Genomic DNA, 115,343 nt, shown 5'->3' on the forward strand with positions numbered 1-115,343 from the left:
AGCGTGCCGGCATTGTAGTCGGCCATAAACCGTTCATTGGCTTCACGATAGGCAACCGGGTCCACCGCGCCTTGCTCAAGCAGGAACTCACCCCAGGCATGATCGCTGTCGGTGGATATCAGCGTATTATCCAGGTCGAAAATGGCCAGACTCACGGCGCTCCCCTTATAGTCGATAGTCGTTGATTTATAGGTATGCGTTTTTATACGTATTAGCGGTAAAACAAAGGGGCGGATTATCGCAGAGTCGTTAGCCCTTTCCCACCAAAGTGGGCAAGCATTAACGACTTAGCGTTATATTGTATTGATACGCTTGTCGCCCTTGTGGAAAAATGAGGATAACTGAAAATTTAATAAGGTGACGTCCGTGATCGACGCTGACGGCTTTCGTCCCAATGTTGGCATCATTATTACCAACAGCCAGGGGCAACTGCTTTGGGCGCGTCGTGTAGGACAGAATGCGTGGCAATTTCCCCAGGGGGGCATTAAAGCAAGCGAGACACCACAACAAGCCCTTTTTCGTGAGCTTTTTGAGGAGATCGGCCTGACCGCCGACGACGTTGATATTGTTGCCTGCACCCGGGGTTGGCTACGCTACCGTCTGCCACGACGCATGATTCGCACACATTCGCGGCCAGTGTGTATTGGCCAGAAACAAAAGTGGTACTTGCTGAAGATTCGCTGCCAGGAAAATCAAATTTGTATGACGGCCACGCCCAAGCCGGAGTTTGATGGGTGGCGATGGGTGAGCTATTGGTACCCGCTCGGGCAAGTGGTACCGTTCAAACGAGAGGTGTATCGACGCGCGCTAAGGGAGCTTTCTCCCCGGGTTCAGCGTTTGGCACAAAATGACGAAGGATAACGCGTGCTCCACGGTTTTGGATGAACCGTGAAAGTCTGTCGAAAAGATCCTCAGCGAGGCAAACAATAGTGAAAAGTAAAACGTCCATGCTTGAGGTACTGCGTCGTGTTATTCAGGAAGTTAACGGCGCACGCACCCTAGACGCCGCGCTGTCGACGATGGTACGCCGTATCCGAAAGGCCATGCAGACCGACGTATGCTCGTTTTATCTTTATGATAAGGAGCTTGACTCACTCGTTCTGATGGAAACAATCGGGCTACGTACCCAGGCCGTAGGCCGTGTCGTGCTACCGCTAGGGGAAGGGCTGGTCGGCATGGTCGCCAAGCGTAGCGAGCCTTTAAACCTTGAGGACGCTCGGACGCATCCGCTTTTTCGCTATTTCGAAGCCACCGGCGAGGAGCGCTATTCAAGCTTTCTAGGCGTGCCGATCATTCATCAGCGCCATATGCTGGGCGTACTCGTCGTTCAGCAAGCTGAAAAGCGCCGCTACGACGATGAAGACGAAGCTTTTCTGGTCACCATGGCGGCCCAGTTGGCAGGCGTGCTGGCCCATGCGCTGGCAACGGGTAATCTAGCGTGCCCTGCATTGCCCGGTGGGCAGGCGATGTTTAAAGGGGTGGCGGCCTCACCTGGTGTTGCCATGGGCGAAGCCGTGGTTATTGCACCGCCCGCTGACCTTAATAGCGTGCCCGACCTGATACCCAACGATCAAGCGTACGAGATTGCCCGGCTAAAAGAGGCTATCGCAAAAACCCGAGAGGAAATTCGCTCGGCGGGTGAGCGTTTGGCAAGCCGTATTTCCTCCCAGGAACTGGCGCTTTTCGATGTCTATCAGCAGATGCTGGGCGAAGCGGCACTTTCCGAAGAAGTTGAAAAGCGCATTCGCGAAGGCCAGTGGGCACCTGGAGCACTGGCAGACGTCGTAAGGCGTCACGTTCAATATCTTGAGCGGGTAGATGATGACTATCTGCGCGAGCGAGCTGCCGATATCCGCGACCTCGGTCGTCGTGTATTGGCCCACTTGCAGGAAGGTACTCCCTCAACACCGGAAACCTATCCGGATAACGCCATTTTAGTGGGTGACGAAATTAGCGTTGCCATGCTGGGCGAGGTGCCCCGCGATAAACTGAAAGGGTTGGTGTCCGTGCGTGGTTCCAGCACGTCTCACGTTGCCATTGTGGCCCGCGCGATGGGGATCCCCACGGTGCTGGGCATGGTAGATTTACCTTTGCCGCGCCTCAATGGCGCCCCGGTCGTTCTGGATGGCCATCGTGGTCGGCTATTTGTACGCCCGGCTGCCGATCTTAAAGCACGCTATGAAAGCCTGATCGCAGAAGAACAGGCGCTCAGCGAGCTTTTAGAGCACGAGCAGGATTTGCCGAGCGTTACCCAGGACGGCTATGAGATGCCGCTGCTGGTCAACACCGGCTTGGCCGTCGATGCTGCCGCGCTACTTAAAAACCGGATTGCGGGCGTAGGGCTCTATCGTACCGAAGTGCCGTTTATGATCACCGAGCGCTTTCCCGGTGAGAAAGAGCAGATGCGTATGTATCGCGAGCAGCTGGAAGGCTTTGCGCCGTTGCCAGTTGTAATGCGCACGCTGGATATTGGCGGCGATAAAGACCTGCCGTACTTCCCCATTGAAGAAGCTAACCCCTTCCTTGGCTGGCGCGGTATGCGGGTAACGCTGGATCACCCCGAAGTGCTTATGGTGCAGCTGCGTGCCATGTTGAAAGCCTCCCACGGGCTTAATAACCTCTACGTGCTTTTCCCGATGATTACCAATGTCGAGGAAGTCGACGAGGCCCTAAGGTTGCTGGACCGTGCGATTCTAGAGCTGGGGGAAGAGGGCATTACCATCAAGCGCCCCAAAGTAGGCGTGATGATCGAGGTTCCGGCGACCATCTATCAGATGGACGCATTGGCCAAGCGGGTCGACTTTTTCTCTGTGGGCAGTAACGATCTGACCCAGTACTTGCTCGCGGTTGACCGCAATAACCCCAGGGTATCCAGCCTTTACGACGCCTTACACCCGGCGCTGTTAGGCGCTTTGCAGGAGCTTTCGCAGGATGCAAAGCGCCTTAATAAGCCTATTTCCCTGTGCGGTGAGCTGGCGGGTGATCCTGCCGGTGCTTTGCTGCTCATGGCGATGGGCTTTACCGGGCTTTCAATGAATGCACCAAGCTTGCCCAAGGTGCGTGCCGCCATTCGTCGGGTAACGCTTCACGATGCCAAGGCGCTGTTAGCTGAAATCATGGCCCTGGACACCCCCGCGCAGGTACATGAGCATATCAACAAGCGTATGGACGAGTGGCAGCTTTCTCACTTGCTCCCCCCAAGGGATTAAGCAACAGGATTAAGCATCTATACGCCAAGGGTCGTTTCGCCTTCAAACCGACCCTGCGGGCCAAAGCGTTGCTCCGTGATGACGATATCTCCCTGGTGATCGAGCGTTAACCAGGTCGTTGCCCGCGTGCCATAGGTCTCACCGATAATAAACGCAGCTGAGAGCTGGCGCTCAAGTGCCAGCTCAATGCCTGTATCAGGTAGCAGGGCGTCTGGCGCTTGCTGGGGATTATGCAGCGCATGGCCCACGCCGCAACGCCAGCTATCTAGTGAGCTTTGCTCGAGTGCTTCGCGTACGTTTCGAAGCTTGGGCCAGGGGGAGTTTAAGTCCGCGTTGGAAAGGCCGTGCACGCCAGGAGGCACATCGCTAAGCGTAACCCTATTCCGGCCGCGGTGAAGGTGCCAAAGGCGGTGGGGTGTGGCGACCAGTAAATTAAACCCGGCATAACGATCAGCCTTGTGTTGGGCAAGGTCTGTCAGCCACTGGTCAATATCATCGCATTGAAGTGCGTTGGCAACGAGCTCACCTCGGCTGGGCGCCTCGGTGGGGGTGATTAGCGCCATATCGCGAACATTGGTCAGCGCGGCCACGCGGCCACCCTTTATGCCAGCAAGCCACGAACCGCCCGCTTCAAGGTCACGCCCGCCTAGAATGGATGGGTTATCTACCCAGTGATGTAACGCTGCGGTGGGTCGGGCATGGCGCTCATCGCGATTCCCCGCCAAGCGCAAGGGGAGCGCTGTGCCAGGGTGCCAGGCGAAAGCCATTAAGCACATATCGTGTCCTCAAACTGCCAACATGGGTCATTATCTCCATCTACAAGCGCAGCATGACAGCTAAAGGGCATGGTCGTACACTTGAGATAGTCGTACACTTGCGCATGTAATGTAACGCTCATCACCTCATCGGTGTGAATTGACTTAAGCCAATTGGGAAGGCGCGAACGCATGCAACGCAATCGCGAAGAGCATTTCTGGAATGCCATCATCTGGCCCATTCTCTGGCCAATGCTACTTATCCAGGCCACGTTGATCGTGTTGTGCCTTTTGGTAGGTCTCGCCGTTTGGTGGATGTCGCCAAGCGAAGCCTCCTGGAGTACCACCTTGTGGCTGGCGCTTGCGCTGTTGCTGGGCAGCTCTATGAACGTGGGCGCGTTTCTGATGCTGGTGAAAGCCCGTGCCAAGCAGAAGGATATGCACTTCATGCAGGAGTTACAGGGCCTTGAGCGCCATAGCGAAGCGCTGCGTCTTGCAAGCGCGTCGATACTGCCGGATAACGCACTCACCACTCCCGCCATCGAGACAAGCTACGTGCGGCCATTGAAGCGCTTGGCGCGGGTCAACGAAATGCTTTCAGGCCTTGTACGCACGATTAGTGGCGCCCAGCGGCTCAATAGCCCCGCCGAGCATGTTAAAGAAGATCATGAGCAGGCACTCCTGGATGATCTACACCATCAGCAACAGCAGCTTAAACACCTTATGGCAGGGCGCGACCGTGCCAGAGAGGAGTCACGTTTAAAGTCAGGCTATTTAGCCTTGCTTCAGCGTGAGACGCATGACCTCAGCGACCATCTAGGCCATATCCTGGAAAATGACGAGTGTCAGGCATGCCGTCAGCAAATTTTGGATATACGTGAGCGCCTGGCTGATGTGCGCGCGTTGCTCATCAACCTGGTGTACCAAAGTGTTAATGATGAAGACCCCGCCCCCGCTGTGGCAGCACAGAAAAGTCGTGCGTTGCGCGTGCTGGTTGTTGATGATGGCCCCGTTAACCTTATGCTGGCGCGACAGATGCTGGAAGCGCACGGGTTGAACGTTGAAGGGGTAAGCAGTGGAGAACAAGCGCTCGAACGCCAACAAACCACGTCATTTGATTTAGTCTTTATGGATATTTTTATGCCCACTCTGGACGGCCTGGAAACCACCCGTCGCTGGCGTGCCTATGAGCAGAAAAACGGCAAGCATCGCAGCATCCTCGTTGCCCTAACGGCTAATGCAGACAATGCCGGGATTGCTGAGTGCGAAGAAGTGGGCATGGATGACTTGCTTACCAAGCCGTACCAACCTGAAAAGTTACTCGGAATGATTTCAAAATGGCTGCCCGGCGCGCCCATTAAGGCGCCTAACCAATGAGCGCACTGGCAATGCTGTTAGGCTACCTGGGGCTGGGCGCGGCGGCGGGCACCATGGCAGGGTTATTCGGCGTCGGTGGTGGGATTATTATCGTCCCCGTACTGATGTTTGCGTTTGGCCTGCAGAATATTTCTTCAGAGATCACCATGCACCTGGCGGTAGGTACATCGCTTGCTACCATTGTAGTGACCGGGGCGTCCTCAGCACTTGGGCACTATCGCAAAGGCAGCGTTCATCGCGCCTGGTTTTTGGCATTATTACCAGGCCTTATGATGGGCGCGATTGGCGGCGTGTTTATCGCTGGTAATCTCTCCGGCACCGTCTTGGGCATGCTGTTTGGAATCTTCGTTTTGCTCTTGGCCGCCAAAATGGTGTTTGGCTTATCTCCCAAGCCAGGGTTCGTTGCGCCGGGCAAAATCGCTATGTCGGTGGCCGGTGCAGTGGTGGGGGCTATTTCAGCATTATTTGGTATTGGCGGCGGCGCCATGACGGTGCCGTGGCTATCCCGGTGTGGTGCGACGATGACCCAGGCCGTGGGCACCTCTGCCGCCTGCGGATTGCCGATTGCCGTGGTTGGGGCGATCACTTTTATTATCATGGGGTGGGGCAACCCGCTCTTACCTGCCTGGGCCACCGGGTTTGTTATGTGGCCAGCCTTTTTTGGCATTGTGTTAACCAGCGTACCGTTCGCACGCATTGGCGTTCGCCTTGCTCACGTCTTATCTGCCCGCGTATTAAGGCTGGGCTTTGCGCTGCTGTTAACAGTGGTCGGCCTACGCTTTGTATTAGCCTAATGGGCGCCATAGTCGCGCTGCATTTTTTTCTTCCTGAGTGATTAGAGTATTTCGATGATTAACTACCCAGCAATTGACCCCGTGGTGTTCTCCCTTGGGCCACTGCAAGTGCATTGGTACGGCTTGATGTATGTGGTGGGGTTTGTCGCCGCCTGGTGGTTAGGTTGCAGGCGTGCTGACCGCATTGGGCTCACCAAGGATGATATTAGCGATCTATTGTTCTATTGCGCTATCGGCGTTGTAGCCGGCGGGCGGTTAGGATATGCGCTTTTTTATGGGTTAGGGCAGTGGTCCGCCGATCCGCTATGGATTTTCAAAGTGTGGGATGGCGGTATGAGCTTCCACGGCGGCCTATTAGGGGTGCTCTTGGCCGCCTGGTGGTTTGCGCGCCGCAAGCAGCTTGCCTTCTTTGCGCTTACCGACTTTATCGCACCGCTGGTGCCGATTGGCTTGGGCGCTGGCCGCATTGGCAACTTTATCAATCACGAATTGCCGGGGCGAGTCTCTTCGCTGCCCTGGGCCATGCCTTTTCCCGGCATGGGGCCAGAACCGCGCCATCCGTCAGCGCTTTATGAAGGGCTGCTCGAAGGCCTCGTGCTGTTTGTGATCTTATGGTGGGTATCTGCAAAACCCCGCGCGCGAGGCTTTATTTCCGGGCTGTTTTTGCTCGGCTACGGTGCGTTCCGCTTCCTGGTTGAATTTGTCCGCCTGCCGGATGCGCACATCGGCTTTATCGCGTTTGGCTGGGTCACCATGGGCATGCTGCTAACCTTGCCCATGATCGCGTTAGGCTTAGTGCTTATGGCGTGGTCGCGTTCACAGCCGGTAGATGCCAAAGTTTAAGAAGTTAATTCATTAACGCGCTACGGGCTGTGCAACCACCTGGTTGAATAGTTTCGTAGCGCGGTGTAAGCGTCAGCGCACCCGCGAATGGCCGCCGAAATCCAAACAGTACGGGAGTCTCATACGTTCGCCCCTTGCGATTCGTTATCACTCGCCACCACCCGCCATTACTTCCCCGCGCTAGACCCTCGCAGGCATGCAGCCTAGAATACCTCCCTATATCGCCTGCAATTTTTGGAAACCTTGTGACCGTTACAACGCCTACGTCAAATATGACCATGAACACCAGCGTCCAGCCTGCGCTTGAACAGCCGTATTTGGATCTAATGCGCACCGTATTGGAGCACGGCGTGGACCGCAACGACCGCACCGGTGTGGGTACCCGTTCGGTGTTTGGGCATCAAATGCGTTTTGACTTATCACGTGGATTTCCACTGTTAACGACCAAAAAGCTGCATTTGCGCTCTATCATTCATGAGCTTCTGTGGTTCTTGAAAGGCGACACCAATATTGCCTACCTCCAGGAAAACGGTGTGCGCATCTGGGACGAGTGGGCCGATGATAACGGCAACCTGGGGCCCGTATACGGCTACCAATGGCGCAGCTGGCCAGACCCCAAAGGGGGAAGTGTCGATCAGATTGCTAAAGTGCTGGAGCAGATCCGCACGACGCCTCAATCGCGCCGTCTGATCGTTTCCGCCTGGAACCCCGCTCAGGTCGATGAAATGCAGCTGCCGCCTTGCCACTGCTTGTTCCAGTTTTATGTGGCGAACGGCCGACTGTCTTGCCAGCTTTATCAGCGCAGCGCCGATATTTTTCTCGGTGTGCCGTTTAACATCGCAAGCTATGCACTGTTATTAAGCATGGTCGCGCAGGTAACCGGGCTTGAGCCGGGCGAGTTTATTCATACACTGGGTGATGCACACCTTTATAGTAATCACTTTGACCAAGCGAAAGAGCAGCTGACACGTGAACCGAAAGCAGCACCCAAGCTGGTGCTTAACCCCCAGGTAACGGATCTGTTCGGTTTCAGCTTTGATGATATTCAGATCGAAGCGTATGACGCTCACCCCCATATAAAAGCCAAGGTAGCGGTATGAGTTCTTGTAACAGTCCTAACAGTTCTTATAACAGCGAGATCGACCCTCTGGTGCCCGTTGCCATGATTGTGGCAATGTCAAAGAACCGTGTGATCGGTGTAGAGGGCAATCTGCCCTGGCACTTGCCTGAAGACCTTAAGTTCTTCAAGCGCATGACCCAGGCAAAACCGCTGGTAATGGGACGTAAAACCTACACTTCCATTGGCAAGCCCTTGCCTAACCGGCTTAATATAGTAATAACGCGTAATAAAAACTTTGCGCCTGACGGTGTACGGGTCTGTCATGACTTATCCGCTGCACTAGCATTGGCCGACCAGCAGGCCACCATAGATGCTGCTGAAGAAATAATGGTAATGGGCGGAGGGGAGATTTATCGTCAGGCATTACCGTACGCACAGCGGCTTTATATTACCGAAGTCGATATCGAAGTGAGCGGCGACGCTGAATTTCCTGAATTGAAAGCAGATGAGTGGCGGGAAGTACAGCGTGTCGCTGGAACGCCCTCCGAAGGCAAGCCACCGTACGATTTTGTGGTTTATGAGCGCAACGCTGACTGAAAAGGTCAAAGGAGAGGGTATGACCGCCAGTGTAATGCATCTACTAGACAGCTTAGAGTCGCGCCTTGAGCAGGCTCAGGCCGAATTACAAAACCTGCGTAATGAAAACGCGCAGCTAAAACAGCAGTTAGTAGAGCAAGCCGTAACGCTCCAAAAAACGCTTGAAGAGCCTGGCGTACCTGCACAAGAAGCGCGTGCGCCTGAATCTGGGCCTGCAGCGTCTGAGCCAAGCGCAGCGCAGCAGGATGTTTCTGAGTCTCTAAGTTCTGAGCCCATGAGTTCTGAGCCTATAAGTTCTGAGCCCATGAGCTCTAAGCCAGCGCTTGATAAGCAAACACAGGATGTGCAGGAGCAAGAAGCGGCATCTCAAGCACCTGTTGTTGAACAACCCTCACCCCACAGTCTTTTGAAAGAGTGGTACCAACGTTACCCGCAGGCTTTCTTTAAAGGGCACACCAAACCTTTAAAAATAGGTATTCATCAAGATCTTGCCGCCCGAGAACCGTGGTCTGGAAAGCTGATTCGTCGCACATTGGCAAACTACGTTAACTTGCCGCGATATCTGAAATCAGTGCGTGAAGGAGTGGATCGTATTGATTTAGACGGTCAGCCAGCAGGGAAGGTCGATAAAGAAGCCTCTTTGCATGCCAACGACAAGCGTAACGAAAAGCAAGCAAAGGGTCAGTCAAAGGGCGCGCAAGAGGTAGCCAAAAAAGATCTGAAAAATGAAACAGAACAAAAGGTTGATGCGCCTAAGCAAAATAAATCTAGCAATGTTGCGCATTCAGAAGCTAAAAAAACTGAGCCACAAAAGCCACTTAGCTTGGAAGACAAGTTGAAGGGCTTGCAGCAAAAATTTGAAGTGCGCTGAGACCCGCATGCATCCCATGGGTTCCATAAAAAAGCATAAATCGTAAGAGAACACTGTTTTTTTCTATTGCGTTCCCTGGAATCCCGGTATAGAGTTTGACCTGCGAGCATTGGACTATAACAAGGTTTGATTGAGGATGTGCCACATACCGCTGGGAAAAACCAACGGATGCGAAAAACGAGCATAGCCCACAGGCCAACTGCTGAAGGCTCTTTAAAAAAGCCCGGCAGCTACGATCGAAACAGTAAGCTAGTAAAGGAACCTACATCATGAAAAAGACACTTTTAGCGACTGCTATCATTGGTGCCCTGGGCGCTTCTGCTGCCGCCCAAGCAGCCACTGTATATGACCAGGAAGGCACCAAGCTTGACGTCTATGGCCGTATCGCCATGGGTATCGCCGGTGGCGGCCCCGAGTTTAACGATGCTGGTCAAGAAATCGATGACGGCGTTGAGTTCGTAGACGTTTACTCGCGTCTTGGTCTGCGCATGAGCCACGAAGTTACTCGCGACCTGACTGCTTTCGGTCGTCTTGAGTGGCGCTTCCGTGCTGACGAGCGTCGTAACGGCGAAGCATTCCGTGAAACGCGTCAGAGCTACCTCGGCCTGCAAAGCGACCAGTTCGGTACTTTCCAAGCTGGTAACTTCGACAGCTTCTACAACCAGTTCGTTTCTCTGCCGTTCGACGTTTACATCGATCAAGGCCTTGAATTTGCTGGTCACCCGAAACAGTCGCGTGGCGACTCTATCGGTTACTACACGCCTGACCTAGAAGGTTTCACTGCGTTCCTGCAGCTGAAACACTACAGCGAGCGCGGTCGTGTTGAAGGCGTAACTACTACTGACGAAGGTTCTGTAGTTGCACCGCAAGGTGGTGTTCGTTACGCACAAGGCCCGGTTACTGTAGGTCTGGGTTTTGTTGAAGACGTACAGCGTGGCGGCGGTAACGGCGAAATGATGTACGGCCTGATCGGTCAGTACGCGTTCACCGACCAGTTCTCTGCTCGTCTGGGTTACGAAACTCGTGACAACAACAGCGGCTACGATCTGCGTACTGCTAGCGACGAAAACGGTTACGACAAAGTTGGCCTGGGTGGTACGTTCACCACTGGTCCTTGGGCATTCACCGGCGATTTCTACAACGTAGAGCGTGACGGTGCAGAAACCAGCAAGTCCTGGGCTCTGGGTAGCTACTACAAAGTTTCCAGCGCGTTTGACGTATTCCTGGAAGTTGCCGATGCTGATGCTTCTAACCGCATCAACAGAGACACCAATCTGGGCGACGTAATCCCAGATCTGACTGAAGACGTATACTGGCTGACAGGCGCTCGTTACCACTTCTAAGCCTGGCTTAACTGCCACGCTTTAAAGGTAACCTGCCTAGCAGACCTAATAGAACCGGCCTCTTTTGAGGCCGGTTTTTTTATACTTCTTTATTACCCCACCCAGTGAAATAGCGCTTAATGAAATGTGTTTGATCGTAAATATGTCATCTTGATGACGTTTTGCTTTTCATTGATATTGTTATCTTATAACATTGTTAGCGCTTACGCTGCTTAGCCGGTTTCCTTTACCGGGTGATTTAAGCAGACTAAAAAGCGTAGCGCTTCCCAGTTGCTACGTTATTAAAGTACTTAAGGGATCAAGATGAAAAAAACGTTACTTGCGACTGCCGTTACAACCGCTTTATGGGCAGGCGCCGCGCAGGCAACCACCGTATATGATCAGGATGGTACAAAGCTGGATATCTATGGGCGTATCTCCATGGGTATTGCTGGGGGTGGCGCCGATTTTGATGGTGATGGCAATAAGGTAGATGACGGTGTTGAGTTCGTAGATGTGTATTCACGCTTGGGCTTTCGTATGAGCCAAGAAGTGACCTCTGACCTAACCGCATTTGGTCGGTTGGAATGGCGCTTTTCTGGAGATGAGCGTCGTACAGATCAAGGCTTTAACGAGCTTCGTCAAAGTTATATAGGTCTTGCCAGTCAGCAATACGGAACATTCCAGGCGGGTAGCTTCGATAGCTTTTATGCTCAGTTCGTTTCCTTGCCGTTTGACGTCTACCTGGACCGTGGGCTGCTGTTCAAGTCATCGGGCATCCAGTCGCGCGGTGACTCTATCGGTTACTACACGCCAGAGCTCAATGGTTTTACTACCTTTGTGCAGCTCAAGCATTACAGTGAGCGTGGGCTCGCGGCTGAAGAGCAAAGCGGAGAGGGCAGTGTAGTTGCCGCTCAAGGTGGTGTGCGCTATCAGCAAGGCCCGCTCAGCGTTGGGTTTGGGGCTGTTGAAGACGTCGTGCGTGGCGGCGGCAATGGAGAAATGCTTTATGGTCTGATCGGCAGTTATCAAGTCACAGATCAATTCGCGGCGCGCCTGGGGTATGAAACGCAAGATGAAAGCGATGTTTATGGCGGCGGCTTTGATACCGTAGGGCTAGGCGGTACTTACTCGACAGGGCCCTGGGCATTCACTGCCGACTATTACAATGTTGAGCGCGACAGCCAGGATAATAGCAATGCCTGGGCCGCAGGCGCTTACTATAAAGTGTCCTCAGCGTTTGATGTATTTGTAGAAGTTGCCGATGGCGATGCGCCTAGCGTTAATCGTGATACTCGCTTGGGTGAACTGACCGATAACGTATATTGGCTAACCGGGGCACGTTATTTGTTCTAAATAATCGCTAATGTCTATTATAAAAGCGCCTTACCTTCTGTAAGGCGTTTTTTTTATTTAATATGCACGTGACCTGTCTTATTGGGCTTTATGTTCACTATTGCTTAATTAGCCTGATGTATTTGGCTTTTTATGCTGTCTTTGCGCTGCCATGGCGAAAAAAGTACTTTTTAGAAATTAGCTGCTCCGTTGCCTGCTAAATGCAGGCACGTGTCCGTTAGAAAGCTCCCGTAAATAGAAAATCGTGACGACTTATTGGTATGGAGACTCACTCGCGAATCCCCTACAATGGCGGCTGGCTTTTTTATAGTAGGGGTTTGGCCAGCTTTCATCCCGCAAATGGATAGGGCAAGGGAATGCGCCCGTACTAATCCCTGGGCGGTAGCGTGCCTTTTTTCTGGAATTAACACTATGTCAAATACCTCTTTATCGATGGCACGGCCAGCTCGTATGCTGCTGGTCGCGTTTAGCGTTGCCGTGATTAGCGGTTGCGCTACCTACCCCAACGGCACTCAGCAGCAAGCGCAATACGTACTGAATAACGATCCTGGCAAGCTGTTGAACGATGACAACCTGAATAGCTTTCTCTCCCAGTCACCTGCCGGTTCCGTGATTAATCTGGTGACTAGCCCATGGGGGAGTAACGTTGAAGTCGTCGCCGATGCATCGTACCTGGCGGCAAGCGGTCGTGAATGCCGAAAACTGCGGGTTGTAGAAGCAGGTAGCAGTGCTCGTTCAGCGCTGGTATGTGAAACACCGAACGGCTGGGTGAACCAACGGGCAGTTACCCAAACGGATAATCTATTACAAGGGCGCTATTAATGAACGTTTCACGCCTACTCAAGCGATTTTCACCTAAGCATCCTTTAGCCATTCTGTCGCTTGCATTGCTTGGCAGTACGCTAAGCAGTACGGTCTTGGCACAAAGTATCAGTCTGCCTAATACCATTATTCCTGAAGATCAGGCCCGCGCTCAGCAGGAACAAGTCAACGATACCCCTAGAGCCGATTGGCGTAGCGGCACCTATGGCCCCGTTTCAGCGCCCATGCAAAACCCGGATGCATTGCCGCCGTTTGGCGCCAATCTGTTCACTGGCGGGTTCCGTGGGGCGATGGGCGACGGCCTGAACTCTGATTACCAGGTAAAACCGGGCGATCAGGTAACCGTACGCGCCTGGGGCGCATTTGAGTTTGACCGCGTACTGCCGGTCGACGCCCAGGGCAATATTTTCATACCCGGTTCAGGCCCGCTTAACATTGAAGGCCAGAACAGCCAGCAGGTGGATAACAGCGTACGCCGCGCGATTACCTCGGTGTACCCGGATAACGTAGAGGTTTACACCAACCTGCAGGGCGTTCAGCCTGTTGCCGTATTTGTAACCGGCTATGTGGATAGCCCCGGTCGTTACGCTGGCACCCCCAATGACTCCCTGCTGTACTTTCTCGACCAAGCGGGCGGTATCGACCAGGATCTGGGTAGCTACCGTCAAATTCGCGTCATGCGTAATGATCGCACCGTGGCAACGGTCGACCTCTACGACTTCCTGATAAACGGCACCATTGCCCGCCCGCAGTTTCAGGATGGTGACACCATTGTGGTCGAAGAGCGCGGCCCGGCCATTGCGGTGGGTGGCGATGTCCATCGTGAACATCGCTACGAGCTGTTAGGCAACCAGTTAAGCGGTGCCGAACTTGTTAACCTGGCTCGATTAAAAAGCGGGGTTTCTCATGTGTTGTTGCGGGGCAGCCGCGAAAACGGCCCCATTGCGCAATATTTTCCTATCGATATGTTCTACGGCCAAACCATCCGTAGCGGCGATGAAGTAATGTTCAGCGCCGACAAGCGCAGCGAAACCATCGTGGTCGAAGTGGAGGGCAGCTACTACGGCCCCTCGCGCTATGCGCTACCCCGCGATGCGCGTTTGAGCGAACTGCTGGATGCCATTGCGGTGCCCGAAAACATGACCGCTGTTGAAAGCATTTCACTGCAGCGTGAAAGCGTAAAAGAACAGCAGCGCCAATCCATGGAAGACAGCCTGCGCCGCCTGGAAACCACCTACCTAAGTGCCTCTTCAAGCACCAACGAAGAAGCCCAGGTGCGTGCCCAAGAAGCGGAGTTGATTCAGAACTTTGTACAGCGTGCCCGGGAGCTCGAGCCCAGCGGCCGCATGGTCGTTGCCTACGACGGGCGCATTTCCGATATCCGCCTGCAGGATGGCGATGTTGTCACCATTCCTGAAATCAGCGATTCCATGCTGATCAGCGGTGAAGTGTTGGTGCCCCAGGCGGCCGTTTACCGCCCCGGCATGAACGTGATCGACTACATCGAAAGCGCCGGTGGCTTCACCAACCGCGCAGACGACGACCACATCCTGATCGTCCGCCAAAACGGCGCGGTAGAAAACGCCCGCAGGGTGAACCTGCGCCCAGGCGATGAAATCATAGTCATGCCCGCCGCACCTACCCACAACCTACAGCTAGCCGCCACGCTCACGCAGATCCTCTATCAGGTAGCCGTTGCCACCCGTGTAGCCGTTGATCTGTAATTGTTGGTGAATGGTGAGTAGTTAATAGTAAATGGTAAATGCGAGGCCCCGTAGCGCGTGGTAACGAGCGCAGCGAGGCACCCGCGAATGGGCGGCGCTAGCCGCCCCAAGCCTGCATAAGTAACAAACGTAGGACAAACCCAATGGCCGATAACCCAACGGCACCCCGCGGCGCCCGTTCGCCCTGGCAAGTAACCCGCAGCGTGTGGTACGCCATGTTTATGCGCGAAGCTATTTCGCGCACCATGGCTGATCGCATGGGCTGGTTTTGGATGATCTTCGAGCCGGTGGCCATGGTAGGCATTATGGTCGGCATTCGCAGTTTTATCCGAGGTGATCGGCTGGTCGTCAATGCCGAGTTTATTCCCTGGCTCATCGCAGGATTGATGGGTTTTTATCTGGTGCGCGAAGGAATGATTCGCGGCATGGGCGCAATAGAAGGCAACAAAGCATTGTTTGCCTACCGTCAGGTTCAGCCCGTTGACCCTGTGCTTACGCGTAACTTTTTAGAAGGCATGCTGCGCACATTCGTTTTTCTGATTTTTATAGTTGGCGGTATGATGCTCGGCCAGGATATGTACCCGGATAACGCTATTCGCGTCATGGCAGCCTGGTTTTCACTCTGGAGTCTGGGCCTAGGACTTGGGCTTTTTACATCCGTAGCTTCTGCGCTCGTTCCCGAAGTAGGCAGAGTGATAAAGATGCTGTCGCTTCCCCTGCTAATACTTTCGGGAGTAATTATACCGCTTAATAGCCTCCCGCATTGGCTGCTTAAGTACTTGATGCTAAACCCCATTCCTCACGGATTGGAAACTCTGCGCCTAGGGTTCTTTGAAAACTACCATGTGGTGCCGGGCACCGATATGCTTTACTTCTGGCTATTTACGCTCTCGCTCATCGCCCTGGGGCTTATCATGCACCTGCGCTTTATTGATCGGTTAAAGGCAAGCTAATTCATGCACTCACTTCGTCGTTTTGTTACCCAATCGCCTCACTGGGCCATCGCGCTGCTTGCCATATTGCTAGTATCCTTTTACTGGTTTATCTGGGCGGAAGACCGCTATGTATCTCGCGCGACGGTTGTACTGGATAGCCCTCAAGTGGCCACGCCGGAATTCAGCCTCTCTTCACTAATGGGGAGCGGTGGTGGCGGCAACACCCACGACCTACTGCTGCTGCGTGAGCACCTGCTTTCTGTGGATATGCTCCGCAGCTTGGATGACGCGCTCGGCTTTCGCGAGCACTACAGCGAACATGGTGATATTTTCGCTACCCTATGGAACGCTGACGCACCCATCGAAGAGCTGCACAAATACTACCTACGCCGGGTTAATATCGAACTGGATGAGTATGCTGGCGTACTCAATGTTGAGGTGCAGGGCTATACCCCCGAGTTCGCCCACGATATGGCTCAAATGCTGTTGGAAGCTGGCGAAGACCATATGAACCAGATGGGCCACCGCCTGGCAGATGAACAAGTACGCTTTCTGGAACAACAGATGGTCCGCCTGGAGGAGCGCTTTCGCGAGACGCGCTCTGAGCTGCTGGATTTCCAGAACGAGTATGGCCTGGTTTCACCCACTACCACTGTGGAAAGTTTGAACCAGGTAGTGGCCACGCTGGAAGGAGACTTGGCCCGCCTGCAAGCCCAGCGGGATGCACTCGCAAGTTTCCAGAGTTCGCAATCCGCTGAGCTGCGCCAAGTAGAGCGCAACATCACCGCACTGCGTGATCAGATCAGCGAACAGAGTGAGCGCTTGGCCCAAGCCGCCGGCGGCGCCCTAAACCGCGTCTCCGCCGAATATCAAACGCTGGAACTGCAAGCCCAGTTCGCCCAGGAAACCTACTCCAGCGCCCTGGCATCTCTCGAAAACACCCGCCTTGAAGCCGCCCGTCAACTCAAACAGGTAAGCGTGCTGCAAAGCCCGCTGTTCCCCGAGTACCCCACAGAGCCCAACCGGCTTTATAACAGCAGTGTCTTTGCTATCATTACTATCTTCCTGGCCTTTATCTTCAGTATGATATTGATGATTGTGAAAGATCACCGAGACTAAAAGTGGTGAGTGGTGCAGGATGCCTGATTTCGATGGTATTGCCCGGGCGGCCAACCGCCGCCACTCGCGGGTGCCTTTTTGCTCGTCCCTCGCAAAACGTTACCACGCGCTACATATGGGGCTTATACGCCGTATCAGAATTTCTCAACTGCCTGAGAATGCATAAACCATCGTGAGTGATGGGTTTCGTAGCGCGTGGTAACGAATTCGTGAGGAACGAGCAAATGAGGCACCCGCGGAAGAAGACGCACAGCGGCTTCCAGATACGGCTACGTAACTGATCAAAATGAAGGAGCTTCATGCTCGATATTCTCCACCACGGCGGCGCTACCGGTGTCACAGGCAGCTGTCACCAGCTGATACTCAACAGCGAACATTCACTCCTTATTGATTGTGGCCTTTTCCAAGGCGAAGACGCCGCCAAAGACAGCTTCGAACAGCTACAAATCGAATTTGATATTGCAACAGTTAAAGCCTTGGTCATCACCCACGTGCATATCGATCACGTAGGGCGGTTACCGTATTTGCTGGCGGCGGGTTTTAAAGGTCCAATTATTTGCTCAGAGCCTTCCGCCAAGCTACTGCCGCTCGTTATTGAAGACGCGCTTAAAATTGGCTTTACCCGCAATGCTGATCTCATAAATCGTTTCCAGGCCCAACTTGAATCACAGATTGTCAGCGTGCCCTATGGTAAATGGCACAGCGTTGTTAATGATTCTATCGGCACAACACGCATAAAACTTAAGCGGGCAGGGCACATTTTAGGTTCTTGCTACGTTGAAGTGGCTTATCAGGATGCAACAACCCGTGAAAAAGAGCGTGTAGTATTTTCTGGCGACCTAGGCGCCCCTCACGCACCGCTGTTACCTGCGCCGCAGTCACCGCATGGATGTGACCAATTGGTGCTGGAAAGCACCTACGGCAACCGTACTCACCCTGACCGCCGCCAGCGCCAAGCAGTATTAAAGAATGCGATAGAACACGCGCTGGCTAACGGCGGCACCGTAATAGTGCCCGCATTTAGTATTGGCCGTACTCAAGAATTGCTCTACGAGCTTGAAGGTATTGTTACCAGCGCTAAAAAAAGCCAGTGGAAAAATCTGGAAATTATTGTCGATTCACCGCTAGCCGCACGCTTTACCAAGGTTTACCGCGAGCTAAAACCTTTTTGGGATAAAGAGGCGCAGACACGCTTGGCCAGCGGCCGTCATCCGCTCAACTTCGCCAATCTATACACGGTAGATAGCCACGCAGAGCATGAGCAAACGGTTGAGTACTTAGCCAAAACAGGCAGGCCCGCCATCGTAATTGCCGCCAGTGGTATGTGTTCAGGCGGGCGTATCATGAATTACCTAAAAGCCATGCTAAGTGATGCTCGTCATCAAGTACTGTTTGTAGGCTACCAGGGCGCAGGGACGCCAGGGCGGGATATTCAGCAATATGGCCCTAACGGTGGCTGGGTAGTCATCGACGGCGAACGGATTGATATAAATGCCGGTATAACCTCTATCAGCGGCTACTCCGCCCACGCGGATCAAAAAGATCTGCTCAACTTCGTAAAACGCATGCGCCACTGGCCCAGCACCATCCGTCTGGTGCATGGTGACCAACCTGCCCGTGAAACCTTGAAAAGAGAACTGGAAAGCCTCTATAAGAACAAAAGCAAGAGCGTAACGGTGATGAGCTAGCCAGTCCCAAATGTGTGCTTCTCACGCGTAAAGTATCCTAAAAAAGCATGGAATTTAAATCCCATTTGGAATTCGCTGCAATGGAAGATTGGAATAGTAATTTTGAGAAAAAAGCTTCTGATAAGGAATACCTTTCTTTAATAAAATTATCCGAAGATGTTTTAGGACAGGAAAGCTTTACTGCTTGGCACTATATCCAATATATATCCGCCTTATATTCATTAGGTTTAAAAGGGAGAGGTGCAGAAGTCACTCTTGAAGCGATTGAAATATTTCCAGATGATCTTTCATTAAGAATTCAATATGCTGAGAATGCGATGTTCTCTTCTAGCTGGGACGCCGCAATTTCACGCTGGCAGTATATAGTAAATAATTTTAACAGTTACCCAGAAGGCGTTTTTTGGAGATTGGCGCTTTCTTATATCAAAGCGCTCAGGTTTAGGGAAGCCAGACGCATAGCCGATGAAATTGAAAGCAAATATGGTGTTAGTCAAAAGCTTAATGATTTGATGTCATTAATTGACTCGTCAGAAGCACAAAAGTATATAGTTGATGTTAGAGTAAAGTCGTCGCATTATCCTTGCCATATAGATAAAGTTACAGAAAATAAAAATATAGGGAAAAGTAAAGATTTTATAAAGTATAGATTATTTGGCTGGGTAAAAGTTCCGAAAGGAAAAAAATGCCTATTAGCAGTCAAAAATAATAAAAATGAAGTGGTTTATCTCGATTTCAATGTTAATAGGGGCGATGTTAAAAAGCATTTTGAAAAGCAGGGTGATGATAATGTTGAAGTGAAATGCGGCTTTGACTATTACATCGATATTTCTGAAGGCGCTTACATAGGTATCTTGGTAGAGGAAACCGAAGAGTGGCTTTTACAGCTTGAACTCATTGGTTTACAAAGTGTCTTGGAAGGAGAAAAAGGTTGGCTTTTTCTAGATAACGACGCCAATGAAAGTGTTAACCAGTTCACTGGCAAAGCATTACTTTCTGAAGATATGTTCTTAGCATGGAAGATATATGCCGATAATCTTCTTGAATTTCAGAAAAGATTAAACCTTATACATTTTGTTGCCAGCTCAAAGGAAGCCGTGCTTCCTCAGTATTATCCTCACCCAAGAGGCTCTACAAATGTTTTTGAACAAGTAAGTGGTCTGCTTAAGAGTAAGCAGGTTAATAGCGTTAGTGTTACGAAGTTGATGTCGAATAAAGAAGGTGCTTATTATAAAACAGATACGCATTGGAGCGATTATGGTGCTTATTTGGCTTACCTTTCCATTATGGAAAGAGGCGGCTTTAAAGAGGTAATTAAAAATATTAACTTCAACGAAATCGAAGTCACAGGAGACTTAGGTTCAAAGCTGCATCCTGAAAGAAGATCCCTAAAGAAAGTACACTTTTATGATGGACCCAAGGCTGTATGTGTTTTTGATAATAGAGTTTCAGGTGCAGGATCCATAACGATTTGGAAAAATCCTGATGCGTATTACTCCAAAACAGCAGTGTTGTTTGGAGATAGCTTTTTGAAATCTGGTTGCTTGGCGAATTATTTTACTTATTCTTTTGTCCGTGTAGTGGTTATAAATCTACCTGGCTCTTTAATTGAAGAAATTGTATCTTATGAATCGCCTGATGTTGTGGTTGTGCAAACTAACGATAGATATCTTCTAACGCCCGGTAAGATATATGAGAAAGTAAGTTCTCACGAATCGCCCGTTTCTCTAAAAGTATCGTCTTTTTCGGAAATGGAGAGGAATGATATGATGAAAAATATTTCAGCCTATTCCGAAGAGCATTTTTATAAAAATAAAATGTTAGAGATTCTCGATAAATTGTCTGATCGTAAATCAAAAGCTAGTTGTTAGAAATTGTTTTTATTTAAGTTTAGGTGCTGAAAAGTAGCGACGGCAACTGCATCTATCTGGATTACCAAAAACACTGCGCTGTGCTGGAAAAGCCCCGCGTGGTGTAGGTAGAGTCACAAATGTCGAACCCCAAATATCACTGGCTTTCAATAGTACATGATCGAAATCAAACACCTCTACAAGCGCTACCATAATCACCATGGCAGCGATTGGGTACTCAAGGATATCAACGTCACGATTCCCAGCGGTGTAAGCGTCGGGTTGATCGGCGCCAACGGTGCCGGTAAATCGACTTTGCTGCGTCTAATTGCCGGCATGGATTCGCCCGAACGCGGGGAAGTCATTCGCCATAGCCGAGTTTCCTGGCCCGTCGGTCTTACCGGCGGTATGCAGAGTAATATGACTGGCCGCCAGAACGCCAAGTTTGTTGCGCGCGTGCAAGGTAGCAGCTCCGAGGAAGTACAGCGTGTTATTAATTTTGTAGAAGACTTCGCTGAAATAGGCTCAGCTTTCGACGAGCCTATTCGCACCTACTCTTCAGGTATGCGCTCGCGCATATCTTTTGGCTTATCGTTGGCATTCGATTTTGATGTCTATATTTCCGATGAAGCTACCGCTGTCGGCGACCGCGCGTTTAAAGCGAAAGCCAAAGAGCTTTTTGAATCTAAAATAGGCAAAGCCTCTTTGATAATGGTGTCCCATTCGGAAGGCATTCTGAAAGACCTTTGCCAGGCCGGTTTATACCTCAAAGGTGGAAGTGCCTATTGGTATGACGATATTAACGAAGCTATCGCCGCCTATCACGCCGATGTAGACGCGAAGAAAAAAGCCGGTGAAAGCGATTTACCTACCGATGTTATCGGTGCAAGGCACTATCTGGCTGAATGTCACCAGATTCTGAAAGGTGCCCAGGAAACCTTGAAAGATCTGGTAGAAGAGGGTGCGCCTGAGGAACAAATCAAGGCCGCCAGGCAGGAAGTCGATACGGCGGGCAAAACGGCCAGAGAAGTCCGCTTGCACCTGGAAGCATTGGAAGAAAAACAGCGCAACGAAAAGCAGAAGTCAGCTTAAGCCACAAACCGAACGCCACTGTTGTTTAATAAGCGCAAAGTAGATGAAAAATATGCACGTTAAAACCTTTTTAATTACTGGCGGTGCCGGTTTTATTGGCTCTGCGGTAGTGCGTGAACTGATTCACAATACTAAGCACACCGTTGTTAATATCGATAAGCTTACCTATGCAGGCAATCTTGAATCACTTGCCAGCATTGAAGGTAGTGATCGGTATACCTTCGAGCAAGCTGATATTTGCGATGCACAGGCCATGCAGCGGCTATTTGAGAAGTATCAGCCCGATGTGGTGATGCATCTGGCAGCAGAAAGCCATGTAGACCGCTCTATCGATGGCCCCGCCGAGTTTATTCAAACCAACGTGGTAGGCACCGCCGTGCTGCTGGAAGCCGCCCGCAGCTATTGGAATGGTTTGGAAGGCGAGCGCCGGGCGGCGTTTCGCTTTCACCATATCAGTACCGATGAAGTATACGGCGACCTGGAAGGCACCGACGATCTTTTCACCGAACAGACGCCCTATGCGCCAAGCTCCCCCTATTCCGCCAGCAAGGCCAGTTCGGATCACCTGGTACGCGCCTGGCAGCGCACCTATGGCCTACCCACATTAGTAACTAACTGCTCCAACAACTACGGCCCGTACCACTTCCCTGAAAAGCTCATCCCGCTGATGATCCTCAACGCCCTGGCAGGCAAACCCCTGCCGGTATACGGCGACGGTCAGCAAATCCGCGATTGGCTTTTTGTTGAAGACCATGCCCGTGCACTCATCAAGGTCGCCACCGAAGGTAGCGTAGGTGAAACCTACAACATCGGCGGGCACAACGAGAAAGCCAATCTCGCGGTCGTCGAGACCCTTTGCGACCTGCTGCAAGAACTAGTGCCCCAGGAAACGTCATACCGTGAGTTGATCACCTTCGTTACCGACCGCCCAGGGCACGACGTACGCTACGCCATCGACGCTAGCAAGATCGAACACGAACTCGGCTGGGTGCCACAAGAAACGTTTGAGACCGGCCTACGCAAAACCGTGCAGTGGTACCTAGTCAACGAAACCTGGTGGAAACGCGTACAAGACGGCAGCTACCAAGGCCAACGCTTAGGCAGCCTATAAACCAGTAACGTATGCGGAAGGCACTATGGAGCTGGCGCACCATACCCGTAGCGCGTGGTAAGCGCCAGCGCACCCGCGGGAGCACCGCATCAGCGGTGCCGAAGTGGGCACGGCGACATAATCAAGGCGGCTGGCGCCGCCCCCGCGGGTGCCTCCAACGCTCGTTCCTCGCGCTTACGTTACACCGCGCTACGAAAAGGCACATATCAGGTTTTGTAGCGCGGCGTAAGCGTTAGCGCACCCGCGGGATAGCTTGAAGCGGGGCACCAAAAAGGATTTACCCATGAATATCTTCATCACCGGCGGCAACGGCCAGGCCGGCTTCGAGCTACAACGCCAATTTGCCATCTTCGGCAACATCCTTGCCCCCACACGCCAGGAACTCGACTTAACCAACGCCCAAGCCGTTGATACCTATCTTGCCAAGCACAAACCCGCTCTAATCCTCAACGCCGCTGCCTACACAGCCGTTGATAAAGCCGAAAGCGAACCCGAGCAGGCAAGGCGTTTAAACGCAGAGCTACCCGCGCAACTGGCCCAATACGCCGCCCAGCAAAATATTACCCTGGTGCACTACTCAAGCGACTACGTATACCCCGGTAACGGCGAAACGCCATGGCAGGAAGATAGCCCCACTGGCCCGCTAAGCATATACGGCCAAACCAAGCTGGAAGGGGATAACGCCATCACTGAAAGCGGCGCCAACCACCTGATTTTTCGTACCAGCTGGGTATACGCCGCTCGCGGCAACAACTTTATGAAAACCATGCTGCGCCTGGGCCGCGAACGCGAAGCGCTAAGCATCGTGAACGACCAGATAGGCGCGCCAACCCCCGCACGCCTAATCGCCCAAGTCACAGCGCTTGCTTTCACTCCTCACACCTCACACCTCACACCTCACTTAACATCTGGCATCTACCACTTGGCCCCACACGGCGAAACCAGCTGGCACGGCTTTGCCTGCGAAATCTTCAGCCAAGCCGCCAAGGCAGGCCAGGAGCTGGCGATTACGCCCGAGAGCACCACTGGCATACCCACGGCAGACTACCCAACCCCAGCCCAGCGCCCGCTCAATTCACGTATGGGCCTGGTGAACCTTGAAGCTGCGCTCGGGGTCACACTACCCACTTGGCAACAACAGCTAGCGCTAACGCTACGCGAATACTGTGAAGAGTGAAGGGTAAATGAGTAGGGTGTCGATGCCCTTACGCCTCACTCCTAACGCCTTACACAGAAGTACTCACGGATGACTGATATGAACTCCCCACACTCCACTTCCAACCCTTCACAAAGAAAGGGTATTATCTTAGCCGGCGGTTCAGGCACGCGCTTACATCCTATTACGCGCGGCGTATCCAAACAGCTGTTACCCGTCTACGACAAACCGATGATCTATTATCCGATCTCGGTATTAATGCTAGCAGGCATCCGCGAAATTCTGATTATCTCTACGCCAGAAGACCTGCCTCAATATCAAAACCTGCTGGGTAGTGGTGAAGACTTCGGCCTGCATTTTGAATATGCCGAACAACCCACCCCCGATGGCTTGGCGCAGGCATTCATCATCGGTGAAGAATTTATAGGCAATAGCCCTGTTTGTTTAGTACTAGGCGATAATATCTTTCACGGCCAGCACTTTTCTGAACAGCTAAAACGCGCCAGTGGACAGCCCAGCGGTGCCACGGTGTTTGGCTATTTGGTTAAAGACCCAGAACGCTTCGGCGTCGTGGAATTTAACGAAGCAGGCAAGGCCATCTCGATTGAAGAGAAACCTAAAAAGCCCAAGTCTGCCTATGCCGTCACTGGCCTTTATTTCTACGATAACGATGTCGTTAAAATAGCCAAAGAGGTTGAACCCTCCGAGCGTGGCGAGCTGGAAATTACCAGCGTTAACAACGCTTATCTTCAACAGGATAATTTGCGTGTTGAGCGCTTGGGACGAGGCTTCGCCTGGCTGGATACCGGCACCCACGATAGCCTGCTGGAAGCCAGCCAATACGTGCAAACCATTGAACATCGCCAAGGCTTGAAAATCGCCTGCCTGGAAGAAATCGCCTGGCAAAATGGCTGGATCAGCGATGAGCGCCTAGCCGAACTAGCCAAGCCGCTTGCCAAGACCCAGTACGGCCAATATCTCCAGCGCCTTATAAAGGTGAGGAGTAAGGCGTGAGGAGTTTTGCGCTTCAACACCAACACCTCACATTTTACCCCTCACTCCTTACGGTTTAACTATGCACTACGAAAAACTTGCCATTCCCGATGTCGTTCTTCTCACTCCTAAAGTTTTTGGTGATGAGCGCGGCTTCTTTTTGGAAACATTCCGCCAAAATGAATTTGAAGCGCACTGCGGTAACTATCAATTTGTGCAGGATAACCACAGCAAATCGGCCCAGGGCATTTTGCGCGGCCTGCATTACCAGTTAAGCCAGCCCCAGGGCAAATTGGTGCGCGTTACGCGTGGCGAAGTGTTCGATGTAGCAGTGGATATGCGTAAAAGCTCGCCCACCTTTGGGCAGTGGGTAGGTGTCACGCTAAGTGAGGAAAACAAGCAAATGCTTTGGGTGCCTCCCGGTTTTGCCCATGGCTTCTACGTTACGAGTGACGAAGCCGAATTCCAATATAAATGCACCGACTATTACGCTCCTGGTGACGAAGTCTCGCTTCGCTGGGACGACCCCGAACTGGATATCAAGTGGCCAATTAATCAAACGCCCCAGCTTTCTGGAAAAGACCAGCAAGGCATTGCGTTCATTAATGCACCCACTTTTGATTAATACATTCGGCAATTTTCCTGCTTGCTTTTGCATCTAAAACAAGCGCGTGAACAGTGGTAACTCAAGACAATGAATATTACGATTTTTGGGACCGGCTACGTTGGCTTGGTAACGGGCACATGCTTGGCGGATGCGGGGCATCATGTCATGTGTGTCGATGTCGACAAGAGCAAAATCGACCGGCTTAACGAAGGTATTATTCCCATCTTCGAGCCGGGTCTGGAACAGATGGTCCGTCAGAATGTAGAAAGCGCTCGCTTGTCTTTCACGACGCAAAGCGAGGAAGCAGTACGTTTTGGAACGCTTCAGTTTATTGCCGTGGGTACACCGCCCGGGGAAGATGGCAGTGCCGACCTGCAATATGTGCTGCAGGTAGCTGAAACCATCGGCCGTCACATGGATGACTATAAGGTCGTCATCAACAAATCAACAGTACCTGTAGGTACTGCTGAAAAAGTGCAAGTCAAGATAGCGAAAACCCTTCAAGAGCGGGGCATTGAGCTGGATTACGATGTTTGCTCCAACCCTGAGTTTCTTAAGGAAGGCGCTGCCATTGAAGACTTTACGCGTGGCGCCCGCATTGTGGTGGGTACCCGCAGTGAAAAGGCCATCAAGCTAATGCGCGAATGCTATGCGCCCTACAACCGTAACCGTGAAAAAATCATGATTATGGATGTGCGTAGTGCCGAGCTAACCAAATACGCCGCCAACGCCATGCTAGCCACCAAAATCAGTTTTATGAATGAAATGGCCAATTTAGCCGAGCGCTTAGGGGCGGATATTGAGCAGGTGCGCCAAGGAATTGGCTCTGACCCCCGTATTGGGTATCACTTTATTTACCCAGGCTGCGGTTATGGCGGTTCCTGCTTTCCTAAGGATGTACAAGCCTTAAGCCGTACCGCTCAGCAAGTAGGCTACAAGGCCGAGATGTTAGAAGCCGTAGAAGCTATTAATGAACGGCAGAAGCACACCTTATTTGAAAAGCTGAGTAGAGCGTTTAATGGCGAGCTGGAAGGTAAAAAGATTGGCGTATGGGGCTTAGCCTTCAAACCGAATACTGACGATATGCGCGAAGCGCCCAGCCGAGTGTTGATGGAGTCGTTGTGGGAAGCAGGTGCACAAGTGTATGCCTACGACCCTGAAGCCATGCCTGAAACACGCCATATTTACGGTGATCGTGACGATCTAACGCTATGTGAGCGTATGGAAGAAGCCATTGAGGGCGTTGATGCTCTGGTGATATGCACTGAATGGAAGCAGTTCAGAGCGGTAAATTTACATGGAGTGTCAAAGGCTATGAAAACGCCTGTTGTGATTGATGGTCGAAATTTGTTCAGCCCGTTAGCGGCGAAAGAGGCGGGGATAACGTATGTCAGTGTAGGACGATAAGCCGAGCGAAAGTAAAATAGTTAGTTTTTCAAAACATTTTTTTAATTTTAGAGTGATCAATATGAAAGATACTAAAATCGCAGTAATTGGCTTGGGTTATGTAGGGCTTCCACTGGCAATCGAATTTGGAAAGCAGTACTCCACTATCGGTTTCGATATTAAATCTCACCGTATCAAGGAACTGAATGAAGGCATTGATAATACCCGCGAAGTAACGGCGGATGACCTGAAATCAGCGCCTCAATTAAGCTTCACCAGCGTAGAAGATGATATTCGTGAAGCAAATGTTTACATCGTCACGGTACCCACTCCTATTGATGATCACCGCCAGCCTGACTTAACGCCGTTGGTAAAGGCTTCCGAGCTGCTAGGCCGCGTGATCAATAAGGGCGACGTAATCATCTATGAATCTACCGTTTATCCCGGTGCTACAGAAGAAGACTGTATTCCAGTGGTAGAGCAGGTTTCCGGGCTAGTGTTCAACCAGGATTTCTACGCAGGCTACAGCCCGGAGCGTATTAACCCAGGTGATAAAGAACGCCCCGTTTCTAAAATCATGAAAGTGACTTCTGGCTCGACACCAGAAATCGCTGAGTTTGTTGATCAGCTCTATAAAAGCATCATTACTGCAGGTACTTTCAAGGCTAGCAGCATCAAAGTAGCAGAAGCTTCAAAAATTATTGAAAACACCCAGCGCGATGTAAACATTGCGTTAATAAACGAGCTTTCAATGATTTTTAGTCATTTGGGTATTGATACAAACGATGTCATCGAAGCAGCTGCAACCAAGTGGAATTTTATCAAGCTTCAGCCAGGGCTGGTAGGCGGGCACTGTATAGGTGTAGATCCTTACTACCTAGTGCATAAATCCATGTCGGTTGGCCATATTCCCGATATTATTCGTAAGGCACGTGAAATCAACGATGGTATGGCGCGATTTGTAGCAACCAAGTTGATCAAAGCCATGATCGAAAAAGGTCAGCTGATCAAAGGCGCCAAGGTGCTGGTTATGGGCATGACATTTAAAGAGAACTGCCCGGACATCCGTAACACCAAGGTGATTGACCTGATTACCGAGCTTCAATCCTACAGCATGGATGTTGATATCTACGATCCGTGGGTAGATCCGTTAGAAGCCGAGCATGAATACGGCGTTAGTATGGTGCCTAATCTCAACGAAGGTGAGTATGACGCTGTGATTGTTGCCGTGGCTCATAATGAGTTTAAGGAAATGGGTAGTGGTATTTATAAGCTGGGCAAGGATGTGACGACCTACCTTGATATGAAGAATGTGCTTGGTAATGAAGGCAAGGGTGAAGTGAGGCTTTAAGATGAACGATATAATGTTTAATAATCTAGAAAATAAATATATAGAGTTAGTTAAGAATTCGGAGTTGTTCGATTCAGAGTGGTATGCTGCTCGATATCCAGATGTTAGTATGTCTGGTTTAGAACCTATATATCATTTTTTAAAGTATGGGACAGTTTTAAGTCGTGATCCTGGCCCTAAGTTTTCTTCTTCATTTTATTATGATGTCAAAGGGTGGGTGCGTCGACAAGGAATGAATCCCCTTTTACATTTTCTAACGCGCAATAAACCTAGTTTACCTAAGCCAGACAACGTTCTTTGGTCTGCTAATAAGGTTGCTGAGAAAGGCGATCATGATTTAGCAATTAATCTTGCTAAGCAAAATCTACCTGATGAACTTCACTATACAATTAATTTGCTTGAAGCAAATAAATATTTGATGAGTAATGATGAAAGTAAATGGCTAAAGGCATTAAATACCTACCTTAGCCATTTTAACGTAGCCCCATTAAAGTTGACAGAGTCTTCAGATAAAGGCTTATTGGCAAGGTTTTATTGTCATGATTTTAACAATACTAGTGAAGGGCCCCTCATCACAGTTATAATGCCAGTATGGAATTCTGAGGATACGATTTTATATGCGGCAAAGTCTATATTAAATCAATCATGGAGGAATATTGAGTTAATTATAGTTGATGACTGCAGTACAGATAAAACATGGAAGGTTTTAAAGTCAATAAAATCCCAAGATTCGCGAGTAAAAATTTTTAAAAATAAAGTCAACGTTGGACCTTATGTTTCAAAAAATATAGGTTTAACTCATGCCCAAGGTGATTATATCACCGGCCATGATGCTGATGATTGGGCTCATCCCCAGCGGCTTGAAAAACATTACGAATTAATTAAAAAGCATAATTTTCCTAGGGCGAGTCTTACCCATATGGTAAGAGTAAGGCCGGATGGTTATTTCGGGCATATAGGCAAAATTACAGGTTTTTCATTTGACGGTGCTGCACGTAAAGCATCGATATCTTGTATGTTTGAAAGAGATTTTGTTAAAAATACGTTAGGTTTTTGGGATTCCGTTAGATTTGGTGCTGATAGTGAGATGATCGCGCGAGCTGAAAGGCTTCTAGGTGATGAGTTCAAGAACTTTAAACAAATTGGAATGATTTGCTTAGATTTAGAAACTAGTTTAACTAATGATCCTGAGCATGGAATTAGATCTAATAATGGTGGTTTGTCAATTACCAGGAAAAGTTATAGAGAATCATGGGTAAAGTGGCATGACGAAGTTCTAAATTTTGATAATGCATATCTAGAGTTCCCACTTATAAATCATCGGTATTTTGCCGACGGTTCTATGAGAGTTCCTTATAACCTCGCAAAAAAAATTTAAGGTGCATAGATGGCTAACTGGAGGCTAGAAAACAATTGTATTTTTTTGTCATATCAGAATAATGATTTTTTTTGGAAAATGCCAGATGGATACTCTTTACCAAGTGAAGAGGTCTTATCATTAGTCGAATTTCTACTTTTTAGTCCATACGGCATAAAAGTAGATGTTATTAAAAAAAATACTATAAAGCAACATCGCACTGCCTTAGCTTTCTCAGGTGGAGTTGACTCAGCTGCGGCTTATAATTTGTTAGAAGAACCAGTAGCTATATATACGCAGGTGGCATCTCCTAGTAAGCTACATAAACAAGAAAACGCTCTTTTGGCTTTGAAAGAAGTCAATGGTATAAGTGTGCTAACAAATCAAGATGAGCTGCCTGAGCTATTCGGTAAGAAAAAGGGATTTTATGGATTAGCTGGTTGGACAGTTCCATCGATATTACTGTCTGAGCATTTTGGTTTTAATACTTTTTCTGATGGTAATATATTGGAGTTTGTTTATCTTCGCTCTAAGCATGGACATGGAACATTATATAATGAGCCAGACTATTCAGCCGTGCATGAAGCCTTTGCTAAGTTAAACTACCATTATTGTATGCCGTGTGCTGGCTTGACAGAAATTGTGACAACCTATATTGCAAAAGACTTTAAGTATGCTATGGGCTGTATGAGAGGAGAATCGGGGAAGCCATGCTTGAACTGTATGAAGTGTTATAGAAAGATGGCTATACAAGGTAATTGTATATCAACCAATCCTGAGGCTGAAAAAATTTTAAGCAAAGAGTGGATACCGGTTTTAGCTAGTTTGCTTTGGGCAAGAGATAACAAAGGCCTGAGCCATCCTGTATTAAATGAACTAGATAAGGACTATCGATGGGTAGAGAACTGGTATGAAAAATCGTTGGAATTTATTCCACTACATATAAGAGGCGATTTTTTAAATAAGTTGCAGTCTTACCATGTGCTTAAGCTAGAAGACGTACGTTCTCTTCAAGTTTGGAGTTCAAGTGTCCATGATTAAAGTTGAAGGTAACACTGCTTTTGTTTTATGGAATAGAGATTTAGAAGATTTTTTTGATAAAAATAATTTATATTTAGGTTATCCTTGGAAAGTTAAAAATGTTGTTAAATATGGTACAGAACTGAGTTTCAATAAAGACTTAACTGTTGAGCCTCACTCTTGTATGGCGCAAGGCCGTTTTTATAGCGCTGGCGCATTTTCTTATTGCAGAAGTAAGTTAATACCATCCGATTTTCGTGTTGGTCGCTATTGCAGTATTGCTCCAGGAGTTGAGTTATCTGATCAGGATCATCCACTTGATCGACTATCAACTCATAGTTTTACTTTTAAAGAACACGCAAAAACTTTAGCTAGAAAGCATGGTAAGGAAGTCCTTATACATGGTTTTAAAACTTTAAGAGAGGCTCCAAAGATTGGTAATGATGTGTGGATTGGAAAAGATGCGTTAATAAAAAGAGGGATTAAAGTTGGTAATGGTGCTGTCATAGCCCAACGATCAGTTGTTACAAAAGATGTGCCTGATTATGCTATAGTAGCAGGCTCTCCTGCTAAAATAATAAGATTTAGGTTTGATGAAAAATTAATATCAAGGCTAAACGAAGTTAAATGGTGGAATTATTCATATTTCGATTTTGCTGATATAGATGTTACTAACGTTGAGCTGTTTTTAGATGAGCTTGAAAACAGGATATTAAAACGCGATATTCCATTGCTTCCTTATAAAGAGAGTTTATATGAAAAAATAATAAGTAGTTTATAATCGCGTGATTCTGTGTTTTTTTAGCTAAAATCTGAGGTGTTATTTTGGATAAGATTGTAATCCTTACAAGGTTTTCTGTTATAAGTAGTAATAAGGCTGGAACTGTTGTGGCGTCAGGAGCAAAAAACGTTGATGATTATATAAAAGCTATTTTAAATGAAAAAAGGCTGAAAGAGAGATTTGAGGTATTTGAAAATATTACTGCTTGCTCAATTGAAAATTTAACTTGTCCTGGTGTTGATTTACATTTTGTCGTTTTAATTTCCGACCTTTTACCTATAAAGTATCAAGAAAGATTAAAGAAAAGGCTAATCCTTATTCAGGAGAGATCGTCTGCTAATACAAGTGTTATCAAAGTTAAGTCTGGCTTGCAAAACGTAGATAGTGAAGTAGGGTATACTACTATAAATGAAGCAGCTAACAGTTATATAGACTCATTGATGTTCAGTTGCAAACGAGTTAAATTCGCTACAGTGCGATTAGACGATGATGATGCTTTATCAAAAAATTATGCCTTAGAACTATCGAAGTATATAAAAGAAGACTTTGTGGGTTTTCCTATTAGTTTCCCATACGGTTATCAAGGAATATACGATAATGGAAAGATTGTTGACCTTCGTGACATGTATATTCCTAATATTGCATTAGGACTGGCATTTATTAATTGCTATGATTCTTCTTTAGGTTATCTTGATAAAGTAAAAAATGTTTATATGCTAGGTAACCATAGTTTTATATATCAGTCTAAACCATCTATAACTGATTCAACCGATCACTACTATATTAGAACTATTAATAATAGTAATGACTCTGGAGTAATTGGTTTTCATAAAGACTTGCCTGTTCCTTATTGCCAAGAGCCATCTCTTGATGGGTTTTCTTTCTTGGATATAGATAGTAGTAGTTTAAGAGAAAAACATGATGGGTGGAATGATCGCTACGTGATGAAGAAAAGATTAGTTTATTCTTCACCGCTGATCGCCAAAATGTCTTCTAAAAACAAAGCTTAGATTTTGTTGTATTCTTTGACTGTTATATTTGCGAGGACTCATGAAAGATAATTATAATGATATTATGAATTTGCTAAAAGAATTATCTGTAAATCAGTTAAATATTCAAAAAGAACAAAAAAAAATGCTGGAAAATAATTATACGCAAATTGAAAGTCTTATTTGGTTAAAAAAGCAGTTGAAATTGAAAGGTCGTTTGCCCCCGTTAAGAGGTTGGGCTGCTTCTCCCGATTTTTTGCTGAAGCTTCATTCTCATATTTTAAATACCCGTCCTTATAATGTTGTTGAATTTGGAAGTGGCGCATCAACAATAGTTATAGCTGATGCGTTGAGGCAAAACGGTGTTGGGCGACTTTTATCAATGGAACATTCTCAATTTTATGCTAATCAGACCATAAGTTCTTTGCGTTCAGAATGTTTGAACTCATGGGTAGATATACGTATTAGTAATTTAGTTGCTTGGAATGGTTTTCATATAAATGAAAGAGCTGATATGAAGCCTTCTATGTGGTATCAAAAAGAGCTTCTAACTGATGTTCAGAACATTTCATTAGTAGTTGTGGATGGCCCCCCGGCATCAACATGTCAGTATGCTAGGTATCCTGCATTACTCGCTTTAGAAAACCATCTTAGTGATGATGTACAAATTTGGATGGATGATGCCTCGCGTAAAGAAGAAAAAGTAATCTGTCAGAAATGGGCAGAGGATTATGGTTTTAATTTTGAGTTGCTATCTTTAGAAAAAGGTTTGGGTATATTGTGTTAGTTTTATGTTTAATTGACTTGGTGTTTTTATGCTCTTGTAAGATTCTCTTTAATAAATGCTGTTGTTAATTGAGTTTTTAAAGTGCTTTGTTTGAAATGCGGTTTGTTGGTTTGCTGAAGCTCTCAAAAAAAATCAGTGGGTTAATGTTATCTAAGTTGATTTGTTTTAGCTGTAGAGTATTTAAAGTAATAAAATAGAAGAAAAGTTTCAATGCTAGACTATTTCGAATAAACTAAATTTAAACTAATGGTATTATTTATGTGCGGAATTGTTGGCGCGGTCAGCGCAAAGGAATGTACGAAATTCTTACTCGCAGGGTTATCCACTCTTGAGTATCGCGGTTACGATTCGGCAGGTTTGGCCTTATTGCCTGTTGATGGTGCTAATAGCTTACAGCGTGCTCGTGCTAAAGGGCGAGTAGCAGAACTGGCGGCCAAAGTAGCCGATGAGGATTTGAAAGGTAATGTGGGTATTGCCCATACTCGTTGGGCTACTCATGGCGTACCTGCTGAACGTAACGCTCACCCGCATATCTCTGCAGGCTTGGCCGTAGTGCATAACGGCATTATCGAAAACTACGAAGCTTTGCGTGAGCAGTTGCAGGGCTTGGGGTATGAATTTACTTCCGATACCGATACGGAAACCATTGCTCACTTGATTCAAGCTTGCTTTAAGGGCGAAATTGGCGAACCGGCTGAAAGCCTGTTTTCTGCTGTGCAGTGCGCCGTAGCGTATCTGAAAGGGGCATTTGCCCTGGCCGTGATTAGTGAAGAAGAACCGGATTGCCTGGTGGTTGCCCGTGAAGGCTCACCGTTGATGCTGGGTATTGCTGAAGATGGCCACTATGCGGCATCCGATGCCTCGGCACTGCTTTCTGTTACCAAGCAGATGATGTACTTGGAAAATGGCGATGTGGCGCGGCTAACCCGTGACTCCATTACCCTGGTGGATCGCATAGGCCAGCCCGCTCAGCGTGAAGTGGTTACCTCTACCTTGAATGCCGATGCCGTTGAGCTTGGCGATTATAACCACTACATGCAGAAAGAGATGTTTGAGCAGCCCCAGGCGTTGGGCAATACACTGGAAATGATCAGTGGGGCGGGGCAACTGCAGCCGGGTATTTTTGGTGCTGAGGCCCAGGCTGTGTTTGAGCAGGTCGATTCAGTGCTGATCCTAGCGTGTGGTACATCAAGCTATGCGGGTATGACCGCCAAGTACTGGATTGAGCAGGTGGCGGGTATTCCCTGCAATGTTGAAATTGCCAGCGAGTATCGCTATCGCCAGAGTGTTGCTAATCCTAAACAGCTAGTCGTGGTTATTTCCCAATCCGGTGAAACCGCCGATACATTGGCTGCGCTACAGCATGCCAAATCGTTAGGGCATACGCATACGCTGGCCATTTGCAATGTGCCTGAATCCGCCATCGTTCGGGAAACCGCGCTGCGCTTTATTACCCGTGCCGGGCCTGAAATTGGTGTGGCGTCTACCAAGGCGTTTACTACACAGTTAAGTGCGCTCTTCTTGCTGACGCTTCTTCTGGCCAAAGCTCATCAGCGTTTGAGTGAAAGTGACGAAAAAGCTTACCTGGATGAACTGCGCCACCTGCCTGTTGCGGTAGAAAAGGTGCTGGCGTTGGAGCCCAGCATTAAAGATTGGGCGCAGCAGTTTGCAAATAAGCATCATGCGTTGTTCCTGGGCCGTGGCCGCCATTTTCCGATTGCTTTGGAAGGCGCGCTTAAGCTTAAGGAAATCTCCTATATCCACGCGGAAGCTTATCCTGCGGGGGAGCTGAAGCATGGCCCCTTGGCACTGGTTGATTCAGAAATGCCGGTGGTTGTGGTGGCGCCTAATGATGAGATGTTGGAGAAGCTTAAGGCCAACATGCAGGAGGTTAGTGCTCGCGGGGGCCAGCTGTATGTGTTTGCCGATGGCGATAGCGCCGTTAAGTCATCCGAAGGCGTTAACGTGCTGATGATGCCGGAGCATTACGGGCTGCTTTCCCCGGTGTTACACGTAGTCGCGCTTCAGTTGCTCTCGTACCATGTTGCATTGGTGAAAGGTACGGATGTTGATAAGCCGCGTAATTTGGCCAAGAGTGTGACGGTCGAGTAGTGCCAATGGGCGTCGTTCCGACGCCTTTCTCGGGTGCCTCATTCGCTCCTCGTGCCTCGCGAGATTCGTTACCCCGCGTCACGGGTATTTGCCATATTCAAGGCGGGTATATTTCGTAGCGCGTGGTAAGCGAAGCGCACCTGCGGGAGCAGCGCTCAGCGGTGCTATATTGTTGGATGGGTGCCATGGGCGCCGTTCCGACGCCTCCCGCGGGTGCCTCATTTGCTCGTGCCTCGCAAGATTCGTTACCACGCGCTACGGGGTGAGCATTATTCGTTGTTGATGCATGTATTCGGCGACTTATACTGCCCACGATTCACGATTCACGATTCACGATTCACGATTCACGATTCACGATTCACGATTCACGATTCACGATTCACGATTCACGATTCACGATTCACGATTCACGATTCACGATTCACGATTCACGATTCACGATTCACGATTCACGATTCACGATTCACGATCCATCATTCAGGTAATCCAAAATGCGTAAATACTTCGGCACTGACGGCGTTCGCGGGCGCGTGGGTGAGTTTCCCATGACGCCGAGCTTTGCCATGAAGCTAGGTTGGGCCGCTGGCCAGGTATTGGGCGCTGAAGGCGTTAAAGAAGTTTTGATTGGGAAAGATACTCGGGCGAGTGGCTATATGCTTGAGTCCGCGCTGGAGGCGGGGTTTTCTGCTGCGGGTGTTAACGTGGCGTTAGTCGGTCCGCTGCCTACTCCTGGTGTTGCCTACCTTACCTCTACTTTTCGAGCTGATGCCGGGGTGGTGATTAGCGCCTCGCATAATCCGTTTTACGATAACGGCATTAAAATTTTCGCGCAGGGCGGTAACAAACTAACCGACCTCCAGGAGCAAGAGATCGAACGCTGGTTACAAGTAGCGCTGGATGGCGACATGACCTGTGTGGAATCCGACAAGTTAGGCAAGGCACGGCGCATTGATGATGCGGCCGGTCGTTATACTGAATACTGCAAAGCTAATCTGCCTGGTCATCTAAGTTTAAATGGCTTGAAGATCGTGGTTGATAGTGCAAATGGCGCTGCCTATAAGGTTGCGCCAGCGGTTTATCGTGAACTGGGCGCTGAGCTGATCAGTATTCACGATAAGCCTAATGGGCTGAATATCAATGCTGAATGTGGCGCTACCTCCATGCAGAGCCTTTGTGCCGCCGTGTTGGAGCACGAAGCTGACCTGGGCATTGCGCTGGATGGTGATGCAGATCGCCTCATGATGGTAGACCATACCGGCATCGTGGTAGATGGTGATGAGTTGCTTTACCTGTTGGCCAAGGATGCCAAGGCCGCAGGCTACACCGGCGGTGTAGTCGGCACCCAAATGAGTAATCTTGGGCTAGAACAGGCGCTTGCTACTATGGATATTCCCTTCAAACGGGCCAAGGTAGGCGACCGTTATGTAATGGAACAGCTTAAAGAAACCGGCTGGCGCCTGGGTGGGGAAGGCTCGGGCCATTTGTTGAGTCTGGACCATGCTTCCACCGGCGATGCCATTATTGCATCGCTGCGTGTGCTTACCTGTTTGCTTCAGCAACAGAAAACCCTATTTGAGGCCAAGCAGGGTATGCAGAAGCTGCCACAAACACTGATTAATGTGCGTTATACCGCCCATCAAGGCCATGAGCCTCTTGAAAATACTGCAGCAAAGCAGGCAGTGGCTGAAGTAGAGCAACAGCTTGGGCGAAGCGGCCGGGTGTTGCTGCGTAAATCGGGTACGGAACCATTGATTCGAGTCATGGTAGAAGCAGTGAATGCCGATCAGGCTCAGAAGTGTGCCCAGCACATTGCCGATGCGTTTGCTTGAGTAATTGTGAGGCTGTTTTGTAATAAGAGGTAATGACCTTTGACACTATCTTCAGCGCCTAGCTTGCCCCGGAAACCTGCATCAGATAAGGATGCGTCAGCCATCACCGAGATCGAACAGAGTCCTTGGTTCGATGCCGAGTGGTACTCGAAGCAGTACCCGGATGTAGCGGTTTCAGGCATGTCGCCAGCGGAGCACTATTTCGCGCTGGGAGAGGGCTGGGGGCGTCAAGCGGGCCCACGGTTTGATACAGAGTATTACCTTGAGCGTCATCAAGATGTTGCTCGCGCAAAAGTTAGCCCTTTATTGCATTTTATTCGAAATGGAGAGAAGGAAGGGCGCTCACCCATTCAGTTAATGGCATTCGATAAAGAAGAGCTGCTTTGGCAACAAACGGCTATCTCATCAGCGTTGAAGGCTTTGCATGGATTGCTTGCTCATCAAGACGCCTGGGAAGCCAGCTATGCAGCCTGGGCATTAGGCCGTTGGTATGCCTGGAAAGGAGAGTGGCAGCGCTGCGCAGATATACTTGCTAGCCGTCACCAGTACCATGACACAAAACCTGCTACGCCCGCCCCTTGGCTGCTGGAAGTGGAGGCCTTGATTCATTGCGGCCAGTTGGTAAATGCCTGGCAGCGCATACAGCAGTTGATAGCAGCTTACCCGGATTATCCAGATACCTCATTGGCGCTTTCCAATCTGCTGGCCGTTCAGGCCTCTATTCAAGAAGGGCGTACGGCCACCCAGGCTGATGCGCTTACAGAGCAGTTCCGTTTGCAGCATATCAACGCCCTGTTCCTGAAAGCCGATCTTCACCCTATCGCGCTTATAGACCCAAGCCAGCCACTAACGCTAGACAACCTGAAGGCGGAAAACCAAGCAATCACAGGCACAGTGGCATCAGATGATGGCTTGGTAAGTATCATTATGCCGGTATTCAATGCTGAAGCGCATTTGGCAACGGCATTGAGAAGCCTGGCCGAGCAGACCTATGCCAATCTAGAGGTGCTCGTGGTGGACGATGCCTCTACCGATGGCTCATTGACCATTGCTCAGGCCTTCAGCCAGGAAGATGCTCGCTTCAAAGTATTGAGCCAGCCAGCTAACCAGGGTGCTTATGCGGCACGTAATCGTGGACTTGCGGCCTCGAAGGGTGATTTTATCACCGTTCACGATAGTGACGACTGGTCGCATCCCCAAAAAATAGAGATGCAGGTGGCAGGGCTGATAAGTAATCCCGAATGGAACGTATGCAGTTCCGATATGGTACGTTGCTATAGCTCACTTCTGTTCAGGCGCTGGCGTGTCGAAGCTCTGGATGGTTGGATATATCGCAATACATCGTCATTGATGATGCGTCGGAAGGTTGTCGATAGTTTAGGCTATTGGGATAAAGTACGTTGTTCAGCTGATACCGAATACCTGCACCGCATTTGCGCAGCTTATGGTAATAAAACGCTTGGAGTTGTTCTTAAAGGGGTACCTTTGGCATTTTGTCGTGAACAACCTCAGTCTCTTAGTCAAACTAGTACCACACACTTGGTGACCCAATTTAATGGTATCCGCTTCGATTATATGCAAGCGGCAGCCCAATGGCATGCCAGTGCCGAACAGCCAAGCGACCTGTATCTCCCGGCTAATCCCGAAACCCGTCCTTTCCCAGCACCGGCTGCCAACTTGCCTGGTTAAGCTGGTATTCTATGGTTAATTTATTAAGTGTCAGGAATTCATTGTGAGCCAGCAACAGCATCAGGTAGCACCGCACGCCGCCACGGAACTCGCCATTAAACCCTCTATCAATACATTGGCCCAGGGGTCGATGTTTTGGCAGCCTGATTACCGCGAAGCCTCCGCTTGGCTTGAGCATTTGCCGTTTATGTTCTGGCTGATGGAAGCACTTAGGCCGCAGCAGGTAGTAGGGTTAGGGGTAGATGAAGTGCCCCATTTTGCGGTTTGTCAGGCGGCTTCGCGTCTTCGCCTTGGCGCGCGTTGTTACATGGTAGGTGATGGGGTAGACGAAAAAGCGTCGAATGAGATTCGCTCCTATGCGGCCGACCACTTTTCAGCCATCAGTCAGTGGTTGGAAGCTAATCCGACGCGGGCGATCGAGCAGTTTGATGAAGGCTCTATCGATCTTTTATTGCTGCATGTAAGCCCTGATGACAACAGTGTTGATTACTTGTTGGACCGCTGGCTGTCACGGCTCTCCTCGCAAGGTGTGGTAGTCGTGCCGGGTATTTCTCGCCGGGAGCCGGGCTGCTTTGTGTTCCGCGCCTTTGAGGCCATCAAGGACCGCTACCCGCACTTTGTATTCCATCATGCCGGTGGGCTGGGCGTCATCGCTGTAGGCAATGAACTACCTTCTCTGGTCAATAATCTATTAGGCGCCTTGGAATCGAGTGCCTCGACTCAGGTAGTGCAGGATGTATTCGCACGCCTTGGCCGCAGCTGCCAGGATAAAGTGACGGTTCGCCAGCAGCAGGCCCTATTCCAAACCTTGGAAACTCGTGTAAACGAGCAGGCAAGTAGCCTGGCCGAAGCCGAACAGCAGGTAACTCAGCAAGCGGAGCAGCTGCGTCAGGCAAATGATGAGCGCGTCAAACTTAAAGAGCGCCTGGAGCAGCAGGAAGCACGTTTTGCCCAGGAGCGTGGCCGGTTAGCCGAGCGGGTTAGCTCGCTTGAAGAGTTCAACGCCGAGCTGAAAAAAGAGCTGATGCGCCAACGCGAACAAGGCGAGCGCCATGCGGCTGAGGCACGTGAGCATACTCAAGCCGCCAAGGCGAGTGAGCAGTCGTTGGGGCAGGTTCAGCAGCAGTTGGAAGAAAAGGATAAAGCGCTTGAAACAGCGTGTGAAGAAAACACCCAGCTAACGGGCAAACTCGAGAAAACCGATCACGCCCTTGCTGAGGCGCAGGCCCAGATCGAGTCGTTGCAAAGCATTAAGCAGTCGCTTGAAAGTCGGGTAGAAGAAACCAGTCAGGCACTTGAAACCGCGCATGAAGAGACTGCTCGATTAGCTGCTGAGCGTGAGAAAGCCGAACATGCCCTTGCTAACGCGCAGATGCAGATCAAATCGCTGCAAAGCAGCGAGCAGGCGCTTAAAAAGCAAGTTAATGAAACCCAGCAGGTAGTGGAAACGCGCTTTAGTGAGCTGGCCAAGCTCACCAATCTACTGGAGGCCAACGAGCAGAGTTTGCAAAGCGCGTATGAAGAGCGCGCTGAGCTTAATACCAAGCTTCAAAAAACCGAGTCCTCACTTCAGGCGCGTTTTAACGAGCTGGGTCAGTTAACTCGCCAACTGCAGGAAGCCGAGCAACGCATTGCGGATGGCGAACAAAACCGAGCGGATTCAGAAAAGCAGTTGGCCCAGCAAAGAAAGGCAAGTGAAGATGCATTGGCCGCGCAGCTAAAAGAGGCGCTAAATAACGTAGACGAACGTTTCCAGGAGCTGGCCATACTCACCGACCTGCTGGAGAAAAACGAAGCCCAGCGTGAGCAGCTGAAGCGCGAACTTGAAAGTGCTAAAACCGTCAAGCAGAAGCTTGAAGCGGACGCCAAGGTCGCCAAGCAGAAACTGGAAGCCGAGGCTAGGGCAAGTCAGGAAACTCAGGCGCAGCAGCGCCGAGAGCTTGACCGCCAAGCGCATGAATTAGCACATCTCGTTGAACAGCTTGAAGCAATGCGAATTAGTCAGGTCGCTCAAGCCTCCGTAGCGGAAGGTACTGGCGTTACAGTGGCCAAGGCACCTGCATTAACAAAGCGTGCAATCAAGCGCCAAGTGGCATTGATTGAAGCCAGTCAGTGGTTTGATGCGAAATGGTATCTAGAACAGTACCCCGACATTGCTTCGGATCCCAAAATGTCGGCCAGTCCTGCTCGCCACTACCTGCTCATGGGTGGTTTTGAAGGACGTAACCCCGGCCCGGATTTTGATTCGGTGTATTACCTTACGCATCACCCTGATGTAGTGGAAAGCGGTATCAACCCGCTGGTTCATTACCTTAAGTTTGGTGAAAAAGAACAGCGCAGCGTGAAGGGGTAACAATGAGTAATGCTAAACGCGCGTTGCTGTTGGAGTCCGGCTTATTTGATGAAACCTGGTACGTACAGCGCTACCCGGATACGCTCTTTAGCCAGATGTCTCCATTGGAGCATTTTTTAAACTATGGATGGACCCTGGGCCGTTGCCCTGGGCCTTACTTTGACCCTGAGGCTTATCGAAATCGCTATCCTGATATTAGCGGCTCGGGGTTAGACCCATTAATGCACTACATTTGCCATGGCCGCCACGAAAGGCGGTTTGGGCAGGCCAATGCGAGTAACGTAAAGCCTGTTGTGCGGCTGGCGGTGGTAGTGCATGCCTACCACCTTGATTTGGTAGCTCTATTAGGCGAACGATTGGCTTTGTTGAGCGAGCCGTTTGACCTGTTCATTACTACGCCCCACGCCCATAATACGCCAGAAATAACCGCCTTGCAGCGCCGCTTCAACGGTGCCGAGGTAGTTACTTGCCCTAATCAGGGGCGCGATATCGCACCGTTTTTCTCGTTGCTGCCGCGTTTGCAAAGCTATGAGCTGTGTTTAAAACTGCACACCAAGCAGGGTGTAACCCCAGTGGCGAAGCAGTGGCGCGATGCGCTTGTTAGTAGCGTACTGCCAAGCCGGGAAGGTGTGCAGCGGTTGGTGGCCAAACTGCGAAGCGACCCACGACTGCAGCTGGCCGGCCCCAAGCGGTTGTTCATGAGCCAACAGGCGATGCGTTTTGGCAATGAACGCTGGCTTGCCCAGCTTGCCAAGCCGCTAGGTGTGCCACTTGAAAGTGACTGGGGGTTCTTGGCGGGCAGCATGTTCTGGTGCCGACCCCAAGCGCTATTGCCGTTGGCGCAGGAAGTGACCCGGCATCAGTTTGAGCCAGAAACTGGCCAGCAGGATGGCGAGCTGGCGCATGCGTTGGAAAGACTGGTGGGCGGTATCATTCAGCCCCAGGAAGGGCAGATTTTGCTTCTGGAGCTTGCTTCCTCAGGTGAGTTCTCCATTGCGCCGTATCGCCTGAACATGCCGCTTGAAAGCACCATGCCTTCACGCCTGCTGGCCGCGCCATCTGCGCCATCTCCTGGCAGTGGCCAAGCCAGTAGCCGCCTGCGCATCGCAGGGGATCTCAATCTTGACAGCAGCAACGCCATTCGCGGTTGGCTGGCCTCACGCGTTGACCCAGCGCCCCGTGAGATAACGATCCGCATTGATGGCGTGCGTGAAATCAAGGCGACTGCCAACCACTTTCGAACCGATTTACGTGCCAACGGGCTACACCAGGGGCGCCACGCCTTTGATATCTACCCACCGGTGGAACTGCTGGATGGGCAGCCGCATGTGGTAGAGCTACTGGATGCTGAAACCGGCGAATGTGTTGCCAGTAAAACCGCGCACTGGGCCTTCGAGCGCAGCTTCAGCGATTTTTCCGGGTATTTGGCGCACACCCTGGTCAACCCTTACGTTGCGCAGCCCTTTCGCGAAGCCGACAAGCGCTGCTTTGCTGCCATGGAAAACGTGGCGCGTATCTTGGTCGAGCACGCTCAGGCGCTAACGGCGCCGCCGCTGGTGTCGGTCATCATGCCATGCTTCAATCGCTTGGAAACCATCGAAGAAGCAGTGAATTCGGTGTTGGAGCAGTCCTATGCAAGCATCGAGCTGATCTTGATTGACGATGGTAGCGAGGATGGCACGGCCCAGTGGTGCGAACGCTGCGCCAGTGCCAACCCTCAGGTAAAGGCGCTGCTTTTAAATGAAAACGGTGGGGTGTCGGCGGCGCGTAACAGAGGGTTGGAAGCCGCTCAGGGCGAGTACGTCATGTACTTGGATTCCGATAACCGTTGGGATACGCGTTTCGTAGCGGCCATGGTAGGGGCGTTCGAGAACCTCCCTCATGCCGAGGCGCTTTACTCTGGCTTATACCGTTATCATGGCGACAGTGAAATACCTGCCGGGGTGATGTTTGGCCCGCTCAATCGCTCGCTGTTGTTCAATCGCAATTACGTCGACTTGAATACGTTTGTGCATAGGCGCCAGGCGTGGCAACGTCTGGGGGGCTTTGATGAAGCGCTGCCGCGCTACGTGGATTGGGACTTGGTACGCCGTTACGCGCTCGATGCCGAGCTTTATTCCGTGCCGGTAATACTCACCCATTACTACATTGATAAAGCGAGCAATTCGCTGACCAATAATTCGCAGTACCTGCCTTACCTGGAAGCCGTGCGCGAAAAGACTGGTGCCAATTACGCCGCCCAGCCGCCCAAGGCGCAAGGGGCAACGGCCGGCCTGGAGCGGGGCGTGACCATCGTGATCCCTAGCTACGAATCCAAAGACGATTTGCAGGAGTGCCTGGAAAGCCTGTATGCGCTGAATCTAGGCGCTTCGCTGGAAATCATCGTGGTGGATAACCACTCCTCTGAAGCGGTTTGCGCGTTCATTCGCAAGGAGCACGATGGCGGGCGTATCAAGGCGGTGTTCAACGATGCGAACTTCGGGTTTACTCACGCGGTCAACCTCGGCATTCATGCGGCGCAGCCCGAGTACGACATCGTGCTGCTCAATAACGATTCCATCGTGACGCAAGGCGCGCTCGAAGCCATGCAGCGGGCGGCTTACAGCCTGCCGGATTGCGGCTTGGTAGTGCCGCAGCAGGTACTACCGGGCGGCACCAAAACGCTGAACGACCACGTGCCATTTGCCGATGCAAGCTACCCGTGTGATGTGAATATTTCAAAGCATCACGCCAACGTTCACCATGTGCCGCTTTTTCATGATGGCAAGGCGCTGGAAATCAACTTTGCGCCGTTTTTCTGCGTGTACATTCCCCGCCATGTGTATCGTGACGCGGGTGATCTGGATGCGCAGTACGGTCGCCACTATCGCTCGGACCGTATTTATTGCGACGTCGTGCGCCATATTCTCGGTCTCAAGATTTATCACGTCAGCGACGCCTTAATTTATCACAAGCTGCAAAAGTCCACCGACGAGCTGGCGGGCAAGAAAGTGAGCGAGTTCGATATCATGTTCAAGAAAAATCGCTGGGATCCTGCCAACAAGAAACGGCTGGGTTTCATTGATGCCCCCTGGGATATGTAGCGTCTTCAGCAGCGCTATTAGCATTTGATATTCGGACAAGCCGCACTTTACGAGATGCGGCTTGTCTCATTCTGGACAATTCATACCGAGTAGCGCCGTAGCGTAAGGTCATGATGGAAACTTTTGATGTGAAAAGCCTACGTACAGCGCCTAATCAGTGGTTGCAGCGAATGAAAAAAAAAGTAGTCATCAGTCACCGGTTTCAGCAGGCGGTTAACCAGGGCCTGCGATGGCATTTAGATTTTCCCTCTCTTGAGCGCCCGCCCTGGCTGAATCAGAACGGCTGGGTAGTGCAAGGCTGGGTATTGCTTCCCGATTCGCTGATAGAGTGCCATGACGATGTCAAAGTCATCGCCCGTTGGAGTCCGATATACGAGCTTTGTCATCCGCTAAGCCTGGATCGCCCTGATGTCATCGAAACCGTTCTTGAAGAAGACCCTGCCGTGCATCCTCAATTATGCTGTGGGTTTCGTTTTACCGTTCCGCGCCATTTGGCGACCTGTACGCTGGAACTATCCGTGAACGGCGAGCGCATATCGCTGCCAGAGGCAAATATGCCGGAGCTGACGGATTCAGGTGATGTTGAACAACCCCCTTTAAAAGTCCTAGAAGGCAAAGCGGGTTGGCTATTCCTGGATAACGATACCAATGGCAGCGTTGATCAGTACCGCGGCCGTTTACTGCTCACCGATAAAGGCGTGGAAGGCTGGCGGAGTTATCTCTCTGCCTTTCACGCTCTTGCAGAACGGCACGCGGCACGCCATGCATTGTTGGTGGCGCCTTCCAAGGAGAGCGTGATGGGGCCACGCTACCACCCTTATGAAGAAGGGATAAGTGGACCCATTCACCAACTTTTGAGCGTGCCCGAAGCAAGCAATTTTGTGTACCCAGTAGAGGCGCTTAAGGCGCTGGGTGATGATGCGTTTATCCAGACCGATACGCATTGGGCTTCCAAAGGTGCCATGGTGGCTGGTAAGGCTTTGCTCCATAAGCTAGAGCTGGATGACGCTGACGTTGAGCGTGTTTTCGCCAATGACGACTACCAGAGCCGAACTATTCCCGGTGATTTGGGAAGTAAGTTTTCGCCTGCGCGCGCCTGCCAAACAAGCGTTATGTGTTCGTTCAATTATAATAAGCATCGTCATTTCGATAACGGCTTACCCAACTTTGGTCGTTTGATATTAATTAACTACCAAGAAGCACTAATCCCAAGCACGTGCTTGGTTTTTGGCTCCTCTTCAAGTTATTTCCTGCTTAGCTACCTGAGCCGGCTTTTTACCCATGTCGTGTTTGCGCATACCGCCGGTAACTTGGATCCGGAGCTGGTGGCCGCCGTCAAACCGCAGTACCTGGTGGTGCAAACCAACGCGCGTTTCGTGGTGCAGGTGCCTAAAGCCAATCAGGCATTGAAAGACCTCATCGAAGAGAAGCGCACGCGCCTTACCATAGAAGAACGTGAGGCGGCGGATAAACGTAAGGTGCTAGCTGCCAAGGACGATGAAACCATTGCCGCGTTAGGCCTTTCGGCCTGGGTCGAGCTGTAAATGTTGTTGACTAAGATGTTGATTAATCGTTGGGCTGTTAAGATGCCCGCTTTTCCCTGGCTGGCGACTGCACTGGTTTCATGAATACACCCTTTTCTGAACGCGACCACGCTTGGTTCTTACATCATCGCTATCCTAAGGCGCTGATCCCCTTGCAGCAACTCCATTTAGGACAAGGTGAGGGCGAATGGGTGTCTCAGGGTATGGAGCCGCTCTTTGAGTTGAAAGGCCGCTTGCCTTGGCCGGGCTGGAACATGATCGAGGTAGATGCCCAAAGCAGCGTTAGCGGTGTGGTAGCAACGTTAACGCTTGAGTCTGCCAAGCGGCAGGTGACCTTTGATTTTCCTATGCGCCACGGCAAGGTTACCAAGCGCCTTGTATATGTGCCGCGCGGGGTCAAACGGGTTACCTTTGCCCCCATGAATGGGGCAGGTACCTTCACCCTTCGTCACTTCAAGTTTGTATGGCTGACCCCTCAGTTCGCCTACAACCGCCTGCTTCAGCGGCTGGCTAACATGCACCAGCACTACCGCGATCTGCCCTTGGCGGAAGTGAAGCAGAGCTTGCAGCAGCAGGCCGTTAAGCAGAGCCGGAAGTGGCAAACCATAGCGCTTGAGGACTACGACAGCACCTTTATCAGCATGTCGACGCGCCGCCACTATCAGCAGTGGATTCGGCAGATTGAACAGCGCCGTGGGCCTGGTGAGCACGATATCCATGCTAGGAATGGTTTTTCTTGCAGCGTACTGCTTGTTGGCGAACCCATTGATGCTGATACTTCAGCCTTTAGAGAGCGTTTGAATCATAGCTTGGCGAGTTTGGCGGAGCAGTCTCTGCCGCCTCGCCAAGTATTGCTGCTGTTAGCGCCCGCTCATCATCGACAATTACATGTTTGGTTGAGTGAATGGCAACGCGAGTTACCCTTTCTTGAAGTGAGGGAAAGCGAAGCACAAAGCGTGGCTGCACGGCGGCTGGAAGCGCTTTCCTATTGCGAACATTCTTGGGTATGGTTCTTACGCTCGGGTGATCGCTTGGCTGAAAATGCTTTATTTCATGCTGCGAGTATTGCGCATGACAATCCTCAGGCGCAGATGTTAGTTGCCGATGAGGACAGCCTGGATGAGCACGGTATACGCCACTCGCCAATCTTCAAGCCGGAATATAATCCCGATTTGCTACTCTCGATGCCGTATATGGGGCGAGCGGTGTGCTATCAACATACGCTGGTGCCGAGGCTAGCAGCGGAAAGTTATGCTGAGCATGCTAATAACGCCGATTGGCTGGATTACGCACAGACGTTAAGCGTACTCCGTCGCCACGATTTCACTACTGCTTGGCTGGCGCATGTGCCGCATATTGCTTATCACGGTGTGCCTGAGAAGGCGGAGGCATCGTTTGTTTCATTGTTGCAGCAGCACCTGGATTTGATTAACGCTAAAGCCCAGGTAAGCGAAGGCTTGTTGGCCAGCACTCAGCGGGTGCGCTGGCCAATGCCAGAGCCTGCGCCATTAGTTAGCCTATTGGTGCCAACGCGCGATGGGGTGAATATTCTGCGCCCCTGCGTAGATGCGCTGCTGGAGCGCACCGACTATACCCATTTCGAGCTTTTGATTCTGGATAACCAAAGCTCCTGCCCTGAAACGCTGGCTTACCTAAGCGATGTAGAGGCGCGGGATTCACGGGTAAAAGTGCTGCACTGGGATTATCCCTTCAACTACTCATCAATCAATAACTTTGGCGCGGCTCAGGCACGTGGCAGCATCATTGGGTTAATCAATAACGATATTGAGCCAATGGAGGGCACGTGGCTAACCGAAATGGTGGAGCAGGTGTCACGCCCAGAGATTGGCTGCGTGGGTGCCAAACTCTATTACCCTAACGATACCGTGCAACATGGCGGGGTGATTCTAGGGTTAGGTGGTTTGGCTGGCCACGCACATCGTTTTTTTCAGCGTGATGAAGATGGCTATATGGGCCGTTTGAAAGTCACTCAGAACCTTTCAGCCGTGACTGCTGCCTGCCTGCTGCTTCGCAAGTCAGTGTTCGATGAAGTGAATGGCCTGAACGAGGCTGACTTGGCCGTGGCGTATAATGATGTGGATTTATGCATCAAGGTGCGTGAAGCCGGTTATCGTAATCTTTGGACGCCTTACGCAGCGCTTTATCATCACGAATCAATTTCTCGTGGTGCAGATGACACTCCTGAAAAGCGTGCCCGGTGGTTAAGTGAGTATGCTTACATGCGCAAAGCCTGGGGCGAATTGTTGGATAGTGACCCGGCTTACAACCCTAATTTAACGCTTGTGCATGAAGACTTCTCGCTGAGATAAATGTGATAAGTAGGGAGTGAGGCGTGAGAAGCAAGTCACAATGGGTCATTCTCAGCGATGGCGGGCAGCCAACGGAAGATATCTACTTTCTGGAATCGGCGGCTCCTGCGTTAAAGCGTCAAGGCGCTAAGGTGGAGCGCGTTATCGCCTCACGTTCTTTTGGCGCTGCATGGCTGCATAGCCGAGCGTTTCTACATCAATATTCAGGCGCCAATATACTGCTTTGCCGCTCACTGCCTTATAGCTGGCTGCGCTGGCTTGAGCGTCATCGCAATGCTTTTGGCTACATCGCTTATTTGATTGATGACGATATTGCCGCTGCGGCTCACGACTCGACCTTGCCCAAGGCATATCGTCAGCGTATGGCGCGGATTGCTCATCTTCAGCCACGTCTGCTGGCGCTTAGTAATGAAGTGGTGGCATGCAGTGAAAAGCTTGCCCAGCGTTTTTATGCCCGGCATTCTCATGTTTCAGTATTAACGCCGCCATTGATCGCGCCCTTGCCAGCCCTAGAGCATTTTATACAGCCTCCCTCAGCGCAGGCGCCGTGGCAAATTGGTTTTCACGGCACGCGTGCTCACCTTAATGATCTGCTGCATATAGTACCTGCGCTGTGGGCTATTCAGCAGAGTCGAAAGGATACCCAGCTTGAAATCATGCTGGGCAAACATACCCCTAAACAGCTTGCTGACTTGCCTCGGGTCAACACACCAGACCCGCTGCCTTGGCAAGCATTTCGCCACTACCAAGCCAACCGCCAACTGCATATCGGTTTGGCGCCCCTTTTAGATACGCCATTTAACGCAGGCAAATCATTCATTAAGTTTCTGGATATTACCGCGATGGGCGGCGTGGGTATTTACTCAAACCGCTACCCTTATACAGAGGTGGTCCGCCACGGTGAGAATGGTTTGCTGGTAGAAGATTCCCCTGCTGCGTGGCAGGCTGCTTTACGGCAATTATTGGACGATCCACAAGCAACCGTTGCGATGGCTCAACAGGCGGCACTGGACGCGCAACATATCGGTGACCTGCAACATGCCGCCACGTTCTGGCAGGCTCGATAGGGCAGTGATAAGTATTACAAAGGAGTGAAATGTATGGATGCTATTGTAAAAGCATTTTTTGATGAAAAACCAAATGCCAATATCGTTAGAGAGCGCGTGACGTTTGGCACGTCAGGTCACCGCGGCCGCGCCACCGAGCGTACCTTCAACGCATCACATATCTACGCCATTACTCAGGCAGTGGTGGATTACCGTATTGAGGCAGGCTACCAAGGGCCGCTGTTTTTAGGTTTCGATACCCACGCTCTTTCCCGGCCAGCCTGGGAGTGCGCGCTGCAAGTGCTGGCCGCTAACCAAGTGCCGGTTCTTGTAGAAAAAGAGGCTGGCTACACCGCCACGCCCTTGGTTAGCCACGCCATTTTGCAGCACAACGCTTCAAACCAAGCATTAGCCGATGGCTTGATCATTACACCTTCGCATAACCCGCCTGAAGATGGTGGCATTAAGTACAACCCCTCCCACGGTGGGCCGGCGGATACAGAAGCCACATCGTGGATAGAGCTACGTGCCAATGCCTATCTTCTACGTGAGCTTGGCGATGTGTCGCTTGTTTCTGTGGAAGAGGCGCTTGCCCATGCTCAGGAGTACGATTTTACCGCGCAGTACGTAGCCCAACTGGGTAACGTCATGGATATGGAGGCCATTCAGAATGCCAACCTGACGTTAGGCGCTGACCCAATGGGCGGTACCTCATTGCCGGTATGGCAAGCGGTTGCTGCCCACTACCATCTGAGCCTTGAGGTAGTGAATACCACGGTTGATCCTGAATTTGCGTTTATGCCACCCGATCACGACGGCAAGATCCGTATGGATTGCTCAAGTTCAGCGGCCATGGCGAACCTGCTGGATATCAAGGACCGCTTTGATGTGGCGTTTGGCAACGATCCGGATGCCGACCGCCACGGCATTGTCGATGCCAATGGCCTGATGAACCCCAACCACTTTCTGGCTGTATGTATCGACTACCTGATTACTCATCGGCCTGAGTGGGCAGCGTCGCTTAAAATCGGTAAAACGCTGGTGTCTTCTTCGATGATCGACCGCGTTGTGGCGTCACATCAGCGCGAGCTTTATGAAGTGCCGGTTGGTTTCAAGTGGTTTGTTGATGGCCTGCACGAAGGCTGGTTGGCATTTGGCGGTGAAGAGAGCGCCGGGGCTAGCTTGTTAACGCGTGATGGAAAAGCATGGTCCACTGATAAAGACGGCATTGCGTTGTGCTTACTGGCTGCGGAAATTCTGGCGGTGACTGGCAAAACCCCTAGTGAATATTACCGCGAGCTAACTCAGCGCTTTGGCGAGCCTTTCTATAAGCGCGTAGATACCGCCTGCACAGCGGAAGAGAAAGCCGCATTCAAAAAGCTGGATAGCGAAAGCGTAACAGCTCAGGAACTGGCCGGCGATGAGATCACTGCAGTACTGGTCGCCGCGCCGGGTAACGGTGCCAGCATTGGCGGTATTAAAGTGACCACCGAAAACGGCTGGTTTGCCGCACGCCCCAGCGGCACGGAATCGCTTTATAAAGTGTATGCCGAAAGCTTTAAAGGCCCCGAGCATCTGGATGAATTGATTGAAAGCGCCACTGCTTTACTCGCCGAAGTATTGAAAGGGTAGGGTTTATCACCGGTTTCGGTGGCAAGGCCAGTGCGGCTGGCGCCGCTACCCGCGCCGGGCCGCCGCTGCGGGTGCCTTATTTGCTCGTACCTCGCAAAAACGTTACTACGCGCTACGGTGGTTGACTGGCTTTAATCCGGCGAGATAAACATGTAGCGCGTGGTAAGCGCCAGCGCACCCGCGGCCCGGCGCGAAAGCAGCGCAGAGCGGTGCCGGGGTTGGTGCAAAGACCAATGGGTTGGCACCTCAGAGCAATACTCGCAATGCCTTTTCACTTTTAACATTTAGCATCGTATAGGGGCTATATTTTATCCTATTGTAAGTTAATGGATTAACGAGCAAGGAACTTGAACTGGCTTTGTATTTGCGTCATGCACAGTGGGTTCATTGATAGAAACGAAGTTTCAAGGATGAAATCATGAATGTATCAAAGCTTTCACGCTCCCCGCGTGCTTATACGCCGGTAACGGCATTGGCTGCCCATGCTGAGCAATTACAGGCGCAATCTTTAAGCGATCTTTTAGGTGGCGATACATCCTCCGCCCAGCAGCGCGCAAGCGATTTGGCCTTTACCTTCGGCTCGCTTCACGTTGATTTCAGCAAACAACGCATTACCCCTCATACGCTAAAGCTTTTAAGTGTCTGGGCACGTAGCTGCGGGGTTGAAACAAAACGCACGGCCTTGTTTGCCGGTGAAAACGTCAATACCTCTGAGCGGCGGGCAGCATTGCATATGGCCGCCCGCTGGCCTAGCACTAAAAAGCCGCCTAGCGGTATGGAGTCAGCCGCTGCTTTCTGCCAGCAGCAACAGTCTCGTTTGGCTGAGATGGTGGCGCGCGTACACGAAGGCCTGTGGTTTGGCGCAACGGGCCAAACCATCACCGATGTGGTGCATATTGGCGTGGGTGGCTCAGATTTAGGGCCAAAATTGATCAGTGAGGCCTTGGCTGACCGCCCAAGTCATGAAAAGGTAAGCGTTCATTATGTTTCGACGATGGACGGTGCTCAGTTACTGCCTTTAATGGAGCGTTTGAATCCGGCCACCACGCTTCTGGTATTAGCTTCAAAGTCGTTTACCACTGCTGATACGCAGTTCAACGTGCGTACGGCACTCGCTTGGCTTAGTGAAGCGTTGGAAATAGATGTACCCACGGTTTGTCGCTATCAATTAGTGGGTGTGTCGTCCAAACCTGAAAAGATGACGGGTTTTGGCATTCCTGAAGCGCATCAACTGGTATTTAAAGACTGGATTGGCGGCCGCTTCTCGCTTTGGTCACCCATTGGGGTCAGTGTGGCCATGCAGCTGGGTATGGAGGCATTTAATGCGCTGCTGGCCGGTGCCCATGCCATGGACCAGCACTTTTTAGACGCCCCGCTTGAGGAGAATTTGCCTGCCTTGATGGCGTTGGTCGGAGCCTGGAACTGCCAGTTTTTGAATATTCCGACCCATGCGGTACTACCTTACGATGGCCGATTAAAGAGTCTGTCGGCGTACTTGCAGCAGCTCGAAATGGAATCCAACGGTAAAAGCGTGGGATTGGATGGCCGCTCGGTTACTCATGCTACGTGCCCGATAATATGGGGCGATGTGGGGCCTAATGCGCAGCACGCGTTTTATCAATTACTTCACCAGGGCGGGCATACCGTTAGTGCTGATTTTGTAGCCGTTGCCAAGCGCGATGTGACGGCAACCGATAGCGTAAGCAAGTCATTATGCGCCCAGGAGCAACTGACGCTTGCCAACTGCTTGGCCCAGGCGCAGCTTTTTGCGCTCGGCGATGATGCCATTCCTGCTTCGCTACGCGGCCATATGGCGCAAGGCTATCGGGGTAATCATCCCAATTCTCTACTCTTGCTGAAAGAGTTGAATGCGTGGGGCATTGGCGCGCTATTGGCACTTTATGAACACAAAGTGTTTGTGCAGTCGGTGATTTGGAATCTTAACCCCTTCGATCAACCGGGGGTTGAGCTTGGCAAGCAATTGGCCACCAGCCTCTATGAAATGCTTGCAGGCGAAACACTTGCCCATAACAATGTAAAAGACCCGAGTACAGAACAGCTGCTGTGTAAAATTAACGAGTGGCGCCAGTAACGTAACGGAATAAGGAAGTGAGTAATGACCCAGGTGCGCAAGGCGATTATTCCAGTAGCCGGTTTTGGTACGCGTTTATTGCCTATTAGTAAGGCAATCCCCAAAGAAATGGTGCCCGTTGTTGACCGTCCGTTAATTCAGCATGTCGTAGAGGAGGCGCTGGCGGCCGGTATTAATGAAATCGTGTTGGTAACTCGTTCGGGTAAATCGGCGATTGAAGATCACTTTGATGCCCATGCGGAGCTTGAGGACGCGCTTGCCAGTAAAGGCAAAGATGCCTTGCTGGCAACGCTTGCGGCCATTGCTCCGCCAGAGCTTAAAATTACCAGCGTACGCCAGCCGAACGCTCAAGGCCTGGGCCATGCGGTGTTCTGCGCCGCCCATTTGTTGGGTAAAGATGAGCCGTTTGCCGTTATCCTGCCGGATGTACTCGTAAAGCCTCAGGCAGACAGCAATACCTGTGACCTGGGCCGTATGGTTGAACTTTGGGACGCCAGCAACGCTGCACAAATCATGGTAGAGGCGGTGCCACAGGAAGACGTTTATCGTTACGGTATCGTTGACTGCGACGAGCCCAGTGCCGGTGAAAGCGCGGACATGCGCGGCGTGGTCGAAAAACCCAAGCCTGAAGAAGCGCCTTCGCGGCTGTCGGTGATTGGTCGTTACATTCTGCCGTATCGGATTATGGAGCTTTTACGTGACCAGCCCCCCGGTGCCGGTAATGAAATTCAGTTAACCGATGCGATTGACCGGCTAATGCAGGAAGGCCAGCAGGTTCAAGCGTTCCGTATGCAGGGGCGCACTTTTGACTGTGGCCATATTGAAGGCTGGCTGCAGGCGAATAATACTCTGGCGCGTGAAGCAGGGTATAACCTGTAAGCATCGAATGCTTATGCTTTATAGAAAACCGTCTGCAGTGAACTGCAGGCGGTTTTCGCGTTTTTTCAGCCACCATTTTCTACAAGGGCCGTTATGGAGAGTTTACTAACGCAGGTGCTGGGCATTGCCCGTGAAGCGGGCAGCGCTATTTTAAAAGTGTACGCCCAGGATTTTGAGGTGGAAATCAAATCCGACCACAGCCCGGTAACGGCGGCTGATAACGCGGCTAATCAGGTGATCATAAACGGTCTCAATGCTCTTGAAGAGAAGATCCCTATTCTTTCCGAGGAAGGGGGCGAAGACTTTGCCGGGCCCGATGCAAAAGGGCGCTACTGGCTAATCGACCCTTTGGATGGCACAAAGGAGTTTGTTAAGCGCAACGATGAGTTCACGGTTAACATCGCCCTGATTGAGCACGGCAAGCCTGTATTAGGCGTGGTGCTGGCACCGGTATTTAACGTGGCGTATATCGCGGCCACAGGGGTGGGTGCATTCAAGATTGATGAGCATGGGCAGCAAACCCCTATTCGCGTTTCTGGTAAGCCAGGTGAAGGACAGAAATGGCGCGTGATGGGCAGCCGTTCCCACGCACATCCTCACCTTGAGCGTTGGTTAAAGCAGTTAGGCCCGCATGAGACACGACCCATGGGCAGCTCGTTAAAATTCGGCATCATCGCCGAAGGCAGCGCCGATGTGTATCCGCGTTTAGGCCCCACCAGCCTATGGGACACCGCCGCCGCCCAAGCGGTCGTTGAGCAGGCGGGTGGGCGTGTGGTGACTTTAGACGGCACGCCACTCAGCTACGCTAACCCTGCTGAAATTCTTAACCCTAATTTTGTTGTCTGGGGGCATTAAAACGTATAGCGAAGCGGTGCCAGGTTTGGGTGCCAAGGCCTGGGCGGCTGGCGCCGTCATCCGCGCCGGGCCGCCGCTGCGGGTGCCTCATGCTCGTTCCTCGCATTCGTTACCACGCGCTACGGTTGACTGCCAGATTCCAATTTGGCGCGATACCCATGTAGCGCGTGGTAAGCGCCAGCGCACCCGCGGGAGCAGCGCAAAGCGGTGCCGGGGTTGGGTGCCGAGGCCAAGGGCGGCTTACGCCGCCTCCCGCGGGTGCCTAATTTGCTCGTTCCTCGCAAAACGTTACCACGCGCTACGGGTGGTTGCCTGGCTCTAATACGGTGCGATAACCATGTAGCGCGGCGTAAGCGTCAGCGCACCCGCGAGAGCAGCGCAAAGCGGTGCCGGGGTTAGGTGCCGAGATCTGGGCGGCTGGCGCCGCCTCCCGCGGGTGCCTTATGCTCGTCCTCGCATGCGTTACCACGCGCTACGGTGGTTGCCGGATTCCAATTTGGCGCGAACCATGTAGCGCGGCGTAAGCGTCAGCGCACCCGCGGGAGCAGCGCAAAGCGGTGCCGGGGTTGGGTGCCGAGGCCAAGGCGGCTGGCGCCGCCTCTCGCGGGTGCCTAATTTGCTCGTTCCTCGCAAAACGTTACCACGCGCTACGGTTGGGTGCCTGGCTCTAATACGGTGCGAGATACATGTAGCGCGGCGTAAGCGTCAGCGCACCCGCGGAAGCGGTGCTGGGGCGAGTGCCAAGCCAGTGCCTATTCCCAATTCATTTCGGCAACTTGGGGGGTATGTTGTGAGCCCCAATCACTTTCGTACCAACCTTTCTTTACGCATTGGTGAAAGCTTGACCACTCCCAATCGCGCGGTGCTTTGGCCCAGCCGTGTTTTACTGGGTTGTAGTGAATGTAATCCATATGCCGCTGCCAATCGTGTTCATCACGGATCACGTGCTCCCAGAAGCCGCGTTGCCAAGCGCCTGAGCTTTTACTGGGAAGCTGGAATTCATTCGATGCGTATTTTTTGATATCTCTCCAGCGGGAGGAGTAATCCACATCGCCTTCGGGCAGAGTCCAGAGGCAGTGTAGGTGGTCGGGAAGTAGTACAAATGCATCCATTACAAAAGGCCGTTCGTGGCGCACTCGTCGAAAAGCTCTCCCAAGGGCATTGATGTTAAGTTGATCGGCGAGCAACGGCTGGCGCGAATGAGTCACGACAGTAAAGAAATAGGTGCCTCCAGGCACGTATGCTCGTCGGTAAGTTGCCATCGCTGCCTTCCTTCAGAAATATAGTGTAAATATTACGAAGTAAGGTTAATGGTTTGAGGAGTGTATTTCATCTGTGAGGTGCTTGTATTCATGTCAGGACGCCGTTGCGGGTGCGCTAACGCTTACACCGCACTACATGTTCATTGCATGTATTAAATGTAGTGCGTGGTAAGTCTTGGGCGCATCCGCTACGGCGTTTGGCCACCGTGGTCAAGCGCGAAAGGAGGGGCAAATATGCTTAACGATGAAACTGCTGTTCGCGTTCGGGCTGCCATAAAATGGCATCGATGCGAAGGCGTGCTTCAGCATTGTTAGGCAGCGGCCAGTCGATAATATCGCCTACTTTGAGGCCGATAAGACCGGCGCCAATCGGAGCCATCACCGAGATGCCGTCTTCCACCGTGCTTAGCGCATGGGGGTAAACCAGTGTGCGTACCATTTGACGCCCGCGGGTTAAATCGGTGAAGCGAATTTGGCTATTCATGCTGACCACATTGTCAGGAATATCCTTGGGATCAATCACTTCCCCACGGGCTAACTCTTCCTCGAGCAGCGTGGCTACGGCAAGCTCTTTATCGCTTGCGTTATCAATCAAGCGCTGCAAGCGTTCTGCATCAAGACGGTTAATAATAATGGGAGGACGCTGCCCCATGGTTACTCTCCTTAGAAAGCAATGAAATCAATCGTGTACTTCAATTAAACAGTAAATAAACGATTTTTGTACCTATCAATAAAAACAGCCCTCCCCGAAAAGGGAGGACTGTTCGCCACTGCCAGTGTAAGCGATCTAGCAGAGGAAGGCGATTACATTACTCCTTGCTCGATCATGGCGTCTGCAACCTTTCTGAACCCGGCAATATTGGCGCCCAGTACCAGGTTGGTGGGGTCGCCGAACTCTTCCGCCGTGGTGGAGCACTGCTGGTAAATATTGGCCATTATCTCTTTAAGCTTCTGGTCAACTTTTTCAAGCGGCCACTGTTCCATACTGCTATTTTGCGCCATTTCCAGCTGACTGGTCGCTACGCCGCCAGCATTCGCTGCCTTACCTGGGCCGTAGGCAATCTTGGCCGCCAGGAAGCAGTCAACAGCCTCGGTGGTGGAGGGCATATTGGCGCCTTCGCTCACACAGTTAACCCCGTTGGCGAGTAGCGTTTTGGCATCGAGCTCGGTTAACTCGTTTTGCGTGGCGCTCGGGAAGGCAGCGTTCGCTTTGATGTGCCAAACCGCATGACCACCTTGCGGGTAATTCTGGGCGCTAATGTAGTGTGCGTCAGGACGCTCGCTTAAGTACTCTTCAAGCGATACACGCTTTACTTCTTTGAGCTGCTTAAGAAGCTCAAGATCGATACCGTTGGGATCGTGAATCGTGCCGCGAGAGTCGCTACAGGTGATGGGGGTGGCGCCCAGTTCATAAAGCTTTTCAATAGTATAGATAGCCACGTTACCCGCGCCGGATACCAGGCAGTTTTTACCTTCAAGGCTTTCGCCACGGTCGGCCAGCATATTTTGCGCGAAGTAAACCGCACCATAACCGGTAGCTTCTTTACGGCCCAGAGAGCCGCCCCAGTTCAAACCCTTGCCGGTTAATACGCCTTCATAGCGACCGGTGAGGCGTTTGTATTGCCCATACATATACCCAATTTCACGCGCGCCAACGCCGATATCACCCGCCGGCACATCGCGGGTCGGGCCGATGTGACGGTAAAGTTCCGACATGAAGGCCTGGCAGAAACGCATGATTTCGTTGTCTGATTTGCCCTTCGGGTCAAAGTCAGAGCCGCCTTTGCCGCCGCCAATAGGCAGCCCGGTTAAGGCGTTTTTAAAGATTTGTTCAAAACCCAGGAATTTGATGGTGCCTGCAGTAACGCTTGGGTGAAAGCGTAAGCCGCCTTTATACGGGCCAAGCGCTGAGTTGAACTGAATGCGGTAGCCTTTATTTACCCGCACTTGACCTGAATCGTCTAACCAGCAAACGCGGAACATGATCTGGCGCTCGGGTTCTACCATGCGCTCAATGATGCTGTGCTTAAGATAGTGCGGCTGGCGCTCAAACAGCGGACGCAGGCATTCCAGAACTTCTTCAGCGGCTTGGTAAAATTCAACTTGAGCGGGGCTGCTAAGCTTTAAGCGGGTCAGCGTATCGTGAACATAAGGCATGAAAAAGTACCATTTAATAGGGATTAAAAACGTTGTTAGCTGGCCAGCTCTTTCAAGTATTAAACGGCTGATGTGCTTTTTTGCATACCCTATGTCGTTTCGGAATGAGTAAAAAAATATAAAAATTTAGACTAAAGTTGAAAGATTTTTGCTCGAAACTATTTTATTAGTATTTACTAACTAACAGTAATTAAACGTTTTCGGCTGTTGATGTAGAATTGTTGGTGTATAGCATCTAAGGGCGACTGCCGCAGGCGGGCTGATGCTGCGCTGCGGTTAACCCCATCTCAGGTTATTGAGGAAATCCTCATATGTAGCGCGTGGTAACAAATCTTGCGAGGTACGAGCAAATGCGGCACCCGCGAATGGCGGCTGCCAAGCCGCCTGGGCCGTGCCATCCAACCCTGGTACCGCTTCACGTTGCTCCCGCGCCGGGCCGCCGCCGCGGGTGCGCTAACGCTTACACCGCGCTACATTTGAACGGTGCCATGTTTGATAGGGGCGAGAATCGTAGCGCGTGGTAACAAATCTTGCGAGGTACGAGCAAATGCGGCACCCGCGAATGGCGGCTGCCAAGCCGCCCGGGCCGTGCCACCCAAACTTGGCACCGCTTCGCGCTGCTCCCGCGGGTGCGCTGGCGCTTACCACGCGCTACATGTGTATCGCACCTAACTGGAATTCAGCAACGTATCGTAGGGCTTGATAACGAAGGCGAGGTATACGCATCCGCGGCAGTGTTTGAGCCATCAATGCTGGAGGGTGTTATTGAATAACAAGGCGGCACGAGGCCGCCTTGGCTTGAATTGGCATGAATTAAACGGGCAATACCGCGCCATCGGTGCGCGGCTCGGTGCCGCCTTGAAGTACGCCGTTTTCCGGGTTCCGCAGAATGATCTGGCCGCGGCCAAACGTCAGCGAGTCAGTCGTGCGAATGATGCGGTGGCCACGCCGTTCAAGCGCTTGGGCAAGGTGGTCTGGAAAGCCGGGTTCCACTTCCACTGTTTTGCCTTCTACCCACTTCCAGCGGGGTAGATCCAGCGCGGCCTGGGGGTTGAGCTTGTTTTCCAGCATGCTTGCAACCACCTGCACATGGCCTTGCGGCTGCATGTAACCGCCCATGACGCCGAAGGGGCCGACCGCCTGGTCATCCTTGGTAATGAACCCGGGAATAATGGTGTGATAAGTCCGTTTGCCTGGGCGAAGAACGTTGGCATGCTCCTCATCCAGCGAGAACGACCAGCCGCGGTTTTGCAGGCTGATACCGGTACCCGGCACGACGATGCCCGAGCCGAAACCTTCGAAGTTGCTCTGGATGAACGACACCATATTGCCTTCATCGTCGGCCGTTGAAAGATATACCGTGCCGCCCATCAGCGGGTTGCCATGAGTCGGGTCAATGGCGTCATGGCCAATCAGCTCGCTGCGCTGCTTGAGGTAGGCAGGTGAGAGCATCTGCTCGACGCTTGGCGTCATGTGTTCAGGCTCGGTGATATAGCGCAGCCCATCCACATAGCCCAGCTTGGTAGCTTCGATACGCCGGTGCAGTGATTCAACGCCGTTGTGTGGCTCATCGCCCATGGCTTCCAGAATTCCCAGCGCCTGAAGCGCAATCAAGCCACTGCCGTTGGGCGGGATTTCCCAGATATCATGACCGCGGTAGCGAACGCTGATGGGGTCGACCCATTCCGGGGTGAACGCTTCCAGATCTTCCTTGCGCAAAAAACCGCCGTGCTGACGTGAGAAGGCGTCCATGGCATCGGCAAGCTCGCCTTCATAAAAAGCCTTGGCGCGGGTTTCGCCAATCGCACGCAGCGTTTTGGCCATTTCCGGCGAGCGCCAGGTATCACCCGCTCTAGGCGCGTGGCCTTTTGGTGCGAAGTGTTCAAGCCAGGGCGCAAACTCGGGGCGGTCGTATTGGCCGTAGCGGACGTGGGCTTTCTCCCACAGCTGGCTGGCGGTTGGTTGTACGGCGTAGCCCTCTTCGGCGAGCTGAATGGCGGGTGCCATGAGCGCTTCAAAAGGCAGCTTGCCAAAGCGTTCGGAAAGCGTGGCCCAGGCGCCCGGCGCGCCGGGTACCGTCACCGGGATTAAGCCATGGGCCGGCATCTCGGTATGGCCTTTTTCGCGCACTCCTTCGCAGGAAATACCCTTGGGGGCGCGGCCGCTGGCATTCAAACCGTGCAGTTTGTCTTTCACCCAGACCAGTGCGAAGGCGTCGCTGCCGATACCGTTGGAAGTGGGTTCAACAACGGTTAGCGCGGCAGCGGTTGCAATGGCTGCATCGATGGCGTTGCCGCCATCGCGTAGAATATTGGCACCCACTTGAGCGGCTAGTGACTGGGAAGTGGCGACCATGCCGCGCTTGCCAAAGGTGACGGTACGGCGCGAGGCGGCAGGGTAGTAATGGGGATCAAGAGTCATGATTTATTCCTTATTCTTGAGAGACGCCATCTTGATAGGCGTTATTCTGGGCTGCGTCAGCGCGCTGGGCCAGCAAACGGCGCTGGCGAATATAGCTATAGATGCTGTAAGCCACGGAAACCACGGCCAGCGTTAATAGCAGAGCCGAAATTGGACGAGTGAAGAATAGTGTCCAGTCGGCGCTTGTCTGAAAGGCACGCCGCAGATTGGTTTCAGCAATGGGGCCTAGCACTACGCCAAGAACGAGCGGAGCCAACGGGTAGTCCAGCTTCTTCATCAAATAGCCGATGGTGCCGATGGCGGCCAACAGGTAAAGATCGGAGAGGCGGTTGTTCAGTGTGTAGGTGCCGATAGCGCAGCAGGCAAGTACCACCGGTACCACGATGTACTTGGGTACATTCAAAAGCCGCATGAAAGCACGCATCATCAATATGCCGATAAACAGCATGAAGAACGATGCGACCGCCATGGCGATGAACATGCTGTACACCAGATCCGGGTGGTCCAGTATCAAACGCGGCCCGATGCTGATGCCATGCACCATGATCGCCGCCATGAGAACGGCATCGGCAGGGGAGCCTGGAATGCCTAGTGAGATAAGCGGAATCAGGCTGCCGCCCACGGTGGAGGAGTTGCCAGCTTCCGAGGCGACCACGCCTTCCGGCTCGCCCTTGCCGAAGGTTTCCGGATGCTTGGAGGCGCGCTTGGCCTGATCATAAGCCACCAGATTGGAGATCGAGCTGCCGGCCCCGGGCACCGCGCCGATGAATACGCCCAGCAATGAAGAACGAACGATGTTGATCGGTTTGCGCATGGTGCTTTTGACCACATCCCACAGATGCGGCCGCATATCGCCGCTAACCAGTGACGAGGACGAGGCCTGCTGGCTGGACGAGGTGGGTTCGAGTTCGGAAAGCAACTGGCTCATGGCGTACATGCCAATCAGCACTACCAGAAAGGGAATGCCTGCCGTGAGTAACTCATAGCCGAAGGTAAAGCGTTCGCGCGCCATCAACGGGTCGGGGCCGATGGTCGCAATCGCAATGCCGATCAACCCGGCGATCAACCCTCGCATGAGAGAGTCACCCACCAGGCTTGCAATGATCGTGAGCGCAAAGACGATCAGCGCAAAGTACTCCCAGGGACCGAGTTTGACGGCCAGCAATGCCAGTGGCGGAGCGGCGACGATCAAGATCACAATCGATATCAGCGAGCCCACGAAGGAAGCGAACAGCCCCAGTGACAGCGCGCGACCGGGCTGGCCGCTGCGCGCCATCGGGAAGGCGTCGAACGTGGTGGCAACCGCTGAAGGTGTGCCGGGAATGCCCAGCAGCGCGGCGCTGAACAAACCGCCGCTCAAGCCCCCCACATAAACCGAGAGCATGACGGCAATCCCCTGCATGGGGGGCATGGCGAAGGTAAGCGGCAGCGTCAACACGATGGCCATAGTAATGGTGAAGCCTGGGATGGCGGCTGCAACAATACCGGCAAAGGTGGCCACCGCCATCAGCATCAGCGTATAGGGCTCGGTGACGCCGCCGAGGGCGAGTAGAAATGCATCCATTAAGAGGTCACCTGTTTACCACCTGGCACGAGGCAGGTAGATACTGAACACGTCCGCGAAGAGATAGTACGGGCCGAATGAAAACAGCAGGGCCACGCCCAGCACTATCAGTAACGTTACCGGGCGCTTGGGCGCAAGGAACAGCTGGGCGAGCAGCAGATAGCCGAACGTACTGAGAATGAAGCCGGCAAATGGCATGACTATCATGTAAGCGATGAACAGGCCTAGGTTCACCAGCACGCTTTTCAGCGCGGCAAGGCGGTGCCAGGCGCTTTGCAAGGTGGTTCGGGGAAAACCCCGCTTGGCAAGTTCCATGATGAGCGCCGCCACGCATAAAACGGCAATGGATGAAAAAACAAGCTGCGGAAAGGTACCGGCACCCATGGGCTCCCAGCGAGAGGCCGGCAGTGAGCCGGCCCTGAAGGCCATGAATATCGCACCTGTCGCAAGCACCACATACGAGGCTAGCTGCAGCATGGGCACTAGCGCGACGTCTGGGTTCTTACGTTCCATGAGTACCTCCTGTGAAAGGATGCGGCAATTAATCGAGCAGGTGAGCGTTCTCTTCGATGAACTGATCGTTACGCTCCAGGTAGTCGATGTAATCGGCCCGGTTCATGAAACGTGCGGTACCGCCAATGTTGACGATATCTGTCTTGAAGTCCTCGCTTTGGGCAACGCTTTCCAGCGCGCTTTCCAGACGCTCGATGATAGCCTCGGGTGTATCCTTTGGCACGACGATGCCACGCGTCACCAGAAACTCGAGGTCATAGCCCAGCTCGTGCAAGGTAGGCACGTCGGGCATCTCTTCCAGGCGCTCTTCGGTGGCGGCGGCCAGTACATTGACGTCACCGTTTTCCACAAACGCTTTGGCCGACTGGTAGTCCTCGATGGTCATGGTGATATGCCCACCCGCCAGGGCGCGCAAGCGCTCGCCGGTGCCTTCATAGCCCACGTAGCCGAACTGGGTGTCGGTCGCCTGTTCGAACTGCACGGCCCACAGATGTGGAATGCCGCCCAGCGTCACGCCCAAACGGTACTTGCCGGGTTCTGCCTGTACCGCTTCGAGCATATCGTCGAGCGTTTCCCAACCGCTATCGGCGCTGACCATGATGACGGAGTTGTCGCTGGTCATCATGGCGATAGGTTCAAATGAGTCCCAGTTGAGTTCTGTTACGCCTGAGTGGTGGGCGATCAGTAACCCCTCATGAATTTGGCTGATGCTATAGCCATCGGGCGAACGCCGAGATGCTTCGCGCAGGCCTACGGTACCGCTAGCACCTGGCATATTGATAATGGGAACCGGCTGGCCCAATTCTTTTTCCATATGTCGACCTACCAAACGCATCATTAAGTCGCTAGCACCACCGGGCCCCCACGGCACAATGAATTCAATCGGGCGCTCGGGGTAATCGTTAGCGGCCATCGCGAAGGTAGGGAGCGCAAGTGCGGCTGAAAGAGCAGACACAGTGAACAGCGTTTTGAACGTCATCGTTTTTCCTTTTGCAGGTTGTTGTAGATCAGGCGATAAATTCAAATGCTCGCATCGACATATGCGCCGGTAGAGCAGCCTTGGAGGCAGTAGAGCGAAAAAATGGCAGACCGGAGGAGTGTGAGAACAATACAGCCCGTAGGCAGGTTCTGGCAGGGGAGTCATCACTAGTTAGAACGCTTAAAACCCCGCTGCAAGATGCATCGCAAACTTCGTGTCAATCAGCCCAATAATCCGCCTCGATTAACCACTTCAAGCCAATATGAGGGTTGAAAGCAGTTGTTTATTTATCGTTTATTTTTTAAAAAATCGATTTTTTAACAAGGCTAGACTATAGGTGAAGGAAGAAAGCGACGTCAATAGTCGAATCGGAGCGAAAATCGCTAATTGGGTCGCCCACACTGATGCCAAATACGCGGCGCGGAATAGAAAAAAGGAGTTTGCAGCATGAGGCAGGCACCAGGCTTGCCTTGATGGCAGGAGCGCGAAGCCGCTCAGCCTTTGCGCAGCTGCTCCAAGGGCAGGTTCAGATGCTGAGGCCGCTGAAGTACGTTGAGCAGCACAATGGCGCGCTCTTCCCCTTTGCAGCGCTCGAATATGGCTTCCAGATCTTTAAAAGGGCCTTCAGTAATAGTGACCTTTTCACCCGCGCTGAAATAGGTGTGGCTGCCTTCCTGGCGGTGGGGCTGGGCGCGAAGTGTCTCTACTAGTGCGCTGGGTACGCTTACGGGGTTATTACCAAAGGTGAGCAGGCGCAGTACGCCTCGTGTCGAGCGAATGGGCCGCCAGTTGCTCACTACTTGGTCAAGGCGAATAAACAGATAGTAGGGGAATAGAGGCTCAGTTACGGTGACAAGTTTGCCCTGGCGCCTGCGTTTAACGTCCAGCACCGGATGAAACACCTCATAACCCTGGTTAGTGAGGTGCTCGGCGGCGCGAAATGATTCGCTACCTTTACACTGAATGACGTACCAGCTGGCGGAGGTGCCTTCTTCACTGCCGGACGCTATGTGACTGGGTTCCATAGGGTTAGCTTTTGGCTTGGCCGAGCAGGGCGGCCAGGGCATCTAACGTTTGATCAATATGCTCCTGAGTGTGGGCATAGGATAGGAAAAACCGCAGTCGGGCACTCTTTTCAGGCACGGCCGGATGCAGGATCGGCTGCACGTTGATGTGGTATTGCTCAAGCAGCGTATGGGAAAGATGCGCCGCCAGCGGCGAGCTGCCCACAATAATGGGTACTACGGCAGCACCTATGCTATGGCCGGTATCCATGCCGTGCTTTTGGGCTTGCTGCAGGAAATAGCGCGAAATCGTGTGAAGTTTCTCCACCCGCTCCGGCTCCTGTTGCATCAGTTCAAGCACTTTGATGGATGGTGCAGCCACTTGGGCAGGCATTCCCACGCTGTATAAAAAGCCGGGTGCAAAGTAGCGCAGCGTTTCTACCAAAGCTTTATTACCCGCGATATAACCGCCGCATCCGGAGAGCGTTTTGCTCATGGTGCCCATCCAGATATCTACATCACACGGGTCGATGGCAAAGTACTCGTGAAGCCCTAAGCCGTTATCGCCCATAACGCCGAAAGAGTGCGCTTCATCGACCATCAGCCATACCTGATGGCGCTTTTTAAGCTCAATAAAGCGCGGCAGATCAGGGATGTCGCCATCCATGCTGTAAAGCCCTTCGATGACCACAATCACACGTTCAAACTGATGGCGATGGCGACTAAGCAGCGCATCTAGCGCGTCGGGGTCGTTATGCGCAAACGACATCCGTTTGGCACCGGAAAGCTGCGCGCCGACCAATGAGCTGTTGTGAATATACTCATCGTGGAGCACGAGATCTTTAGGCCCCAGCAGATAGCCAAGCGTTGAAACGTTAGTGGCATGCCCGCTAACAAACGCAACCGCATCATCGACCTGGTAAGCCTTGGCGATGGCCTGTTCAAGCTCACGGTGAATTGGCCGTTCACCCGAGACTACCCGGCTGGCGGATACCGACGTGCCATAGCGAGCCACTGCATCGCTGGCCGCCTGGTTAACGCGTGTGTCGCCTGAATAGCCAAGGTAGTTGTAGCTGGCGAAGTTGATGCAGGGCTGTCCTTGAATAACGCTGGTTGCTCCGGCAACGCCTTCGTGCACTTTGAAGAAGGGGTCTTTCAACCCCAACTGTTCGGCGCCCTGGCGCAGCATGGCAAGCTGCTGATAGCCAGGGTGGGCATCAAATCGCGTAAAGCGCTCGGGCACCGGGCTTGAGGATGTGTCGTAGCCCGGAGAGGAGCTGGCAGCGTTGGTTGTGGCGCGTGGCGTGGTGCGTTTACGCGCCTGTTCCAACAGCTGCCGTTTTAAATCAGAGCGCTTAGCGGTCATGGTGTCTCGGTCGTCGATGATGTTGAGGCAGGCTCAGAGAGCCCGTCAGCCCCGTGGCGAGCGGCGAGAGAGGCTAACGCATCTTGCGGTGCTTCTTCAACATCATCGTCATGCTGGTGGAGCTTTTTAATCAGCACACCAGCAAGCTTGTTAAGCGTTGAGGCTTCGCTGAGCACCATGACCGGTACCTGAACGCCCAGGCGGTTTTCGATTGCGGTCATCAGCTCAACGCCCATCAACGAGTCAAAGCCCATATCGTAGACCGAGCGATTAACGTCAATCTTCTCCTCTTCGATCAGCAGAATGCTGGCAAGCTCTGCGCGAAGTAGCTCTGTCACCGTGGTGTGCAGTTCTTCCGGCGAAAGGTCGGCAAGCAGGGCGCTGATATCATCATCACTTTCATGACTGTTATCGTCGTCACTGGCGCGGGCTATCTCGTTAAAGCGCGGCGCATTGGCAGTCGGTAAGAAGCGGGCCAGCGCGCCCCACTCAAGCTCCAGTACGCCAAGGCTTGGCCCGGGAGTTACCAGCATTTGCTCAAGCACGTTAAGCGCATCATCAGAGCGCAGGGCAGAACCGCCTAAGCGCTCTTGCAGCGCATCACGCGTACGCGTGTTGCGGGCCAGGAAGCCGACATCCTCAATTGCGCCCCAGCGTACGCAGGTCGCAGGAAGACCAGCTGCCCGGCGGGCAGCTGCAAATGCTTCGAGCCAGTGGTTGGCGGCCACGTAATTGGCCTGCCCTGGGTTGCCGAATAGCGTAGTCGCTGATGAGTAGAGGATAAAGAAATCCAACGGCTCGTCTCGTGTTAAAGCATCGAGATGGCGGGCGCCTTCAATTTTGGGTGTTAATACCTTTTGAATACGCTCGGCATCCAGGTTGCGAATCAAGCCGTCGTCAATCACCGTGGCGGCGTGCACGATACCGCGCAGCGGGCCAAGCTCAGCGTTGGCACGTGTCAGGACGCTCGCCAGCGCATCGCGGTCGGTAATGTCGCAGGCAACTGCCATCACCTTGACGCCTTGGGCGTCGAATTCGGTGATAGCGGCCTGAGCCTCATCACTGGAAGGGCCGCTGCGGCTAAGCAGAATCAGCTGGCGAGCGCCTTTACTGACCAGCCACTGAGCGGTTTTAAGACCGAACCCGCCCAAGCCGCCGGTCACCAAGTAGCTGCCATCGTCGGTAAGGTTTAGCGTTTCACGGCCAAGCGCCTCGTTCTTGGGCGGCGCAATGGGCTGCTCGTAGGTGACGACGACTTTGCCGATCTGGCGCGCTTGCTGCATATAGCGGAAGGCATCGATCACTTGGCTATGGCTAAACGCGGTAAACGGTAGCGGGCTGAGCGTGCCGTCGTTAAACAGCGCCATCATTTCCCCAAACAAACGCTGGGTAAGGGCGGGCTGTACCTTCATCAACTGGTCGGAGTCGATACCGAAATAGCTTAAGTTATTGCGGAACGGGCGCAGGCCGATATGCGTATTCTCGTAGAAATCGCGTTTACCCAGTTCCAGGAATCGACCAAAGGGGCGCAGGGCGCGCAGGTTTTGGTTGATGGCTTCCCCGGCAAGCGAGTTCAGCACGATATCAACACCTTCACCCTGGGTGTCTTCAAGGATCTCTTCAGCAAAGGTCAGCGAGCGTGAATCATAAAGGCGCTCAACGCCCATCAGGCGTAAAAAGTCACGCTTCTCTTCAGAACCTACCGTGGCGTAAATTTCCGCGCCAAGCCACTGAGCAATTTGCAGCGCGGCAATGCCTACGCCGCCCGCTGCACCATGGATCAGGACTTTTTCGCCCGGCTCCAGGCGTGCCAGGTGTTTTAGCGCGTAGTACACGGTAAAGAACGTGGTGGGGATGGTCGCGGCGGCAGCGTAGCTTACGCCTTCCGGCAGCGGCGCCACCGCGTGCTGGCTGGCAATCAGCCGGTCACTGAAGCTTGCCGGGCCAAAGCCAACCACTGCCTGACCTGGGGCGACGTGAGTGACGTTATCACCGACAGCAACCACTTCGCCGGAGAACTCAAGGCCTAGCGTCGGCCCGGCAAAACCGTTCTCGATCGCCTCATCAGAAAGCAGGCCGAGGGTGTACATCACGTCACGGAAGTTAAGCCCCGTGGCTTTTACCTTGATTTCAACGTCATCGGCCTTGAGCGCGGGCAGCTCACGCGGACGCCACTGCAGCTGGCGCAACTGGCCGGGAAGAGCAAAACCCAGGGTCATTGCCTGCCGCGCAGAGGTGCCGTCAACCACCTGTTGAGGCGCCGGTGCCGGCAAGGTGCGCAGACGGGTGGCAAAACGCTCGCCGTTAGCATTAATGACGACTTCGTTTTCGCTATCCGGCGCGGTCAACGACTCGACCCATGCACTTAGCGCAGCATCACTGACGTCATAAGGGATATCCAGCAGGTTAGCGGTATGGCCAACGGCTTCATTGGCAAGCGAGCGACCAAAGCCCCAGAATGCGGCATCATCAAACATGTTGGCTTGCGCTTGCTGTGACTGCCACAGCACGCTAACGCCCTGAGTGGTCAACCATAGCGTTGCCGAGGCAAGCTCAGCGGCTTCCAGGGCCAGGCTCCACTGCTGAGCACGGTGGCAGCGTAACGTTTGCACGGCGGTGCCACTATTGCCCAGGTCGCGCAGATCAATCACATTCAGTGTTTGGAGAGATTCACCCCATTCATCCAGCGACTTTTGTAGCTGTTCACTGGGCGAGTCGTCGCTTTGCTCAACAATCACGCTTGCTTGAAGCGCGGTAAGTGCGTTGGCAAGGCGCGCCGCGAGCGCTTCGTTGGCCTCATCGGTCACGATTAGCTGGCAAGCTGCATTCGCGCTGCTTTCCGTTGCCTGAGCGGATGACGATTCGGGCATCTGGGCATGCAGCAGATACGCGCCGGTATCACTTTCTTCAAGTTCGATAGGTGCTGAAACGCTAAAGCCTTGGGCGCTTAGCCACTCGCTTACTGTGGCGGGTTCCAGGGCCGTTTGATCAATCCCCGGCGTGGCTAGTACATCGTCTAGCCAGCGGCTGGGAGTAACGCCCACCACCATGATATGTGCCCCAGGCGCTAGCTGCCCTGGTAGGGCTTCAAGCAACTGATACGTGCGGGCAGGCTGGGTGGCATCCGCGCTGATAAAGGCTAGCTGGGCTTTTTCTGCGTTTGCTAACGCCGGTGGCGCATCATCCAGCGACTGCACATCAATTAGCGGGTAACGCTCTTGCAGCTGCTCGGCCTGATGGCGTGCGCTGTCATGCGTGGTGATCACCCGGTAGTGATGATTGTCTGTTAGCGGTGAGCCGGCCAGCTGTTCCAGCAGGCGTTGCCCCAGCGCCGGTGCACATGGGCCAGCTTCAAGCAGCTGTAAGCGCTCGCTTGACCCTAAGGCGCCAAGTGATGCTTCCATCAGACTACCCAGCTCGCTGGCAAGCACTTGCCAGCCGCTTTCGCCTACCAGCACGCGGCTAAGCCTTGCCAGGTGCTCTGTCGAAATACCCAGCGTGTCTAACTGAGTAGAGCCATTTTGCAGCGCCTGACGATGCAGGCCAAGCCGGCCGACCAGGTGAATCGGCGCAAAGTAGTCGGGATAGTCCTGTACCAGCAGTTGCCAGATCGTTTCAGGCGGCAAGGCTTCTTCGTTACCCTCGACGGTAAAGCCTTGCTGGGCAAACGCTTCGCTGAGGCTATCAAGTAACGGGGCGACTTCCTGAGCATAACGCTGGCCGGTATGCGTAGCGTAACGATCGCCCAGCCCCGCCAAGCGGCTCAATGCCTCGGCAGGCAGGGGAAGCGGCGAAGCGCTAAGCGGCGCTGGCGTCAGCTCAACATCCATATAGCTAAACTGCTGGTGGTGAGCGCGGTTCAGGCGTATCGCCTTGAAGCGCGTCTGGCTGAGCACGGCAACGGCGTTGCCTGCTGCGTCATAGAGTTCGAAGTCAGCAGTAAACGAGTGGGGCGCACGTTTGCCCATCACTGCGCGGGCCAGTACCGGTGTACCGGCCTGAGTATTGACCTGTATACGGCCTACGCGAACGGGAACAAACGCCAGCTGAGAGGCAAACTCGCTGTGCTGTGCCAGCAGCGGAATAAACATCTGGAAGGCGCTATCCAGAATGCCTGGGTGCACGTGAAGCGTCGATAGCTGTGCCTGAACGTCGCTGGATAAGTCGATCGCGCCGATCACGGCGTTATTTTCGATCCAGCCGTGGCTGATCGCCTGGAACGCAGGGCCGTAATGCAGGCCGATGCGCTCAGCCATCAGTAAATGATCCGCCAGGGTGTAATCCGGCGTGCGCGTAGGCAGTGCTGGCGCCTGACGGTTGAGCAGAAAGCCGCGGCTTTCGTGCATGTTGCGTGCTACTGCGTTCAACTGCCAATCAACGCCGGTGGCCGGCTCGCGTGAGTGAATGGCGATGCGCCCGTCATCCGGGTTAAGCGATAAGCGCAAGGTGCGGCCATTGGGGCCATCCAGCAGCAACGGTGCGCGAATTTCCAGCTCTTCGATATCTAAAAGCGGGGTGTCTTTTTGCTGTAACGCGGCCGCTAAAGTTAATTCAACAAAGCCTGCCCCTGGGAATACTGCGCCTTCACCCACCACATGGTCGGCAAGCCAGGGCTGGCGTTTGGTATCCAACTGGCTTTCCCAGGTGTGCTCTTGCTGCGCAAGCGGATAACCCAGCAGCGGATGCTGGTAGTAGCGGGAAAGCAGGCCTTGGCCGTCTTCTGTGCTGTTGACCCAATGGCGTGTGCGCTGCCATGTATAGCGCGGCAGCAATACGCGCTGGCCTTCCACGGGGAAGATATGCCGCATATCAAACGTTAGCCCGCTCAATAGCAGCTGGCTAACGCTTTGCTGGAGCTTTTCAAGGCCGGGTTTATGGCGCTCGATCGTGCCAATCACTAGCCCGGTACGCTCTTGCTGGCGTAATGATTCATTGAGATAACGACGTAGAATAGGGTGGGCGCCCACCTCTACAAAAACGTTATAACCCTGCTTGATTAGCGCTGTCGCGGCGTTATCGAACAGAACCGGTTCACGGATGTTTTCCCACCAATAGGTAGCACCTAAGGCACTACCTTGGCTGAGTTCACCGGTGACGGTTGAGTAATAGGGGAGCTGCGTCTCACGTGGCGTAATCGTGCTTAATGCCTCAATCACGCCACTTTGAATACTGTCCATGGCCGGGCTATGGAAGGCATAATCCAACGGCAGGCGTTTGGCAAACGTGCTTTGCTCGCTTAACGCTGCCTCAAGCGCGGTTAATTGATCGTTATCACCGGCCAGCGTAATTCCTTTGGGGCTGTTGATACCTGCCAGGCACACCTGATTGAATTCTGGCTTGGCAAGCCAGGGGGCAATGTCCTCAGCGCTCATGGCAACCGCGGTCATTCCACCCATGCCCCGGGTTTTGCCTTGATAGAAGCTGCGGTAGTAGATCACTTTTACAGCGTCTTCAAGACTTAACGCGCCCGCCGCCCAGGCGGCGGCGACTTCACCCACGCTGTGTCCAAATACCGCTGCCGGCATGACGCCCTGCGCTTTCAACCATTCGGTTAAGGCGACTTGCAGCGCAAACAGGGCGGGCTGGGCAATTTCGGTAAGCTCAAAACGGTTCTCGCCATTTTGACCGACAAGTTCGGCACGTAGCGAGAAATTACCGTACTGCTGGAACAAGGCGTCCACGCGGTCAATAGCCTCGGCAAATACCGGGGCCGACTCGAGCAGGTCGCGGCCCATGGTTTCCCATTGGCAGCCATTGCCGTCATATACAAAGACAGGCCCGCGGGCATTGGTTAACCGCTCCAGGGTGGTAACGCTTGGGGTATCCCCCTCTGCGTACTGGTTCAGCGCCGCGGCGGCCTCTTCTGGCGTTTTCGCAAAGCAGAGCGCACCAAATGCGTGCTGTTCACGATGATGGAATAGCGTATGGGCAATATCGTAAAACGCACTGCTGCCATTAGCGCTGTCTTGGTTATGGCTGGCGGTAAAGTGCGCCGCGAGATTCTGGGCCGTCGCGGTAAGCGCTTCCTGGCTTTTGGCACTTAGCCGAATAGGCACGGCGTGAGCAGGCGCGGGCGCTTGGCTAGGCGCTGATGATTTTTCAGGCGCACTTTCCAGAATGACGTGGGCGTTAGCGCCGCCAAAGCCAAACGAGTTAATCCCGATCACCAGGCGACCCTCTTTTTTCAAGGGCTGGGCCTTGGTGACGACGTGCAGATTCCACTCATCAAATTTAATGCGCGGATTAAGCTTGCGAATACCGATGGTGGCGGGCACTTCGCGGTGCTGCAAGCTGTAAAGCGCTTTAGCAAGGCCGGCTACCCCTGACGCAGTTTCCAGGTGGCCGACGTTACTTTTGATAGAGCCGATCAGCAGCGGCGTTTGGCGATGTTTGCCCAAGGCTTCGCCAATGGCGCGGGTTTCTATCGGATCACCTACAGCGGTGCCCGTGCCGTGGGCTTCCAGGTAGTCGATCTCGTCGGGGCTGATGCCTGCCTGCGCATAGGCGCGGCGCATCAGGTCAGTCTGTGCGCTGGGGTTGGGCACCGTGATGCCCGATTTATGACCATCGGTATTCACTGCCGAGCCAGCCACTACTGCCAAAATATTGTCGCCATCAGCGATGGCCTGGTCGTAGTCCTTGAGCAGGAAAAGCCCAGCGCCTTCAGAGCGTACGTAGCCATTGCCTGATTCATCGAACACCTGGCAGCGACCGGTCGGCGACAGCATGCTCGCCTTGGAGAAAATAATAAAACCGTACGGGTGCAGATGAAGGCTGATACCGCCAGCCAGCGCCATGTTGGTTTCACCGCTGCGGATGGATTGGCAGGCTTGGTGAAACGCGACCATAGACGATGAGCAAGCCGTATCCAACGACATGCTGGGGCCGTGCAGGTCAAACACGTAAGACAGACGGTTTGAGGCAATGCTGGATGTATTGCCCGTGGCGGTAGAGGCATCAATGGCCGCCATGTCATCGGCCATACGGTACGAGTAATCAAGGCTGGCAACGCCCAGGAACACCCCACATTGGCTGCCACGCAGGCTGCTGGGCACGATGCCGGCGCTTTCGATGGCTTCCCAGGCAAGCTCTAGCAGCATGCGCTGCTGAGGGTCCATATTGGCTGCTTCGCGGGGTGAAATGCCAAAGAACTCGGCATCGAATCCACTAATATCACCAAGGCTACCCGCGGCAAACGTGACGCTGGTGCCGGGATGACGCTTGTCCGGGTGCCAGAAAGCGTCATGGCTCCAGCGGTCAGGCGCCACTTGGGTAACTAAATCTTTTTCGGCTTGCAGGTCCTGCCAGAACGTTTCAGGGGTGGTGCCGGGGAAACGATGGGCGGCGCCGATAATGGCAACGCGTTTAGTCATTCTTGCTCCTGAGGTTCTGGTTCTGCCTTGATCACATCGCTACTTATATCGTGTCCAAACGCTTGTTTAAATAGCTGGACGCCAAGTTCGTTGGCTGCCAGCGAGTACGGCTCATGCTGGTGCTGTGCTATATCGCATGATCGTACCTGAGACTGACTGGGCAATTCCGTTGACCATATCATGTAAGGTGTATGACTCGCAGGCGGTGAAAAGTATTCATACGCTGCCGGTAAAATCGGTACATGATCACCATACCAGCCTAGCAGCCCCGGCCTTTTAGCCTCATTTAAAGTATCTTTAACACTGGCCAGCATTTTGTCGGCCTCACCCAAATGGCGCAAATACACCGATAAATCGCGTAAGTGCGTGGGCAGTGGCCAGGGCGCCGTGGGAAGCGTAACCGCTAAACTTTCTTGCAGAGGCGCTTCCAAGTGTAGCGGGCCGTGGTTTTCCATGGTAATCACGAACACGAAAAGCGGTCTATTATCGCTATCTTCAAGCAGTCGTCCAACCTTTCGTGCCACGGCTAAGTCGCCAATGTACTGGCCTTGCCTATCGCTACTCTCAAAACTACTGATATCGATGAACTGATCGAACCCTAAAAGAGGGATCACCTTGTGGCGCATATAAAAGCTGGCGGGGTAGGGGTGTATGCATACCGTACGGTAACCCGCTGCCTGAAACGTGCTCGCCAAGCTGGGGAGAGGATGGCGTGCCAGCGTACGATAGGGGTTGAATTGACGCGCCCCCCAAGCGTTGGGCGAAAGCCCGGTGAGCACCGCGCATTCGGTGCGCACGGTATTGGCGCCCCAGGCGGGCACGCTTAGCTCACCATGCTGTAGGGCTTGTTTACGCGTCGCATCAAAATGCGTCAATAAGCTGTCGCTGACATCCGTATACCAGGGTCTCGGGTCGAAAAACGATTCGCTTTGTACCAACACGACATTGGGCCGCGTTTCAGACGAGGCCTCAGATGATAACGGTGCGCGGTGCTCTTCTTTCAGATGATGGGCTAACTGATAAAACGGCGATTGTTCCGGTGCAGGTGCGGAAGAGCGCATTAACGCAATGCCGTAAGTCCAAAGGCTTGCGAATAGCCCCAGGCGGTCCATGTCATCAACCGGGTTCAGCGTAATCGGCGCAAGCGCCCGCCAACCTAACGTAACAAGCAGTACGCCTGATACGCTTAACAATAAGCAGTAGGTGATAAAGCTTTGCCCACCCCAGCGCGATACCAGCGAAGGCTCCCAGTAAAGAAACGCCCCGATAGCTGCCGCTCCTGCGCCAATCGCGGCGATGGCAAGGCCTGTTCCAAAAAAGGGTACATAAAGGCGTGGGTGGAGGATAGCATCCCAGAAGTATTCAAAATCGTGGCAAATAAACGGCTCGTTCAGCGTGCGTGATTTGGTATTACTGGACTGCACGACAACCAGCTGTAGCGAAAGAATGAAAATCACCGCAAACCAGGGCCGTTGAAGCACTAAAACAAATGCGCCAAACAGCAATAACCAGCTGCCCAGGTGCACGCTGTTGGCCGCCAGGGCACGTCGCCAAAGCGGGCGAGGGCGCGGGTTGAGCAGCGCTTCAAAAATGATCGTTCCCAGCAGTCCAATCAATAAAGGCCATAACAGCTGAATAGACAGTGAGGTGGCCATATTAGACACCTCCCGGGTGGTCGAGATGATCAAAGCCCAGGCGCTTGATTAACCACTGGGAAATACCGGCGGGCAGCACCGCCAGCCACCAGGTACCGAAATTAAGCGGAAAAGGAAAGCTGATGCGCGCCCGGTTAGCCTCAATGCCGCGCTTGATCACTTTGGCGGCCCGCTCAGGTGGCCATTCGAAGGGCTTGGGGCCGGGCATGGCGTTGCACATGGGTGACGTTACATAGCCAGGCATCACCACCGTCACACCAATGCCGTGAGGGGCCAGCAGGCCGCGCAGGCCTTCACCGTAAGCTTTAATGCCTGCTTTGCTGGCGCTATAAGTCGGTGTGGAAGGCAGGCCGTGCCACCCGGCAAGCGAGCTGATAAATACCAGCTGGCCGCTGCCCCGTGCCTGCATCGCGGGTACCAAATGCTGAGCCATGGCGATCGGCGTTTTCAGGTTGATATCCAACAGCGCCTGCACGTCACTCCACGGTTCGAGTGCCCCTGACGCTTGGGGATGGGTGTTTTTGCCCGCAGTGGCTATCACGATATCCGGCAGGTGTTCTGCACAAAGGCCGTGGAGCCACTGCGCGAGCGCTGTCTCATCAGTCAGATTGACCGAGGCAGTGGTCACTTGCGCACCCTGTTCGCGACAGGTATCGGCCAGGGCCGAGAGCACCTCTTGCTGCCGACCATGCAGCACTAAATGGGTGTGCTGATTGGCGTAGGCTTTGGCCAACGCACCGCCAATGGCGCCCGTTGCTCCGGTAATCAGTACGCAGCGCTGGGTAGCGGGGTTCAATGCAGCACTCACAGTAGTTTCTCCAGCGGCGATGGGCAGGCTTCCAGTATATGGGCTGCATTGTTGACGGCTAAGTCGATGCTGGGCTGGCAGTAAAAGCCACCGTTGACCTGCACGGTATGCATCACCGTGTTGCGGAAATAGGTAAAAAGCTCCTGGCTCGGCTTGGGCGGCTGATTCCAAAACTCATCCAGGCTTCCTTCATAGGTAAGCCCTGCGAGGTTGTAGATTGGATCACTCAGCGCAAAGGTAGGGCACTGCTTTTCCAGAGAAACAAACCCAACGGTGCTGTTAACCGTTACGGTACCTACGGCATGTTTGATAAGTGTGTCTAAATTGCCTGACTCCAAATAGACGATGCGTTCTTGCAGGCCATAAAACTGAGCCAGATGCTTGATGATTTTGGAGTAGTTCACCAGCCCCATGTCCAGCGGATGGTTTTTAATGCACAGCAGCGCATCGCCAGGCGCATGCTCGGCAAACGACCCCATTACATGATCCATCACTTCCTGCATATTGGCATAAGGCGAGTGGTCACGAATCTGGGCATCCGTATTGAGCTGAAGCGGTAATATAAAATAGGGCTTGGCGCTTTCGATCAAGCTTTTAATCCGCTGGGCGTCCTGCTTTTTCCACTGCTTCAACAGCGTAAAACGCTTGATATAACCGGCGTACTCGACTGGCGCCGTAATGGGCGCATGGTTACGGTAATGCGGCGCTACCAAAGGATTGGCTAGCCCGGCCAAGTGATAGGCAACATCGTGCATGGCGCGGATCTTGAACGATGAACGAAAGCGTACGGGTGGGGGCATTTCAGGCAGCGCTTTGCCCGTTTCATAGAACCACGTGGGGTCACGAGGTAAAAGCGAATGCCCGTTAACACCATCGCGTTCAAGCGTCACCCAGAAAGGGCGAAAGTAGCCCTCTTCAAACACATGCGTGCGCACCCCGGCTTGCTGGGCATTATCCACGGCTGGCCGATGAATAGGCCGACGATCGCCAAACATGACCTGATCCGTGATCGCGTAGCGCTGCCAGAGCGATTCGATATAGGCCGGCAGTTCACTTAATGGGGCGCGAAATAAATGGTTTTCACTGTGGGTTCGTTGCCAGTAGGCGATATCGCCTGCGTTGAAGTTGACCTTTACCACGCGGTGGCCGTCGTCAGAAAGCCTACGTGCCAAACGCTGATAGAAGGGCGAGCAGACCCCCTGTAAAAATAAGAATGCGCGCTTTTGCTTCAACTCAATGTCTTCCAATCAATAAATTACGGTAAAGCCGGTAGAGACGCTGCTTCCATGTCAGCGTCGGCTGGTATGTTCTTGCCTGTTCTAAAAGACTAACGACGGTTTCCGCGTTGCAAAGCTGGCGGCTTAACGGGTCTACATAACATGGGTAAAGAATTAACGTACCGGCCACCAGCGCATCGAGCGATAAACGGCGAGAACGGCGCTCACAGTGCATGGCATCCTGCGTTAATCCCCAGCCAGCGTAAAACGGCATGCCGTAGGTTACGACCTCACGGTGACGTAATAGTGCCTCAAACCCCGTTAATGAACTCATGGTGTGAACCGCATCGACGCGCTCTAATAGCGTTGCGATATCCATGTGGCTTGCATCTAAATCATACAGGCGTTGGGCATCGGGTTCGAGTGCCCCTATGCGCGCACCACTTATCACATCAGGGTGAGCTTTATAGATGATGTAGGCGTCAGGATTGGCCGCGCGAACCGCTTTTAACAGCGCATTATTAGTACGTATCTGGGGCGAGCCCATGGCAATAGAGGCGTCACTTTCGACTTGGCCCGGTACCAAAATCACCCGCTTATTGTACGGCAAATCGATAGAGCTGTGCCCGCGTACGTTGTATTTTGAGAGCTTTAACGCCACTAAGCGCTCTCGTAGCTGAGCCGCTCGCTCAAGCAGATCATCGCTAAACGCTGTGTGCTGGAGCAGTGTCTCCAGGTCGCTTGGCTGGCTCGGGTCGTAATAAATGCCCTGGGCGTCAATCACTAGCGAAAGTGGCTGGGTAAGATCCACGCCCAAACCCACTGAGCGAATGAAACCATCTTCGATTCGCCATATGTGCGGCATAAGCGCTTTGTGCTGCTGCTCAAATTTATGATCAATACGGCTGGACCATACTAAAAGCTTTTGCGCAGGCGGTTTGTCAGGAAGCGCCGCTTGATAGGTAAGCGTTGCCGCGCTTCCCATAAAGTGATGAATAAAGCGCCGCTTCCAGGATGAAAAGCCACACGCCAACCATTCGCCGCGCAGCCGCTCCTGCTGGCGCTTTTGATCAGCAATCAATGCAATCGTCTCTTCGAGTGTGGCGGGCTTTAACGTATAGGGGTTGGCGTAACGCGTATAACGTAAATAGGCGGCGGCAAATACCTCGTTGAGCGAACGCCTTGTACGTCTGCGTGAGCAGGAAATCTGGTCTTGGGTTAATCCCCAGCTGGCGTAGAAGGGCAGGCCAAAACAGTGAACGCGTTTGCCAGCTAGCAAGGCTTCAAAACCTAATTGGCTAGTAACTACATATACATTATCAACCTGATCAAATAGCGCCCAGGGGTTGGTATCTTCACTAACGACGCGGCAGCGCGGATGGTTTTGCGCGTTGAGCAGATGCCCCTGTTTTTTACCGGCAATGACGTCTGGATGGATTTTGACTAGAATTTCCGCATCCGGATGGTCGCTCAGCGCGGCCTCCAGCATATGTTCAAAGCTTTTGGCGCTTGCGCCGCCAAATTCAATCGAGGCATCGCCTGCGGTTTGGTCAACCACCAGCACTCTCGCCCGTGCTGACTGATCTATAGTAAGGTCCGGCGCGTGATTATATTTTGAAAGACGGTAGTGGGTGAGCTGCTTGATACATCGCTCTGCCTGATGAAGTTCATCTTGCGTAAAAGTAGCGGTATTTAACCAGTTTTCGAGATCCGAGGGCCGTGAGGCATCGTAATAAATGCCGGTATGGTCAACCACTACGCTATGCGCTTGAAACCCTTCCACCCCAAGGCCCAGCGAGCGCAAAAAGCCGTCTTCCAGAGCAATGTAAGGTAGCTTATGACGTTTGGCATAACGCCTTGCTCTAAGACTGGTAGGCTTTAAGCCCCAACCGATAACGGCGTCTGGCTTTTTTTGTAGTGGCCGCAGGCGAGAGAAGTGGCTAAATTCAGACAGCAATGCGGGAAGCGTGTCTATTTTGCCGATGCCAGCTGATGTGTAACCTGCCGTACTTTTTGCCATGGGATCGTCATTAGTAACGGGAGAAGAAGTTAAGCGAGCGAACATACGTGAAACAGGCGCGCTTATCAATTAAGCGCAGTGAGTACTTACTAATTTTAACCGAACAGCATAAATATCCGGATAGTTTAAATAAATTCGGATTAACTTTGGTTTAATCAACGCGCGCAATAATTATGTTTTTGGTAATTTAGCATTAGCCGTAAAATTAATACTGCATAGCATAGGGAAGTCTTCAAAAAAGGATAATTGGTGCCTTTGTCTTACCCGCTTAAGAAAATACGCTCTTTCAGGACGCTAAAAGGTCGGCTGTTGCTGGGACTTTTAGGTACCTTATTATTGCTGGTTGCGCTGCTACTGAGCTTGGCATGGCAGGTGGGCAAAACCATGGTGCTTGAAACCAATATGACTCACCTGCGCTATGAAGCCAGGCTTTTGGCGGATGAGGTTACCCAGCAGATCGAGCTACGTTTCGATGCACTGCAGCGGCTCGACGCGATTATAGGCTATAGCGATGATCCTGATTGGCTAAGTTACGAGTTGCGCCATAACGACACCTTAATGGCCTGGTTTGATGGCATTATCGTGGCTGATCGCGATGGAACAATACTTGCCGACTGGCCTAGCGTCATTGGACGCGCGGGTCTTGAGGTTGCAAACACTGAGCATTTCAAAATGCTGCGTGGCACTCGGCAGCCCTATATAAGTGAGCCATTTATAGGCAGGGCAAGCCGTGCACCCATGGTGTTGGTCAGTGTCCCTCGGATTGATGATGAGGGCGAGTTTGCTGGGGTGGTTGGTGGTGTGTTGACCTTGGATACTGGGGGCTTATTTAATCGTTTGGCAAAAGTGCGCTTAGGTGAGCAGGGATATGCCGGGGTAATCACTGCCTCTGGAAAAGTTCTGTTTCATCCTAATTCAGCGCTCATCAATACTTCTTTGGAAAGCAAGTCAATCAACCCCTTGCTGGATATGGCGCTAGATGGCTGGCAGGGGGATGGGGTTGGAAAATTATTCAGCGAACGGATGGGGCTTCAATCCTATACGCAAGTATGGCCCGCTGACTGGATTATTGGCCTCTATTTACCGCTTGAACAGTCGCAGCTGCCGCTATCCGGATTCATCCATAAATTAGGGTGGATGTGGTTACTGCTGGCCATTTTGATGATGCCAGTACTGTGGTTTTTATTAGCGCGAATACTGGCCCCGCTTAAGCATCTGGAAACTCAAATTGGTGAAGTAGGCTTAGGGCGCCGCAAGCGCGTTAACCTGGCCACGGCAATGCAGGAGTTGCAGCAGGTTGCCACTACTTTTAACCGCGTAGAAGAGGAGCGGCAAACGCTTGTCAATCATCTACAGGAGCGTCAGGCATTTCTGGATTCCGTATTAAGTGCCGTTCCTCAAGGGATGTTTGTCGCCAACTTTGACGGTGTGATTACGTATATGAACCCGGCATTACTGGAGATGCTGGGTATTACTTCTGCTCGCCCTATGGAAGCCTGGCTAAAGCAGGTCCATCCCGATGACTTAGGGGGAGCAAGGGATATGTGGTTGTATAGTCTAAAAAACGGTAGTGATTTCATACGTCAAATGCGGTTTATACATGTTGATAGCGAAACACTGTGGCTGGACATTCATGCGCGAGTGGTCATGTTGACTCAGGGAGGTCATTCCCTGGGATTGGTCGGGGTAGTAAAGGATATTACCGAGCGCCGCCAGCAAGAAGCACTGCAGCGTTGGGAAGCTGAGCATGACCCGTTAACGGGGCTTTTAAACCGGCGTGGTTTTGAACGCCGTCTTGAGGAGGCCTTTGCTGATTTCCAAAAAACCAGCACGCCGTCGGCGCTGCTCATGTTTGATTTGGATCACTTTAAACCGATTAACGATGAAGGAGGTCATGCGCTCGGTGATGAGATGCTGCGCCGGATTGCTCAAATCGTCGCATGGGAAGTGCGCCGCAGTGATCATGTAGCACGCCAGGGCGGAGATGAGTTTAGCGTATTACTCCCCAGCTGCACGCTGGGGCAGGCGCAAATAATTGCCGAGTCACTGCGTCAGGCGGTCAGCGAAATTTCAGTTATTCATCTAGATAAAGAGTATCGGGTAACGCTTAGTATCGGGGTAACCAGCTTTAACGATAGCGATGCCAGTATTGAAGATGCACTTTCACGCGCAGATGCCGCAAGTTACGAAGCCAAAGGAAGAGGGCGTGATAGCGTAGTCACGAAAGTATCTATCGAAATGGACCCTATGAAATTATTTGATTAAGCCATGATTAGGCAGCAAAAAATTTTAGATGTGTGCCAGCCTGAGTGAAGAAGCTGGCAACGTATCGGGTTACACTAGAATATTACGACGTGCTGAATTGGCAGAGACGATGCTGTGAATCTACTTGAACTGTTTGTACGAACACTGGATATCACCTTGCCGGTGTTTGCCATGGTTTTTCTGGGTATTGCCCTAAAGCGCCTTGGCTTGATTGACCGGACGTTTGTATCGACGGCGTCGGCACTGGTTTTCAAGGCTACCTTACCTACGCTTATTTTTCTCAGTTTAATCAAGGCGGATCTTAGCGTTGCGCTTGATATTCCGCTGATGCTGTTTTTTGCAGTCGCCACGTTTGGCCAGTTTATGGTTAGCTGGCTATGGGCGCATTTTCGTATCCCCTATGCTGAGCGGGGCATCTATATTCAAGGTGCTTTTCGCGGCAACTGTGGGGTAGTGGGGTTGGCGTTGGCGGCGGGCATGTATGGTAACTACGGGTTATCGGCGGGCAGCTTGCTGGTGGGTATCGTCATTGTCATGTATAACGCGCTATCCGTATGGATATTGGCAACCTATCAGCCGGGGCAGGCCGCTGATTGGCGCAGCATATTAAAAAATATTGCCATGAACCCACTGATTATCTCGGTAATTGTGGCGCTGCCGTTTACCGCACTGTCTATTTCATTACCTAGCTGGCTGATGACCTCCGGCGACTACTTTGCCTCATTAACCCTGCCGCTAGCACTCATCTGTATTGGCGCCACGCTTTCAGTATCGAGCATTCGGGATAAAAGCGAGATTGCGCTGGGTTCTAGCGTCATGAAGATGGTGACTCTCCCCGTTATTTCGACCGCAGCAGCGTGGCTTTTAGGCTTTGAGGGCGAACAGTTAGGCTTACTGTTTCTATTCTTTGCCAGCCCCACCGCCGCCGCCAGTTTTGTCATGGTTAAAGCCATGGGCGGCAACGCAGCGCTTGCCGCGAATATCATCGCGATCACCACGATGATGGCCAGCATATCCATTACGCTGGGCATTTTTGCTCTGCGCCTGCTGGGCTGGGTATAAGAAGAGGCGGCCGCGGGTTGGAGTGTAATCTTTAACACGCTATACTACGCGCCCCTTCTGTAAGCAAAGTCCCTGTAGCTCAGTAGGATAGAGCAGCCGCCTCCTAAGCGGCAGGTCGCAGGTTCGACTCCTGCCAGGGACGCCATCTCGCTTCAAAGTCCGAGCCGTCAGCCATTATTCACTGACGAGCAAGCGCCGATTGGGTAAGCTCCAGCGGCTCAAGAAATTCAAGTGTCAGCATCTCACCAACCGTGGTGGGCTTACGCTCTGTCATCATCATGGCGTTACCTATAGGTGTGCGGTCTAGATAGATATCGCTAGCCTGACCATTGGACCACGCGAAGATCAGGCGATATTGCTTGTTTACTTGAATCGAACACAAATGGGACAGTTTCCCGCTCCAGTGCTCGAAACGGTTGCCGGGCGGCAATCTCAAGTCAGCCTCAGATGCTGATGCATCGATTATGTAGTCCCCTCGCTAACCCGTTATACCGCATAGCGGTATAGGTTCAACTTTCTGTTAAATATACAGCAGTCGCAATAGCGCCATCCTCCCCTTTAAAGCTAAGATTGATTAGAGCGCCCGTAGATGCGCAACTGATAATACTTTTAGGGGATTTGGATGGAATTTTCGAAAGTTGTTTTAGTGATTCTCGGCTGCTTGGTGCTCTCTGGGTGGATTGCCGCCCTGGTGATTGCGAGAAAGAAAAAAAGCGCAGATAAGCAAGTGGCTGTTATAACGTCAGCGCTTGAAGAACGAGACCATAAGATAAGCCAGCTAGACGCCGCTCTTGAGCGCTTATCAAAGTATCAAGCGATTGAGGATGCAGGGTTAGAAGCAGAACGTATCGTTTTTGAGGCAAAGAAAAAAGCCGGACAGCTATGGCAAGACGCTGAACGTGAAAGCAAAAGTCATTTAAAAGCCGCATTCAGCAGAAAAGAGAACGCTGAATTCGAAGCCGCCAATATCAAGCAAAATGCTGATGAAAAGCGGTCTCAGATAATTGCAGAAGCGCGGCGAGAAGCATCTGAAATTCGTGACAAAGTCAGGCTTTCAGAATCTAAATCACAAAGCCTCATCCAAGAGGCTCACGCTAGAGCCGAAAAGATCATTTCTCATGCCCGCATTCAGGCCGAGGAAACCGCTGGAAATGCATTGAAAGCGGTGGAGAACGCCAAGCTCTATGAGCAAACAGCAAAGGCCATGAAGAATGTCATCGAGGGCTATCACGATGATTACATCATTCCGAACGCAAGCCTGCTGGACGACTTGGCCGAAGATTTTTCACATAAAGATGCCGGGCAAAAACTCAAGCAATCACGTAAGCATAGTGCAGACATGGCAAAAAATGGCCGGGCTGGCGGCTGTGATTATGTTGAGAAAACAAGAAGAGAATACGCCATCCACTTTGCAGTTGATGCTTTCAATGGCAAGGTCGATTCTATCCTGTCTAAAGTTAAGCATGATAATTACGGCAAACTGAAACAAGGCATTCTCGATGCGTTTGCGCTGGTAAACCATAATGGACAGCCCTTTAAAAACGCTCGAATCACCGATCTATATTTGCAAGCGCGCCTGGAAGAGTTGAAGTGGGCCGTAGCCACAATGGAGCTGAAGCGTATTGAGCAAGAGGAGCAGAGAGAAATCCGTGAGCAAATGCGCGAAGAAGAAAAGGCCCGCAGGGATATCGAGAAGGCTTTAAAGCAGGCTGAAAAAGAAGAGAAAATGCTCGCCAAGGCGATGACGGAGGCTCGAAAGCAACTCGAGAGTGCCAGTGATGCTGAGCGCGAAGGTTATAAGGCTCGCTTGGCAGAGCTTGAGCTTCAACTGCAAGAATCAGAGGCGCGCGGCCAGCGTGCAATTTCAATGGCCCAGCAGACAAGGCGTGGTCACGTTTACGTAATTTCAAACATTGGCTCATTTGGCGAAAATGTTTTCAAAATAGGCATGACCCGGCGGCTTGAGCCCCTGGATCGCGTTAAAGAACTTGGTGATGCCAGCGTGCCATTCTCATTTGATGTGCATGCGATGATTTATTCCGACGACGCTCCCTCTTTAGAACGCGAGCTTCACCGGAGATTCGCTAGCCGCCAAGTAAACCGGCTTAATGCGCGTAAGGAGTTTTTCCAAGTCCCTATCTCTGAAGTTCGAGAAGTGGTGGATAGTCAGCAAGCCGAGGTTCATTGGACAATGGCCGCGGAGGCGTGGGAATACAGAGAGTCACTTGCTCTAGCAGGAAAGCAGTTGCAAGCCGTATCGTAGTGTTGATGGCTTAACGCTAAGCGACGAAAGAACGAAAAGAGTGGATGAGGCTATTTACGGTGGCAGCCTTGGCGCTATATGTAACCACAGCGAGCATTCGGCCTAGGCTTCACTCGTCGGCTAAAAGAGCTTGAGGCACAAACGGAGTATGTGCCCAACCTGAACGATCTCGACGCCGCATAGGCAAAAGATGCTGGTATGTGACCTACGCCCCGCCCTTGTGCGGGGCGTTCGTATGTTAGGGCTTAGCGAGAGAAGGGCAGCTACTGAGCGCAGCCCCAGACCGTCTGGCAAGGATGTTGCCAACCTCATACCCTCATACTGGCCGCGCCCCACGGCGCGCTATCGACGCCCCGCCCGCGCGCTAAATGTAGTGGTTTTTATGCACCCCTGCATACACCGCCAAGCCGCGCCACTGCTGGGCTGGCTGGTGAAAAATGGATGCATGGAAATTATGCGAATTCATGCGGAGATTTGCACTTTCCACTGGTAAGTTGGTTAGCAATTGCCCAAATCCTGGTTATGGGGCTGGCCGATTGCTGAAGAAATATTCCTCATAAGACCCTGTAGAGCCTAAGACTTCCACAAATACACGCCGCAGGATGGCCTAAAGTCGCAGCTCAACGGGTTGCACAGGTGTAAAGTAATGGGCAATACTGCTAAAAATAATTAAAGTTGAAATGAGGGTTATCAGTATCAATTTGCTTGCGGCCGAGGGGGAAATCACTAGCAATAGTAAGTGGTGCCGATGTCACCGTTTGATTACAGAAGCTAGTAGTTTTCTGTTCAGTGATCTGTCCACCCCAACTAGCAGCTATCAACCCTGAGCGGACGATCATATGCCAATCGAGTAATATTGTATGTGGATATATCTATGGATCGATTGGCTCCTTACGAATCACAAGATAAAATAATTGAATTAAGAGCAGAGTTTAGGGAAGTCAATACTGCTGATGACTATCACAGTTTGTACAAAGAAATCGAAGGATTAATTAAGAAGAATGGCCTCGAATCAAAGAGTACTCCAGCATTATAGGTGAGCACTAACAAGCAAAGGCAGCGGACGCCAAAAGCGGCGCTCGCTGCTTTGGGCGTTACATTTCTCGGAGAAATTATGGATAACTGGCTCTACGCAGAGGTTCTTAAACAAGATGACCTTCGAGTTCCAACATTTGCCAGGCAGAGCACAATCAATTGGATGAAGGCTCTTCGTTTTGAAATAGTGAACGAGCATGGTGTTTCAGCTAAAGAGCAGTTTGAATCTTGTCATCGGCATTTTAAGGCTACATACCCCAAGAGATTGACGACTTTAAATAACGGTATTGTTTTTGAGTCACTGTACTCATCATTAACCAACAGCCTTGCTTTACAAACATCTGCTAATAATGCCAGTAGTGAATCTTGGATGCTTCCCAGCTCAATAGTTAGTTGGTATTACTCTGTTTATTTTTCTGTATTGTCAATGCTTGGTTCTACTGGCCAAAAAGTAGATGATAATCATGCCTCAGTTTACAGAGCTTTCGGTTCAAATTTGAGTGACCAAATGCCTCACCCTTTCAACATGAAAGCATCACATGTAAAAAACGAAGAATACGAGGCAAAGCTTCCTCGGTATGTCTCTGCGAGTAGTTTTAGCTTAAGTAAAACATTTCCAGAAAATGAAGATGCAGCAAGAGGTATGCTATTAGAGTATCTTTCTGGTAATGCTAAATACTATGCATGGTTAACCAAGGAGCGAATTCTTAAGAAGTCTAGTTACAGTGATTTTAGGACTAAAGCTGCTAAAGAAGATAGGAATAAACAATTACCAAAAACAGTAGGCTTTATGCACTGTGCATTTCGCTACAGAGGTAAAGCTAACTACCGTGATGGCATATATCTTACGTATGGCCAAAGCTCTGCGGCTGAAACAAAAGCATTTCTTGAAGATATGGCAGTAGTATCGAAGTTTATGTTTATTTCAGGTCTGGCTCTCGCATACAGATCACCCCTAAACCCTGAAGTGGTTAAGTTCATCAACGATATAGACACAAACTTAAAAGGGATTGATAGCCTGAGCGATGGTGAGTGTTTTTGGAGGGTGCTGTGAGTCAAAATGTAACAAGCGCAAGCAGTCGGAAAATTTACTCGCTGGCGCTCCTAAATTTCCGCTGTTGCGGGCGTTAGCTCTTTCAATACCGAGGATTCCTGTGAAAGAAAAAATCGAAAAAGTACTCTTTAAAAAGCTTCGAGAACTACCGTCAAACAAGGCACTTCCATGGCCCGACTTCCAGGTCGCTTTTGACGTCGCCACTGGTTCGTCTCTGAGTGACCACCTCGAAGAAGTGCAAGAGGTAGCAGATGCACTTGAGAAATCTGATTATGCACGCTTCGAACAACTTCCGAACGGTATGCCACGCATCATCAAAGGCGTAGATTTTGACATCTGGGAAAATAAAATGGCCCCTACCAATCAAGGCAGCAATCTGAACATCGGCTCCCTCAATGCTCAGAACGTGCAGGTCGGTGATCAGAACACTATGAATGTAAATATTACTCCTCAAGAATTCATAGAGGCGCTAGAAAGAATGCAAAAGGATCCCGAGAAAGCAAAATCCGCACTTTCTCAGCTAAACGATTTCGCGAAGCAGGGGCTGTCTTTCGGTCAGACCGTCGCTAAATTCATCGGCCTGATGAGCTAACAATTCCATGCAGGCGACGCTCGTACCTCGCGCGCCTGATGGTCGGCGGTAGGCTTCCACTGATCGAAGGATCATTATGTTTGTAAATAAGGTAATTAGTTATCGAAATTCATGGAGGCTCGTTTCCAGTAAGCATCGAGAGGAGCTATCTGAAGCACTAGAGTCTATCTCCGATTGCATAAGTGGCAATGTGGAGCTCACTGAAGAGTCTGGCAGAGGTCCGCGTTCTAGAGAATTGTGGGAAAAGGCTCTCTATGATCGCAATTGGGAGCTTGTAGAAAGAATTCATTACTCATCGGATGGCCGCCGGATTCACCTAGGCAATGTGGGCCCTGTAAAGAATGGCTTAAGTGCACAGATTCCATTCGGACATATAGAATACTTAAGCCGTTGGCTCTTTCAGCAAACAGCTTTGGCTGTAAGGCATGGTGTAATTAAGCTTCCAATTCTTTTTGTGCCTTTAAGGGAGTTTGGGCGTGTATCAGATGATAGGTGGATAAACAGAAGCTCTTTTGAGATGTACCAAAGTCAGCTTGAACTTTTGTCTCCCTTGAGCCACCAATACCCTTTTTTGGTTGTGGGCTATTCTGATCAGAGCATTATTGGTGAACCTGAAGTTATAGAAATTGAGATTGACGAACTTGCAGAAGATACAAATAAAGTTGTAGATCGTTGTATCGAGTTTCCCCCTGAATATCATCAAGCTGGTTTAGGTATCCTTAATTTTTTTGGCACTTATCTAAGGGAGCAATATCCCGAAGAAGAAACCAAAGTAAGAATTGAGCAAGAAGGCTTAAATGTCCGACTGGTTATAGAGACTGAAAGCGGGCAATCAGAGGTTATTGAAAAGGCCCTTCATGAATACGAGTTAATTATCACTGGTGAAGAGCCGCCTGAGAAATTTACTCAAAATGACAAGCTAGTTTTAGAGCTGAGAAATGAACTTAGAATAGCCAAGTTTCGCTTAGAATCACAACAAGATTTAATTGGCATGCAAAATAGCAAGATCGACAAATTATTAAATATTGTTGGGGATGGACTTTCTAGTAAGCAACCAATAACAATAGATTTTAAGCCTGTTATTAGCAATCAAAATTCTATTGCCATCAATCAAAACATTTCATCAGCTATCGGTAGTGTTTCTGAGCTCCTATCTGAACTCCCGCCTGCTAGCGAAGCAGCCGTGGCGCTGGGTGAATTGGAGGGTTCTCTCGAAGGCCTGGAAACCAATAATAATCCAGAAGAAATACGAAGAGCACCAGCTATGAATAAGTTTAAAAGAATAGTTGATAAGCTTCTAGAAAATGGGAGCGAACTAAATAATGGTGTTGAAAAAATCGAATCTGGCATAGAAATGGCCAAAGATTTAGCGAAAAAATATAACAAAATTGCAGAGTGGTGCGGTTTGCCAGTCGTCCCAAGTGGGCTGTTGGGATAGCCTAACAAGTTGCTACACTCGGAAAAATTACTCGCTGCGCTCCCAATTTTCCGGTGAGCAAGGCGTTATGCACTAATATCCAATCATGAGAATATAGGAGATAAAAATGGATTTTGATAAACTCGCATACCCAGAACAATTGACTATTGCAGGTACGGAATACAAAGGGCAACGAAATATGTCCAAAGGTGAAGTGTTAGTGCCCTACACAGATGAGCCAGATGTAGGTATTGGTGATGTTATTACTCAAAAATCAGGTAAGCGCGAAATACACCTTAAAGTTATAGATGCTTCTTTTCTAGAAGGTGGCTCTCTTGGAGTCGGTACTGCACATCCTCATATGCTAACTCTTAAGGTCGAAAATACAACTTCGCAGCCCCATGTCACAAAACACGGTGATTCCACTTTCAATATTGGCTCAATAAGTGGCGAAAATGTTCAGGTTGGTAACAGTAATACATTAACTACCAATGTAACCATTCAAGAGTTAGCGGAAAAGATCGCTAAAAGTGATGACCCAGAGGCAAAATCAAAACTAAAGGAATTTTTACAAAATAGCACTGTTGGCAGTCTTATTGGAGCTGGCGCTTCAGCTTTAATAGGCATGCTGTAGGTGCATAACAAAGCCATTAAATTCGTTCCCTTCAGTCGCCCGACGCTCGCAAGCTCGCGCGGTTTATTGCGGCGTTATATCAGTGCCGCCTTAAAGTCCGTTTCTGGCCGAGCCTATGTGAAAACACTCTGGCTGTCCTGAAGGAGAAGCTTGTACGTTAAATCTGGAGCAAAGCTTGTCATGCAACTACCTCAAAATTTGCGAGAGAGCACCAGTATTGATTGATTTTTGACCGACGTGAGACGCTCCAAACGTTTTCACACGGCCTCGGCCGTAAGCACTCCATCTGTGCCGCAAACTGAGTCGCGAGTGGTGTTATCCAACGATAAGTCGTTAGCGGGTTGCAGATGGGGGGTGCTGGTATACGGTGTGGTATATTGGTTTTTTATATTTCATGTTAAGGCCATATAATTCAATTGTTTAATGTGTTTTTTAAACTCCTGCCAGCACGCCAAACCTTACCCCAAACAACGCTCAAGAAACCCCAAAAACCGATGATCATTAGCATAGGCAATATGCATACGCATGGACGATGCATCCGGCCCGTTGGGGCGTAGTGAAAATATACTGCCAGGCGCAATGAAAATACCTTCGTCCGAGGCTTTTTTGGCCAGTTGCATCGCGTCGATATTATTCGGCAGGCGCGCCCATAAATAGTAGCCTTCTCCGGGCCCATCTATATTCTCAAGCCCTACCTCTTTCAACGCGGTAATGGTACTGGCGCTGGCCTTGGTAATGCGTTCGCGTAGCTGTACCAGGTGGCGGCGGTAACGTCCGTGGGTAATCATGTCGTGAATCAGGCGCTCGCTGAAGGTTGAGCTGTTAACGACGGTGACCATCTTGATATCGGTAAGTGCATTGACCAGCGCAGGGTTGGCCGCTAAATAGCCCGAGCGAATGCCGGTGGAAAGCGTCTTGGAGAACGTGCCTACGTAAATTACGCGACTCAGGTCATCCAGTGCCGCCAGGTGGGCGCTTCCGCGGTGGAGCAGGTCGGCAAAGGCGTCGTCTTCTACCAGTATCAGGTTGTAGCGCTCGGCAAGTGTCAGTAGCCGATACAACTGGTTAAGCGAAAGGGTAGAGCCCGTCGGGTTATGGGCATTGGGCTGTAGAAAGAAAACGTTGGGGCGATATTGAATAATCTTACGCTCCAGGTCATCAAGATCCAACCCTTCATGGTTGCGTGAAACGCCAATCAGCTTTGCCTTGGCCAGGCGCAGCTTGCCAAATAACGGGTAATAGCCGGGCGTTTCCACCAGAACCCGGTCGCCGGGGGCGATCAGGTGGCGAATAATAAGATCGAAAGCGTGATTGGCGCCAAAGGTCAGCAGTATCTGTTCATGAGAGGCGTGAATGGAGCGCCCGGCCAGTACCCTGGCAATCGTTTCCCGCAATGGGAGATACCCTTGAGGGGCGCCATACTCGATATCATCATTGCCGATGGACGTTAACCGCTTGGCTTGCCGGGCAAGCGCCGCGCCGCCCATCCAGCTGGCGGGCGCGCGGCCGTCGCCTACCCGCACCTGAAAGTTACCTACCAACTGCTCCCTTAAGAGCGAGACGCTATCAACGGCTTCATTGAGCTCGTGGGTCTTTTCCAGCGCTTCAAGCGCGGGTGGCTGGGTAACAAAAAATCCGGCCCCTTGGCGGGCGCGCAACCTGCCCAGCGCAATCAGTTGATCATAAGCATCCACGATGGTGTTTTTTGAAACCCCATGCTGCCGGGCGGCTTCGCGTATAGAAGCGAGCCTGGCACCCGGTGCCAAACGGCCTTCTTTGATAGCCTTGAGGATGGTGTCGGCCACGTGCCTGGATTTCGACATGGTAGGGGTCTCCCGAATAACGGGCTAAACCCAACCCGGTGAAATCAGTGTACCTATCTTTTGATGGGTACAGTACCTCGTACAATTTCGCTAACTGTACCTGTCAGTAACCAACAAGTTTACCCATCATGTGCTGCATTAAAAAAGATACATCCATAATAAATTCAAGGAGACACGCTATGTCTGAAAAGAAGAATCGGTTTCTCAATGTGTGGGATGACTCGGTGAGCGGGAGAGATCTCCTGCTGTCACTGTGTATTTCGACGCCGTTAACCCTAGGCGGCTATCTGCTTGCCCCGGCGCAGCCTCCGCTACCGCTTATTTTGGGGCTGAGCGGCGCTATTCTCGGGTTCTTCATCAATGCACTGCTGTTTCGCCCCAAGCGGCAGCTGCAAACCGGTGAGGAGAAGTAGTAATGGATCCCGTCTTATTACTTCAAATGCTGGCGGCTGCGATCATTGCCGTTATCGTTTATACCGCGATTGGTGTTGCGCCGGGTACTGATGAAACCGCCGTATTGGCCCCGGTAACGCTGGCGCTGGTAGTCGCGGGCATACCGCTTCCCGTGGTGCTGGCTTTCTTTATGGCGGCAATCGTTGCCAAGAAGCTGACCGATTCCATTCCCGTTTCAGTAGCCGGTATACCGGGCGGGGTGATGTCGGCCCCTATGGTCGAACACGCCTTGATTTTAAAACGTGAAGGCCATGCCACCCTGGCGATTCGTAAAATGGCGTCCGGTTCGGTCATCGGTACGCTGGTGGCGATCCCCATCAGTCTGTTTCTGGCCTTTCTGTTAACACCGCTAGCCGATGTACTTGGCCAGTACGCCAGCCAGATATTCTTTGGCGGCGCCGTATTTCTTGCCCTGATGAGCAAGGAGAAAGTCATCAGCCTGATCAGTATTGTGCTGTTGGCGGCACTGATTCAGGGCTTGCGGCACCTGTATTGGGGGATGGGCGTCATTCCGGAAGGCCAGACGGTCTTCATCTCGTTCTTCTTGGGCATCACCATTGGCCCGATGATGTTTAATCTGGCGCAGCTCACGGTCAACAGTGAGCGCCATAAAATGGCCGAGTCTGAGCCCAAGCAGATCCAGATCTACGGTAACGATGAGAAAGGCCAGCTACCCAATCCGTTTCGCATTCTGACGCGTCAGGAAACCGTCTCGGCGGCGGCAAGCTCCGTATTGGGTTCGGTCACGTTCTTCATGAGCCCGGTCGGCATCACGATCTTTCTGGGCGAAGTCATGTCGAGCTGGGTGAAAGGTACGGTCAATAAGGCCAGCCGCGCGCTCTCTTCAATGGATGCCGTCACCAACGCCTCTTACATCGCGGGCATCCTGATTCCTCTGGCAGCGCTGGGCATTCCCATGAGCCCGATGGCGATTGGCCCGGGCAACGCTTTCTTCAACGCACCGCCGGTGCTGACGCTTGAGCAGAACGCTCACCACTTGATGAGTTTTTCTGAAATTACCATCGCCAGCATCCTGGGGGCCGGTGTCGCTTTGCTGATTACCTACCCGATTGCGGTTCGGTACGCGCGGCGTATCTGCATCTTTGTGTTCAAGCACATTCCTCATGAAGCGTTCCTGGCAATGTTCTTCTCGCTGGTCATGCTGCTTGCCTATATGGATGCCGGCGTAATGGGCATTTTAGGCGTGATGGTGCTGGCACTGATGGCGGGGCTGCTTAACCGGTGGGGCGTCAACTACGGCGTGCAGTTCATGACGCTATATGCCGCGCCGTGGCTTTTAGGGCTCATCGCTTAATACGCTTGGTTCATGCCTGAAGCATATGCAGCGTTCTGGCAATCGTCTGCTTCAGGCACATTTACTTGTTCAACCTCAATTGTTCAGAGGCATTATCCATGGCACACAGTACATCCCGCATTCCCGGTTTTTATCAGCTTCCTCCCAGCGAACGGCTTGAGAAAGTCATCGAAATAGCCGGGCTAGGCAGCGAGGTTCGCACGCATTTCTCTGATATGGGCAATATTTCGTCAGCCACTGCCGATGCCATGATCGAAAACGTCATCGGTACGCTGAACCTGCCCATCGGCGTTGCCACCAATTTGATTATTGATGGCGAAGAACAGCTGGTACCCATGGCGACCGAGGAGTCCTCCGTGGTTGCTGCCGTGTGTAATGCGGCCAGGCAGTGTCGTGCCTCGGGCGGGTTTCATACCGATACGTCAGAACCCATCATGATTGCGCAGGTGCAGTTGCTGGATGTCCCCAACCCCGAGTTTGCCCGGCTTCGGCTGCTTTCCGAGTTCGAACAGGTAAAAAGCATTTGTGATGCTACCGACCCGGTACTGTTGCAGCACGGGGGCGGCTTTCGCGACCTGGAAGTGCGCGTTCTTGACAACATGTTGATCGTGCATCTGTTGGTGGATGTGCGTGACGCCATGGGCGCCAATGCCGTCAACTCGATGGCGGAGGCCGTCGCGCCTTCTCTGGCACAGTGGAGCGGTGGCCGCAGCTGCCTGCGTATTCTTTCCAACCTTGCGGATCGGCGCATTGCGCGTGCGCGCGCTACCTGGACGCTTGAGGACCTGGGCGGCGAGTCGGTACGTGACGGCATGCTCAACGCGTATCGCTTCGCTGATCAGGACCCTTACCGCGCTGCCACCCATAACAAAGGCATCATGAACGGGGTGAGCGCTGTCGTGCTGGCAACCGGCAACGATACCCGTGCGGTAGAAGCGGGCGCCCATGCCTATGCGGCGCGTACCGGGCGCTACCGTTCCTTGACGCATTGGGAAGCCGATAGCGAAGGGAACCTGACCGGCACGTTGGAAATGCCCATGCCGGTAGGCCTGGTGGGCGGCGCTACTCGCTCGCATCCCAGCGCCCGGCACTGCCTGGATATCTTGGGTGTGAAAACGGCGGATCGCTTGGCGCGCATTATCGTCGCGGTAGGCTTGGCGCAGAATTTTGCCGCCATGAAGGCGCTGGCAACTACGGGTATTCAGAAAGGCCATATGGCACTGCATGCCAAGAATATCGCGGTAATGGCCGGGGCCGAAAATGAGGAAGTCGACCGTATCGCGGCGCTACTCGTGGATGGCGGCAAGGTGCGGGTGGATATCGCCCAGCAGCTACTTGAACAGTTGCGTAACGGATAAGGAGAAGACATGGCCCTGCCATCTTCTGTACGCCTGGTCGAGGTCGGCCCGCGCGATGGTCTGCAAAATGAGCGTGAGTTCGTGCCGACTCATCTGAAGCTTGCACTTATTGAGCGGTTGGCCGACGCGGGCTGTAAGCATATTGAGGCGGCCAGCTTCGTCTCTCCGCGTTGGGTGCCGCAAATGTCTGACCACCGTGAAATCATGCAGGGCATCAAGCGCCGACCTGGAGTTACTTATTCGGCATTGACTCCCAATCTAAAAGGGTTAGAAGCAGCGATTCAAAGCGGTGTTGATGAAGTGGCCGTTTTCGGCGCCGCGAGCGAGGCCTTTTCGCAAAAAAATATCAACTGCTCGATTGCTGACTCTTTGCAACGGTTTGAGCCAGTCGTGGTACAGGCGCGCCAAGCCGGGCTACGGGTGCGTGGCTACGTTTCCTGCGTATTGGGGTGCCCTTATGAGGGCGATATAGAGCCTGCGCAGGTGAAATGGGTTGCCGACGCGCTTTTCCAAATGGGCTGTGATGAAATTTCCCTTGGCGATACGATCGGCACAGGAACGCCATTAAAGGCAAAGCGTATGCTCGAAGCCGTGTCCGCCAAGGTGCCGATGGCAAACTTGGCGGTCCACTTTCATGATACGTATGGCCAGGCATTAGCGAATTTATACGCCGTGATGGAGGAGGGCATAAGCATTATAGACAGCTCAGTGGCTGGCTTGGGTGGCTGCCCCTATGCCAAAGGCGCTTCAGGTAATGTGGCCAGTGAAGATGTGGTGTATATGCTGAATGGCTTGGGAATTGAGTCAGGTATTGATTTGGATGCGTTGGCAAGAACGGGTGACTGGATCACTTGCTCCATTAATCAGCCTAACCGTTCCCGGGTAGGCACTGCGTTAAAGGCTGCTTGCGCACAATAGCTTTAGCGCTGTCATGAGCTTCTTAGATGGCAAACGCTAAGTGGTTCGTTAATCTGAACAAGCTGGAAGGCATGAAAAGCGTCGGTGCCCTTTGATCGTATTTCTTAACACCCCGCCTTTGTGCGGGGTGTTCTCATTACCGAGCAACATCCCCATCTCAGTACCCCCTTTATTGATGATGCGTCGTACGGATGCCGGTATGATGTCGCCCGGCAGTGATCGTGGGGCGGGTCTTGGCGTGCTGATACTGGAAAATGATCCAGAAAATAAGGGTTAAAAGCGCGCCCACTGTTCCAATAATACTTGTATAAAAGGAAGCCTTTTCAAATGGCGAACGCTATAACGCTAAACCAACAAACTGGGCAAGATAACTTCATGAGCCGAAGGGCGCTTCCCTGTTTAGGTGTATTTGCGGCTATCTATTTAGTATCCATAGCGTTTGGTTACCATATTAATGCGATCGTTTTGGCTATCGTGCTGATGGTGATGCTGTGTCTGTTGAAAATCCCGGTGGCGATTGCCCTGATTTCATCGGCACTGCTGGGAGCCTTGCATAGCGGGCTATCCATGAGCGAGGCCGTCGATACCTTCAATGACAACCTGTTAATGGGTGCTCAGGTTGGGGTTACCTACATCATGATTGGGGCTTTTGCGGTTGCCATTGCACGCAGTGGTTTGGTGGATCTACTTGCCTATAAGATCGCCTCACAGCTTGATCTAAACGTGGGCGCCACCAATAAAGGCGTAAAGTGGATTATGCTTTTAGCGTTGGTCGCCGCTTCCATCATGTCCCAGAACCTGGTGCCTGTGCATATCGCGTTTATCCCTATCCTTATCCCGCCATTGCTCGGGGTGATGAACAAGCTGCGTATGGATCGCCGTGGTATCGCGTGCATTCTTGCCTGCTCGATGAGCGCTAGCTACTTGTTGCTGCCCACGGGGTTCGGGGCCATTTATTTAAATGAAATACTGCTAGCCAACGTTAATAGTGTTGGCCAGGCCTATGGGATGTCCGCAACACCGGGCATGGTGCTGAAAGCCATGGCGCTACCGGTAATGGGCATTCTGTTGGGTATGCTCGTGGCCGTTTTTTATACGTATCGTAAGCCGCGTCGTTACCAGGAGGCGCCATCCACCACGCTTCAAACCGAAAAACCCTTAAGGCCGCTTAACTTTAAACAGATTATCTTTACGGTAGCAGCCCTGGTAGTGGCGCTGATTTGCCAACTACAGTTTGACTCGCTGTTAATCGGGGCAATGATCGGCTTTATGATTTTGAGTGTGGCAGGCATCTTTCGCTGGAGTGACCAGGACGATGTTTTCACGGAAGGCTTACGCATGATGGCGCAAATTGCCGTGATCATTACGTTTGCTTCTGGCTTTTCCGGGATTTTAAACGCAACGAATGAAATTGCGCCCCTGGTGTCGGCGACGGCTGATTTCATTGGCGACAATATGGTGCTTGGCGCGGCATTAATGCTTGTTGTTGGCTTGTTTATCACCATAGGATTTGGTGACTCTTTCGCTAGCGTGCCTATCCTTGCGCCTATCTATGTACCCTTGGCAATCACGCTAGGCTTCTCTCCAGTCGCGACGATTGCCCTGTTAGGGGCTGCCGCGGCACTGGGTGATGCGGGTTCCCCAGCGTCTACTATTACCTTAGGTGCTACCGCTGGCCTCAACGCCGATGGGCAACACGATCATATCAGCGATAGCGTAATTCCTACGTTTATTCATGCCAATTTTGGCATGCTGATATTTGCTTGGATTGCGGCACTGATGCTGTGATGCTTGAAGATTCACGCGCCACCTGCTCTTTCATCAGCCAACTTTGCAAAGGGAGCTAACCATGCTTTTCTCCAAACGTATTGCCATCAAGCTGCTTGCGCTTACGTTGGCGCTCTTTCCTTCGGTGCTGCTGGCCCAGGATGCCCATATTGGCAGTGTGCGCACTGAGTTCCGCATGCTGGGGCCGAATAACACCATTGAAGTTGAGCGCTTTGATGACCCCAAAGTGCAGGGTATCTCCTGCTATATTTCCTATTCTCAGATCGGCGGGATCTCTGGTGCAGTGGGGCTTGCCGAAGAGGCCAGTGAGGCGAGCGTTGCCTGTCGGCAAACGGGCGAGATCGTGTTTAACCCGGCGGAGGTAGAAGAGCAGGAAGTGGTGTTTACCCAGCGCCGTTCAGCGCTATTCAAGAATATGCGCGTAGTGCGCATGCACGACGCTGAAACCGAAACCTTCGTATACCTGACTTACAGCACCAAACTGGTGGATGGGTCGCCGAAGAATGCGATAACGGCGGTTCACTATGGAGATCTGACGCCAGCTCAGTAACCTGGTGCAGGCATGTGAACCGACGTATTCAGTTTGGTTAGCGGGGCTGGCCCAGTGCCTGGGTCCAGTAAGTGGTGTAGCGGGATTCCGGGTTGTCGGCTTTGGCCATGCCCATCTGGGTAAAGGCGCCGTTCATGATATTGCTGCAGTGGCCGGGGCTTTCCAGCCAGCCATCCACCGCGGCTGATGCGGACATATGGCCCGCAGCAATATTTTCCCCCACGGCGCGCCATACATAGCCTTGTTCTTCCACGCGCTGTTCGATGCCAACGCCCTCAGGGCTGGTATGGCTGAAGTACTCGTTTTCGGCCATATCTTTCGAGTGCGCCTTGGCTGCCTCGTGAAGCTTGCAGCTCCAGGTCAGTGGCGCTACCGAATCAAACGACTGATTACCGCACTGTCGGGATTGGCTGCGCGCTTCGTTAACCAAGGTAAGCATTTCCTGCTGCTGCTCGGTAGGTTCGCAGTTGCTGGATGAGTCACCTTGCGGCGCATCATCAGAGGCCCAGACTGCTCCGGTACCCAGTAGCATCAACGCTACTAAACGGAAAAGCGCCCTGGAAGCAGGGCGCTTTATAGCTGAATTAGCCACCGAATTTTTCATTTTCACCAAGATCCGGTTTGGCATCTTTCTTGAGGTTGGCCTTGGCAATTTCGTAGAGCTGGTAGGTCTTGCTCTCCTTGGATTTCCAGTGCTCGCCCATCTCTACCTTGATTTCCAGAAGCGCGAGATCCGGATCATCCTTGCCTTCCGGGAACCAGGCGGCCACGAAGGGGTTCCAGTACTTGTGGATCAGCTCGCGGTTGTCGGTCAGATTGGCCTTGCCCGATAGCGAAACGTATACACCGTCTTCCTGGTCGGAAAAACTCAGGCATACGTCGTGATCACTTTTGGCTTCAAAGACTTTTTCGGCGCTACGGCGGGTGTAGAACCACAGCGTGCCGTCGTACTCTTCCTGTACCAGGTGCATAGGCCGCGCACGTGGCGTGTCGTGGTCCATGGTGACCAGCATGCCGACCTTAATATCCTTGATCATCTTCCAGATCTTCTGCTTATGTTCCGGGCTGGACATAGCGTCACTCTCCTTATGAATAAATACTTTGGTTAGCCAGTCCTTCCGTAGGACTAACAATAGCCTAGCCAGCATTGGTGATATCGGCAAATACGCTAATGAGCTCGCAGTAACAAACCAGCAGGGCTAAAGTAAAAATTCGCAAATGGCTACTAAAGGAGGCTGCCATGTTCGTCAATGCGAGGTTAAAAAGATCGAGACTGAAAATCCTTGGTGTGAGACGGGCCGGTTATATCTCTACTCTGATCGGCATGTTACTGCTGGCTGGTTGCGCCACGGGAGAGCGCGCTGATACGCAAACCAGCATGCGGGGCGCGGCCACTGAGTACTGTGAAAGCATTGGCGGGCAATCCGAAGTACAGGAAACCCGCTTGGGCAGCGGTCGCTATTGCCGCTTACCGGGTGGGCAGCTCGAAAACGAGTGGATGCTTTATCGCTCAGAGCGTCTTGATAACGATTAGAAATGCATCATCCACTGCTTCGACTTTGTAAGAAGCGTTTTATTGACGCAGCTCATGCATTGGCCTGCAAAAACCTGATATTTTAAAGATGCATTTAATATGAATCTTTAGCAGGACGTTGAAAAGAGGCCATTATGCTGACACAGGCACAAGAACAGATCATTGCCGCCACGGCTCCCGTGGTAGCGGAACATCTCAACACGATTACCGCGCGTTTTTATCCGCTGATGTTCGAGCGCTACCCCGAGGTCAAGTCACTGTTCAACCAGACACACCAGAAAGACGGTGGCCAGCCGCGCGCGCTGGCGGCTTCGATTCTTGCCTATGTGGGCGTGCGCCAGAATCCGCAAACGGCGCGCCAGATCATGGAAACCGTGGTGAACAAGCATGTTTCGCTGGATATCCAGCCCGAGCACTACCCGATTGTGGGCGAGTGCCTGCTGGTTGCCATCGGTGAGGTGCTTGGCGACGCCGTGACGGCAGAGGTGGCCGATGCCTGGGGCGCGCTTTATCAAGAGCTTGCTGATCTTCTCATCGACCTGGAAGCGCAGCGTTATCAGGAGTTTGAACAGCAGCCCGGCGGCTGGCGGGGCACGCGGCGTTTTCGTATTGCCGATACGCATCAGGAGAGCCTTGTTATCCGTTCGTTTATTCTGGAGCCTGAAGATGGTGGCCCGGTGGCCGACTATACGCCGGGGCAGTACATCGGGGTGAAGCTGAATATCGACGGCGTGCCAGCGTCCCGCCATTACAGTCTTTCTGATGTGCCTAACGGCCGCTCCTACCGGCTGTCCATCAAGCGTGAACCGCACGGTGTGGCCAGCCGCTTTTTTCATGACCAGCTGACGGTAGGTGATGTGATCGAACTACTCCCCCCTGCCGGTGAGTTGACCCTCAAGGAAGGTGACGAGCACCTGCTCTTGATCAGCGGCGGCATCGGTCAGACACCGCTGCTGCCGATTGCCAAACAGGCGCTCAGCCAGGGCCGCCGGGTTACCTACCTGCATGCGGCTATCGATGACGATCACCGCGCTTTTGCTGAAACGCTCGATACTCTTGCACAAAATCACCCCGATAATTTGACTACCATCACAGTGTACGAGCAGGGCAGCCAGGGAGACCATCAGGGCCGGATAAATGAAGCCGTGCTGGCCAAGTATCTAGCACCTAACACCCGCTGCTACTTCGTTGGCCCCCATGGTTTCATGGCGGCGATCAACCAGAGTCTGGAGCTTTTGGGTGTCGCGGAGACCCATCGCCACTTTGAACATTTCGGTCCGGCCAAGGCGCTAAACGCCGCCTAGCCAAACCGTCCCCTTCGCATGAAGCTTGGTGTGAAGGGGGCGGCCTCGAATTTATGGGGCACTTTTCTCTTCAGCTAACTGCCAGATATCTTCCCACTCCCAGCCATCCTTCTGAATATAGGCGAGCAGTACTTTTTGAGAGTGATCGCTTAATCCCTCCTGCATCTGTTTTTGTGATGCATCGAATCCCGGTAAGGTCTTGTAGGCCTCAAGAGCTGGAAAAGGGGGCAAATGCGGTGCGGCGTGGATGAACGCACTATCCAACGTATCAAGAAATTGATCGATGACGCGCAGCGTTATAGTGAACTGAGTGTGGGTGGCAGCGCTAAGGTCAGGATTGGCGATGGTTGCCAGTATGAGCGCCTGATAAAGCCGCGCTAACGCTAACGGGAGTGATTTCTGGCTACTGCCCGCGTGGTAATAGTGAAGAATAGGGTAGGCGAGGTGCTGTTGGCCAAGTGTGCTGATAGTTTGCTGAATAGGCGATAGCTGCTGGCTTAAGCTGGTAAATTTCCCATTGTCATGGGTGGTGTTAAGAACTTCTAGCGGGCTTTCGCCTAGCGCACTGATAGACAGCGCTAAGTGACGTTTTTGGGTAACGTTAGAAACGATATTAAGCATGTAAGTAATCGACAGCGTAAACAGGAAAAAGCCATTGGCTGCTGCCAAGGTGGGGACCAGGCGCCAGCGATCATTACCCGGCACAAAATCGCCATAGCCCAGTGTGGTAAGGGTATAACCGGTAAAGTAGATACGTTCGACCAAACTGGCCGATGCCTGGGTGTTGGCATTCACAACAGCATCTGACCCGCCACAGAAAACCAATAGCCAGCCCAGCCATAACGTTATTACCCAGACTAAAAGAAGCCCGATCGTTATCCATGGGCCCGCGGCGGCGAGTAACCAATGACAGCGCCGGGTTCGATGAATCAATAGCAGTATCGACCAAACACCACTAATCAAGCGATTGGTGACGGGCCCTGAGTGAGAGGCGGAAAGCGTGGTACGAATGGCATCAAAATTGGCTAGCGCAACAAGAAGAACGCCTATCACGCCAGCCAGTGTGCTTCCTGTCATATAGAGCGTCCTTTCGATCATTTATAACGACGTTAGTCGGCCATATTGGTTTATGGCGGGGTGGCGTTGGCAGGAGAAGGTATGTGTTCCTCATTAGGCCAGGCAGTAACGACGACTTCATAAATACGCCAGTCGTAATTATTAAGGTGCTGTGAGGCCTCTTTAAGATGGCGCGCCAGATCATCGTTACTATGCGGGGTTACAAAGGCTTCTCCGCTGAAGATTGGGCCTTCTTCGCGTAAGCGTACTGAGGCGGCGGCTACCCAAGGCATGGCCCGAAGCTCGGCTTCCAGCGCTTCTTCCATGTATTCCGGTTTTTCGCGAGAGGTAAAGTGAGGGCGGCGGTCAAGTAGGTCGCCTACGGCTTCTTTTAAATTGGTAATACCATCCTTGGTAACATCCAAGGCGATAATGGCCGCAGCCGCTGCGTCCGCCCACCAAAAGCCGGCTCCCACACCCAGTACACCAACGATGGCAGCCATCCCTGTCATCCAGTCGGCTTTGCTCATCTTCCCATCGGCAAACACGGTCTTCTCATGCACTTTTGCCGCGGCTTTGGTCTGTAAGCGCCCGATAATGACAGGTGGAATAACGCTGTAAATCAGCACGCCAACCATCACCCAACCCATCCATATCGTTTCACCAAACAAGGTAATGGCGCCGATACTCGGGTGTTCCTGATGGACAAGCTTGAGCAACGAATCACCCAGTAGAAACAGTCCCATCGCGCTTAGCGCAGTTGCCGTGCATAAAAAGGCAATAATAGTGGCGCGTTGATACCCATAGGGGTATGTCTCATTAGGCGGGCGTTTGCGAAACCGCACGGCCAACAAGAAGGCAATAGGCGGAATGAGCGACAGCATGTCTTCCAGCCACGCGACTTTCATTGCCTGGCTGTTTCCCAGTACCAGCGCGAGCACCGATACAATGGAAATACGAAACGCTAGATTCCACCATTCCAGGCGGATCAGATAGTTGAGATCCTGCTGCTTATCCGGTGGCAGGTGATATAGCTTGCGTATTTTCATTGGTCTGCCTCCAGGCGTTGGAGGTTTTGTTCAATATCGGGATAGCTGTTCAGATGCCGCTGTACGGCAAGCATCCAGGCATTTTCACCATTGGGTAGCGCCATCACATGGTGGTCAGTTGCGATTTCCCAGTCGCCTACCTGGTAGCCGTGCGCCCGGAGCCACCAGGATGGATTGGCGACAGCTTGATCTAGTGTGCCAAGCTCAGAGGTAGGGCGGGGCACCGCGCCCTCTTTTCTAAGCGCGTGAGCGATATGGTTGACAGCGGGAATGGCTACCTCGATGCCTTCCAGGTTGCTGGGCAAGGAAGCGCCTTCAGGCACACCGACTGAATAGTGGCTCTGGTAGTAGGCTTTAGTCGGCGCGGCAAGGGCGCTCACATTTGAGTCCTGGGTAAGCCCACCGATCACCAGATCAAGCTGGTATTGCGAGAGTGCAGCTAACAGGTTGCCTTCGCTACCCCAATGCCAGTTGATGGTGGCGCCCATATTTTCCGCAAGCGCCTGGATTATTTCGACTTCCAGCCCTGCCGGACCCTGATCGGTATTAATAACCCAAGGAGGGTTCTCGGAAAGGCCAATGTTCAACTCGCCGCCCTGCATATCTGCCATGGGGCGCTCAATATTGACCGGATAACGACAACCGGTCAAAGCTATCACCGCCAAAATGATCAGTATGCTGGGCCGAAAAACGAATGTTATAAAGCTGTCCTTGCTTTGCATCGTTAAGCCGCTTCCGTTAAGGGGGAATTTATATAATAGCTAATAAATAAAACCTATAAAAAAGTGAGCATGGGATCGCTCAAGCCCTGCTCACCTCATAAGTTAGGCATATTGAACTGTTTTTCAACTTAATTGCTAAAGTAGAACGGTATGTGGGTTCTGGCTGAGATTTCGGTTTAGGCCACCATTGATGCACATAGGCTGGCGCAGCGATGGCACGCTTGAGCGCATTCCTGGCAATGATCGGCTTCATGTTGGCCACACTCATCGCCGCACTTTTGACAGATATCCGCACATAGCTGACAGATGTCCTGAGCATACTCGCTGCCTTGGGCCATAAAGGCGACGGCCAGACGACAAATTTGTGCGCACTGTATATCCAGACGAATACATTCAGCCATATTGCCAAGGGTAGGTTCCTGAAGGCAGGAAGTAGCGCAATTATCGCAATAGACCGCACATATATTGCAGGCTTCGATGCACTCTTTAAAATTCTGTATGCTCATAGCAAACCTCTCCTGTTAGATATACGTCCTTAAGCTGGGCGCCGCTTTAAAAATAATAAAGGGCTAGTTTTCCATTCTATAAGTCAGTTGATAATAGGAGCTTGATTAGATGTTTGCAGAAGATTAAATAATGTTTAACTTGTTTTAAAGTCAATGATTTGGGTTGTTGTTATTTTTTGAAACGCTTTTAAAAAATAGGTCTAACGTTTAAGCGGGCGGCTTAGTTGATAAGTAAGTAACCTGATTTTAAAGGCAAGAGCGGTCGTCCAGCGGCGCTCTTGCAATCTTGAATAAATGAATACACTCAAAGTTTACGTTTGCTCAAGCAAGCAGAGGTTAAATCCTGGATAGTAGTGAATCCTAACAGGCCCAAGGTTCTGTCTACTTCTCCTCGCAGTAAATTAAGCGCATGCTGCGTACCCGCCTGACCACCAGCCGCTAAACCATAAAGCGTGGCTCTTCCAAGCCACACGGCGTCTGCTCCTAGCGCCAACGCTTTTATAATATCGGTGCCGCGTCGAAAGCCGCTATCCACGAATAAATGACAGCGCTCGCCTGTAAAAGCTTTAACCTCGGCCAGTGTATCCATGGGTGAGAGCGAGTGATTAAGCTGTCGTCCACCGTGGTTGGAAAGTACGATGCCATCGATACCCAGCCGCACGGCCTGTTCAGCTTCTTCCGGCGATATAATTCCCTTTAGAATTATTTTGCCTGGCCATAAATCACGCAGCCAGGCGATATCTTCCCAGTTGAGCGATGGGTCTAGCTGCGGGCCAATTATCTGTGAAGCACCTTGAGCGTTACGTTTATCGGGTGGCAGCAAATCATCCAGGTTTTTAAACGTAGGCAGGCCATCGGGTATCAGCACATCGCTCATCCAGCCTGGTTTGGTGAGTAGGTGAAGCAGGTTGGGCAGGGAGGGTTTCATGGGGCGGCTAAAATTGCGTACATCCCATTCGCGATTCCCGTAAATTGCGCTGTCTGTCGTTACAACGATGGCCTCAAAGCCTGCATCAACACAGCGCTGTATCATCGATTTAACAAAGTCGCGGTCACGATAAAAATAGATCTGCATCCAGGCGGTAAGCCCTTCGATGGCAGCGATGTCTTCAAGGCGTGTAGTTGAAACGCTGCTTAGCACGAAAGGAATGCCGGCATCACGGGCGGCATAGGCCAGCTTTAAATCTCCATCACGCGTCAGCATGCCGTTAAATCCCGTTGGCCCAATCGCCAATGGCATTTGATAAGAACGGCCAAACAATGTCGTGCTTAAATCTCGCGCACCTACGTTAGTCATCGTTTTAGGTTCAAACAGATATTGATCGAATACGGCGCGATTATGGCGCAGCGTATGTTCATCATCGCTGCCGCCATAAACATATTCGAATACGAAGTTCGGCAGCCTTTTCTTGGCAATACGTTCTAAATCATGAATGTTCAAGGCTTTTTTATAATTTGAGCCTGAGTAGAGCGGACGTTTCATGGTGATTCACCTGCAACCAAAGTATAGGTTTAAAGGGCTTTTGTTTGTGTTGCCATACTACCATACTAGTCATATCAGTTAGGGCGACAGGCCCCCTTAATTCAGGCTGCTGCAAATGAGCAATATCAATATTACGCTACAGGCGCTATGGCAGGAGACGTCGGAGACCGAATCGGTTCGTCAGCGTCTTTACCAGGTATTGCGCCAGTCCATCATTCAGATGGTGCTGCCCCCGGGCAAAGCGCTTTCTGAAAAAGAAGTAGCGGATGCTTTTTCGGTCAGCCGCCAGCCGGTACGTGAAGCTTTTATCCGTCTTTCGGAGGCGGGACTTGTCGAAGTCAGGCCTCAGCGTGGCACCTATGTTGTCAAGATATCCCAAGGCGCGGTGCTGGAAGCACGTTTTGTACGTGAAGCGGTGGAGGTGGCCGTGGTGCGCCAGGCAACGGCCAAGGGGCTTGCGCCGAATGTGCTCACAGAGCTGCATGACTTACTTGAGCGCCAGCGCCGCTGCATTGAGCCTCACGACACCATTCGCTTCTACCGGCTGGATGAGCGCTTTCACAAGACGTTGTCGCTGGCAGTCGGGCAGCAGGCCGCCTGGAAAGTCATTGAAGAAGTAAGAGCCCAGATGGACCGCGTACGCTACTTAAGCGTTCCTGATACCACCCCCATCGCCCGTTTGATCGACCAGCACGCCCATATTGTGACCGCCATTGAAGATCGCGATATAGCAATGGCCGAGCAGGCCATGCGGCGCCATCTGCGTGAGATTTTTGTTTCGCTACCCGATTTAGTAAAGCGGTTTCCCGAGATGTTCGATACTCAGGAAACGGTATCCCTCATTGAGGAGGCAACCCCATGAAAATCGAACATGCCTATACTATTGTCACCTCGCCGGGGCGCAATTTCGTCACCTTAAAGATTGTGACTGACGAAGGAACTTACGGTATCGGGGATGCCACGCTCAATGGCCGTGAAATGGCCGTGGTGGCTTACCTTGATGAGCACGTCATTCCTGCCTTGATTGGCCGTGACCCACAGCGCATCGAAGATATTTGGCATTACTTGTATCGTGGCGCTTACTGGCGTCGTGGCCCGGTTACCATGAGCGCGATTGCCGCTGTCGACATGGCGCTTTGGGATATTAAAGCGAAACTCGCGGGTATGCCGCTCTATCAACTGCTGGGCGGTAAGAGCCGCGAGCGCGTGATGGTGTATGGCCACGCGACGGGACGCGATATCGAGTCGTGTCTTGAAGAAGTCGCCCGCCATGTGGATGAAGGCTACAAAGCCGTGCGTGTGCAGGCAGGCGTACCCGGCATTGCGAGCATTTATGGTGTGGCCAAGAAAGATGGCGAGCCCTACGAGCCTGCGGATGCCGATTTGCCCGCCGAGCATGTGTGGAGCACCAGCAAATATCTAAACCACGTGCCCAAACTGTTTGCCGCCGTACGCGAGCGCTTCGGTGATGACCTGCATATTCTGCACGATGTACACCATCGTCTGACGCCCATTGAAGCAGCCCGCCTGGGCAAGGAAGTTGAGCCTTATCATCTTTTCTGGCTTGAGGACTGTGTCCCTGCTGAAAACCAGGAAGCGTTTGGGCTTATACGCCAGCACACCACCACACCGCTGGCCGTGGGTGAAGTGTTCAATAGTATACATGACGCCAAAGCGCTGATTGAAAACCAGTGGATCGACTATATTCGCGCCACGCTCACTCACGCAGGTGGCATTACACATGTGCGCCGAATTGCTGATTTAGCAGGCCTGTATCACGTGCGGACCGGTTTCCACGGGCCGACGGACCTCTCCCCGGTTTGCTTGGGGTCGGCTATTCATTTTGATACCTGGGTACCTAACTTTGGTATTCAGGAATACATGCCTCACACCAGCGCGACTAACGAAGTGTTTCCTCACGATTACCGGTTTGAGGATGGCCACTTTATCGTTGGTGAAACGCCGGGGCACGGCGTGGATATCGATGAAGAGCTTGCCAAACAGTACCCCTACAAGCGCGCCAGTCTGCCGGTCAATCGGTTGGAAGACGGCACCCTCTGGCATTGGTGACCTAAAAAACGGGTAAGGAGTTTTGCATCCATGAAAGCATTTCAGGTCAACGCGCCTCACGATTTCAAGGTTGCCGAGGTTGAAATTCCCACCCCGGCGGCGGGCGAGGTGCTGGTCCGCGTAGCGTTTGCCGGAATCTGTGGTTCCGACATGCATATCATCCACGGCGATAACGCTTTCGTACGCTTTCCACGCATCACCGGCCACGAGTTTGCTGGCGTCATCGAGGCGCTAGGCGAGGGCGTACCGGATGTAAGCGTCGGCGATCGCGTCTGTGTCGACCCGGTCATCAGTTGCGGCACCTGCTATCCGTGTCGCATTAATCGACCCAACGTATGTAGCGCTCTGGAAGTGATCGGCGTGCACCGTAACGGCGGTTTTGAGGAGTTCGTCTGTGTGCCGGCGGCCAACGTGCACCAGGTGCCCGAGCATATTGAGCTTGACGCCGCAGCACTCGTCGAGCCTTACACCATCGCCGCGAACGTGCTGGATCGCATGCAGCCGCACCGCGGCGATCGGCTTCTGATTCTGGGCGCCGGTATGATCGGCATGACTATCCTGCAGATGGCCCGCGCCATGGGCATTGACGAGATCATCGTTACCGACGTGATCGACGAGCGTCTGGCCGCGGCCAAGGAGCTGGGGGCGACCCATGTGCTCAATAGCCGCACTCAGGATGTCGAAAAAGAGATTCTGGCACTGACCGAAGGCGAGGGCGTACCGCTGATTGCTGATGCCGCCTGCGTGCCGGCGCTATTGCCCCAGATGCTGCGGCTGGCGTCTCCCGCAGGGCGCATCGGCCTGCTCGGTTTCAGCGTCCAGCCAAGCGATCTGATACAGCTTGAAGTGATCAAGAAAGAGCTGACGCTGGTCGGCTCGCGGCTCAACAATCGAAAGTTTCCGGAGGTACTTGCGCTCATGGCAAGTGGCAAGCTGGACCCGTTGGCGCTGGTTAGCCACCGGTTGCCGTTAAGCGATATGCCCGGTGCCATCGATATGCTTGATCACCGCCCTGAAGAAGCCCGCAAGGTGCTGATTCAAATCAACCCCTAAAGGGCACGCCAACTCATCTTAACCACACGCACTAACAACCAATAATGCAGAAGTGCAGGAGCGATAAAATGATTAAGAAACTGTTAACCAGTGCGGTACTTGCAACGATGGTATTCAGCGCGCAATCGGCGCTGGCCGCCGACTACACGCTGCGCTTTGGTCACTTGGCCAACGAGCAGAACATTTGGCACCAAGCGGCTGAGAAGTTTAAAGAAGAAGTGGAAGCCAACTCTGATGGGCGTATCGAGGTACGCCTTTACCCCAGTGAGCAGCTGGGTAACGAAATGGACGTGATCAACAGCATCCAGCTGGGCACCGCGGACATGACCATCACTGGCGAGAGCTTGCAAAACTGGGCGCCTAAAGCCGCCATGATGGCTGTTCCTTATGCCTTCCGTGATTCCGACCACCTGCACGCGGCAGTGAATGGTGACGTTGGCGCCGAAATCGAAGAGCAGATCATCGAGCGCACCAACCTGGTGCCGCTGGCCTGGTTCGAGCGCGGTGCCCGTGAGCTGACCTCCAACCGCCCCATCCGCACCCCAGAAGAGCTGGACGGTTTGCGCCTGCGCGTGCCCAACGTGCCGCTGTTCGTGGATACCTGGCAGGCGATGGGCGCACGTCCTACTCCCATGGCGTTCAGCGAAGTGTTTACCGCACTTCAGCAAAACACGCTGGAAGGTCAGGAAAACCCGCTGAGCCTGATCGAAAGCGCCAGCTTCAACGAGGTGCAGGATTACGTCAATATGACCGGCCACGTGCGCAGCTGGATCTACGTGGTGATTGGACGTAATCAGCTTGAAAAAATGCCTGAAGAGCTTCAGCAGGTAGTGCGTGACGCCGCCGAAACCATGCAGGCTTTTGAATCTGAGCTGTTCGTTGAAGACCAGGAGCGCCTGGAGCAAGCCCTTCAAGAGCGCGGTATGGAATTCATCGAAGTAGACGTGGATGCCTTCGCTGAAGCGGCCCGTCCGGCGGTGCTGGAAGCCCTAACACCTGAACAGCGTGAAATCTTCGACGCCATTCAAGACCTGTAAGAGGGTTGGTAGTGAGAATGGGCTGGCCGCGTGCCAGCCCATTCTCAGTTTGCAAGTTCTGTCTGCAAGAGCAGTCTGTCCCATGAGGATACGTTTATGAGCTCGGATCAAAAAGCGCTTGAACAAGAAGCGTTGGAGAGTCTGGATTCGATGTCGGCGGTGCCCAAGCTGCAAGGCCCCATTGGGCGCCTGATAGGCTGGGTGGATACCTGTTTTCTTACTCTTTCAGTACTGGCGCTGGTCGCTATTGCCGCTACGGTGCTGCTGCAGGTGAGTTCACGGTTATTCCTGCCGTTTTCCATCGCCTGGACCGAAGAGCTCTCGCGCTATCTGTTTATCTATATGGTGGCGCTGTCGGTTGGGGTAGTCATGCGTCAACACCGTAATATCAGCGTCGAGCTTTTCCATCATATGCTTGGCCCGCGCATGAAAGCGGCGTTTCAAGCGCTGATCTGTCTGATGATCGGCGTGTTTGCTTTTCTGGTGCTGCCTTATGCCTGGCAGTACGCCCAGAACGGCACTTGGCAGACATCTCCCACACTGCGGGTGCCCATGCTGTACATCTTTTTCTCAACAGTAGTCACCTTTGCGCTGCTCCTGGTTTATAGCGTACTGGGATGTCTTGAGGGAATCATCGCAATGTGTCGCTCCTCTGCCTCCCGTGAACAGGAGTTGTAAGCATGGAAGTCATTATTTTATTCAGCGTTTTCCTGATACTACTGTTGGTGGGCATGCCTATCGCCTTTGCGCTCGGTATCGCTTCAATGTCGTATCTACTGATGGAAGGCATTTCGCTGACCATCGTGCCCCAGCGCATGTACGCGGGCATCGACACCTTCGTTTTGCTGTGTATTCCGGGGTTCGTGCTGGCCGGTAACCTGATGAACGTGGGCAATATTACCGAGCACATCGTGCGCTTCTCCAATGCGCTGCTTGGACATATTCGCGGCGGCCTGGGCCTTGCCAACGTGGGCGGCTCAATGATTTTTGGCGGTATTTCCGGCACCGCCGTGGCGGACTCGGCGAGTATCGGTTCGGTGATGATTCCTGGCATGGCGCGCTCGGGTTACGACAAGCCGTTTGCCGCTGCCGTTACCGCAGCTTCGTCTACCGTTGGGCCGATTATTCCTCCCAGCGTGCCGATGATTATTGCAGGCTCGTTAAGCGGTATTTCGGTTGGACGGATGTTTCTGGCAGGCGCGGTCCCCGGCCTTTTAATGGGCTTGGCCATGATGATCACGGTGTACATTCTTGCCGTGCGTCGCGGTTACCCTAAGGAGAAGCGGGTGCCGGTCCTGCAGCTTCTGCGTGAAGCGAAAACAGCCTTCTGGGCACTTTTGATGACCGTAATCATTCTTTACGGCATCATCGGCGGCTTCTTTACGCCCACCGAAGCCTCGATTGTGGCCAGTCTTTACGCCTTGGTGGTAGGCATGTATGTCTACAAGGGGCTTACCTGGCGCAAACTTCCGGGCATTCTGGTGGATACTGTTCTGACCTCGTCAGCGCTTTTGCTGATGGTGGGCCTGGCCAACCTGTTCGGCTGGATTCTGACCAGCGAGCAGATACCCCAGATGATCGCCACGCTGATTCTTTCCATCAGTGAAAACCCGCTCATCGTGCTGCTGATTCTCAACCTGATCCTGCTGTTCGTTGGCGCCTTTATGGAAACCATCGCCGCGCTGATCATTCTCTTCCCCGCGCTGGTGGGTGTGGCCACAGGTGTCGGCGTGGATCCGGTGCACTTTGCCGTAATCGCGGTGCTCAACTTGATGATCGGTCTGACCACACCGCCTGTTGGCGTATGTCTGTTCGTGGTGGCCGGTATTGGCAAGCTGCCCATGCTGACGGTTGCCCGCGCAATCGTGCCTTTCCTGCTGTGCAACCTGACGGTGCTGATGCTGGTGACCTATGTGCCGGCCATCTCGCTGTGGCTGCCTAACCTGCTGATGGGGAGTAACTAGGCATGTCTGTTAAACGCATTGACGCCGCGCCGCACACCGGTCACATCGGCATCGTCCACCTAGGCCTGGGCGCATTTCACCGCGCCCACCAGGCGGTTTATCTTGAGCGCTATCGCCAGCGCACTGGTGATGGCGAGTGGGGTGTATGTAGCGCGAATTTACGCGCAAGCGTTGAGCTGGTGGATAGCCTGCGCAAGGCAGGTTACCGCTATCAAGTGGCGGAATATGCCGATAGCCAGACGCTTACGCTACGTGAAATCGGTGTGATCGAAGAAACGCTATTTTCCGGGCGAGATGCGGCGGGCAATTGGGGGCGGGATAGAGAAGCGCTACTCGGCCGAATGGCAGATCCAGATACACGGATTGTTACGCTGACCGTGACCGAGAAGGGCTACTTTCTTAATCCCGCCACCGGCGAGCTAAGGGTAGATGACCCTATGGTGGCAGGTGACATTGCCTCCCCCCAGCAGCCGCGTACGGCGCCTGGGTTATTGGTAGAAGCACTGGCAAGACGTCATGCGGCGGGTATCGAGCCGTTTGCGGTACTTTCTTGTGACAATATGCCCCATAACGGACAGCGCACCCGAATGGCGGTTGTGCGCCTTGCTGAACAGCGCAGTGCCGCGCTGGCTGAATGGATCGCAGAGCAGGTGGCGTTTCCAAGCTCCATGGTCGACCGCATCGTGCCTGCGATGACCGACGCTGACTTTGAGCGCCTTGCTAAGCTTGGCGTCAACGACCCCAATGCCGTGGTGGGCGAGGCGTTTTCACAGTGGGTGGTTGAAGATCACTTTCCGCTGGGAAGACCTGGCTGGGAAGCCGAAGGCGTCGAGATGGTAAACGATGTAGCGCCGTTTGAAACCATGAAGCTGCGTATGCTTAACGGCAGCCACTCACTGCTTGCTTATCTTGGTGCACTAGAAGGCATTGAAACGGTCTTCGACGGTGTGAGCCATACGCCGCTGCGTGCGCTATTGCGCCGCTATATGCTTGAAGAGGCCGCGCCCACGCTTGAAATGCCCGAAGGCACGGACTTGACAGCCTACGCGGATTCACTGCTGGCGCGATTTGCCAATGACAGCTTGCGCCATCGGCTTCAGCAAATTGCCATGGACGGTAGCCAGAAACTACCCCAGCGCTGGTTAAGCGGAGCGCTTGAGCGGGCCAGCACCGGACTGGCGTCTCCCTGCGTGGCGCTGGGCATGGCCGCATGGATTCGTTATACCGATGGTCAAGCGCTAAACGGCCAGCTCTATACCGTTGATGACCCGATGGCAAAACAGTTTGCGGAGCTGCACCAGACTCACGGTGGTCACCCGGCCGCGCTGGTAAACGCCTTTTTAGCCATTGATGAGATTGTGCCGCCTGCGTTGGCGGCGAACCAGCCATTTGTTGACGATGTGTTAGCGGCTTACCGCGCCTTGACGCAAGACGGGTTAAACGCTGCGCTCGCAGCGCTAGGCATCGAAGAGTAGGGAGTTATCTATGGAACATACCTGGCGCTGGTTTGGCCCTAACGATGTCATACGTCTTGAAGAAATCCGGCAGGCCGGCGCGACCGGCATTGTGACGGCGCTGCATGAAATACCCAACGATAAGGTATGGCCGGTCGAGGCGATTCAAGCGCGCAAGGCCATGATTGAGGCCGCTGGGTTAAGCTGGTCGGTAGTCGAGAGCGTGCCGGTTCACGAGGCAATAAAGCAGGGCCTTGCGGCGCGCGATGCGTTGATTGAAACGTACTGCCAAACGCTGCGCAATTTGGCGGCCTGTGGCATCGACACGGTGTGCTACAACTTTATGCCGGTGCTCGACTGGACGCGCACGGATCTCGTTCATGTACTGCCGGATGGGGCGCTGGCGCTGCGCTTTGATCACACCGCGTTTGCTGCTTTTGATCTCTATATTCTTAAGCGGCCAGGGGCCGAGGCTGAGTATAGCGAAGCGGATAAACGTACTGCCCAACGCTACCTTGAGACGCTTGATCAATCCGCCCGTGACAAGCTGGTGACCACATTGATCGCTGGACTGCCAGGGGCTGAAGAGCACTATACGCTGGATCAGTTTCGAGATGTGCTGGCGGAGTATGCCGAGATTGATGCTGAAAAGCTGCGCGAAAATCTTGGCTACTTTTTACAGGCAATTATTCCAGTGGCTGAAGAAGTCGGCATTCGTATGGCGATCCACCCTGATGATCCACCCAGGCCGCTTCTGGGCTTGCCGCGAGTGGTGTCAACCCATGAGGATGCGCAGTGGGTGGTGGATCATGTGCCCAGCCCGGCCAATGGCCTAACGTTTTGCACCGGCTCTTATGGTGTTCGTGAAGACAACGACCTGGTTGCCATGGCTCGCCACTTTGCCCCGCATATTCACTTTATCCACCTGCGTGCCACAAAGCGCGAGGTGGACCCACGTTCATTCCACGAAGCGCCGCACCTGGAAGGTAACGTTGATATGGTCGGCGTTATCCAGGCGCTGGTCGAAGAAGAGCGTCGCCGTGAAAAAGAGGGCGGGGCGCGCTTGCCGTTGCGCCCTGATCATGGCCATCATATTCTTGACGATCAGCAGCGTAAAACCGCGCCGGGCTACCCACTTTATGGCCGTATGCGCGGGCTTGCCGAGCTACGTGGTGTTGAACTCGCCGTGCGCCAGCTAACAGCCAAGTAAGCCAGTGTTATAAGCAACAACAGCCCCGCTGACTTTATGGGTCAGCGGGGCTGTTTTAATGCTAGCTATGCGTAATTACCGCGGCGTAGAGGGCGCTTCCGTTGTAGTCAGCGTTGGCTCGGGCACCTGTTCCATGCGCTGGCGTTCCTGGTCAAGAATCGCAAGGGCTTGGGCAGAGGTGACGCGAGATGCGGGTGTCAGCAGGCTGACGGCCACCCCAGCGATTAGCGCCGCTAAAACAGCGGGGATGCTTGGATTGCCCCAGAAGGCAGTCCAGTCGCTATTGGCGATAATGATTAAAGACGTTGCCGAGGCACAAATCAGAGTGGCAATGGCGCCCTGCCAATTATAGCGTGGCCAGAAACGACCCAGCATGGCGCTAACGAATAGCCCTGACAGGATAGTCGAGATCATGCGCGTGATGTAAGTGATCACATTGTCCGAGGCGAGGGCGAAAAGCAGCGCCAAACCGATGGTTACCACTAAGGCAATGCGCGAGAAACGCACCACATTACGGGCCGAGGGTGTACGCCCCGTTGCCAGCACATACAAATCACGAATGAGCGTAGAGACACCGGCGATCGCATCGGAGCTGGCACTCGACATAGTGGCGGAGAGGCCCGCTACCAGTAGTAGAAGTCCCAATCCTAGCGGCATGATTTCAGTAGCCAGGAACGGAAAGGCGTAGTTGCTATTTTCAAGCCCCGGATTAAGGGCGTGCGTTGCCATTCCGATAATCGCGGGAATGATTGAGAACCCCATATAAAGTACGCCGGTGATCAAAAACGAGCGGCGCACCGACCCAACTGATTCGCCAGAGTAAATACGCTGACGGAAAGAGGGCGTTGCAAGCACACCAATCGCGATCACGGCGGCAAGCGAAAGCGCAGGCAGCGCACCAATTTGATCAATGCCTAAAAAGCTAGTCGCCCCAGCCTCCATGCCTGTTGTGAGCCCCGAGAAGCCGCCAACTTCCACTAGCGCCAGCACGGCCATCAAGATAAAGCCTGCAAAAAGCACGACTGCTTGAATGGTGTCGGTCCAGATAACCGCAAAGTAACCGCCGATGACGCAGTAAATGCCAAAGCCCAAAGCAACCAGAATACGCGCCGTCGTCAGGTCAATGCCTGCCATCCAAGAGAGGTAAAGGCCACCACCTAAGATATGCGCACCCAGCCAACCGATGCAGGCAATATAGATAAGTAGCGCGACGATATTGCGAACCAGCCGATTAGCGCCAACGTAATAGGCTAGTTCTTCACTCATGGTCATAAAGCGAAACTTGCGTACCGGCGCAAAGCAGACGGCAAGCAAGAGAACCCCAATAGCGCCACCAATTCCGTAGAGCGCGCCTGCCCAGCCATTGGCATAGCCAAAACCCACGGCTCCCATACTGGAGCCGGTACCCACCATCGTGGCGACAGTGGTTCCAACCGTTAAGAAGAGCGGAACACTACGGCCACCCAATAGAAAATCATCGCCATTGCCCCGTTTATGTCGGGATATATACCAACCAAACAAGATCATAACGGCGATATAGATGATAAAGGCTGAAAGGAATATCTGACTGTTCATGCTAACCTCTTATCGTTGTTTATTCAGCCGTTGCCGCGGCTGTCGTTAAGCAATGCAGGCGATTACC

89 protein-coding genes and 1 tRNA gene (1 of these 90 only partly in view) are annotated in these 115,343 nt (G+C 52.4%); 64 read left to right on the forward strand and 26 right to left on the reverse strand.

The genetic code is table 11. The features are described 5' to 3' along the window. Positions 1 to 155, reverse strand: partial view of a histidinol-phosphatase gene (locus tag D467_RS0100445; protein WP_018915528.1) — the beginning only. The gene continues 502 nt to the left of window position 1, outside the view; 155 of the gene's 657 nt are visible here — the first part of the coding sequence; its start codon is at positions 153 to 155; the stop codon falls past the left edge of the window. A 211-nt stretch (positions 156 to 366) separates the two neighbouring features. Between D467_RS0100445 and D467_RS0100450 the strand changes: the two genes are divergently transcribed. After that, a complete protein-coding gene (locus D467_RS0100450; RefSeq protein WP_018915529.1) occupies positions 367 to 861 on the forward strand; it encodes an RNA pyrophosphohydrolase in 495 nt (164 codons plus the stop codon). Positions 862 to 947: 86 nt separating this feature from the next. Continuing rightward, positions 948 to 3,209 (forward strand): phosphoenolpyruvate--protein phosphotransferase, encoded by a 2,262-nt coding sequence (ptsP, locus tag D467_RS0100455; protein ID WP_018915530.1) that lies wholly within the window; start codon positions 948 to 950, stop codon positions 3,207 to 3,209. Positions 3,210 to 3,226: 17 nt separating this feature from the next. Here ptsP and D467_RS0100460 read toward each other — a convergent pair whose 3' ends face one another. After that, positions 3,227 to 3,985: an NRDE family protein gene (locus tag D467_RS0100460; protein ID WP_018915531.1), complete on the reverse strand. Its 759-nt coding sequence runs from the start codon at positions 3,983 to 3,985 to the stop codon at positions 3,227 to 3,229. A 171-nt stretch (positions 3,986 to 4,156) separates the two neighbouring features. Here D467_RS0100460 and D467_RS0100465 point away from each other — a divergent pair, with 171 nt between their 5' ends. From D467_RS0100465 to cysQ, 38 genes are all read left to right on the forward strand, one after another. Then, positions 4,157 to 5,341 carry a response regulator gene (locus D467_RS0100465; protein ID WP_026285540.1) on the forward strand — a complete coding sequence of 395 codons (1,185 nt, stop codon included), beginning with the start codon at positions 4,157 to 4,159 and terminating at the stop codon, positions 5,339 to 5,341. Further along, the gene (locus D467_RS0100470) at positions 5,338 to 6,135 is read left to right on the forward strand and encodes a sulfite exporter TauE/SafE family protein (RefSeq protein WP_018915532.1); all 798 of its coding nucleotides are present in this window, start codon (positions 5,338 to 5,340) and stop codon (positions 6,133 to 6,135) included. Before D467_RS0100465 ends, D467_RS0100470 begins: the two co-directional genes overlap by 4 nt. Before the next feature lie 54 nt (positions 6,136 to 6,189). Further along, the gene (gene lgt / locus D467_RS0100475) at positions 6,190 to 6,978 is read left to right on the forward strand and encodes a prolipoprotein diacylglyceryl transferase (protein ID WP_018915533.1); all 789 of its coding nucleotides are present in this window, start codon (positions 6,190 to 6,192) and stop codon (positions 6,976 to 6,978) included. 272 nt (positions 6,979 to 7,250) lie between these two features. Next, positions 7,251 to 8,078 carry a thymidylate synthase gene (locus D467_RS0100480; protein WP_018915534.1) on the forward strand — a complete coding sequence of 276 codons (828 nt, stop codon included), beginning with the start codon at positions 7,251 to 7,253 and terminating at the stop codon, positions 8,076 to 8,078. Further along, positions 8,075 to 8,635, forward strand: a complete 561-nt coding sequence (locus tag D467_RS0100485; protein ID WP_018915535.1) for a dihydrofolate reductase — start codon at positions 8,075 to 8,077, stop codon at positions 8,633 to 8,635. The genes D467_RS0100480 and D467_RS0100485 overlap by 4 nt, the downstream gene beginning before the upstream one ends. Positions 8,636 to 8,654: 19 nt before the next feature. After that, entirely contained in the window at positions 8,655 to 9,506 is an 852-nt protein-coding gene (locus tag D467_RS0100490) for a ProQ/FINO family protein (protein ID WP_018915536.1), read from the forward strand. Between the two features lie 269 nt (positions 9,507 to 9,775). Beyond that, positions 9,776 to 10,849 carry a porin gene (locus D467_RS0100495; protein WP_018915537.1) on the forward strand — a complete coding sequence of 358 codons (1,074 nt, stop codon included), beginning with the start codon at positions 9,776 to 9,778 and terminating at the stop codon, positions 10,847 to 10,849. Between the two features lie 303 nt (positions 10,850 to 11,152). Then, positions 11,153 to 12,184, forward strand: a complete 1,032-nt coding sequence (locus tag D467_RS0100500) for a porin (protein WP_018915538.1) — start codon at positions 11,153 to 11,155, stop codon at positions 12,182 to 12,184. Positions 12,185 to 12,595: 411 nt separating this feature from the next. Continuing rightward, positions 12,596 to 13,006, forward strand: a complete 411-nt coding sequence (locus D467_RS0100505; RefSeq protein ID WP_018915539.1) for an RT0821/Lpp0805 family surface protein — start codon at positions 12,596 to 12,598, stop codon at positions 13,004 to 13,006. Then, the gene (locus D467_RS0100510; RefSeq protein ID WP_018915540.1) at positions 13,006 to 14,730 is read left to right on the forward strand and encodes a polysaccharide biosynthesis/export family protein; all 1,725 of its coding nucleotides are present in this window, start codon (positions 13,006 to 13,008) and stop codon (positions 14,728 to 14,730) included. Before D467_RS0100505 ends, D467_RS0100510 begins: the two co-directional genes overlap by 1 nt. Before the next feature lie 143 nt (positions 14,731 to 14,873). Further along, on the forward strand, positions 14,874 to 15,683 hold the full coding sequence (locus D467_RS0100515) for an ABC transporter permease (protein WP_018915541.1): 810 nt from the start codon (positions 14,874 to 14,876) through the stop codon (positions 15,681 to 15,683). 3 nt (positions 15,684 to 15,686) lie between these two features. Continuing rightward, positions 15,687 to 16,784 carry a KpsE/RkpR family capsule polysaccharide export protein gene (locus D467_RS0100520; protein ID WP_018915542.1) on the forward strand — a complete coding sequence of 366 codons (1,098 nt, stop codon included), beginning with the start codon at positions 15,687 to 15,689 and terminating at the stop codon, positions 16,782 to 16,784. Positions 16,785 to 17,083: 299 nt separating this feature from the next. Next, entirely contained in the window at positions 17,084 to 18,472 is a 1,389-nt protein-coding gene (locus tag D467_RS0100525; protein ID WP_018915543.1) for an MBL fold metallo-hydrolase, read from the forward strand. A gap of 80 nt (positions 18,473 to 18,552) precedes the next feature. Continuing rightward, positions 18,553 to 20,340 (forward strand): alginate O-acetyltransferase AlgX-related protein, encoded by a 1,788-nt coding sequence (locus D467_RS0100530; protein ID WP_018915544.1) that lies wholly within the window; start codon positions 18,553 to 18,555, stop codon positions 20,338 to 20,340. 156 nt (positions 20,341 to 20,496) lie between these two features. Further along, the gene (locus D467_RS0100535) at positions 20,497 to 21,411 is read left to right on the forward strand and encodes an ABC transporter ATP-binding protein (RefSeq protein WP_018915545.1); all 915 of its coding nucleotides are present in this window, start codon (positions 20,497 to 20,499) and stop codon (positions 21,409 to 21,411) included. A 52-nt stretch (positions 21,412 to 21,463) separates the two neighbouring features. Beyond that, positions 21,464 to 22,522 carry a dTDP-glucose 4,6-dehydratase gene (rfbB, locus tag D467_RS0100540; RefSeq protein ID WP_026285542.1) on the forward strand — a complete coding sequence of 353 codons (1,059 nt, stop codon included), beginning with the start codon at positions 21,464 to 21,466 and terminating at the stop codon, positions 22,520 to 22,522. A gap of 283 nt (positions 22,523 to 22,805) precedes the next feature. Next, entirely contained in the window at positions 22,806 to 23,699 is an 894-nt protein-coding gene (rfbD, locus tag D467_RS0100545) for a dTDP-4-dehydrorhamnose reductase (RefSeq protein ID WP_018915547.1), read from the forward strand. A 78-nt stretch (positions 23,700 to 23,777) separates the two neighbouring features. Then, entirely contained in the window at positions 23,778 to 24,692 is a 915-nt protein-coding gene (gene rfbA, locus D467_RS0100550) for a glucose-1-phosphate thymidylyltransferase RfbA (RefSeq protein ID WP_018915548.1), read from the forward strand. A 61-nt stretch (positions 24,693 to 24,753) separates the two neighbouring features. Beyond that, entirely contained in the window at positions 24,754 to 25,296 is a 543-nt protein-coding gene (rfbC, locus tag D467_RS0100555) for a dTDP-4-dehydrorhamnose 3,5-epimerase (protein WP_018915549.1), read from the forward strand. A 69-nt stretch (positions 25,297 to 25,365) separates the two neighbouring features. After that, positions 25,366 to 26,685, forward strand: coding sequence for a UDP-glucose dehydrogenase family protein (locus D467_RS0100560; protein WP_018915550.1), 1,320 nt, complete (start codon positions 25,366 to 25,368; stop codon positions 26,683 to 26,685). A 61-nt stretch (positions 26,686 to 26,746) separates the two neighbouring features. Continuing rightward, a complete protein-coding gene (locus D467_RS0100565; RefSeq protein WP_018915551.1) occupies positions 26,747 to 28,015 on the forward strand; it encodes a nucleotide sugar dehydrogenase in 1,269 nt (422 codons plus the stop codon). 1 nt (position 28,016) lies between these two features. Next, a complete protein-coding gene (locus D467_RS0100570; protein ID WP_018915552.1) occupies positions 28,017 to 29,393 on the forward strand; it encodes a glycosyltransferase family 2 protein in 1,377 nt (458 codons plus the stop codon). Between the two features lie 9 nt (positions 29,394 to 29,402). Then, a complete protein-coding gene (locus D467_RS0100575; RefSeq protein WP_018915553.1) occupies positions 29,403 to 30,413 on the forward strand; it encodes a DUF6395 domain-containing protein in 1,011 nt (336 codons plus the stop codon). Continuing rightward, positions 30,406 to 31,173: a CatB-related O-acetyltransferase gene (locus tag D467_RS20190; RefSeq protein WP_018915554.1), complete on the forward strand. Its 768-nt coding sequence runs from the start codon at positions 30,406 to 30,408 to the stop codon at positions 31,171 to 31,173. The genes D467_RS0100575 and D467_RS20190 overlap by 8 nt, the downstream gene beginning before the upstream one ends. Positions 31,174 to 31,217: 44 nt before the next feature. After that, on the forward strand, positions 31,218 to 32,183 hold the full coding sequence (locus tag D467_RS0100585) for a glycosyltransferase (RefSeq protein WP_081621215.1): 966 nt from the start codon (positions 31,218 to 31,220) through the stop codon (positions 32,181 to 32,183). 40 nt (positions 32,184 to 32,223) lie between these two features. Then, positions 32,224 to 32,949, forward strand: a complete 726-nt coding sequence (locus tag D467_RS0100590) for a class I SAM-dependent methyltransferase (protein ID WP_018915556.1) — start codon at positions 32,224 to 32,226, stop codon at positions 32,947 to 32,949. A gap of 258 nt (positions 32,950 to 33,207) precedes the next feature. Next, positions 33,208 to 35,061 carry a glutamine--fructose-6-phosphate transaminase (isomerizing) gene (gene glmS / locus D467_RS0100595; RefSeq protein WP_018915557.1) on the forward strand — a complete coding sequence of 618 codons (1,854 nt, stop codon included), beginning with the start codon at positions 33,208 to 33,210 and terminating at the stop codon, positions 35,059 to 35,061. 491 nt (positions 35,062 to 35,552) lie between these two features. Then, complete coding sequence (glmM, locus tag D467_RS0100600; protein ID WP_018915558.1) at positions 35,553 to 36,890, forward strand: phosphoglucosamine mutase; 1,338 nt, start codon at positions 35,553 to 35,555, stop codon at positions 36,888 to 36,890. 63 nt (positions 36,891 to 36,953) lie between these two features. Beyond that, complete coding sequence (locus D467_RS0100605) at positions 36,954 to 38,579, forward strand: glycosyltransferase family A protein (RefSeq protein WP_244147787.1); 1,626 nt, start codon at positions 36,954 to 36,956, stop codon at positions 38,577 to 38,579. A gap of 43 nt (positions 38,580 to 38,622) precedes the next feature. Continuing rightward, positions 38,623 to 40,932 (forward strand): coiled-coil domain-containing protein, encoded by a 2,310-nt coding sequence (locus tag D467_RS0100610; protein WP_018915560.1) that lies wholly within the window; start codon positions 38,623 to 38,625, stop codon positions 40,930 to 40,932. A gap of 2 nt (positions 40,933 to 40,934) precedes the next feature. Next, positions 40,935 to 44,015, forward strand: coding sequence for a glycosyltransferase (locus D467_RS0100615; RefSeq protein WP_018915561.1), 3,081 nt, complete (start codon positions 40,935 to 40,937; stop codon positions 44,013 to 44,015). 170 nt (positions 44,016 to 44,185) lie between these two features. Next, the gene (locus D467_RS0100620; RefSeq protein WP_155826416.1) at positions 44,186 to 45,559 is read left to right on the forward strand and encodes an alginate O-acetyltransferase AlgX-related protein; all 1,374 of its coding nucleotides are present in this window, start codon (positions 44,186 to 44,188) and stop codon (positions 45,557 to 45,559) included. Between the two features lie 80 nt (positions 45,560 to 45,639). Beyond that, positions 45,640 to 47,889, forward strand: a complete 2,250-nt coding sequence (locus D467_RS0100625) for a glycosyltransferase family 2 protein (RefSeq protein ID WP_018915563.1) — start codon at positions 45,640 to 45,642, stop codon at positions 47,887 to 47,889. A gap of 23 nt (positions 47,890 to 47,912) precedes the next feature. Further along, a complete protein-coding gene (locus D467_RS0100630) occupies positions 47,913 to 48,956 on the forward strand; it encodes a glycosyltransferase family protein (protein ID WP_018915564.1) in 1,044 nt (347 codons plus the stop codon). 33 nt (positions 48,957 to 48,989) lie between these two features. Next, positions 48,990 to 50,567: a phosphoglucomutase (alpha-D-glucose-1,6-bisphosphate-dependent) gene (pgm, locus tag D467_RS0100635; RefSeq protein WP_018915565.1), complete on the forward strand. Its 1,578-nt coding sequence runs from the start codon at positions 48,990 to 48,992 to the stop codon at positions 50,565 to 50,567. 418 nt (positions 50,568 to 50,985) lie between these two features. Continuing rightward, positions 50,986 to 52,659 (forward strand): glucose-6-phosphate isomerase, encoded by a 1,674-nt coding sequence (gene pgi / locus D467_RS0100640; protein ID WP_018915566.1) that lies wholly within the window; start codon positions 50,986 to 50,988, stop codon positions 52,657 to 52,659. Between the two features lie 24 nt (positions 52,660 to 52,683). Next, complete coding sequence (locus D467_RS0100645) at positions 52,684 to 53,538, forward strand: UTP--glucose-1-phosphate uridylyltransferase (RefSeq protein ID WP_018915567.1); 855 nt, start codon at positions 52,684 to 52,686, stop codon at positions 53,536 to 53,538. A 93-nt stretch (positions 53,539 to 53,631) separates the two neighbouring features. Next, positions 53,632 to 54,393, forward strand: coding sequence for a 3'(2'),5'-bisphosphate nucleotidase CysQ (gene cysQ, locus D467_RS0100650; protein ID WP_018915568.1), 762 nt, complete (start codon positions 53,632 to 53,634; stop codon positions 54,391 to 54,393). Positions 54,394 to 55,145: 752 nt separating this feature from the next. Here the strand turns inward: cysQ and D467_RS0100655 are convergent. The 14 genes from D467_RS0100655 to D467_RS0100720 all read right to left on the reverse strand — a co-directional run bounded on the left by D467_RS0100655 (position 55,146) and on the right by D467_RS0100720 (position 78,732). Beyond that, the gene (locus tag D467_RS0100655) at positions 55,146 to 55,655 is read right to left on the reverse strand and encodes an REP-associated tyrosine transposase (RefSeq protein ID WP_018915569.1); all 510 of its coding nucleotides are present in this window, start codon (positions 55,653 to 55,655) and stop codon (positions 55,146 to 55,148) included. A gap of 238 nt (positions 55,656 to 55,893) precedes the next feature. Beyond that, positions 55,894 to 56,307 (reverse strand): nucleoside diphosphate kinase regulator, encoded by a 414-nt coding sequence (gene rnk, locus D467_RS0100660; protein WP_018915570.1) that lies wholly within the window; start codon positions 56,305 to 56,307, stop codon positions 55,894 to 55,896. Positions 56,308 to 56,459: 152 nt separating this feature from the next. Next, positions 56,460 to 57,812 carry an NADP-specific glutamate dehydrogenase gene (gene gdhA, locus D467_RS0100665; protein WP_018915571.1) on the reverse strand — a complete coding sequence of 451 codons (1,353 nt, stop codon included), beginning with the start codon at positions 57,810 to 57,812 and terminating at the stop codon, positions 56,460 to 56,462. Between the two features lie 813 nt (positions 57,813 to 58,625). Continuing rightward, entirely contained in the window at positions 58,626 to 60,233 is a 1,608-nt protein-coding gene (locus D467_RS0100670) for a gamma-glutamyltransferase family protein (RefSeq protein ID WP_018915572.1), read from the reverse strand. Positions 60,234 to 60,243: 10 nt separating this feature from the next. After that, positions 60,244 to 61,797 (reverse strand): tripartite tricarboxylate transporter permease, encoded by a 1,554-nt coding sequence (locus D467_RS0100675; RefSeq protein WP_018915573.1) that lies wholly within the window; start codon positions 61,795 to 61,797, stop codon positions 60,244 to 60,246. A 15-nt stretch (positions 61,798 to 61,812) separates the two neighbouring features. Further along, on the reverse strand, positions 61,813 to 62,310 hold the full coding sequence (locus D467_RS0100680) for a tripartite tricarboxylate transporter TctB family protein (RefSeq protein ID WP_018915574.1): 498 nt from the start codon (positions 62,308 to 62,310) through the stop codon (positions 61,813 to 61,815). Between the two features lie 28 nt (positions 62,311 to 62,338). Beyond that, positions 62,339 to 63,289, reverse strand: a complete 951-nt coding sequence (locus tag D467_RS0100685; RefSeq protein ID WP_018915575.1) for a tripartite tricarboxylate transporter substrate binding protein — start codon at positions 63,287 to 63,289, stop codon at positions 62,339 to 62,341. Positions 63,290 to 63,783: 494 nt separating this feature from the next. After that, positions 63,784 to 64,314 (reverse strand): transcription/translation regulatory transformer protein RfaH, encoded by a 531-nt coding sequence (gene rfaH, locus D467_RS0100690; RefSeq protein WP_018915576.1) that lies wholly within the window; start codon positions 64,312 to 64,314, stop codon positions 63,784 to 63,786. 4 nt (positions 64,315 to 64,318) lie between these two features. After that, complete coding sequence (locus D467_RS0100695) at positions 64,319 to 65,659, reverse strand: aminotransferase class I/II-fold pyridoxal phosphate-dependent enzyme (protein ID WP_018915577.1); 1,341 nt, start codon at positions 65,657 to 65,659, stop codon at positions 64,319 to 64,321. Further along, positions 65,656 to 73,032: a type I polyketide synthase gene (locus D467_RS0100700; RefSeq protein WP_018915578.1), complete on the reverse strand. Its 7,377-nt coding sequence runs from the start codon at positions 73,030 to 73,032 to the stop codon at positions 65,656 to 65,658. The genes D467_RS0100695 and D467_RS0100700 overlap by 4 nt, the downstream gene beginning before the upstream one ends. After that, complete coding sequence (locus D467_RS0100705) at positions 73,029 to 74,687, reverse strand: LTA synthase family protein (protein ID WP_018915579.1); 1,659 nt, start codon at positions 74,685 to 74,687, stop codon at positions 73,029 to 73,031. Before D467_RS0100705 ends, D467_RS0100700 begins: the two co-directional genes overlap by 4 nt. A 1-nt stretch (position 74,688) precedes the next feature. Beyond that, entirely contained in the window at positions 74,689 to 75,495 is an 807-nt protein-coding gene (locus D467_RS0100710; protein ID WP_018915580.1) for an SDR family NAD(P)-dependent oxidoreductase, read from the reverse strand. Further along, on the reverse strand, positions 75,492 to 76,727 hold the full coding sequence (locus D467_RS0100715) for a capsule polysaccharide biogenesis protein (protein WP_018915581.1): 1,236 nt from the start codon (positions 76,725 to 76,727) through the stop codon (positions 75,492 to 75,494). Before D467_RS0100715 ends, D467_RS0100710 begins: the two co-directional genes overlap by 4 nt. Position 76,728: 1 nt before the next feature. Next, positions 76,729 to 78,732: a capsule polysaccharide biogenesis protein gene (locus D467_RS0100720; RefSeq protein ID WP_018915582.1), complete on the reverse strand. Its 2,004-nt coding sequence runs from the start codon at positions 78,730 to 78,732 to the stop codon at positions 76,729 to 76,731. A 249-nt stretch (positions 78,733 to 78,981) separates the two neighbouring features. On the opposite strand from D467_RS0100720, the gene D467_RS0100725 reads away from it, so the two are divergent. The 3 genes from D467_RS0100725 to D467_RS0100735 all read left to right on the forward strand — a co-directional run bounded on the left by D467_RS0100725 (position 78,982) and on the right by D467_RS0100735 (position 82,204). Beyond that, positions 78,982 to 80,997 carry a diguanylate cyclase gene (locus D467_RS0100725; RefSeq protein WP_018915583.1) on the forward strand — a complete coding sequence of 672 codons (2,016 nt, stop codon included), beginning with the start codon at positions 78,982 to 78,984 and terminating at the stop codon, positions 80,995 to 80,997. Positions 80,998 to 81,111: 114 nt separating this feature from the next. Then, a complete protein-coding gene (locus D467_RS0100730; RefSeq protein ID WP_018915584.1) occupies positions 81,112 to 82,059 on the forward strand; it encodes an AEC family transporter in 948 nt (315 codons plus the stop codon). 68 nt (positions 82,060 to 82,127) lie between these two features. Beyond that, positions 82,128 to 82,204, forward strand: a tRNA-Arg gene (locus D467_RS0100735). A 33-nt stretch (positions 82,205 to 82,237) separates the two neighbouring features. Here D467_RS0100735 and D467_RS20035 read toward each other — a convergent pair. Beyond that, positions 82,238 to 82,525: a type II toxin-antitoxin system RelE/ParE family toxin gene (locus tag D467_RS20035; protein WP_081621217.1), complete on the reverse strand. Its 288-nt coding sequence runs from the start codon at positions 82,523 to 82,525 to the stop codon at positions 82,238 to 82,240. Positions 82,526 to 82,681: 156 nt separating this feature from the next. Here D467_RS20035 and D467_RS0100745 point away from each other — a divergent pair, with 156 nt between their 5' ends. The 5 genes from D467_RS0100745 (at position 82,682) to D467_RS0100770 (ending at position 89,054) form a co-directional block, all read left to right on the forward strand. Continuing rightward, positions 82,682 to 84,322 carry an SNIPE associated domain-containing protein gene (locus tag D467_RS0100745; protein ID WP_018915586.1) on the forward strand — a complete coding sequence of 547 codons (1,641 nt, stop codon included), beginning with the start codon at positions 82,682 to 82,684 and terminating at the stop codon, positions 84,320 to 84,322. Between the two features lie 1,114 nt (positions 84,323 to 85,436). Next, positions 85,437 to 86,411 carry a hypothetical protein gene (locus D467_RS0100755; RefSeq protein WP_155826417.1) on the forward strand — a complete coding sequence of 325 codons (975 nt, stop codon included), beginning with the start codon at positions 85,437 to 85,439 and terminating at the stop codon, positions 86,409 to 86,411. Between the two features lie 100 nt (positions 86,412 to 86,511). Next, positions 86,512 to 87,003: a hypothetical protein gene (locus tag D467_RS0100760; RefSeq protein ID WP_018915589.1), complete on the forward strand. Its 492-nt coding sequence runs from the start codon at positions 86,512 to 86,514 to the stop codon at positions 87,001 to 87,003. Positions 87,004 to 87,193: 190 nt separating this feature from the next. Continuing rightward, a complete protein-coding gene (locus tag D467_RS0100765) occupies positions 87,194 to 88,441 on the forward strand; it encodes a hypothetical protein (RefSeq protein ID WP_208596452.1) in 1,248 nt (415 codons plus the stop codon). Positions 88,442 to 88,547: 106 nt separating this feature from the next. Then, positions 88,548 to 89,054, forward strand: a complete 507-nt coding sequence (locus D467_RS0100770; RefSeq protein ID WP_018915591.1) for a hypothetical protein — start codon at positions 88,548 to 88,550, stop codon at positions 89,052 to 89,054. A gap of 458 nt (positions 89,055 to 89,512) precedes the next feature. Here D467_RS0100770 and D467_RS0100775 read toward each other — a convergent pair whose 3' ends face one another. Beyond that, the gene (locus tag D467_RS0100775) at positions 89,513 to 90,877 is read right to left on the reverse strand and encodes an aminotransferase-like domain-containing protein (RefSeq protein WP_018915592.1); all 1,365 of its coding nucleotides are present in this window, start codon (positions 90,875 to 90,877) and stop codon (positions 89,513 to 89,515) included. A 179-nt stretch (positions 90,878 to 91,056) separates the two neighbouring features. On the opposite strand from D467_RS0100775, the gene D467_RS0100780 reads away from it, so the two are divergent. From D467_RS0100780 to D467_RS0100805, 6 genes are all read left to right on the forward strand, one after another. After that, the gene (locus D467_RS0100780) at positions 91,057 to 91,290 is read left to right on the forward strand and encodes a hypothetical protein (RefSeq protein ID WP_018915593.1); all 234 of its coding nucleotides are present in this window, start codon (positions 91,057 to 91,059) and stop codon (positions 91,288 to 91,290) included. A 2-nt stretch (positions 91,291 to 91,292) separates the two neighbouring features. Further along, positions 91,293 to 92,645: a tripartite tricarboxylate transporter permease gene (locus D467_RS0100785; protein WP_018915594.1), complete on the forward strand. Its 1,353-nt coding sequence runs from the start codon at positions 91,293 to 91,295 to the stop codon at positions 92,643 to 92,645. Between the two features lie 98 nt (positions 92,646 to 92,743). Continuing rightward, positions 92,744 to 94,003, forward strand: a complete 1,260-nt coding sequence (locus D467_RS0100790) for a hydroxymethylglutaryl-CoA reductase, degradative (protein ID WP_018915595.1) — start codon at positions 92,744 to 92,746, stop codon at positions 94,001 to 94,003. A gap of 9 nt (positions 94,004 to 94,012) precedes the next feature. Then, on the forward strand, positions 94,013 to 94,921 hold the full coding sequence (locus D467_RS0100795) for a hydroxymethylglutaryl-CoA lyase (RefSeq protein WP_018915596.1): 909 nt from the start codon (positions 94,013 to 94,015) through the stop codon (positions 94,919 to 94,921). Positions 94,922 to 95,296: 375 nt separating this feature from the next. After that, the gene (locus D467_RS0100800) at positions 95,297 to 96,709 is read left to right on the forward strand and encodes a Na+/H+ antiporter family protein (RefSeq protein WP_244147789.1); all 1,413 of its coding nucleotides are present in this window, start codon (positions 95,297 to 95,299) and stop codon (positions 96,707 to 96,709) included. A gap of 61 nt (positions 96,710 to 96,770) precedes the next feature. Beyond that, a complete protein-coding gene (locus D467_RS0100805) occupies positions 96,771 to 97,259 on the forward strand; it encodes a CreA family protein (RefSeq protein WP_018915598.1) in 489 nt (162 codons plus the stop codon). Between the two features lie 37 nt (positions 97,260 to 97,296). Here D467_RS0100805 and D467_RS0100810 read toward each other — a convergent pair whose 3' ends face one another. Together D467_RS0100810 and D467_RS0100815 are read right to left on the reverse strand one after the other, a co-directional pair. After that, the gene (locus tag D467_RS0100810; protein WP_018915599.1) at positions 97,297 to 97,851 is read right to left on the reverse strand and encodes a CAP domain-containing protein; all 555 of its coding nucleotides are present in this window, start codon (positions 97,849 to 97,851) and stop codon (positions 97,297 to 97,299) included. After that, positions 97,844 to 98,332, reverse strand: coding sequence for a pyridoxamine 5'-phosphate oxidase family protein (locus tag D467_RS0100815; RefSeq protein ID WP_018915600.1), 489 nt, complete (start codon positions 98,330 to 98,332; stop codon positions 97,844 to 97,846). Before D467_RS0100815 ends, D467_RS0100810 begins: the two co-directional genes overlap by 8 nt. Before the next feature lie 167 nt (positions 98,333 to 98,499). Between D467_RS0100815 and D467_RS18900 the strand changes: the two genes are divergently transcribed. Together D467_RS18900 and hmpA are read left to right on the forward strand one after the other, a co-directional pair. Continuing rightward, positions 98,500 to 98,793 (forward strand): putative hemolysin, encoded by a 294-nt coding sequence (locus D467_RS18900; RefSeq protein ID WP_018915601.1) that lies wholly within the window; start codon positions 98,500 to 98,502, stop codon positions 98,791 to 98,793. A 134-nt stretch (positions 98,794 to 98,927) separates the two neighbouring features. Next, positions 98,928 to 100,097, forward strand: coding sequence for an NO-inducible flavohemoprotein (gene hmpA / locus D467_RS0100825; RefSeq protein ID WP_018915602.1), 1,170 nt, complete (start codon positions 98,928 to 98,930; stop codon positions 100,095 to 100,097). Positions 100,098 to 100,148: 51 nt separating this feature from the next. Here hmpA and D467_RS0100830 read toward each other — a convergent pair whose 3' ends face one another. The 5 genes from D467_RS0100830 to D467_RS0100850 all read right to left on the reverse strand — a co-directional run bounded on the left by D467_RS0100830 (position 100,149) and on the right by D467_RS0100850 (position 104,913). Beyond that, positions 100,149 to 101,174 (reverse strand): potassium channel family protein, encoded by a 1,026-nt coding sequence (locus D467_RS0100830; protein ID WP_018915603.1) that lies wholly within the window; start codon positions 101,172 to 101,174, stop codon positions 100,149 to 100,151. Positions 101,175 to 101,224: 50 nt separating this feature from the next. Beyond that, positions 101,225 to 102,202: a cation diffusion facilitator family transporter gene (locus tag D467_RS0100835; protein WP_018915604.1), complete on the reverse strand. Its 978-nt coding sequence runs from the start codon at positions 102,200 to 102,202 to the stop codon at positions 101,225 to 101,227. Beyond that, on the reverse strand, positions 102,199 to 102,861 hold the full coding sequence (locus D467_RS0100840; protein ID WP_371827756.1) for a transporter substrate-binding domain-containing protein: 663 nt from the start codon (positions 102,859 to 102,861) through the stop codon (positions 102,199 to 102,201). The genes D467_RS0100835 and D467_RS0100840 overlap by 4 nt, the downstream gene beginning before the upstream one ends. A 239-nt stretch (positions 102,862 to 103,100) precedes the next feature. After that, on the reverse strand, positions 103,101 to 103,430 hold the full coding sequence (locus D467_RS0100845; RefSeq protein ID WP_018915606.1) for a four-helix bundle copper-binding protein: 330 nt from the start codon (positions 103,428 to 103,430) through the stop codon (positions 103,101 to 103,103). 304 nt (positions 103,431 to 103,734) lie between these two features. Next, positions 103,735 to 104,913: an alpha-hydroxy acid oxidase gene (locus D467_RS0100850; protein WP_018915607.1), complete on the reverse strand. Its 1,179-nt coding sequence runs from the start codon at positions 104,911 to 104,913 to the stop codon at positions 103,735 to 103,737. A gap of 115 nt (positions 104,914 to 105,028) precedes the next feature. Between D467_RS0100850 and D467_RS0100855 the strand changes: the two genes are divergently transcribed. From D467_RS0100855 to uxuA, 8 genes are all read left to right on the forward strand, one after another. Then, positions 105,029 to 105,775 (forward strand): FCD domain-containing protein, encoded by a 747-nt coding sequence (locus D467_RS0100855; protein WP_018915608.1) that lies wholly within the window; start codon positions 105,029 to 105,031, stop codon positions 105,773 to 105,775. After that, positions 105,772 to 106,983, forward strand: coding sequence for a D-mannonate dehydratase ManD (gene manD, locus D467_RS0100860; protein ID WP_018915609.1), 1,212 nt, complete (start codon positions 105,772 to 105,774; stop codon positions 106,981 to 106,983). Before D467_RS0100855 ends, manD begins: the two co-directional genes overlap by 4 nt. A 30-nt stretch (positions 106,984 to 107,013) precedes the next feature. Then, positions 107,014 to 108,036: a Zn-dependent oxidoreductase gene (locus D467_RS0100865; RefSeq protein ID WP_018915610.1), complete on the forward strand. Its 1,023-nt coding sequence runs from the start codon at positions 107,014 to 107,016 to the stop codon at positions 108,034 to 108,036. Positions 108,037 to 108,104: 68 nt separating this feature from the next. Beyond that, entirely contained in the window at positions 108,105 to 109,073 is a 969-nt protein-coding gene (locus D467_RS0100870; RefSeq protein WP_018915611.1) for a TRAP transporter substrate-binding protein, read from the forward strand. 96 nt (positions 109,074 to 109,169) lie between these two features. After that, positions 109,170 to 109,751 carry a TRAP transporter small permease gene (locus D467_RS0100875; RefSeq protein ID WP_018915612.1) on the forward strand — a complete coding sequence of 194 codons (582 nt, stop codon included), beginning with the start codon at positions 109,170 to 109,172 and terminating at the stop codon, positions 109,749 to 109,751. A gap of 2 nt (positions 109,752 to 109,753) precedes the next feature. Beyond that, the gene (locus tag D467_RS0100880) at positions 109,754 to 111,037 is read left to right on the forward strand and encodes a TRAP transporter large permease (protein WP_018915613.1); all 1,284 of its coding nucleotides are present in this window, start codon (positions 109,754 to 109,756) and stop codon (positions 111,035 to 111,037) included. Between the two features lie 2 nt (positions 111,038 to 111,039). After that, a complete protein-coding gene (locus D467_RS0100885; RefSeq protein ID WP_018915614.1) occupies positions 111,040 to 112,512 on the forward strand; it encodes a mannitol dehydrogenase family protein in 1,473 nt (490 codons plus the stop codon). 10 nt (positions 112,513 to 112,522) lie between these two features. Further along, positions 112,523 to 113,701 carry a mannonate dehydratase gene (uxuA, locus tag D467_RS0100890; protein WP_018915615.1) on the forward strand — a complete coding sequence of 393 codons (1,179 nt, stop codon included), beginning with the start codon at positions 112,523 to 112,525 and terminating at the stop codon, positions 113,699 to 113,701. 75 nt (positions 113,702 to 113,776) lie between these two features. On the opposite strand, the gene D467_RS0100895 is transcribed toward uxuA, so the two are convergent. Further along, on the reverse strand, positions 113,777 to 115,276 hold the full coding sequence (locus tag D467_RS0100895) for a sodium:solute symporter family protein (RefSeq protein WP_018915616.1): 1,500 nt from the start codon (positions 115,274 to 115,276) through the stop codon (positions 113,777 to 113,779). Positions 115,277 to 115,343 lie beyond the last annotated feature (67 nt).

Origin of the sequence: Vreelandella zhanjiangensis DSM 21076 (genome assembly GCF_000377665.1) — a bacterium.
GTDB classification, from domain to species: domain Bacteria; phylum Pseudomonadota; class Gammaproteobacteria; order Pseudomonadales; family Halomonadaceae; genus Vreelandella; species Vreelandella zhanjiangensis.

Coding starts and splice junctions, on each gene's coding strand:
- D467_RS0100700 (WP_018915578.1), bottom strand. CDS start 73,032: ATGACTAAACGCGTTGCCATTATCGGCGCCGCCCATCGTTTCCCCGGC.
- D467_RS0100835 (WP_018915604.1), bottom strand. CDS start 102,202: ATGAAAATACGCAAGCTATATCACCTGCCACCGGATAAGCAGCAGGAT.
- D467_RS0100855 (WP_018915608.1), top strand. CDS start 105,029: ATGAGCAATATCAATATTACGCTACAGGCGCTATGGCAGGAGACGTCG.
- D467_RS0100745 (WP_018915586.1), top strand. CDS start 82,682: ATGGAATTTTCGAAAGTTGTTTTAGTGATTCTCGGCTGCTTGGTGCTC.
- D467_RS0100510 (WP_018915540.1), top strand. CDS start 13,006: ATGAACGTTTCACGCCTACTCAAGCGATTTTCACCTAAGCATCCTTTA.
- D467_RS0100790 (WP_018915595.1), top strand. CDS start 92,744: ATGGCACACAGTACATCCCGCATTCCCGGTTTTTATCAGCTTCCTCCC.
- D467_RS0100800 (WP_244147789.1), top strand. CDS start 95,297: ATGAGCCGAAGGGCGCTTCCCTGTTTAGGTGTATTTGCGGCTATCTAT.
- D467_RS0100755 (WP_155826417.1), top strand. CDS start 85,437: ATGGATAACTGGCTCTACGCAGAGGTTCTTAAACAAGATGACCTTCGA.
- D467_RS0100830 (WP_018915603.1), bottom strand. CDS start 101,174: ATGACAGGAAGCACACTGGCTGGCGTGATAGGCGTTCTTCTTGTTGCG.
- rfbC (WP_018915549.1), top strand. CDS start 24,754: ATGCACTACGAAAAACTTGCCATTCCCGATGTCGTTCTTCTCACTCCT.
- D467_RS0100885 (WP_018915614.1), top strand. CDS start 111,040: ATGTCTGTTAAACGCATTGACGCCGCGCCGCACACCGGTCACATCGGC.
- D467_RS0100520 (WP_018915542.1), top strand. CDS start 15,687: ATGCACTCACTTCGTCGTTTTGTTACCCAATCGCCTCACTGGGCCATC.
- D467_RS0100685 (WP_018915575.1), bottom strand. CDS start 63,289: ATGACGTTCAAAACGCTGTTCACTGTGTCTGCTCTTTCAGCCGCACTT.
- lgt (WP_018915533.1), top strand. CDS start 6,190: ATGATTAACTACCCAGCAATTGACCCCGTGGTGTTCTCCCTTGGGCCA.
- D467_RS0100705 (WP_018915579.1), bottom strand. CDS start 74,687: ATGGCCACCTCACTGTCTATTCAGCTGTTATGGCCTTTATTGATTGGA.
- D467_RS0100565 (WP_018915551.1), top strand. CDS start 26,747: ATGAAAGATACTAAAATCGCAGTAATTGGCTTGGGTTATGTAGGGCTT.
- uxuA (WP_018915615.1), top strand. CDS start 112,523: ATGGAACATACCTGGCGCTGGTTTGGCCCTAACGATGTCATACGTCTT.
- D467_RS0100620 (WP_155826416.1), top strand. CDS start 44,186: ATGAAAAAAAAAGTAGTCATCAGTCACCGGTTTCAGCAGGCGGTTAAC.
- D467_RS0100770 (WP_018915591.1), top strand. CDS start 88,548: ATGGATTTTGATAAACTCGCATACCCAGAACAATTGACTATTGCAGGT.
- rfaH (WP_018915576.1), bottom strand. CDS start 64,314: ATGGAACCCAGTCACATAGCGTCCGGCAGTGAAGAAGGCACCTCCGCC.
- D467_RS0100465 (WP_026285540.1), top strand. CDS start 4,157: ATGCAACGCAATCGCGAAGAGCATTTCTGGAATGCCATCATCTGGCCC.
- D467_RS0100625 (WP_018915563.1), top strand. CDS start 45,640: ATGAATACACCCTTTTCTGAACGCGACCACGCTTGGTTCTTACATCAT.
- D467_RS0100775 (WP_018915592.1), bottom strand. CDS start 90,877: ATGTCGAAATCCAGGCACGTGGCCGACACCATCCTCAAGGCTATCAAA.
- D467_RS0100870 (WP_018915611.1), top strand. CDS start 108,105: ATGATTAAGAAACTGTTAACCAGTGCGGTACTTGCAACGATGGTATTC.
- D467_RS18900 (WP_018915601.1), top strand. CDS start 98,500: ATGTTCGTCAATGCGAGGTTAAAAAGATCGAGACTGAAAATCCTTGGT.
- D467_RS0100655 (WP_018915569.1), bottom strand. CDS start 55,655: ATGGCAACTTACCGACGAGCATACGTGCCTGGAGGCACCTATTTCTTT.
- D467_RS0100675 (WP_018915573.1), bottom strand. CDS start 61,797: ATGGATGCATTTCTACTCGCCCTCGGCGGCGTCACCGAGCCCTATACG.
- D467_RS0100570 (WP_018915552.1), top strand. CDS start 28,017: ATGAACGATATAATGTTTAATAATCTAGAAAATAAATATATAGAGTTA.
- D467_RS0100865 (WP_018915610.1), top strand. CDS start 107,014: ATGAAAGCATTTCAGGTCAACGCGCCTCACGATTTCAAGGTTGCCGAG.
- D467_RS0100615 (WP_018915561.1), top strand. CDS start 40,935: ATGAGTAATGCTAAACGCGCGTTGCTGTTGGAGTCCGGCTTATTTGAT.
- ptsP (WP_018915530.1), top strand. CDS start 948: ATGCTTGAGGTACTGCGTCGTGTTATTCAGGAAGTTAACGGCGCACGC.
- D467_RS0100535 (WP_018915545.1), top strand. CDS start 20,497: ATGATCGAAATCAAACACCTCTACAAGCGCTACCATAATCACCATGGC.
- D467_RS0100880 (WP_018915613.1), top strand. CDS start 109,754: ATGGAAGTCATTATTTTATTCAGCGTTTTCCTGATACTACTGTTGGTG.
- D467_RS0100495 (WP_018915537.1), top strand. CDS start 9,776: ATGAAAAAGACACTTTTAGCGACTGCTATCATTGGTGCCCTGGGCGCT.
- D467_RS0100785 (WP_018915594.1), top strand. CDS start 91,293: ATGGATCCCGTCTTATTACTTCAAATGCTGGCGGCTGCGATCATTGCC.
- D467_RS0100645 (WP_018915567.1), top strand. CDS start 52,684: ATGACCCAGGTGCGCAAGGCGATTATTCCAGTAGCCGGTTTTGGTACG.
- D467_RS0100490 (WP_018915536.1), top strand. CDS start 8,655: ATGACCGCCAGTGTAATGCATCTACTAGACAGCTTAGAGTCGCGCCTT.
- gdhA (WP_018915571.1), bottom strand. CDS start 57,812: ATGCCTTATGTTCACGATACGCTGACCCGCTTAAAGCTTAGCAGCCCC.
- D467_RS0100895 (WP_018915616.1), bottom strand. CDS start 115,276: ATGAACAGTCAGATATTCCTTTCAGCCTTTATCATCTATATCGCCGTT.
- D467_RS0100500 (WP_018915538.1), top strand. CDS start 11,153: ATGAAAAAAACGTTACTTGCGACTGCCGTTACAACCGCTTTATGGGCA.
- D467_RS0100680 (WP_018915574.1), bottom strand. CDS start 62,310: ATGGAACGTAAGAACCCAGACGTCGCGCTAGTGCCCATGCTGCAGCTA.
- D467_RS0100845 (WP_018915606.1), bottom strand. CDS start 103,430: ATGAGCATACAGAATTTTAAAGAGTGCATCGAAGCCTGCAATATATGT.
- D467_RS0100485 (WP_018915535.1), top strand. CDS start 8,075: ATGAGTTCTTGTAACAGTCCTAACAGTTCTTATAACAGCGAGATCGAC.
- pgi (WP_018915566.1), top strand. CDS start 50,986: ATGAATGTATCAAAGCTTTCACGCTCCCCGCGTGCTTATACGCCGGTA.
- D467_RS0100575 (WP_018915553.1), top strand. CDS start 29,403: ATGGCTAACTGGAGGCTAGAAAACAATTGTATTTTTTTGTCATATCAG.
- D467_RS0100780 (WP_018915593.1), top strand. CDS start 91,057: ATGTCTGAAAAGAAGAATCGGTTTCTCAATGTGTGGGATGACTCGGTG.
- hmpA (WP_018915602.1), top strand. CDS start 98,928: ATGCTGACACAGGCACAAGAACAGATCATTGCCGCCACGGCTCCCGTG.
- D467_RS0100460 (WP_018915531.1), bottom strand. CDS start 3,985: ATGTGCTTAATGGCTTTCGCCTGGCACCCTGGCACAGCGCTCCCCTTG.
- D467_RS0100480 (WP_018915534.1), top strand. CDS start 7,251: ATGACCATGAACACCAGCGTCCAGCCTGCGCTTGAACAGCCGTATTTG.
- rfbA (WP_018915548.1), top strand. CDS start 23,778: ATGAACTCCCCACACTCCACTTCCAACCCTTCACAAAGAAAGGGTATT.
- glmM (WP_018915558.1), top strand. CDS start 35,553: ATGCGTAAATACTTCGGCACTGACGGCGTTCGCGGGCGCGTGGGTGAG.
- D467_RS0100815 (WP_018915600.1), bottom strand. CDS start 98,332: ATGTCCAGCCCGGAACATAAGCAGAAGATCTGGAAGATGATCAAGGAT.
- D467_RS0100695 (WP_018915577.1), bottom strand. CDS start 65,659: ATGACCGCTAAGCGCTCTGATTTAAAACGGCAGCTGTTGGAACAGGCG.
- D467_RS0100525 (WP_018915543.1), top strand. CDS start 17,084: ATGCTCGATATTCTCCACCACGGCGGCGCTACCGGTGTCACAGGCAGC.
- D467_RS0100670 (WP_018915572.1), bottom strand. CDS start 60,233: ATGACTCTTGATCCCCATTACTACCCTGCCGCCTCGCGCCGTACCGTC.
- D467_RS0100795 (WP_018915596.1), top strand. CDS start 94,013: ATGGCCCTGCCATCTTCTGTACGCCTGGTCGAGGTCGGCCCGCGCGAT.
- D467_RS0100530 (WP_018915544.1), top strand. CDS start 18,553: ATGGAAGATTGGAATAGTAATTTTGAGAAAAAAGCTTCTGATAAGGAA.
- D467_RS0100560 (WP_018915550.1), top strand. CDS start 25,366: ATGAATATTACGATTTTTGGGACCGGCTACGTTGGCTTGGTAACGGGC.
- D467_RS0100805 (WP_018915598.1), top strand. CDS start 96,771: ATGCTTTTCTCCAAACGTATTGCCATCAAGCTGCTTGCGCTTACGTTG.
- D467_RS0100850 (WP_018915607.1), bottom strand. CDS start 104,913: ATGAAACGTCCGCTCTACTCAGGCTCAAATTATAAAAAAGCCTTGAAC.
- rnk (WP_018915570.1), bottom strand. CDS start 56,307: ATGGGGCAGCGTCCTCCCATTATTATTAACCGTCTTGATGCAGAACGC.
- rfbB (WP_026285542.1), top strand. CDS start 21,464: ATGCACGTTAAAACCTTTTTAATTACTGGCGGTGCCGGTTTTATTGGC.
- D467_RS0100515 (WP_018915541.1), top strand. CDS start 14,874: ATGGCCGATAACCCAACGGCACCCCGCGGCGCCCGTTCGCCCTGGCAA.
- rfbD (WP_018915547.1), top strand. CDS start 22,806: ATGAATATCTTCATCACCGGCGGCAACGGCCAGGCCGGCTTCGAGCTA.
- D467_RS0100590 (WP_018915556.1), top strand. CDS start 32,224: ATGAAAGATAATTATAATGATATTATGAATTTGCTAAAAGAATTATCT.
- pgm (WP_018915565.1), top strand. CDS start 48,990: ATGGATGCTATTGTAAAAGCATTTTTTGATGAAAAACCAAATGCCAAT.
- cysQ (WP_018915568.1), top strand. CDS start 53,632: ATGGAGAGTTTACTAACGCAGGTGCTGGGCATTGCCCGTGAAGCGGGC.
- D467_RS0100505 (WP_018915539.1), top strand. CDS start 12,596: ATGTCAAATACCTCTTTATCGATGGCACGGCCAGCTCGTATGCTGCTG.
- D467_RS0100470 (WP_018915532.1), top strand. CDS start 5,338: ATGAGCGCACTGGCAATGCTGTTAGGCTACCTGGGGCTGGGCGCGGCG.
- D467_RS20190 (WP_018915554.1), top strand. CDS start 30,406: ATGATTAAAGTTGAAGGTAACACTGCTTTTGTTTTATGGAATAGAGAT.
- D467_RS0100875 (WP_018915612.1), top strand. CDS start 109,170: ATGAGCTCGGATCAAAAAGCGCTTGAACAAGAAGCGTTGGAGAGTCTG.
- glmS (WP_018915557.1), top strand. CDS start 33,208: ATGTGCGGAATTGTTGGCGCGGTCAGCGCAAAGGAATGTACGAAATTC.
- manD (WP_018915609.1), top strand. CDS start 105,772: ATGAAAATCGAACATGCCTATACTATTGTCACCTCGCCGGGGCGCAAT.
- D467_RS0100720 (WP_018915582.1), bottom strand. CDS start 78,732: ATGGCAAAAAGTACGGCAGGTTACACATCAGCTGGCATCGGCAAAATA.